A 115,343-nucleotide genomic window follows, 5' to 3' on the forward strand; every position below is an offset into this window, starting at 1 on the left:
GTCATATTGATAAATAATAGCTAGCTGCTGATATTTATTAGCACAAGGATAAGTGCGACTCTTTGTGAGACAACTAAGCAATATGAAGATAAACGGTGTGTCGATATCCATCTCTAAACTCATCACACTGCTTAGCTCTCTCCACAGAGCTTGGACTAAAAGTCACTTTAGGAGGAAGCCAAGATGAGCGAACACATTCAAGGGAACCCCGATTTACTATACGGATTGCATGACCGTCCTACCCCTACAAAAGCCTTTTTGGGCGCAGTACAACACGTACTTGCCAGCTTTGTCGGTATCATCACCCCTTCATTAATCATAGGCGGCGTCTTGGGTTTAGGAGAACATATCCCTTATCTCATCAGCATGTCATTGATGGTATCAGGGGTCGCTACCTTTATTCAGACGCATAAAGTTGGACCAGTAGGTTCCGGTCTTATGGCGTTACAAGGAACCAGTTTTGGCTTCTTGGCCGCGGTATTGGCGGCAGGTTTTGTGGTAAAAAACAAAGGCGGGAGTCCGGAGGAGATTCTCTCTGTTATCTTTGGCGTCTCCTTTCTTGGTGCCTTCGTTGAGATTTTCTTAAGTCAATTCATCACCAAACTCAAATCTCTGATGAGCCCTATCGTGACGGGTTGTGTGATTGTGACCATCGGTCTGTCATTAACCAAGGTTGGTCTGACGGATTTGGCAGGCGGCGTGGGCGCTGAAGATTTCGGGAGTATACAGAATCTGCTGCTCGGTGGCGGGGTCTTGGTCAGTGTGGTGTTGATTAGTATTGTTAATAATAAAGTCATTCGCTCCAGTGCTATCTTTATAGGGTTGATGCTTGGTCTGATCGCAGCCATTCTTATGGGACGTATTGATTTCTCTTTGGTCTCTGATGCCCCTATTTTTACGCTACCTGTGCCATTCAAGTTTGGCTTTGGGTTTGATTGGCAGGCCTTTATTCCTATCGCCTTTATGTATGTCATTACCAGTATTGAAACCTCTGGTGATTTGACGGCGACTTCGATGATATCGGGCGAACCCATCAAAGGACCTCTATACGAGAAACGCATTAAAGGTGGCGTATTAGGTGATGGTGTCAACTCATTAATTGCGGCGGTGTTTAACACGTTCCCTGTGACGACTTTTAGCCAAAACAACGGCGTGATTCAGATGACTGGTATTGCCAGTCGCTATGTGGGCTTCTATGTTGGGGCTATCTTGTTCACTATGGGGCTATTCCCTATTTTGGGTGCTATCTTTACCCAATTGCCAAAACCAGTCGTTGGCGGCGTGACGTTATTGATGTTTGCAACGGTAGCGACTGCTGGTATTCGTATCCTATCAACGGTCAACTTTACCCATCGCAATATCTTAATCATTGCCACTTCGCTAGGTCTGTCTATGGGCGTGGCTTTTGTTCCTGATGTATTCGCACAGGCGCCGCAGCTTTTCCGTAATATCTTTGGTTCGGCGGTTACTATGTCAGGTATTGTGGCCATTACTCTCGATATGATTTTACCCAAAAACTACGGTGTCGAATTTGATACGGCAGAGCAGCATCTGGATGACGGTCTAAAGCCTCTTAGACAAAAGGCTTCTTAAACGTACGTTAGGATAGTCAAATTCTTTACCAATCAGCATTGCTGTTCTAGTTCTGAAAATTGACTCTTTTAGCGCGCCTTAATACGAAAATATTCAGAATGCTTTCGTATTAATGGCATGTTATAGACGTAAAATAATAATAATACATAAGCATTACTCAAGACCGCAGCCTCGCAAAATGAACGGCACCAAAAAGTCTGCCGCCCGCGCTTCATCCTGCTGATCGTACTCACTCTTTTCCATCAAACCGACAATTTCTGTCTCAAATTCTGCATATCGCTGCGTCGTTGCCCAAATCAAAATCAATAGCTGTAAAGGGTCAGCGATGCCAATCTTACCTTGCTCATGCCAAGTTTTCATCACTTGCGCCTTGTCTAGCGCCCACGCCTTCATGGTCGCCGACATAAATTCATGCAGATGAGGAGCACCGCCGATGACTTCCAGCGCAAACAATTTATGGCGATTGGGATGAGCAAACGCTTGATGCAATTTGGTACGGACAAACTTTTCGATGACCGTTTTAGGGTCACTATCGACACTCATAGCGACCAAGCCATCGTTCCACTCTTGAATAATAGAATGCAGCACTGCTTGGTACAGATTTTTTTTATTCTTAAAATAGTAATGCACGTTGGCCTTTGGCAGCTCGGCTCTATCGGCAATACCTTGCATCGTCGCACCGCGAAAACCTTGCAGCACGAACTCCTCTTCTGCCGCCGCCAAAATGACGGTTTGATTGTGGGCGCGGATATCTTGCTGATTGCGCTGTACAGGCGCGTCAGACGCGGCTTGTGGTTCTATATCGTTATGTTGAGCCATGATAAATGTTACCTGTCATTATTGTGATGAATAAAGAGCCATATCCCAGCCAATAACTGGATTTATATGCTAATTTTTATGAAATATCACCAGTCTAAATAAAATATTTACACAAAGTAGTTGACCAAATGGTCAGGTTTAAGCAGAATAGCTCATAGTAAACCAATTATTATTCGATAAATACTACTTTAGCATGAGATGTTATCGAGAAATGTTACTCCACCGCTTTTGTCAGAAAAGAAAAGGATGTCATCGTGAAATTATCTTTACAGCAGTTTAATGAGCTCTCAACAACTGAGGCAATTTCACATCTATTGACCTGCTGTACCAGCACCCATTGGGCGCAGGCTTTAGAAAAAAAACGTCCTTTCGCTGATATATCTACATTACTTGCTCATAGTGATGATGCTTGGGCACAAGCGCAGACAGCAGAAGCCCAGTTACTAGAGGCTTTTGATGGTCATCCACAAATCGGCAACGTCGACTCGTTAAAAGAAAAATACCGCAATACTCAAGACAGTGCTGCCCATGAGCAGTCGGGTGCCAATGATGCCAATGACGAGGTGATTGAAGCTTTGGCACAAGGCAATCAAGACTACCTTGATAAATTTGGCTTTATCTTTATCGTATTTGCCACTGGTAAGAGCGCGCAGCAAATGCTCGATTTATTGTTAGCACGTCTGCCCAATGATCGCACTACTGAGCTGGTCAATGCGGCGGCTGAGCAAAATAAAATCACCCGCTTACGTTTACAGAAACTGCTGAGTGACGCTTAACGCATTCAGCAGCATCTGACTCATTTATATAAAAGGAATTATTATGTCAGGTACTCTCTCATCACACATTTTAGATACCCATTTGGGCAAACCAGCTGCTGGTATTGCCGTGACGCTAGATCGCGTAAGCGCAACTGGCGAGGCATCTCTATTAGCCAATGGCGTCACCAACGCGGATGGACGCGTGACACCAGACAGCTGGTCGTTTGACCCAACGATTGATATTGCTGAATATCATTTAGATGTTGGTCGTTATACCTTAACCTTTGATACGCAGTCTTATTTCGATGCACAAAATCTCACGGCTTTTTATCCACAAGTAGTCATTGATTTTATGATAAGTGATAACGGTCACTATCATGTACCGCTACTGCTTAGCGCACATGGCTACAGCACGTATCGTGGCTCTTAGTTATGTAGTTATGTAGTTATATAGCATCATCATATAAAAGAACATCATAAAAGCACGTCGCCATAGCAAAACGCGTCGAAAGATTGAAAAAAGCTGAACAAAAGAAAATTGTAAAAAGGACATTTGCAACATGGGCGCTTATTATCTCGATTGGTTTAACTTATTTTTTCGCTGGTTCCACGTCATCGCTGGCGTGGCATGGATTGGTGCGTCTTTTTACTTTGTTTGGCTAGATCTTAGTTTACGTAAACCACCACAGTGGAAGGCTGACAAAGGCATTTCAGGCGACTTATGGGCGGTACATGGTGGCGGCTTTTATGAAATTGCCAAATACAAGCTTGAGCCCGAAGAGATGCCAAAGACCCTGCACTGGTTTAAATGGGAAGCTTATACCACTTGGCTGACGGGTATGGCGATGCTCTCTATCGTCTATTATGCCAATGCGACTGCCTACTTGATTGATCCAAGCAAAGTCGATTTTGGTAGTAGTATCGGTGCCATTTCGACCAGTTTGTTATTTTTATTCGGCAGCTATTTCATTTATGAAGTGATTGTCCGCAGCCACTTGGGCAAAAACTCCTTCATTTTTAGCACCATTATTTTTATCCTATTAATCATCGCCTGCTGGGGTTCTTATCAGCTATTTAGTGACCGTGCTTCGTTCATTCATATCGGTGCCATATTGGGTACAGTCATGGCAGGTAATGTGTTCTTTGGCATCATGCCTGCGCAACGAGCGCTGGTAGAATGCGTGAGGCGTGGCGAAAAACCAGGCAAAGAAGTGGCGGACTTGGCACTACAAGCAAAAAACCGCTCGCTGATGAACAACTATTTTACCTTACCGCTGATCTTTACCATGATTAGCAATCATTATCCGATGATGTACTCTCATGCTCATGGCTGGTTGGTATTGGTATTTGTGGGTATCATCACGGCTATTGTACGTCACTATTTTAACCAAAAGCATTTAGACAATCATAAGCCGCGTTATTTGGTCATCCCTGCTGTCTTAACCGTACTATTAATTATTTGGATGCGCCCAGAACCAATTGAGCCATTACCTGTTGTCAATGCTGCAGCCGCTGCTGAAACGGCGACACCAAATAGTGTGCCACCAACAACTACTGATAGTGCAGTCGACGGTTCTACTATAAGCACTGATGCCGCCTCAAATGAAAATATCACTGCCGACGTCGTGCCAGTAACTGCCTCTGCTGATGACGCCATTATGGATGTCGTGCACACGCGCTGTAGCACGTGCCATGCCGCCCAGCCTACTCAGCAAGGATTTGCCGCGCCGCCAGCTGGTATCATCTTGCAGACACCGACCGACATGAAAACTCATAAAGCAAAAATCGTCACTGCTGTACAAACAGGCTATATGCCACTGGGTAATCTCACAAAATTGACGGATGAAGAACGTCAGCAAATGGTGGCTTACGCATCGGGATTATAGATAAAGGTCGCAGATAAATATTATATAGATCCAAAGTTACGCCTTATTTTGCTTTAGTTGACTTAAGTTGCTTTAAAATATTTAGGATATATTGACAATGAGTAAAAAAATAATCAGCGATTTCAATCAAGACGCCTACCCTCGCGACTTAAAAGGCTATGCTGATAAGCCGCCAAAAGCCAACTGGCCAGGCGGCGCTAAAATCGCTGTACAGTTCGTCCTCAATATCGAAGAAGGCGCAGAAAATAGCGTGATTCATGGTGACGGTCAATCAGAGCGGTTTTTATCGGATGTCTTGGGGACACCAGAATTTAACAATCGTCATCAGTCGATTGAGTCGGCATTTGAGTATGGTAGCCGTGTGGGTGTTTGGCGCGTATTGGACACTTTTAAAGAATACGGTTTGCCTATTACGACCTTCACTTGCGCTGCTGCTGCTGAAAAAACGCCGCATATTATCGAGCGAGTATTAGAAGATGGACACGAAATCGCCAGTCACGGTCTACGCTGGATTACTTATCAAAATATGTACCGCGAAACCGAGCGCGAGCATGTGCGCCGTGCCACTGAAATATTCGAGAGCATGATCGGCGGTCAGCCGCTCGGTTGGTACACGGGACGAGATAGCCCGAATACTCGTGAGTTGGTCGCCGAGCAAGGTGGCTATATTTATGACTCAGACTCTTACGCGGATGAGCTCCCTTACTGGCTCAATGTCAAAGTAGAAGACGGTAACAAAATCGCTCGTAAGCCGCATTTGGTCATTCCCTATACCTTAGAGACCAATGACATGCGGTTTGCCTCAAGCCCAGGCTTTACCAACGCCGAGCCTTTTTATCAATACTTAAAAGACAGCTTCGATACCTTATACGAAGAAGGCGCGCACACACCCAAGATGCTGACCATCGGTTTGCACTGCCGCATCATTGGTCGCGCCGGTCGCATCATCGCCCTCAAAAAGTTTTTGCAATATATCACCAGCAAGCCCGATGTGTGGGTATGCCGCCGTGATGACATTGCCAAACACTGGTATAAAAACCATCCAGCCACTGCCGATAACACTGCAAACTGGATGTAACCATACGTTTAGACACAAATTTATTGCGGCACAACACCACTAAGGAACATCAACAATGTCAACAAAGAGTACTTATTACGCACCCACTGGCGGCTTGCCTCCACAAACACAACTGCTATCTGATCGCGCTATCTTCACCGAAGCTTATGCCATTATTCCCAAACGTGTACTGACCGACATTGTTATTAGCTATCTGCCGTTTTGGACAGGTATGCGCATGTGGGTGCTTGCACGCCCACTTTCAGGTTTCTCTGAGACTTTTTCACAGTATATCGTCGAAGTTGAGCCTAATGGCGGCTCAGAAAAGCCTGAGCTAGATGCAAACGCTGAAGGGGTTATATTCATCGTTGAAGGTGAAATGGACATGACTATCGAAGGCGTGTCGCATCATCTTGAAGCGGGCGGTTATGCATTCTTACCACCCGGCTGCAAATGGACGATAAAAAACAATAGCGACAAGCACGTTAAATTCCATTGGATTCGTAAAGCTTATCAACACTGTGAAGGTATTGAAGTGCCTGAAGCCTTTGTAACCAGCGATCATGATGTTGCAGCGATTGAGATGCCGGGTACTGATGGCGTATGGGCAACCACCAGATTTACCGAGCAGTCTGATATGCGTCACGACATGCATGTGAATATCGTGACTTTCCAACCAGGTGGCGTGATTCCATTTGATGAAACGCATGTGATGGAACATGGTTTGTATGTCCTAGAAGGTAAAGCGGTCTATCACTTAAATGGTGAATGGGTAGAAGTTGAGGCGGGTGACTTTATGTGGTTACGCGCATTCTGTCCACAATCTTGTTACGCCGGCGGACCCGGTCCATTTAGATACTTACTATACAAAGACGTGAATCGTCATATGCCGTTTATTCGCCCAGCACGATAAGCCCTGCGCAATAACAAGAATAATCAGAACAACAAAGCATTCAGAACGATGAGCAATATAGCGGCATAATCGTTCATTCGAATATGTCATTTATTCCCAGATGTTGATTTAATTCGCGTACGGGCTTATGGCAAAGTGGCTCATAGCAATTATAAACAGTGATCACCAAAAGTAAGGCAAAGTCATGAGTACTCTTATGAAGACTACGATCGTTGCAAGACCTTTAACCAAAGCTGAGTTTGCGCCCTACGGCACCGTAATCGAACCCTATGACAAGGCAGCACAGACGCCTGAAAATAGCTACCATATCAATAAAGGCTATGCCTGCCGCCATCACGCCATCGCTGAAGCCAAACTTGACGGCGGCGATGTCGGCATGAGTATCTTCCGCGCCAAAAAGCGTGAATTTCCTATTGCCTTATCGGTCATGGAATATCATCCGTTTGGCACGCAAGCGTTTTTTTCGATGAATGGTCAGGATTATATCGTCATCGTTGCGCCTGCTGGTGCGCCGCCACAGTCTGCAGATGATTTGACCGTGTTTTATGTCCAATCTCATCAAGGTGTGCAATACGATGCCAATGTCTGGCATCATCCGCTACTTGCCCTCGGTTGTGACTCTGATTTTTTGGTGATAGATCGTATCAATGGTGAAGGCAAAAACTGTTATGAGCTGGATATAGAGGATTGGCAGGTGCAAATTGAACTTGCCAGTTAGCACTCTTCCGTTTAATTAGGGTCTGTAAACGAGCTGTTAACCATTCATAAAGATAAAGCCAGTTAATAAAGATTAGCTGGCTTTATCTTTATGAATGTAGGATCCATCCTATATAAATAATCATCTTCCAAAACACAGTACCCATTTAACAGCAGTAGCAAAACATCTACATAGGCTACTTGCCTTTTATGTACTATCGTACTAGAATACTGAAACGAAGTAAGCTTCCCTTTTCTTTTCCATTAAGATGAATGTTATGAGCACAGACCCTTATCAAAGCTTATTAAGCCATTTAGCCAGTTGTCATGACAGCACCGCTATCGACCTACTATTCAGTGCGCTATTGACGGAAAAAGAGCAGCAGGAAATCGCCAATCGTATCCGCATTTTTGACTTGCTTGAGCGCGGTGTCACCCAGCGCGAGATATCCGAGCAGCTAGGTGTCGGTATCGCTACCGTCTCGCGCGGCGCCAAAGCCATGCAAGTTCATGATGTGAGTGCCTTACTAATGACTCATAGAAAAAATTCATAAAAGACACAGCTGAAAAGGCCGCCTAATTAATCAGAAACTAGAGTTTTAATTTGTCTTACTTTTTATTTGATCAACCATTGAACCAATTTGGATATTGTTATGACCTCTCCTAATTCAAAACCTAACCAACCTGCTGCTATTGACATTCCTAGTAAACCACAGCGCATTAAACTCACTCAGGATATTGATTTCTTTGCGTTGTTTAAACGTATTGAGCGCGCTTTTGAGACCTGTTATCTGCTTGAATCATTGGGCGAAGATGGACATATGGCGCGTCATCATGCAATTGGTTTTGATCCAGTGATGACCATTGCTGCCATCGATCGTACAACCCTCACGATTACTGATAATAAAACTGCTGAAACCACTCATTATCAAACGGATAATCCTTACGAGCTACTGCGCAAAATTACGCCGCAGCACGTCATTGCTCGCGACCAAAGCGGTGGTCTCGTTGGTTATTTGGGCTATGACAGTGTCAATTTCTTTGAGCCCAGTCTCAATGCTAAAGCGAGCGATGACTTTGAACCGTTTAAATTTGGCGTATATTTGGATGGTCTAACGCTCGATAAGATGACCGGTGAGATTTTCTACTTTTATTATCCAACTGCGCAGCAAGAAAACCGCATCGAGCAAATCAAAGCCCTACTTGATGCGCCCATTCCAAGCTATGAGCTGCCTACAGTTGAGTTTTTGGGTGACGGCATGAGCCAAGAAGAGCATGCCAAAGCCGTGATGCAAGTCAAAGAAGACATCATCTCAGGGCGTATCTTTCAGTGTGAGGTTGGCTTTAAATCCAAATACCGTATTGCCGGCGATAAAATGCCCATTTATGAGAAATTGCGGTCGGTCAATCCGTCGCCGCACATGTATTTTATGAAATTTGCCCAGCAATGCATCATTGGAGCGTCACCAGAGCTGCTATTTCGCTTGCGCCAAGGTGAGATGGAAACCTATCCACTGGCAGGTACTGCCAAGCGCGGTGTCGATGTCATCGAAGACCGACAGCTTGCTCGCGCATTACTAAATGATGCCAAAGAGATTGCTGAGCACAATATGCTAGTCGATTTGCATCGCAATGACATTGGCCGTGTGGCACAATTTGGCACCGTCAAAGTACGTAGTCTCATGGATATCAAACGCTTCTCTCACGTGCAACATATCTCGTCTGAAATCGTCGGAATCTTGCATCCTAATGAAGATATGTTTAGCGCCCTTGCCAGCAACTTCCCCGCTGGGACGTTGTCAGGCGCACCAAAAGTTGAAGCGATTAAAGTCATCAATGAGCTAGAACCAGATGGTCGCGGTGCTTATGGTGGTGCACTTGGATCGTTTAACTTTAATGGTGACTGTATCTTTGCCATTCCTATTCGCAGCCTATTCATCAACGGCGAGTCTGCCTATGCGCAAACCTGTGGCGGCAATGTCTATGACTCCAATCCTGCTGATGAATATCTAGAAATTCAGCGTAAATTGTCTGCCATGAAAGTAGTCTTAGACAGTTTTATGAACCCGTAAATTGCTTATATTTTGCCAAAGAGTGGATAACCCATGAATGTTTTAATTATAGATAACTACGACTCCTTTACCTTTAATCTTTACCAATATATCGGTGAGATTTTGCAGACGATGGACGGCGATAAAGCCGCGAACGTCATTGTTAAACGCAATAATGAGATAACGTTAGCAGATGTACAGGCCATGAATCTTGACCGCATTATCATCTCACCGGGCCCTGGCGCACCCGATGATCCTTCCTACTTCGGTATTTGTGCCGAAGTGATTGAAGTCATGGGTAAGACGACGCCGCTATTGGGTGTGTGCCTCGGCATGCAAGGGATTGCGCATGTGTTCGGCGGCGATGTGGTACGGGCAAGCGTGCCGATGCATGGTAAGGTCTCATCGATTCGCCATGATGGCGCGGGTGTCTATCAAGGCTTGCCACAAGAGATTGAAATCATGCGTTACCACTCATTGATGGTAAAAGCAGACACCTTACCAGATTGCTTGTCTGTCACAGCTGTCGTCGCCAATAATGCTCATGCTGAGTTCAGCCTAACCGAATCTGCGCTAGCAGGTGAGGAGATTATGGGACTACAGCATAAAGACTATCCCATTCAAGGTGTGCAGTTTCACCCAGAGTCATTTGCGACCGAAGGTGCCAAACGCTTGCTGACGAATTTTTTACTACAGTTGTAAGTCATGATGCTTAAGTTTGGGGATATAGCACCAAAGGGTGATCAGCTAAAGACATAAGCTAAAGACATAAGCTAAAGACATAAGCTAAAGACATAAGCTAAAGACATAAGCTAAAGACAAGCGTACCTCTAACTCAAATAAATTGAATTTTATGTCTGACTAACTTGCGTTCGAACTTAATTAACGCTTTAATGATAGACTGAAAACAACAAACAAAAGACAGCCCTTACTCGGGTTGTCTTTTTCTTATTTCAGTATTGTATGATGCCATTAGCCAAAAGGCTTGGACTGTTTCAGGTTTTGATTTTGGGCATAGGTTTTGATATCACATAAAAATAGAGAGCGATATGGCAAATACCGATGGCGTAATGTCAGCACGGCAGTCATGGATAGGCACCATTCAAATCATCACAGCCGCTGTCTGCTGGGGTACCTTGGGGATATTCTCGACCTACCTCAATCAAATCGGCTTTAGTGGCTGGCAAATTACGATCTTACGTATCGTGACCGCGGCTTTTCTTATTCTTGTCATGCTACCAAAACTATGGCCGCATCTTATCAAGCTTCGTCGAAAGCAGTGGCTTGGACTGGCATTGCAGTCTTTGATTGGCGTACTTGGTATGTCGGTATGCTACTTTTTTGCTGTAATCTATGTCAGTGCTGGCCCTGCGGTTGCCTTGCTTTATACTGCGCCTGTGTTTAGCTTATTGTTTTCGGCATTCTTGCTTGATGAATCTATCACTCGCCAGTCGGCATTACTGGCGCTCATGGCGGTATTTGGTGTTGGATTGACGATGCTTGGTGAGCAAGCGCAAGTCAACTGGGGCATCCTATTAGGACTGCTAGCAGGCGTCTGTTATTCCTTATACGGGGTACTGGGCAAGCGCGCGATGCACGATGCTCACCCTGCGCCTTTGGTGTTTTTTACCTCTATTATCATCAGCGCTGGTGTACTGCTATTATTACCTGAAACCTATCAAACCTATGGGCGGTTATTGAGCTTACCTTTACATACTTGGGGCTATGCCTTGGGGTTGTCTTTGATTGGAACCGTCGTGCCCTTTGCCCTTTATATGAAAGCATTAGAGAAATTACCTGCCACTCGTGCATCAGTATTTACGATTTTTGAGCCATTGACTGCCATTGCCCTTGCCATACTATTGCTGCATCAATCCTTATCTTGGATTCAATATGTGGGCGTGGTATTAATCTTACTGGCAGCTTTATTTAATGCCATATTAAACGGCACTGCCACTCGCGTACCACGTTGGCTAAAAAGACGGCAAAGAATTTAGTCTGTACTTTTTAAGAAGTTTGAATAGCCTTGGCACCATTGCTATTAGACGAAAAAAGCCCCAACTATATCGATATAGTCAGGGCTTTATTGTGCTTGACACTTTGCTTTAGAGGTAAGTATTTATGCCATAGACAGTTGCTAAATAACTTGGACTGTCTTGATGATATTACTGTTCAATACGCTGCAAAAAGGCCTGCGTACGTGGATGAGTAGACACTTCGAACATCTGCTTAGCGCTACCTTCTTCGACGACATGACCGTCTTCAATCAGTACAACATGATCGGCAACGTCGCGGGCAAAGTTGATTTCGTGAGTCACTACAACCATCGTCCAACCTTCAGAGGCGAGCTGCTTCATCGTCTCAAGCACATCTTGTACCAACTCTGGATCAAGCGCAGAGGTTGGCTCATCAAACAGTAAGAGCGATGGCTCAATAGCTAGCGCACGGGCAATACCAATACGCTGCTGCTGACCACCAGATAGCTGGAACGGATAGAGATCTGCTTTGTCCGACAGTCCAACTTTCTCAAGTAGTACCAATGCCTGCTCACGGGCTTGCGCTTTGCTCTGCCCTTGCACCACTGTAGGCCCAAGCATCAAGTTTTCAATGGCTGTCTTATGGGGAAACAAATTATAAGACTGAAACACCATACCTGACTTACGCTGTAAGGCTAGTAGCGTTTTTTTGCTTGGCTTAGTCGCAAAGTCGACGCTCAAGCTATCGTCATCAAAAGCAATCACACCTTGATCAGGAATCTCTAGCGCATTTAAGCAACGCAAAAAGGTGGTTTTACCCGATCCTGAAGGTCCTAATATTACGACCACTTTGCCTTTGTTAATGGTCAAGTCGATGCCTTTTAGCACCTGATTGCCACCAAAGGCTTTATGAATATTAGTGACTTTGATCATAAAAATTCCTGTTGTGCTAGGGCGTGTCTATTGAGCCATAATTTATTTTACTACGTAGCTTATTTTGCTACATAACGGTCTAGCCGAGTTTCAAGCTTGCCTTGGATAAAGGTCAAGAACAGACAGATACCCCAGTATATAATCGCCGCTTCTGTATAGACCAGCATAAACTCATAGTTACGTGCTGTGATAATCTGCGCTTGTTTGAACAGCTCAGTGACCAGCACCAATGAAGCAAGTGAGGTATCTTTTACCAAACTGATAAAGGTATTAGATAACGGCGGCACCGACACTCGAAGCGCCTGCGGTAAAATTACATGACGAAAAGTCTGTAGATACGTCAAGCCAACCGTCGAGCCTGCTTCCCACTGTCCTTTTGGTATCGACAAAATCGAAGCACGCACTGTCTCAGATGCATAAGCACCGATGTTCAGTGAGAACGCAATAATCGCTGAGGGAAAGGGATCAAGCTTCACCCCGACACTTGGCAGACCATAAAAAATAATAAACAGCTGAACCAGCATCGGTGTACCGCGAATGGCGGACACATAGACACGAGCGAGCCGATAGATGATTTCATGGAACCAAGTGGCACGCGGAATGATACGAATCAATGCCACTGTCAGTGCAATGGCCATACCGATCGCAAATGAGATCAACGCCAGCGGTATCGAATAATAGATACCGCCTTTGAGCATTGGCCAAAACGACGAGATGACAATCTGCGCTCGATCAGGACTCATAAATGGCAATACTGCCAATAAGTCCGCGAACCATGATGTAGACATTACAGAAGCTGACATGATAGAAACTGACATTATTTTTGTTGACTTATATCAGCACCAAAGAACTGTTCGCTAAGCTTAGTTAGCGTACCTTCAGCCGCCAATTCGGCCATTGCTTCATCCAATTTTGCTACGACTTCATCATCACCTTTGATAAGTACTAGGCCTGAACCACGTAACTCACTAGCAGGTGCAGTCAGTTTAATCTCAAGATCAGAATCTGGGAATTTTTTGAGATAATCCAATACTGCTAGATTGTCATTCATCGTAAAGTCAGCACGGTCTTGCTTCACTAACTGAATCGCTTGCGCCATACCATCGACAGGAACGATCTCTGCGCCATAACGCTCTGCAAGCTCACCGTAGTTACTGCTAAGTGATTGCGCCGTACGTAGGCCTTTTAGACCTTCCCACGAGCTATAACGGTTGTCATCAGTAGGTGCCAATACAACCGCACCTGACCAACTATAAGCCATTGCTTTGTCATACTTTGCTTTACGCTCAGGCGTGGTCAAACTAACTTGGTTAGCCACCATATCAAAGCGTTTTGAATCCAAACCAGCTAGCATCGCATCCCATTGAGTTTCTTTAAACTCAACGTCTACGCCCAGTTTATCCGCTACTGCACGCGTTACTTCAACATCATAACCCGTTAGTTTGCCACTCTCATCATGGTACGTGAACGGAGGATAAGTACCCTCTGTACCGACGTTGATAGTGCCGCCGTTGTTGATACGTTGTAGCAAATCAGAACCGCCTGTTGCAGCGCTGTCAGTTGCACTGGTATCGGCTTCGTTGGTAGTAGATTGACCACAAGCGGCAAGGAACATGGTGCTGGCGGCAAGGGCTAAAAGAGTACGACGTTTCATAAGACGTCCTTATAAGAGTGAATGAATAAAGTAAAAACGCATAATGTTAATAAGACACACAGCACTAATAAAATATACGGTGCTAATAAATAGGGCAAGCCGACACAGAAGAACAATATAAGCTCCTCTATGATATTCGGCTTTGGTTGCCCGATTTGAGGCTATTTGGGCTATTTTTCAATACTGTTTCTATATTATATTTTAATTTTTAACGATTGTTCAAATATTCTGGCGAGTTTAATTAACACCAATTGCTATCTTATTAAATAGCAGCTTATGGATATAGTATCTCACTTTAGACAGAAAAACGTACACAATCAGTGAGCATACGTAAGCTTAAGCTATAGTCAGTTCAATATAATTTCGATACAAGGAAACCGAGTGCAAGTTATACATTGGTATGCTTAGCGAGGATGACCATGTAGCGGATTTATATAGGCTTGACTATATCTGCTACAACTCGCCTGAGAACTGATAGCGATCACCCGCATGCCACATTTTTACAAAGGTAACGACCTGACCAGCCGAATAGGTCTGTCGACGCAACACAAGCGTTGGTGACTGCGGCGCAATTTGCAAAAACTCAGCAATCTCATCTGGCGCTGCCAATGCTCGGATGGTATAGCTGCCACTCTCTAGAGGACTTTTGGCAATCAAGTAATCACTGGTATTGACCACACTAAAATCCTGCTCAATAAATTCTGGCACCTTTTGCGCATCCACCCAGCGCTCTTCGAACTGTATGGGCTGACCATCCGCAAAGTGAATGATTTTTACCTCGTATAAAACAGCAACGTCGCTGCTACTATCTGCGCCAGTACTGTCATCCATTACGGTTGTATCAGCGTTTGTGTTAGCGCTTGTATCAGAAGACACAGCTACTTCATTAATATCAAATTTACGCCGTAATTCATCATCCAACATCGCAGCCGTAAGCATGCGTTTACTCACCACTTGCGCCTGATAATCGCGGTTGGCAGATTTTAAATCCTGCGCGATATTACGCACTTCTACAAAGGTATGATTGAACTGCTGCTGGGCGACAAACGTCCCCGACCCTTGCCGGCGCTCTAGCACTCGCTCTTCGCTCAGCTCTTTTAGAGCGCGATTGACCGTCATACGCGATACTCCAAACTCTTTTGCCAACGCCATTTCTGTAGAAATTGCATTGCCCGCTTGCCATTTGCCCGAGTGTATATTGTCTAATATGGCGTTTTTTATGCGCTGATATGCCGGGATTGTCTTTGTCATGTCCGTGTTTAACCGTTAGTTTCACCAATAATAGTAGCGCCATACTATCACGAGATAACGTTATGAACCTTGGCAAAACACTGTGACATTTATCTATCCACCAAAACCCTCACAAAAATAATTAAGTCATTTATAAAAAATTGCTTGCATGAAAAAAGTATCTTTGATAATTTGTATATACAACTTTACGGTAGTGCTAAAAAATCTGCGTCATCTAATCGATGTTTCGCTGAATTTATAGACTGACTGTAAAACACTTACTTTGATTACTTTATCGTCTTAACAGATATCACAAGGATATGATAATGACTACTGACCATGGAACCAATAAAGAGACTAAGCTGACTCGCCGTGATGAGGGCCGCGAAATCGCCGCGCCCACTGGCAGCACATTACATTGCAAAAGCTGGCTGACCGAAGCACCGTATCGCATGCTGCAAAACAATTTGCATCCTGATGTGGCCGAAAATCCTAAAAGCTTAGTCGTCTACGGTGGTATCGGACGCGCAGCCCGCAATTGGGAAAGCTATGATCAAATCCTAGCGTCATTAAAAGAATTGGAAGACGATGAGACGTTGCTCGTGCAATCGGGCAAGCCAGTTGGCGTGTTTCAAACGCACGAAAATGCACCGCGTGTTTTGATTGCAAACTCTAACCTTGTGCCGCGTTGGGCCACGTGGGAGCACTTTAACGAGCTCGATCGCAAAGACTTAATGATGTATGGCCAAATGACCGCGGGTAGCTGGATTTATATTGGCACGCAAGGCATCGTGCAAGGGACGTATGAGACGTTCGTAGAAGCAGGTCGTCAGCATTATGATGGTAGCTGGGCAGGTCGTTGGATTTTGACCGCCGGTCTTGGCGGCATGGGCGGCGCACAGCCACTAGCCGCAACCTTTGCAGGTGCGACTTCATTAAACATTGAGTGCCAACAGTCTAGTATCGATTTCCGCTTGCGTACTGGTTATGTCGATAAGCAAGCCGATGATCTCGACCATGCTTATGAATTGATCAAACAACATACCGATGCGGGTGAAGCCGTTTCTATTGCCCTACTTGGTAATGCCGCAGACATCTTACCTGAGATGGTCAAGCGTGCGCACGATGGTGGCATGAAGCCTGATTTGGTCACCGATCAAACCTCAGCCCATGACTTGATCAATGGCTATCTGCCAAGCGGCTGGACGGTTGAAGAATGGAAAGCTGCACAAGAAGATTCAGAGCAACATGCAGCATTAACCAAAGCTGCCGCTCAGTCTTGTGCCGTACACGTACAGGCGATGCTAGACTTGCAGGCAATGGATATCCCAACGACTGATTATGGTAATAATATCCGTCAGGTGGCTTTTGATGAAGGCGTTAAAGATGCCTTTAATTTCCCAGGTTTTGTCCCCGCGTATATTCGTCCGCTGTTCTGCCAAGGCAAAGGCCCCTTCCGCTGGGTGGCGCTGTCAGGTGATCCAGAAGATATCTATAAGACCGATCAAAAAATCAAAGAGCTGTTCCCTGAAAACACCCATATCCATCGCTGGTTAGATATGGCAAAAGAGCGTATTCAGTTTCAGGGTTTGCCTGCCCGTATCTGCTGGTTAGGATTGGGTGAGCGTGACAAAGCAGGTTTAGCCTTTAATGAAATGGTCAAAAACGGCGAGCTAAAAGGCCCTATTGTCATCGGTCGTGACCACTTGGATACGGGTTCTGTTGCCAGCCCAAACCGCGAAACTGAAAGCATGAAAGATGGCTCAGATGCGGTATCTGACTGGGCATTATTGAATGGTATGCTCAATGTCGCAGGCGGTGCCACTTGGGTATCACTACATCATGGCGGCGGCGTTGGCATGGGCTACTCGCAGCACTCAGGTATGGTCATTGTCGCAGATGGCACTGATGCCGCTGCCAAACGCTTGGCACGAGTACTTGTCAACGATTGCGGCTCAGGGGTTATGCGTCATGCCGATGCAGGCTATGAGCTGGCGATCAAAACAGCGAAAGATTATGGTCTAAATCTGCCGATGGTTAAGTAGCATACCCTTTATCCTTATAAGTGATTACTTGACATAAGGATATCATCGACATTTTATCAAGGAGGATAATGTGATTGAGCAAAATACGACACTAAATCTCAAGGATGCAGCAGCGACACCAACTGAATCACTACTGTCTAAACCTGTAGCGTTACTGCAACTGATAGTCTTTAGTGCTATCGGTTTGGTCATGTTTTTTGTGCCATTTACCATTGGTGAGAAAAGCACGATTTTGTTCGATCATGGGGCAACTTATCTGGTCAATCAGCAGCATACATTGTCTGTGACGTTATTGTTTTTACTGATGATCTTTGGGGTAAGCAAGCCATTTATAGACGGCTCATGGCGTAAAAACATTACCCACATGATTATGACTGCTTTTAAAATCATTGGTCTGATACTGGCAGTGATGTATGTTGCTGACGTAGCGCCTGCCTTTATGATGGAAAAGGACATGCTGCCGTTTTTGTTTGAAAAACTGGCATTACCCGTCGGTATGATTGTACCGCTTGGGGCATTAATTTTAGCATTTTTGGTGGGTTTTGGTTTGCTCGAGATGGTCGGTGTGCTCATGCAGCCGATTATGAAACCTATCTGGAAAACCCCAGGTTCATCAGCGATTGATGCGGTCGCATCCTTTGTTGGTAGCTACTCTATCGGGCTGCTCATTACTAATCGTGTCTACTTGCAAAAGCAATATTCAGCGCGCGAAGCCATTATCATTGCGACTGGCTTTTCGACCGTATCAGCGGCATTTATGGTCATTGTTGCCAAAACGCTTGGTCTGATGGAGTTTTGGAACCTGTTTTTTTGGTCTACGCTAGTGATTACCTTTATCGTCACTGCGATTACTGCTCGTATTCCACCCATTAGTCTTGTTGATGATAGCGTTGAACGTCCCGCTTTAGACCATAAAGGTGGTACACGTCTGGCGGCAGCATTTGATTTGGGTTTGTCCACTTCACGCCGTGCCACTGACCTAAAAAAAATCTTATGGTCTAACTTTCGCGATGGGCTGACGATGGCAGCGGCGATTGTGCCTTCTATCATCGCGGTTGGCTTGACAGGATTGATATTAGCAAAATATACGCCTGTATTCGATGCTTTAGGCTTGCTTCTTTATCCATTTACATTGCTTAGCGGCTTACCAGAGCCTCTGGTTGCCGCCAAAGGCATGTCAGCGGGATTGGCTGAAATGTTCTTGCCAGCACTACTCCTCAGTGAGGCTGATATATTGACTCGCTATGTTGCAGGGGTCATCTCTATTAGCAGCGTGTTGTTTTTCTCTGCCATGATTCCTTGTGTGCTTGCCACTGAAATACCATTATCTGTCGGAAAAATGGTCATTATCTGGTTTGAGCGTGTGGTACTCAGTATTTTATTGGCTGCTGCATTCGGACATCTAGCCATGTACTTCAACTGGATTGGCTAAAAAAACAAATTTAATAACAAGTATCATGTTAACTAAAAACATTCAAAAAACGTCATTTCAACAAAGACATGAATCAAAAATAATATAATCCATATGTCTTACAATACTAGGATCACCCTATGAACGATATCAAACAATTAACGCTACACCCTCGCCAGCTTAGCTTTAAGATGCTACGTGATATCTATGAGCAGCCTGTCATATTGACATTACCTGAGAGTGCTTATAAAGCCATCGATGCCTCACACGAAGATGTACGCACCATCATTGCACGCGACAAAAGCGCTTATGGCATCAATACTGGTTTTGGTCTGTTAGCAAAGACCCGTATCAGTGATGATCAGCTTGAGCTACTTCAACGTAACCTGATTGTTTCTCACTCAGTGGGTACTGGTGAAGCACTTTCTGCCGGCGTAGTACGACTGATTATGGTCATGAAAGTTGCTAGTTTGGCTCAAGGTGTCTCTGGCGTACGTCGTGAGGTGGTAGACAGTTTACTGGCCTTAATCAATAATCAAATCACGCCAAACATTCCGGCAAAAGGCTCAGTTGGTGCTTCTGGTGATTTAGCACCTTTATCACACATGACGCTTGCAATGATGGGTGAAGGTGACGTGTTTGTCGCTGGCGAAAAAGTGCCTGCAGCAGACGCGCTAGCACAGCATGGACTTGAGCCAATTACCCTAGCAGCCAAAGAAGGCCTCGCACTTATCAACGGTACTCAAGTCTCAACCGCATTGGCATTACGGGGTTATTTCTTAGCGCGTGATTTGCTTGAGACCGCCACCATTGTAGGCTCACTGTCGATTGATGCTGCCAAAGGCTCGGATTCACCATTTGATGCGCGTATTCACGAAGTACGTGGGCATCATGGTCAAATTGAAATCGCCAAAGCGCACCGTCAATTAATCAAAGGCAGTGCTATTCGTGCCTCACACGATGGTGAGCAAGACGATAGAGTTCAAGACCCTTACTGCCTGCGTTGTCAGCCGCAAGTCATGGGTGCCTGCCTTGATATCATTAACCAAGCAGGAAAAACGCTACTAATCGAATCCAATGCGGTGACAGACAACCCACTTATTTTTAATAATGAAGATGGCCCAGTCGCTATTTCAGGTGGTAACTTCCATGCTGAGCCAGTCGCTTTTGCCGCTGATATTCTGGCCTTGGCAATCGCCGAGATTGGCTCTATGTCTGAGCGCCGTGTCGCTTTGCTAATCGATGCGACGCTGTCAGGTGGTCTGCCGCCGTTCTTGGTCGACAATGCTGGGGTAAACTCAGGCTTTATGATCGCCCATGTGACCGCAGCCGCGCTTGCCTCAGAAAACAAATCTATCGCTCATCCGGGTAGCGTTGACAGTATCCCGACCTCTGCTAACCAAGAAGACCATGTATCCATGGCCACCTACTGCGCACGCCGCCTATACGAGATGGCACAGAATACTGCCACCATTATCGGTATTGAGCTATTGGCTGCCGGTCAAGGGATTGATTTTCATCGCGGATTAGAGACTTCAGAGCCTTTAACAGTGGCACATAAGAAACTGCGCGAGAAAGTGACTTTCTATGACAAAGATCGCTACCTAGCGCCTGATATTGAAGCGGCCAAGCAATTGGTATTAGACGGTACGCTTGCTGAGCACTGGCAGTCATTACGTAGCAACTGGTACGAGTCTAAATAAGCGTTAGATAATTGAAGGGAATGAGCAATGTCCATGACGAAAATTAGCACAACCGTGAGTCACACAGCGGCTGACATGATGCTGTGGACCGGCCGTGCAGAGCCATTTGAGACGGCACGTGCCCGCTACTGGTATCAGCTCGCAAAGCCTTACGAGGATCAAAATATTGGGCTAATCGGCTTTGCATGTGATCAAGGGGTTAGGCGCAATCAAGGCCGCGTGGGTGCACGAGCTGCCCCGCCGCTGATTCGCCGAGCGTTTGCGACACTGCCGGTCATTGCGCCATTGCAAACACGCTATGATAATCAACTGGCGACATTGTTGGGTGATGCAGGCGATATCTATTGTCACGACGATGATGACTTTGCTGCGCACACTCTTGAGCAAGCTCAGCTCAAATATGCGGATAAAGTGAGCGCTATCGTCAAACAAGGCGGCTTGCCCATTGGTCTTGGTGGTGGTCATGCCATCGCCTATGGTAGTTTTTTGGGACTATGGCAGGCATTAGAAAATAAAAGCGAAGCAAATGCCATGCCTACCATCGGCATCATTAATTTTGACGCCCATCTTGATATTCGTCAATCTGATGTGGCGACTTCTGGTACACCGTTTCGCCAAATTGCCGAGCATCTTGACGCACATGGTCAGCCTTTTCACTATTGCTGTATTGGCGTCAGTCGCTTCTCTAACACGACGGCGCTTTTCGATCGCGCTGAGCAATTGGGTGTGCATGTTATCAGTGATGAAGACTGTCACTATCATCTTTGGGACACACTTTTTGAACAAGTGAAAAGCTTTATAGATCAGGTCGATGTGGTTTATCTGACCATCGATATGGACTGCTTGCCTGCCAGTGTTGTGCCCGGTGTGAGTGCCCCAGCGGCTTATGGTATTGGGCTTGGTTTTGTTGAACGCATGGTCAAAACCATCATGGCATCAGGCAAAGTAAAAATGGCCGACATTGCCGAGATTAATCCCACCTTTGATATTGATGGGCGCAGCTGCAAGGTCGCGGCAAGACTATTAGCGACTATTATAGAGCAGCATTTACTGGTCGTCTAAGTTTTACTAACAAAAATCACTGCCTGCAAAATAATCAGGAGAACATTATGGATAATTCCAATAATATGACAGAGATCACGCTCGACGATGCTAGCATGGCATCATTTGATCATGTTTTTATCAATGCCAATCTTGCGACTTTTTCGGCGCAGTATGGTTTTGGCATGTATACAGATGAACATACAAATAGCATCCCATATGGTCAATTAAACAATGCTGCTATCGGTATTAAAAATGGCAGCATTGCTTGGATTGGTGAGCACAATCAAATCACTGCTCATCTGACTCACTATCAAGACCACCAAATCACAGACGTAGATGGTAAATGGATAACTCCTGGACTTATCGACTGTCACACTCATATCGTCTATGGTGGCAATCGCAGTAACGAGTTTGAGGCACGTTTGCAAGGCGCTAGTTATCAAGACATTGCGGCACAAGGTGGCGGCATTGTCTCAACCGTCACCGCTACCCGCGCTGCCAGTGTTGAATCGCTATTTGCACAAAGTGAAAAACGTTTAATAGCACTCATGAAAGAAGGCGTGACCAGTATCGAAATCAAATCGGGCTACGGCTTAGATTTAGATACTGAACGCAAGATGCTCACGGTTGCTCGCCAGCTTGGTGAAAAATATAATATCCATGTGAGTACCACATATCTAGCGGCGCATGCCCTACCACCTGAATATAAGTCTCACATGCAGGACCGCTCGGATGACTATATCGAGCAAGTCTGTACATGGTTACCGATACTACATTCAGAAGGCTTGGTCGATGCGGTCGACGGCTTTTGTGAAAATATTGCCTTTAGCACTGAGCAAATCAGACGGGTTTTTGAGGTGGCACGCTCATTAAATATCCCAGTTAAACTGCACTCTGAGCAATTATCCGACATAGGTGGCAGCGCTTTAGTTGCCGAATATAAAGGGCTATCAAGCGACCATTTAGAGCATTTATCAGAAGACGATATCAAAAAAATGGCGGCCAGTAATACGGTTGCAGTTCTATTGCCCGGCGCATTTTATACCCTGCGGGATACCAAGTTGCCACCCATTGAGGCATTACTCAGGCACCAAGTACCTATGGCTATTTCTACTGATTGTAATCCTGGCACCTCACCACTTACCTCGTTATTGCTTGCGATGAACATGGGCTGTACGCTATTTTACTTAACGACTGAAGAAGTTTTGGCAGGGGTGACTGTCAACGCAGCACAGGCTTTAGGACTGTCTAATAAGGGTAAAATAGAAGTTGGCTGTGATGCAGATTTGGTCTTATGGGATATCGCCCGACCTGCGGATTTGGCTTATCAGATGGGGCTAAACCCTATTAACGGCATTATGGTTCAAGGCAAGTGGCGTGAGACGGTATAGCGAACTTATCTAACTACTCAGATTAAAAAAGCCACAGTCATTGAATGATTGGGGCTTTTTTAATAATAAATGCGCGGCTTTGATATCTCATTTTCAAAAAACTGAGTAGCAAGAAAAACGACTATTAGCGATACCTATCATATCTATCTATTTAACTTACTTAGCTATTTCTTAAACTTATTGTTAAATACACTGCCAGTATTGGCATCAACATTTAGCCAAATGATACTATTACCTTTGAGGATATCAGCTTCATAATAGGACGCATGATCACTATAATCTCGGTCGTTTTTAAACTCAATCTCGATAACACGCCCGCCCGATTGTTTTTCAGCAATTTTCATTGCCTGTTTAACATCAATCTTCGCTTGTTTAAGTGCCTTATAATCTACCAGATCATCACTGTCTAATCGTTCCACATCCGTACTAATCACTCTACCATTCATGGCGTCAATTTTGATTTCATAGTTTCGGCTACTGGTTACAAATTCCATCTCATACACACCGCCTTGCGCTTTATCATCATCGTGATCAAAGCTGGCACTCATCAATAGACCAGATGACTTTTTCGCCGCAATATTTATTGCTTGTTGTAAGCTTATTCTACTGGCTTTGGCGGCTTGGACCTCACTTGCTAGCGGTTGCTGCGTAGATGCATAGATTGTCGTAGTCAACATAGCCGCACCCACTACTACTGCAGCACGAGTACCCAAAGTCGTTAGCGAAAATGGCTTGAAAATCTTGCTCATAACGGTCTCCACAAAATTAATCTTATTGAGTGTTCTAAAATTATTATCTTTTAAAAAACACACATTATCAATAGGTCAATCGTATCACTTCATAAAAACCACTTTGACTGCTCACGGTAGGGTTAATCCATAAAAAACGCGCCTATCGTTAAAACAGACGCGTTATTCGTTAATAGGTGGCTATGATAAAAGTACTTAGTTTAAAATACCGTAAGCAACCAATGCATCAGCAACTCGTTTAAAGCCAACGATATTGGCACCAGCCATATAGTTGATATAGCCATTATCCGTTTGACCATACTGTTCTGAGGCATCAGCTGCGCAGTCATGGATATTTCGCATGATATTTTTGAGGCGCAAGTCGATTTGCTCAAAGCTCTTATACTGACGGACTGAGTTTTGTGACATCTCAAGCGCAGACACTGCTACACCGCCCGCGTTGGCGGCTTTACCTGGGGCATAATGCACCCGGTGCAAACGAATATAGTCGATGGCTTCAGCAGTCAATGGCATGTTGGCACCTTCGACAACGTATGTGATGCCATTTTCAACCATGAGCTTGGCATCTTCTTCATTGACTTCGTTTTGCGTCGCAGATGGAATCGCGATGTCACCTTTGAATTGCCACGGCTTTTGCTGCGCAAACCACTCTCCACCATAAACATCGACGTACTCAGCCAACGGTTTGCTTTTTGCTTTTTGCGCCTTGAGCCAATCAATTTTTTCTTGATTCAGACCCGCTTCATCATACAAAGTCCCTTGTGAGTCTGACACAGTGACGACGATGCCGCCCAGCATATGTGCTTTTTCAGCAGCATGTAATGAGACGTTACCAGCACCTGAAACCAATACTCTCTTACCTTTGATATCGTCATTTTGCGCCGTAAGCATGTTTTCTAAGAAATACACCGCGCCATAACCTGTCGCCTCAGTACGCATCAAACTGCCACCGAAGCCAACGCCTTTACCGGTCAAAACACCGCCATATTCGTGCGTTAAATTCTTATACATAGCAAACATATAGCTGACTTCACGCCCACCCACGCCAATGTCACCAGCGGGCACATCGATGTCTTTATTCACATAGTGATGTAGCTCACGCATAAAGGCATAGCAAAAACGGCGGATTTCACTGTCTGTTTTGCCTTTAGGATCAAAATCAGAGCCACCTTTACCACCGCCCATTGGCAATCCAGTCAAAGCGTTTTTGAATATTTGCTCAAAGCCTAAGAACTTCAACACAGATTGGTTGACAGTCGGATGAAATCTCACGCCACCTTTATAAGGACCTAAGGCATTGCTGAACTGGACACGCCAGCCGCGGTTAACCTGAACTTCACCTTGGTCATTTTCCCAGTTAATACGAAAAGCAATAACGCGGTCAGGCTCAACGAGGCGCTCAAATATTTTAAAAGTATCATATTCTGGGTGGGCGTCGTATAACGGCGCAATCGTAATTGCAACTTCTTTTACCGCTTGAACGAATTCAGGTTGATGGGCGTAACGCGCTTCGACTTTTTCGATGGCCTGACTGATACTCATATCTTTTCCTTAGGGTAAAAATGGTGATCGTGCTTACTTACACCGATGTCACGTCGTATGACAACAAACGAGAGGATTGTAGACACTGGTGTAAAACTGAAATTGCCCCGACACGCTGGCTTGTGTAGAGACAAATGGGATTAAAAAAGCTGACTGAATTTATGCCTAGACGCCACATTCAGAGACAAGAACATTTTTTATCTCATAATATATATCATTTTTGAGGCGTATAAGTCTAGTAAATATCACCATCATGAAAAGTTATAAGCGATTTTTATTGGTATAGTCTAGAGTACGCCTTTGCATAGCACCTTGAGATGCCGACTGATGAGCTTACAGATCTCATTGATTGTGCTAAAAATAGTCCTGTATTACTAAAAAATTTTCGTTTTTCTAATCGGTCAATAAATCAAATATTAATGGAAATTTGTGTATTGATAACCGTTAAGTAAAGACGAAAGGTCAATAATCAACACCAAACGGTATAAAAAACCCAAAAACTTGGCTTTTTGCTCGAGCTGATGTATATCAATATTAACAGCAAGGGTTTATAATAGCCGACTTAGTCAACATTTATTCTCCACCATTACTCACTGTTATTTTATCAATTTAATAACCCGTCATAGAGAAAGCGATATGCGTACAGATTCATTCCAGCAAATCTTGGAAGACCTAAACAGCTCATCAGCCGATGTTGAAGCATCTGCCCTTATTTCTAACGATGGTCTGATGATTGCCTCAGCACTACCAACGGGCGTTGATGAAGACCGTGTTGGCGCTATGTCAGCGGCTTTATTGTCATTGGGTGACCGCGCAGGTCGTGAGTTGGCACGTGGTAGTATCGATCGTATTATGATTCAAGGTGAAAAAGGCTACGTGATTATGACCTCATCTGGAGATGAAGCGGTACTTACCATTATGGCAAAACCAAATGCAAAACTTGGTTTGATATTCTTAGATATCAAGCGTGCCTCAGAAGCCCTTGCAAAACTTATCTAACTGGTAAATTTAGATTTTTGTCGATAACACATTTTTTATTATTTAACGTCATATAGCACATAGCGCGACTGATAAATATGACGTTAAATCAAAATGAAGTGACTGTCTCATAAAAAATATTTAAGATGGCACACATTATTTGTGTGGAATAATGGCCTGATAAATATTGGGACGACGACTGAGCTGAAAGGCAACATGATGTTGTCGACAACTACCACACCAGATTGGCTTTTTAATCATTATAAATATAACGATAAATAAAGGAGATTACGATGGGTTCTCCAATCCCTGATGCACATAAGCCTGATATGCCCGCTGAGCAGATTACTCTGACTTATTATGATGGTACATCGCGGACTGTCTATGATACTGGTATTGAACGCCCTTATCCTGATGGCAAGCTGATTGTATCGCGTACCGATTTGGATGGTGTGCTGACTCACGTCAACGATGCTTTTGTCGAAATCAGTGGCTACAGCGTTGATGAGCTTATTGGTCAGCCACAATCTATTTTGCGCCACCCTGATATGCCAAAAGCCGCTTATAAAGATTTATGGGATACCGCAGCGGCGGGGCAAAAATGGCATGGCTACGTTAAGAATTTATGCAAAGATGGTAGTCACTATTGGGTCTATGCGACCGTTGTGCCAAACATTCGTCGCGGCGAAACAGTGGGTTATACCTCGGTACGCCGTAAGCCATCACGTAGCAAAATCGAAGCTGCGATGGCTCAGTATGCCCAAATGAATCAAAATGAGGAAGGCTAAATCATGACGACACACAATATGTTAATCGCCCCTGATTTTTCTCCTGAGCGTTTTGCAGGCTGGCACATGTTTAATATTTTGATTCAAAAACGTGCCAACCTAAATATGCATCTGAATATACCTACCTCACATGCTGAACAAGAGAAAATCATTGAGGCAGGTGACATTCAAGTTATCTATGCCAACCCATTTGATGCAGCTACTTTGATCCGTGAACAAGGCTATCGCGCTGTTGCACGCCCTATCGGCAAATCGGATGAGATGGTCATTGCTGCTGCGGCAAACAGTGATATCAAGCGCTTAGAAGACATTAAAGCGGGTGCGACCGTAGCAATGGCAGACAACCGTGATGTTAAGCTGATTGGCTTACGCTTGCTAGAAGCTGTGGATATAGAAGAGTCTGACCTTAACTGGGATATCACTGAAACTTATCAGGCAGCTGCCCGTAAAGTCATCAAAGGTGATGCTCAAGCGGCTTTCTTCTTGGCAGAGATTTTTCATAGCTTTTCACGCTTGACCAAAACTCAGCTGTCAGTGCTAATCGAAAGTGATTTGGCAGATATTAGCCATGTATTACTGATTAAAGATGGCTTTCCTGATACAGAAATATTCATGAATGCGATCCTGAACTTGCATAATGATGACGATGGTAGAGAAGCATTGGCTGAACTTGGCATGCCTCAAGGGTTTGAAGCCATGGATGAAGAAGATGCTGAATTTATGATAGATTTGATGCAAACTTTACTTGATTAATTATTAATTATTAATTGGCACGCCGCACCGTTTCGCTTAGTGAAGTCATAGGCTATTGTCGCTCAATAGTGGCTATATCATTTTGACCATACGATATTAGCCATAAGCTGTTAGCCATACAATATTAGCCATACAATATTAGCCATACAATATTAGCCATACAATATTAGCCATACAATATTAGCCATAAGCTGTTAGCCATACAATAGACACTATGACGTAAAGGACACTATTATGTCTGATTTAGACCTTATTAAAGAAAATGAGATGGAAGCGCGCCGAGTATTTCGTTTATATTCGCGTAAAGTGTTTTTGGCACCCAATAACCGTCATTTTCATGAACAACGTATCAATGCCGCATTACTTTTAACCGAAAAAGAGCCGCTGCAAGGTGCCGTCGCAGACTTTTTTTATGGCTGTTGGTATGACATTCCTTACGATGTAAATAACCTGTTTACGCGTATTAAAGATCGCTTGTACCCTCATGTCCAGCAAGGGTTTCGCGATTGTATTAATAAGAAGCGATATATTCAACGCAATAGTATGCTGGCGACTCGCTGGAGTGTCCTGATATCGCCGTCTCTCAATGAGCAAAAACAGCGATTGCTTATCAGTAGCGATGACGCCAAAGAAATATCCAAAGACATCACCGCTGAGCTCATGCAAGCGCGTGAAGATAAAGATTGGGGCACGATTGAGCAGATCGAAAACGAATTCTTTGCTCACTGTATCGCTCGCAATGATCGACTTGCCTTCTCGTTAGTATGGTTTCGCTTGGGTAAAAGCGACTGGCAGTTCGATGAGCGCTGGAACAACTGTCAACAGCATCTTGATCAGACCATCAAGACCTAATTTATCGCCGATTTAACCCTTTCATCACAATGGTAGCCGCTATGTCCTCTTACTTAAATGCTGATAAAACGTATCTAACCCTCACTCCAGCCGGTATTTTTGAGGCATTTTCACAAAGTGAGCCCACTGATGAACAGCTGTCATTACAAGACTTAATGTCCTATGGGGAGACGTTGCTCGCCGCTGATTGGCTTGAGCGTTATTCTGACGAATGGCTACAGAGCTTTATAGAACACGGCTGGATTGAAAAGCTGTCTTTGTTGTTACCCGCACCCAATCTGCCGTTGGATCAGTTTTTACCGTATGTGGTTGCCAGCTTATCCGGTAAACGCCGTGCCGCTATTGGCTCTGATGAAGGGTTTTGCCTAGCACGAATCGGTTACAGCCAAGAAGAAGCGGACATGCTAAGTGTTGCAGCTGCTGACTTTTCAGGTTTTATGATTCGCCAAAAACAACGCGGCTGGGCGGTCGAAAGCCAAGCCATCTCGTTTTTTCAACAAGTTGACTTACTGATTCCTGAGACTAGCTTTGTGTTTTTATGGATTGATGGGTCAGGTTACGCCCTCATCATCGATGGCGAGCCTTTGACTAATAGCCGCGCCTTTGTTGAGATGGTATGGGCATTGAAAACGTCTGGCTTAAGATTTCTTAGCTAAATCAACCAAACCGCTTGATATACCATTAAATATCAGTATGGCACGCTGCCATACTGACCAGTGCGCTTATATCAAACTAAGCGCACTTCTTTCAATCTCTCACATCTGCTTTACTTTCAATATATTTTTTTCTTTCCTCTTCTGCTATAGCCGATTTAATACGATTTGTATACAAGGATAAGGTATTACAAATTGCCCTTAGGCTTTACGCATTATTAAGATGTGATATTCAAATAAATTATGAAATAAAAAAAAGACGCTTTAAATAGCGTCTTTTTTGTTTGTTGCTAGGGCGTGTCCTCATTTCAAAAATGGTGATAAAAATGATTTAAATTGCCGTCAAACGAGGAAAATAGCGCAGATAATATCGGGATATTAACCAGCTATTTAACGATGTTTGGCAAAATTTAGCCATTTTTAGCCCGTTTAGATATGATCAATTGAATTGAGAACACGCCCTAGAACTACATTTATATATTGCGCACCACAATTGATGGTATACGTGAATACATAATTAATGATATGCCGTTAGATATCAACTCGACGGCCAACAGTATGCCAAGAATATACGTCGCTGACTGCGGATAACTGGTAAATATCATGATAGCCAATATAATCGAGAGCAGACCTGAGAGTAATATTGGGACAAAAGCCACTGTCCTACGGAGACCGAAAGCAACAACAACTCTGACTATACCTGTTGCCATAAATAAAATAGCAATTACCATGGTCAAGGTTAATATGCCTTGCAACGGATCTTGTAATAACTCAATACCAATCAATACACCAAGTACACCGCCGATGGCCGCCAGCACTTTTCCAGTGGTACTATGTGCTCGAAATAGGGCAATGAACTGTAAAACACCCACTAAAAGAAAGATAAAACCTGCTAACTGCTCAGCGGCCAAAGTGGCACTAAGAGGATTAAAAAATGCAAAGATACCGCCAAGAATACTAATGATGCCAATGACTAACCATAATGTACGATTCATAAGACGACCTTATTTTACATTTAATAGAAAATAAATTATATCGCAAACCTTACCTTGTGTTGTATAACGGTAGTAATATCTTCGAGTAGTCCTGTTAATATCAGAGTGTGGGCATTGATTTGTGGTCACAAGCCTGCTAACTGATTTTCCCACTGTTGCCGCGTCATGTTATACAGTACATGCTCAGCCAGCCGATGGTTAGAGTCAAGGGCTGGGTGGTAGAAGTTGGCTCGGGTATTCATCATGCCAAGGCGCTCCATAACCAATTGCGAGCGTTTATTAATAACCGCTGTGAATGACACAACCTCATCGAGCGACAGCTCAGTAAAAGCAAAATTCAGCGCCGCACGCGCCGCCTCGGTAGCATAGCCCTGTCCCCAATAATCTTTATGTAGTCGCCATGCAATCTCGACAGCCGGAGCAAAAGACATATCTGCGTGGGTATCATTCAAGCCAACAAAACCGATAAAAGCCCCATGCTCTTTTGATCTATCTTTTAAACTGACGGCCCAAAGCCCCCAGCCTTGATTAGCAATAAGCTGCTGGCATTTACTAGCGATGATGTCACTTACTTTAGGCGTTAATAACTTGGGGAAATATTTCATTACTTCAGGATCAGCATTTATTTCAGCAAAAACAGCAAAGTCACTTGCTTGCCATTGCCTGAGGTAAAGACGTTCTGTTTCTATCACATTTATCATTTTTATCACTTATGGATTGACACTATTAATACTATTTATCCAGCCAGCCTTTTTGCTTAGCATGAGCAAGTTGCTCAGGAGTATCGATATCATAGCTCATTTGATGATTAACAACGGTACTTATCTGACTGGGCGGCAAACCTCTAATTAAATAACGCAGCCCCTTATCGCCTACCAGCAATGCTTGCCACTCTCTGAGTAAATCATAATCAATCGTTAAAGGTAAACCGATAATGTTTTGCTTCAATACAGTGGCAGCAGACGTTTCATTTAAATTCATATTATTTAAATGCTGCCAGCTACTATATTCACTTGCTACCACTAACTCCTTACCTGCCAGCAGTCCCATTAAATGCTGCTCATCGAGTAAAACTTGATCAACACCCATAATGACGACGCGCTCGATTAATGAGCTTGTTAACTGCATGACTGCATCAATAGCCAAATTCAAACTATACGCCATACCTATTTCAGGCGTAGGATTTACGACCATTTGAATCATAGAGTACTGAAAAGCCAATTCATTGATCGCACTGGCTATTGATGGTTGATTATCAGGAATGACTATAATAATTGCTTGCGGTTTTGTAGAAAGTGCGAGTTTGGTCATGAAGCAAATTAAGGGTTCGCCATCTTTACACAGTAACTGTTTTGCTTGACCTAAACGCAGGCTCAGTCCACTGGCCAAAATAATGACCGCATGGTTTGGTAGCTTTGATAGATTTATTGGCTTTAGTTGCGTAGATGCTAAAATAGATGCGTCGCGGCTCATGATAAACTTGTCGATGCACGAGCACTTATAGCAGTCGTCTCTATAGAATTAATATGCGTAGAAAATAGCGTTGTAAAGTTAGTGTTTGGCAGATGAGTGTCTGAGTTTTCTGCTAAGAGGTTTTGATTATGCACGACCGCATTGACTTGTGCCATGATACCCAGTGCTAAAGCTTCAGGTCCATCTCCGCCCAGCTTATAGCCAATCGGATAATGCAGTTTTTTGATGCCTAGGTTTAAACTGGCAGGATTTGTAAGCCTTGTACTAATTTCTTCGATTAAGCGCTCGGTACGGTAGCGTGGTCCTAGTTGTCCAAGATATTTATAGTGATTAGCATGCTCTAATAATACGCCAAGGCGAGCACGGTCTTGGCTGAGACTATGCGACATTAAAGCAATAGCGGCATTTTTACTTATTTTTAGTAAAGTGTCACTATCATCTAACGCCAGTACCATCACTCTATCTGCCTGAGGAAAACGCCGCTGCGTGGCATATTGCGCTCGACTGTCTACCACTGTCACATGCCAATCTTGCAGCTTTGCCATCGTAACTAGCGGCATCACATCATTGCCAGCACCACAAATCAGCAAACGTATCTGTGGTTGTAGGCGCTGAATCAGCCATTCTGTGGCTAAATCGTCATTGTCATCTTTTACAATGACGTACTCAGCATTTTTATGGAGAAGTTTATATTCGGATAAACTTTCAATAGCATGGATAACTGTGCTTGAAGCATTAGATACCACTTTATCTGAATTATTAGCGTCGATAGCGGTGAGTTTTCCTGACTTGATATAATTATCTAGGTTAAGACGCAAACCAATTTGAAGTTGAGAGTTTGGATTATTTTGGTTGTTAAAATGGATTGTAGAGCGGATTAAAGTTGCTACCGTTACCGGCTGCTGAGACTGACGAACCTGACTGATGACATTTAACAAAGGCATTGCCGTTGCCAGCCTTTCAAACAACACATGTACGCGCCCATTACAGCCTAATCCAAAATTTAACTCGTCCAAATCAATATCTTGTTCATCGTATTTATGATCTGTGCCCTTATTATCACTGCCTCTATTAAAATCAAAACCCTCTTCTAATACGCTTGCTGGCACATTACCATTTTCAGCATATTCGATGTCGTCACCCGTTTGGTAAACTTGCACGTTTGCACCATCACGCGTGAGCCAAAAAGCACGTTTGATAATATGCGGCTCCAAGCAGCCACCGCTAATCATTCCGACCGAACGTCCGTCTTCACAGATAAGCATCATTGCGCCTGCGCGGCGATAGGCTGACCCTTCGGTACGCACGACGGTTGCTAATACCGCGTCGACCTGTTGTTGCTGAGCCTCGCGTGCCAGCTTAAGAATATCAGCAATTTGATTCATAATGTCTCTTATATACTCTCTATCATTGATGTCCATATACGAACTATATCCATCATGACCAACTTATAAAACCAGTTTATAAAGCCCGCTAACGACTACAATTAGCGAGTTTATGTTGTCCATCTATTTGACTAAAAACCTACTCTGGTAGCTCATAAAGTAATTTGTCGAGGGTAATAGGAAAGTCATAAACTCGTACACCCACGGCGTTGTAAACGGCATTAGCAATAGCAGCGGCAGCACCGGCAATGGCTGTTTCCCCAATACCTTTTATATGCATTGGATTGGTATACGGATCGTCCTCTTCTACCAAGATAACATCAAGCTGAGGAACATCCGCATTGACTGGTATATGGTATTCTGCAAGATTATGATTACATAGCCGACCGTCACGCTTATCGTGAATCACCTGCTCCATCAATGCAGAACCAATACCAAATATCATACCGCCGTAGCACTGTGAGGTCGCTGTTTTGTGATTGAGGATACGCCCTGCTGCAAAGGCACCAGTCATACGTTTAACGCGTATTTCACCAGTCACTCGGTGTACAGCGACCTCGGCAAAATTAGCACCAAATGACGCTTGGCGATGACTTTTGGCGTTTTTACCCGGTGCAATTTGACCTTTGGCACTGAGTTTTTGGTCATCATATTGAGCGACAATATCGGCTAATGAATGAGTCTGGAAATTACTAAAGTCATATTCTTTCGATTCAGTTAGTGAGATTCCAGTTATTTCAGCTAATTTATCTTTTAAATCAGCCACTTTATCTACGATGTTATCGCCCAAACCTGCTACTTTTTCTTTTCCTGCTTCTATGACGGTTTCTACCACTGTTTCTACAAAGTTAGCATCATGCTCACCTATCTGCTTAATTTGACCGTTATCCAGCTGAATGGTGTCAGGGTATATACCGACTTTTTCTGCGATCATCTCACGTAGCTGCTGACAGGCAAGATAAATACTACTGCCTGAACTGGCAGCGCCCATGCTCCCCCCTGAACCAACCGCAGGTGGCAAGCTGGTATCACCAAGCTTCATTTCAATATGATCTATTGGTAGCCCTAACAAATCTGCAGCAACCTGAGTAAATACGGTATAAGAACCTGTACCGATATCGGTCATGTCTGTCTCAATCAGGGCTTTGACGCCCAGCGCTTTTGAGTTATCTATTTGCAGGGTCGCCCGTGCTTCTGATGGCGCTAAGCTGTTGCCGCGAGCTGCCGCTGCCATACCCATGCCCATCCACCAATCACCTTCTAAGCGACTGGCAGGCTTAGCATTGCGTTGATTCCAGCCAAACTGTTCAGCCGCTTGATCGATACAAGCGATAAGCTTACGCGTGGAAAACGGGATGCCTTTACTAGGATCTTGCTCAGGCTCATTGCGACGGCGCAGCTCGACAGGGTCTAGGTTGAGTTGCTCTGCCAATTCATCCATCGCACACTCAAGGGCAATCTGTCCGACTGCTTCGCCGGGGGCACGCATCGAGCCTGACAATACTTGGTTCATATCTACTTGCTGATAGTTGACCCGGCGATTGTCACCGCGATACAAATAATGCGTAGAGAGTGCTGCTGGCTCAAAAAAGGCTTCTCCTGGCAAATTACTAGAGACCGTCTCATGAATCATAGTGTCGATAATACCGTCTTCACTACAGCCAATTGTGATGCGTTGACGCGTGTTTGAGCGTCTAATCGTTGCCTCCATTACTTGCGGACGTGTCATAGTGATTAACACGGGACGACCCAACTCTTTTGCTGCGAGTGCGGCGGCTATGGATTCTGGTGAAATACCAAGCTTGCTACCAAAACCGCCACCGACATAACGAGCAATTAATTGTACATTTTCTGGATCCAAATCCAATGCATCAACGATTTGCTTTTTGCACGAAGAAAGCATTTGATTAGATGAATACATAATCAGCTTCTCACCTTCCCAGTGAGCAAGCGTTGCATGTGGCTCCATCGCTGCGCTGTTTTGACTTGGCGTATGATAAAAGCGGTCAAGGGTTACCGCAGCATTTGCGAGGCTTTGTTCTGGATTGCCCTTTTCTGAATTTTTATCCGAACCTTTTTTTTCATTAACGTCATGAGCATTTGGCAGCTCTGCCGTAAAGTTCAATGCCGCCTGCTCAGTCTCATCCTCATAAGTCACTTTGAGCGCTTTTGCGCCTTCGGTCGCCGCCTCAAACGTCTCAGCAATGACAACTGCTATCGGCTGACCATGATAAAAAATCTCACTGACGCCTTGCTTAGGTGATTTGGTTGCACCGCCTTGTTGGGCATTGCGTAAAAAGTGCTCAGGATCGGTCACCACTTTAATAATGTCAGGAATAGCCTCTAAAGAGCTGCTATCAATTTCCTTAACGCGTCCCTTGGCAATCGTTGCGCTCACCAAAACACCATAGGCTTGATTGTCTAAATGAATCTCTGCCGTATAAGGTGCTTGACCACTAACCTTGAGCGACCCCTCAACTCGGTTAATAGGCTTACCCACCAACTTGCTCGCTGTTTTGTCAAAAAGTGATTCGACAGGCGCATTCATCATCATTCTTTTGGTCGGTTCTGACGGAAATACTGAGTCCAATAATGACATGATTATGCTCCCTTGCCCGCTAATGCGCGTTGAATAACTTGTTTGAGTAGACGACGAGTCAGCGGTATTTTGAAATCATTTTGACCACTACCTTTAGCCTCTTTCAGTAATAAGTCCGCTGCTTGTTTAATGACATTTTCATTGCCATCAGTACCCGTCAGCAATGCCTCAACGGCTTCGTTACGCCATGGCTCAGTGCCAATACCGCCGAATGCTAGGCGCACTGTGTCCAAACACCCATTATCAGTCACGTCTATTATCGCGGCACAAGACACTAGGGCAAAAGCATAGGACGCGCGATCACGCACTTTGTCATAAGTGTGCATGCCTTTGATGGGCGCTGGCAACACAACATGAGTGATAAGCTCACCAGACTCTAAAACGTTTTCGATATGTGGCGTGTCTTTTGGCAAACAATAAAAGTCTTTAATCGCGATTGTACGCGTTGAACCATCCGTGTTTAACGTCTCAATAGTGGCATCTAATAAGCGCATCGCGACGGCCATATCAGATGGATGTTGAGCAATACAGGACTCGCTAGTACCCAAAATTGCCAAGGTACGATTTTCACCATTGATAGCTGGGCAACCAGAACTTGAGTTGCGTTTATTGCAGGCACTGTCTGTCTGATAAAAATAATAACAACGAGTACGTTGCAGTAGATTACCGCCCGTCGTCGCTCTATTACGCAACTGTCCTGTCGCACCTGCCAAAATCGCCCGTGATAGCACTGGGTAATTGGCAATGACCTCAGAATGCGCGGCCAAGTCGCTATTGGTCACTAGCGTACCGATGCGTAGGCCACCATCTGTAGTCTTCTCAATTTGAGCTAATGCTAAGCGAGTGATATCCACCAGCTTAACTGGCGTTTCAATCTCTAACTTCATCAAGTCTAAAAGGTTGGTACCCCCTGCGATAAATGAGGCGTCTTTTACACTAGCAAATTGGGCTGCCTGCTCTGGCGCGGTAGCACGGCTATACTCGAAACGTTTCATGAGCGATCTCCTAACCTGCTAGTTGCCGTCTTATTCTTCATAGATTGACTACCTAGCTGCGCTTCACTAGGTGGTGGCGACCAAATACCCGTTACTTCTGATTTTTGCACTGCGTTAATTTTAGATGAATCATTCATTTGATTTTCGAGTACTTGTGAAATGGCTTTAATAATATTGGGATAAGCAGAACAGCGGCAAATATTGCCACTCATACGCTCAGCGATTTCTTGCACCAGCAACCCATTAGGATTTTGCAAATCTGTAGTGACATGACTGGGCCAGTTTTGTTTAATCTCATCGATCAACGCTGTTGCTGAACAAATTTGCCCAGGGGTACAGTAACCACATTGAAACGCATCATTATCTTTAAAGGCTTGTTGCAACGCTGACAAAGATTCGGGCATGCCAATACCTTCAATCGTGGTAATGTCATCACCATCGTGCATAACTGCCAAGGTCAAACAGGCATTGACCCGACGCCCATTGATAATTATGGTACAAGCGCCGCACTGACCATGGTCACAGCCTTTTTTAGGCCCCGTAATTTTGAGGTACTGACGACAGACATCGAGTAAGGTCGTGCGTGGATCAAGATGTTCGAGCTGATAATCTTGCTTATTAATGGTTAAGTTCAAGGTAGACATGCTGGCTTCTCGCTGGCAGATAATCAAAAAAATAGGGTTAAACGCTTCTTAAAAGTCGCGCCAATCGATTTATTATGACTTATTAGAAATGTCGATTTGTTTTTACTTTGTAGTTATTACAGTGTAGTTTTTAATCTAAAAAAATTTTTCTTATCACTATTCGCTTTCGCTTATTTACTATCAATTTTATAAATGAAACTCAAGAACTCATTTTATTAGCAAAAAAAATAGCGCTATAAACAGGTCGTTTATAACGCTATTTGAGTTCAATATAGTCAGTTAAAAATACCAGTCGGGCATTACGCTTTAGTAATTATGCTCGCTTCACTCAATCGAGATTTTGGCAAATCTGCATTAAAATCGTCTTCACTACGATAACCCAGTGAGATAACGGCAACGGCTGTGTAGCCTTTGCTACGTAGCTCAAATTCTTCATCGAGTGCCTTTAGATCAGCACCTTCCATCGGTACGGCATCAATGCCTAAATTAGCAGCACCCAGCAACAATGCGCCCATATTTAGATACACTTGCTCGACCAGCCAATGTGGCTCGTCTTTTTGCTCATAACGGCGAATGTCCAAAAACATTTTGCGCACTTGATGCATTTGCTCTTTGAATTTTGGTTCTGCGAAGCGACCATCAGCATCTTCTTGATCCAATACTTCATGCAAAAATTCATCGTCAGCATAGATACGACTACAGAAAATGATGACGTGTGAGGCTTGCTCTACCTTTGCCGTGTTGAAATCAAACATCCCTTGTGTACCTTTTGCGATACGTGACTTGCCAGCCTCATCATCAGCGATTACAAAATGCCAAGGCTGAATATTAGTGCTTGATGGGCTAAGTCGTAGGATATCCTTTAAACTTTGAAAGTCTGCTGCTGATATTTTTTTATTGGCATCAAACTCTTTGGTGCTGTAACGCCAGTTCATAGCTTCAGTGATGTTTTTCATTTATTACTCCAAGATTTTTAGTACCGCTACTTTAAGCAAAAACCCGTTTGTTGACCGTTACAGATTGGTTAAGTAGTCACCTATTTTGTTATTAAGTTGCTGATAATTCAGTGCATCGCTGAGTTATTTGAGCCGCCATTTGAACAGTTATTTAAGCAGCTACTTATTAGACGGACACTCATTAAACAGTAACTTAGACGATATTGTAATTGTTCCCTCATTCTCTTAGCATTAGTTAATTAGTATTGATAATGAGCATTGATTTATAAGGCGGTCGACCACAGACAGCTTATATATAAAATAAATACTGAATTAGGCGGATAGATATGGAACATTCAAAGCAATTATTCTCAGAGCAGCCACTACGCATAGATATCGTCTCAGACGTTGTTTGTCCTTGGTGTGTCGTTGGTTACCGCCAGCTGGCAGAAGCCCTCAAGCAAACCAACACCGAACACGAGATTCACTGGCATCCGTTTGAGCTTAATCCCAATATGCCAAGCGAAGGACAAAATATGCGTGAACATATTATGGAGAAATATGGTTCGAGTAAGCAAGAATCTGATGCTAGCCGTGCTCAATTAATGGAAGCGGGTAATGAGGTTGGCTTTACGTTTAATTTTAACGATGACACGCGCATGCACAACACGTTCAACTTGCATCAATTGCTGCACTGGGCAGATCAGCAAGGTCGCATGCATGACTTAAAGCAGGCGTTATTCGTCGCTCATTTTACCAATGGTCGCAATATTTCTGACAATGCCGTGCTTGCTGATATCGCTGCAGAGACCGGCTTGGATCGTAATGAAGCACTAGCCGTGTTAGCAGACCAAAGGTTCGCTAAAGAGGTGCGCGTAGAAGAGCAACATTGGCAACAACAAGGCATTCAAAGCGTGCCAGCGGTAATTTTTAATAAGCGTCATCTGGTTAGTGGTGCACAAGGTGTGGAAAATTTCAAGAATATCTTGCAGCAGTTGGCTGACATGCCAGACTAGTTTTCCTGACGAGGTTTTTTGGCAAGATTTCGTTAGCTATTCCTAAAAGGATCCCTTATGTCCTCTGATAAATCTCTCCCTATTATCGTGTTTGATGTCAATGAGACGCTACTCGACATTACCACTCTTGAACCATTATTCGCTCGCCTATTTGGCAATAAAATGCTACTAAGAGAATGGTTTGCACAATTGGTGCTATATTCGCAAACCATGACGTTATCAGGACTTTATACGCCTTTTGGCGAGCTTGGCGTCAGTGCCTTACAGATGACCGCTGATATTCATAACGTCAGGCTGATAGATAGCGATATCGACGAACTACAAGAGCGTATGAGCAAAATGCCTGCTCACCCTGATGTAGTTCCAGCATTAACCAAGCTGCGTGAGGCAGGGTTTCGACTGGTGACGTTGACCAACTCAGCAAGTGGCGCGTCTCCGACCCCGCTTGAAAAAGCTGGCATCAGCCATTTCTTTGAACAGCACTTTAGTGTTGAGCAGGTTGCAAAGTTCAAGCCTGCGCCTGAGACTTATCAAATGGTCTCTCATGCATTGTCTGCTGACGTATCGGATTTGTGCCTTGTCGCTTGTCATCTTTGGGATACGATAGGCGCGCAAGCATCTGGCTGCCAAGGGGCGTTTCTCACGCGACCGCACAATGCTTTACTATCAGCGCCAAACCTTCCAGTACCTGACTTTATGGCAGCAGATCTAACCACGCTTGCCGAACAGATAATTTTTTCCACTAAAAAATAATTGCCAATGCCAGAAAAATGCCGCCCTATATAAGGACGGCATTTTTGGTTTAGCATACTGCTATTTTATAAGGCTAAATCTATAATCACTATTATTAATAATGATTTTTAAAAATGAATAACCGTACGAATACTTTCACCTTTATGCATTAAATCAAACGCTTCGTTAATATCTTCTAATGGCATGGTATGGGTAATGAAGTCTTGTAGTGGGATTTCACCCGCCAGATAACGCTCAACGTAGCCTGGTAATTCCGAACGACCTTTTACACCGCCAAATGCTGATCCACGCCAGACTCGACCAGTCACTAACTGGAACGGACGAGTAGAGATTTCTTGTCCAGCACCAGCAACACCGATGATGACCGACTCGCCCCAGCCTTTATGGCAGCACTCAAGCGCCGAACGCATGACATCGACATTACCGATACACTCAAATGAATAATCGACACCGCCATCGGTCAATTCAACGATGACTTCTTGGATTGGCTTGTCGTAGTCTTTTGGGTTAATACAGTCAGTTGCGCCAAGCTTTTTAGCCAGCTCAAATTTGCTCTCGTTAATATCAATAGCAATGATACGACTGGCTTTTGCCATTGCCGCACCGATGACTGCTGATAGACCAATACCGCCGAGACCAAAGATAGCGACAGTCGCACCCTCTTCTACCTTGGCCGTATTCATCACTGCACCCATACCAGTCGTGACACCGCAACCCAATAAGCAGACTTCTTCTAGTGGTGCCTCTTTGCTCACTTTTGCCAAAGAAATCTCAGGCAACACCGTATATTCAGAGAAGGTTGAACAGCCCATATAATGATAGATTGGCTCACCGTCTTTATAAAAACGCGTGGTGCCGTCTGGCATTAAGCCTTTACCTTGGGTTTCGCGTACGGCAGAGCACAAGTTGGTTTTGCCTGAGGTACACATTTTACAGACGCCACATTCTGCTGTGTATAAAGGAATGACATGATCGCCGACTTGCACACTGGTGACGCCTTCGCCGATTTGCTCAACGATACCGCCACCTTCATGACCCAAAATCGCTGGGAACACGCCTTCTGGGTCTTCACCAGATAAAGTAAAAGCGTCAGTATGACAGACGCCGCTTGCCACGATTTTTACCAATACTTCGCCTTTACGGGGCAGCATGACATCCACTTCTTCGATAGATAGTGGCTCATTCGGGCCCCAAGCAATGGCGGCTTTTGATTTAATAAATTTATCTGACATCGTTATCTCTCTTTTTAATTCATTTTATGGGTTATTGAGCACAGACCTCTATTCAGCTTATCTTGCTTGTTGAATGGAGGCAAGCGGCAGTTGTAGCAGTCTGTAAAGCTTTATACTGACTATTATAGTTTTTTCTATAGCGATAACAATGTGCTATATTTGCAAATATCTTTTACACAGTGGTAATAATCATGCGCTGGGATGGTATTAGCGAATTTGTTTATGTAGCAGATTACGAAAGCTTTACGCGCGCGGCAAAAGAACTGGGCATTTCTACCGCGCAAGTCAGTCGGCAGATAAGCGCTTTAGAGAAACGACTGAATATTAAACTGCTGTATCGCACGACGCGTAAGGTATCGCTGACTGAAGAAGGTCGGGTGTTTTATCAGCACTGCCGCGGTGTGCTCGATGGCTTGGATGCCGCTGAGCAGGCGGTTAGCAACTTACAATCAAAGCCGCAAGGTAGGATTAAACTGACCGCTCCTGTCACTTATGGCGAGCAGCAATTATTGCCACTGGTCAATGATTTCATGGTGCAATATCGCGATATCGAGGTGACGGCGTTTTTGAGCAATCAAAAAATTGATTTGGTTGATGGCGGCTATGATTTGGCCATTCGTATCGGCAAATTAAGTGATTCGACGATGATGGCAAAAAAGCTCAGCCGTCGTACCAATTTCGTCTGTGCCGCGCCTGCTTATCTCGAAAAATACGGCATACCACATTCTTTGAGCGATCTGAGTCAGCATAACTGTTTACTTGGCACGCGTGACTATTGGCACTTTATAGAAGATGGCAAAATAGATTCTGAAAAAAACGCTGATAAAGAAAAAAACCTGCGCGTGTCTGGCAGTGTCCAATATAACAGCGGTCACAGTCTAGTCGATGCGGCGTTAAAAGGTCTGGGTATCGTGCAGCTGCCTGACTATTATGTGCAAAAATACTTAGCATCAGGTGAGCTGGTCAGCTTACTGAATAACTATCGAGAGCCTGAAGAAAGTATCTGGGCTATATATCCCCACAACCGTCATTTATCGCCAAAGATTAGACTGCTCGTCGATTATCTAGCAGAGCATTTGGTTTAGCTATGCGTTTTGTCTTAGGCATTTCTTAAGGTGTGTTGCAATGCGAGGCTTTACTATGCGCGGTTTATTACGCACAATGCTACTAAGCACAAGGAATATTATGGTTCACACTAAATATTCGATATTGCCAGCCAGCACTCGCTGAATGAACAATGACAATAAAAGGACTTTTTATGCTTAAGATTCTCTCTATCGCTACCCTAGCGTTGGCCGTATCCTCCTGCGCCAGTGTTGAAAATATTTTAAACGCGCCGGAAAAAGCACCATCAATGCCAGCAACGATGACTGCTATCAATGCCGAAAAAGGCTTGGTTACGCTGCAAAGCAATCATTCCGTGCAAGATACTGCTGATAAACTGGCGGCAATTATTGAAAGCAAAGGGATGAAAGTATTTGCACGCGTCGATCATCAAAAGAACGCCCAAGGTGTCAATTTAACATTAAGACCGACGCAAGTGATTATGTTTGGTAATCCAAAAGCGGGTACGCCATTGATGAATTGCGAGCAAAGCGTCGCTATCGATTTGCCGCAAAAAATCCTCATCAGTGAAGATGCTGATAAAAAAGTTTGGTTGTCGTACAATAATCCTGAATATCTCAAAGACCGCCATAACATAAAAGGTTGTGATACCCAATTGGCTAATATCGCAAAAGCCCTTGATGGGGTCAGTAAAGCCGCTATTGCAAAGTAATACCAAACCCAAAAAATATGATTAGCGGCGTCAGTTTTGCTTGTTCCGCTCGCCTAGTCTACTAGATGTAGTACTTGCACTCGTTTTCCTTGCTACTCTAATTTTTTGAGAGGGTGTAAGCGTTGGGTGAAAACCTAAAGATATAAAAAGGTGGGATGCAAAAGCATAACCCACCTTTTCTATGCCTTTAAAAGATTAACGTATTAGTAATCCTCAGACTGTGCAATTTGCTCATGCAACTCTACTTTTAACTTCTTTGCACATTCGATAATCTTTTTTCGACCAGCAGGAATAGCGCCATATTGAATCGCCGTTTCTCGCATTTGTACCGTGACGTCATAGTGCGGATAGCTGGCGTTTCGATGGAATAAGCGCTTATCCACTTCAATCAACGCTGCAAAATCATGCAGCTCTTGCAAGCTATCTGCCAGCATATGGCACCACTTATAACCTTTAAATTCTATCTGCATAAAATCCACATATATCGCCATAGAACCGCCTCATTTATTATACTTAACTTTTTATCACGTGCTAAGCAACGCTTTCACAAAACAGCCACTAGAACAATTCACTCGCATCTTTCTTTAGCTGTTTCAGGATAGTTTGGTATTCGCTATCATTGGTTTCAAGCGAGCTTAGACGTCCATAACGCAGTTGACGATAGTCCTGCTTCATCTGCATAACTTTTGTTTGGACAATATCTGAATGACCGCTATCTGTTAAATGGGTATCAACACTACCTTCGGAATTTGAATCAATAGCCATTGCCACACGCTCAAGCCAAGCCAACTGACCTTCACTTTCATCACGAGCAAGTGATTTATCCACTTTGCCAATACGTTTTGATAGCTGTGCAAGCGGCTGGTCTGCTGGATGCCAGCGCTTGCGGCGGCGTTGCCAGATGATAAAGACCAAAATAGCCATGACGGTAATAGTACTCGCTGCCAACCAGATAATTTGTTGCATCACTGAGCGGATATTAAACCATTTGAGTAATGAGTCAGCTTGCTTATCCTGATCGTAACCAACGACGTCTTTTTGCCAATAGTAGCTCGCTTGGTCGGACAGACGGCGTAAGGTTTGTAGCATTTGATATTGCTGATAGCTGATTTGTGCGCTAGCGCCATCGCCGAACATTGCCGCTCCTTGTGCCTGCGTCAGCGCATCCATCCCTTGCTCGACACGCTCAGGCGCGACAAAAGCAGTCGGATCGATACGTACCCAGCCTTGATCCTCAAGCCAAACCTCCGTCCAAGCGTGCGCATCCTTTTGCCGCACCTCCCATACATTACCACCGCGGCTCAGCTCACCACCTTGATAGCCGGCGACGACGCGCGCGGGTATGCCAGCGGCGCGCAGCATAAAGGTAAAACTGGAAGAATAATGCTCACAAAACCCCGCTTTGGTCTCAAATAAAAACTCGTCAATACGGTTATTATTCAGTCGTGGCGGTGATAACGTATAACGAAATTCTGTTTGATTAATCCAGCGTTCAATAGCCGCCATATAGCGCACTGGGTCTGAGTCTGATTGCGCAAATAACTGCTGTGCCAGTGCTCTTGCTTGTGGATTTCCGTCGGCTGGCAAGGTAAGATTTAGACGTCGCAACTCATCAGAGAGAATCGGATCGATACGCATCGGTGCAAATTGCAATACTTCATAACGTAACTGCTGAGTGACGGGCTGATCTTTTAATAAGGTAAAGTTTGAAGTAATACTGACATCTTGGCGCTGGGCAAAAGGATAATCAAGTCCAAATAGCCAGTTTTGCTGCGTCGGCTCTAGGATAATTTCATAGCTGGTAGGCGTATTTTTTACTTCATCAGGGACAGTTGCAAAGGCATTCTCAATCCAAGATGGCATTTGCGGTGCAGGTCGCCATTGTCGTTGCTGAGGGCTAGGACGCCATGTAATACCGTCAAAGTCGCTAAACACCAAACCACGCCAATATAACTGCTGTTGCGGCGGGCGATTCTCTGCAAACTCTACCCGAAACGCCAGCTCAGTCGATTGTCCCAAATTGGCAAAATCCCCGGGTGACATACTGTCGGACACGCCAGTGGTTGCTTGCTGACCTGATAGCTGTACTGACCATAGTGGTGGCAAGCGCGGGAAGAACAAAAATAGCACGACTAATAACGGCAACGCCCCGATACCCAGCACACCCAAAGTACGCAAGCGACCATCACCGCGAGTGTTGCCGTCATCATTAAGCGCAATAAATGCCAATAAAATGATAACTGCACCAACAATCACTTCTAAAGTCGTCACAAGACCTTGATCCATCAAAAACAGCGCGGCAAGGACAAATAGTGATAAATTTAGGACCACATAAGCATCTCGCCGTTTATACATCTCCCACAGCTTACTGATGAGACAGAGCACTAAAAACGCCACGCCCATATCCAGTCCAAACGCTGTATTGTAAGTCAGCCATAGACCTGCCAGTCCCAATAAAAAGCCGAGCATTTGCATGCCTTGATAGACACGTTTTAAATGCGCTGTTTTTTTAAACTTAGCTTTTATAGACGGCAGCTGTGCGGCGATGCTGACCACCGCAAAACCTATCAACCAAAACGGCAGATGCGCCGCATGAGGTAAAATAACGGTAATTTGAGCAATTAGCACCCAATAATAAGCAGGCAAGGCGAATAGCTTACGAGTCCATTTTGTAGCGCTATCCTGTAAAGCACGATCAGTGACGTTTTGACCCAGTGCCAACTGCTCAAAGCTTGTGGGACTTGTTTCAGGAAAACCTATAAATGTGTTTTCAGCATCATTTGTAGGGAGTTTTTTTGAGTTGGTTCTATTAGTCATTGTGCTTTCGCCAACCTTAGCAAGCACGCTTGTGCAAAACTGTCGCCTTCACCCATTGGTGCAGTAGAATGGGTATCATTGGGTAAGCGCATATGAAATGTCACGCCCAGCTCACCTAATTTCATCGCCCCATACGCCAGTTGTGCGAGTTTTTGCTCATGATGTGCTGCTGGCATATCCGCATAATCTAACGTTTGCTCATGACCGACTGGATCAGCAAAGTGCTTGGTCAACATGCCTTGACCACGTGCTACATGTCCCCACGACACCCGTGCCAGCGACTCGCCTTCAACGTAGTTATCTAGCCGCTCAAAATCATCTTGACCTTGCCGATATTGCCCACCTGTTGGCAAATCCTCCTGACTGGCAACGGCATATTGCGTCTGCCAATCAAACACTTCAGGTTTTGGATAGACCCAAGCAGTACGGGCAAAATAAACATAGGACCACGCCCGCATAATGCCCAAAGGATAAACGGTTTTTATTTTTAAGCGTGGTAATTCAAACTGCCCACGATTCTGCGTCAGTACTGGCAAGCGAATAATTTGCTCGCCTTGCAGTCGTGTCACAAGTATCGACTGTTGATTATTAACGCTATTTTTGATTTTCTTATTGGCTTTTTTATCTGTCTTACTATTAAGCTTGCTATTAGCCTTATCATCAGTCTGCTCAAAGCTAAATAACAACTGTCGTCTTGGTTGACGGCTCTCACTGCGCAACTGCAAAGTCACCCAAACAGGCGCGCCCGCTTCTGCCATAGTCACTTCAAGCAAACGTACTTGCAGACCTGAGATATGGGCAAAGGTTACATGAAAGCTGATAAGCCAAACGCTGACCAAATAAAAACATAAACCTAACACCAAGTTATTGCCATAGTTAATGCCAGCGATAAAGGTGATGATTAGTAACACTGCATATAGCACCCCTTCACGGCTAAAAAAGATATAGACGTTACGCAAATTGAGGGTGGCGCTATCGCTTTTAGGCGCACGCGAGGCGAACCAACGGCTTAATGCTGAAGTGGCTGGTACGGTTAAGGCTTTTGGCAAAAAGCTCATGACTACCCTATCCTTACCATAAAATTGATACTCTCATTCATAATTGGTGATAGCTTTAAAAACAAATACGCTATGAAACAACAAGCAGCTGAAAAATAAATACTCAGATAACAGTGATTGAAATAACAACTATTTAAATAACCATCATTTAACTGATAACAGCCACTTCTGCCAATATACGTTGCGCGATTGTCTGCGTCGCCTGCCCACCAGTCACATGCGCTGGGACAAAACGCTGACCGAGACGATGATCTGTGACCGCTGCAAACACCGCTTGGATATCCTCAGGTGTCACTTCCATATGCCCCGATACATACGCATAAGCCTGCGCGGCACGCTGTAGCGACAATACTCCACGCGGTGATAAGCCATGATACTCGGAGCTTGCTCGTGTCTTTGCGACCAATCGCTGCAGATAATCCAAGACCACATCCGCGACATAAACGTGTTTAACACCTTGCTGTGCTAATAAGACCGCCTCGGTATCAAGCACCGCATCTAAATTTTTTAGTAGCTCGCGGCGATCCTGACCTTTTAATAGCTCACGTTCTGCGGTAGGCGACGGATAACCAAGCGACAAGCATAATAAGAATCTATCTAACTGCGATTCAGGAAGTGGATAGACACCTGCTTGCTGCAAAGGATTTTGGGTCGCAATGACAAAAAACGGCTGCGGCAAAGGATAGGTTTGCCCATCTTGGGTGACTTGCCGTTCTTCCATCGCTTCTAGTAATGCGCTTTGCGTCTTAGGGCTAGAGCGATTAATCTCATCAGCGAGTAGCAGCTGAGTAAAAATAGGACCTGCTCGAAACTCAAATTGCTGTTTCTTTTGATCATAAATGCTCATGCCTAAGATATCTGCTGGCAGCATATCATTGGTGAACTGTACACGGCTAAAGCTCAAGCCTAATAATTGCGCCAAGCCTTGCGCCAATGTCGTCTTGCCCATACCCGGCAGATCTTGCAGTAACAAATGTCCACCTGCCAAAATACCACTCAGCGCAAGCTTAACCACTTGCGGCTTATCCAGCACTATTTGATTTAACTGCGCCATAAGTTGGGCGATTTTTTGCTGATTGTGATGATAATCGGCAGCGCTAAAGGTCGACTTATGAATCACCTCTGCTGCTGATTGATGTAGTGTTGTAATGGCTCTATCGATGGCTGCGTGGGTCATAGTCAATTATTGGCTCATTTCTTATGGGATTAGTGTTTCTAGGGCGTGTTCTTATTTTGAAAGTGGTGATAAAAATGAGATAAATGGCAGCCAAAAAAGGAAAATAGCACTGATAATATCAAGATATTAACCAATTGTTTGACGTGGTTTAGCAAAATTTAACCATCTCTAGCCCATTTAGTCGCTTTCGTTTAGCTTGAGGACACACCATAAACTGGCTATTGCTTTGAGTCATCTTCAGTTATCGGCACGGCGGCACGAAGCGTTGACAGATAAGCGATGACATCTGCGCGTTCTTGCGCATCGGGCATCGGGTTTGATAGCATTTTTGAGTCTAGCATGGCTTTTTCTGCATCCGCAATATAAGGGTCGAGCGTTTGCGCATCCCATACCCAACCTGATGTTTTTAGCCCGTCACTATAGGTGTAATCTTCTAGCTCAGCGGCGGGTGCACCGTATATATTCATCAGCTGCGGACCTTTTTTGTTGAGCCCTGCATTCAGCTGATGACATTGACCACAAGCGTCTTGGTAAATGATCGCGCCGTTATCAGCATCACCTTCCGTATAGAGCGGCAATGTCACAGCAGCACGATGATCCGGTGGCGTACTTTCTCCGCAAGCGCTGAGCAATAAAACAGCAGCAAATATACTGCTTATTTGATATTTATTAATGATGGGCATTTTCGGCAATCTTTGGTTAAGGAATGTCAGCTATAGGTGAACAATAAAAATAATAAGGTAAGGGTCAAACACATGCAAAGCGGAACCCTCTTCACGCCTAAATAGCTGCTTTTAAAAACATAACGTTATTCATTGGGGCATATTAAGCCAATAAACAACGCTTATAGGACAGTTTGAGTAAGGCTTTTGTAATGTATGACGATAAAGAATTTATGAAATATTAAGCCGTGTAGAATATTCCATAAATAGGCACTGTTGATAGTTACATATCAAACGCGCCCTAAATGACGTTAGGTCGCAACTTTTATCGTACTGCTGGGTTCTTCTAAATAATAGCCTTGTAAATAGCGCGCGCCCACGCTCCAAGCAACGGACATGGTCGCCGCATCTTCAATATAAGGCATCAATACGTCCACATTGACTTCATTAGTACGCATAATAAGTGATTTGACAGTTTCTAAATTGTCTGCTGAGTCAATGCCATCCACATAGCTGCGTGCTAAACGCACCATATCTGGCTGCACAAAACTGACAATCTCTATGGATTTGGCAGAAGAACCGAAGTTATTGATGCCCATCTGACAGCTGACTTGGCTAAGGGCGGCAAACTGTATTTTTGCCACTGTAAGATGGTCTGAGACGTCTTTTTCGTTGAACTGCAAGGTGAGCACACCAGCTGCACCGCCCACCGCTTTTATAAGCTGACTGGCAACACTAGGCAGTTTTTTGTCTATCAATGAGGCACTAGTCAATTGCACTAGTAATCTGGCTTCAGGATGCGTTTTACGTACCTCATTGACCTTTTTACAGGCATTAATGAGCACCCAACGATCTATTTTTTCGAGCAATTTATGCGTCTTAGCGACTGCCATAAATTGATCAGGTGTCAATATTGTATTGTCCGCATCCGCCAATGGCAACCGCAGATATACTTCAAAAAAGTCGCTTCGGTCATTGTTAATATCATATATTGGCTGGAAAGATAACTCAAAACGGCTATTGGCAATGGCATCAACTAAAGATTCGGCAAGCGCATGATCATCACTATTGGCATGCTCGCTTGGATCGTACAAATGATAAGTGCCGCCATGATTAGAGGTCTCTATCATAATCTGATTGATAGCATCCATCGCTCGTTCGAGCACGATACTTGGCTCTGCTGTATTGGTTTCGATTTTGACAATACCAATACTGACAGTCGTACTCGTCGTACGCTTATCTACTTCAATGAGCATATCACTGATACGTGAACAAATTTGCTTAGCCAGTGTTTCAAGCTCTGTGGTGCTCTTGTCCTCGACCAGTATGGTAAAGGCGGTATCACTAAAACGACTCACATGCCCGTCTGATATCAGCTCATCTAACGCATAGGCGACTTGCTTGACGGTCGCATCTACCCCTTGCAAACCTAGACTGCTTCTTATTTTACCGACATTATCGAGCTGAATATACAAAAGCCCAGCCGTCAGTACACCTTGACGTGCTTGCTGGTACACGATTGCCAGTTGTTCTTCAAAGCCGCGGCGGTTGTTGATTCCTGTCAGACTGTCTTTGCATTCAGCGGCTGCCAAACGCTTAGCGACTTCCGCACTATTATTATGGTTTTGTTGGATAATAACCTGCGTCACCGGTTCGCCATCTAAGGTCGCGGCTGCCAATTGTAGCTTTGCTTCAAAAGTACTGCCATCCATCCGCTTACTTTCAAAATTGAACTCGACTTCTTGGCGGCTACCTTTATCAAATTGACGTAAAAACTGTTTGAAACCCTTAACGTTATCACCGCCTGCAATCAGGTCAACAACAGGCACGCCTATGGCATCATTCATTGACTCAAAACCAAAAAGCTGAAGATAAGGGTCATTGGCAAAAATATGGATACCCTGATCAATATAGGCGACCGCACTTTTAGAGTTTTTAATCAATACGTTGGCGCGTTGCTCTGCTTCAGAGAGAACATGGCGCAACGTTCTAAGCTCATGACGACTGCGTAAATTATCATGCTGTAGACAGATAGACATCACTACTGCCATCTCTTGGTCTACTTTGAGCGATTTGACCATCGTGCCGCTAATAATATCAGGTAACCCCTCATCGTTATTGGCGGACGCTGCCATCTCTTCATTGAATAGGCAGATCATAGGCAAATCAATACTTTGCTCTTGAACGACGCCCACCACATCGGTGAAACTCATATCATAAGCATTGCCAAACACCAAGACATCCCACGGTTGTCGAAGTGACTTTAACAGCTCCTCTTTATCGTCCAAAAACCCTAAATTGATGGTGTCATAATAGCAACCTAGTAAGTACACAAGGCGCTCAGCATAGAGCTGATCGTCATCAATGACTAAGAGGTTTAAGATGGACTGAGTACGCATAAGAAGCCTTTTGGATCTTGTGATCTTATTTTTATGTTTGATACCCTACACCTTTTCCAAGCATTAACCTAGCAAGGAAAATACTATCAGGGATAGGCTTAGCGGTTTTTAGTAGATTGGCATCGTCTTTCGAATCAAGGCGACATCTTGGCGAAGCAAAAACATCGTATAAACGAACATAACTGTATCAGTCATTATAGACAATAACTTGACTGATTGCAGACTAACTTATCATCATTATTCAGTACATTTATTCACTGCTATTATTGAATAATAAATTCAATGAAGTAACCTTTAAGCCAGCATTTATTGACATTACTATTTGGCAACTTTTCCATAGACGCTCAAAAAAACTACAGCTGCACCACCTCATACTGGCTGAATTCATCCGTAATCAGCAACCTCTGTCCCAAACGTAAAGGGGTTTGTTTGCTATTAATACGCATAATGACTCTATCATGGGTCTGAAAGTAAGAAGTCGGTACAATCAGAGTGCCAGTGGTTTGTAGTCGCTCATCTCTACCAAGAATAAATGCTGGCACAAAATGGCGACTACGCGTTTCTTCACCTTCTAAACGCAAGCCACAAGCCACTAGCTGATGTCCGAGTACTTGCCACTCGATCTCTGGGTTTTTGCTATCAAAATCAAGCCAGCGCGCCACACCCATCGACCAATCAGGCGGCGTGATTGTATCAGATCGACAGACCAAAAAAAGGCTCATCATATGTAATGCTGGCGGTGCAGTCGTCGCAGATGTATCCTCATCAGCCACTATGTTAAGACTGTCTTTATGAAAGCCATCATTATGAAAGCGGTCTTTATTTAAAATATCTACTGTTGGTAATAATCGTAGGGTACGAAATAATGACAAATCATCATTACGATCAAAGGTTTCACTGGCTAATACGTGGCTGCTGTCTTGTTTTTTATTCACGGTATCATAACGAGGACGCTGCTCATCTGGTAACTCTTTTATAGCGATTAAACTGGTAAAGCTATGCGAATGGCTCACCCGATAATGAATATTATTAAAACCTGTAATCAAAACAGCGTCTTCTTTCGCACTATGTTTAGTCGCTAGGGTAAGCGGCGGCTGTAAATAGCGGTAATTGAGCGTCATCGCTATTTTATTAAGCAAATGACTCTCAACGCCGTCACCCCCTTCCTTAACTAAAGCCTGTTTGCGTCGTTTAAGATACTCAACCAGCGGGGCAATTTCTATAAATAAACAGTGATAACGATCGTCGTATGGGTTAATTGTAGAGCTGGCCGTCAGGTAAGTTGGCGGATTGTCACTTTGTAAATCAACGAACACGCGGGTCTCGGTGGTTGGCTCAATCGTCGCAACGATATGCTTAGCCCATTCAGGTAACAAACGTTGGACGAGCAGAATATTGGGACGACGCATGGCACGTACATTTAATAGACTGTATAAACAAATTTGGCAGTACAGCTGATGGACTGTCTTAGCACGCTGAGTACCTGTCATCACACTCATATTAATCTCAGCCGCATGATACTGATAAGCAAGGTAATACAGCTGATTGATTTTATGCCATAAGTAAGATGAGGGTTTTTGATAGCACAGTGCTTCTTCGCCCAATAGCTTCTGGTACATCAGCAGCGTCTGGTAAATAGCAATGGCGAGTGTCGTTGATGAAGACTTATCACCATTAAAATAGCGCTGCCAGCCATTACTTGCAGCGTATTTTCGCTGATTATTGAGCAATGAGGTTTTATGACGTATCACTCTGTCATAGACCATAATCATTGAATAATATAGCGACTTTATTTGAGCCACATAACCCATTTGAATGTCGCTAAGCGCACCTGTCTCATAAATATAAGACTGTCGCAAAGTAGCAATTAACTGATCTGAGGCGTCTATCACCGTCGCCATAAGGGTAAGACGTTGCGACTCATCTATATTGGCCACACGTAGTACCGTAAGTATTTTTGCTAATTGTTCAGCTTGCTGTGCTTGCGTTTGCGAAGGTAACGCTGCCAACAATTTTAGCAAATAACCTTCTTGGCCATTAGCGGATCGCTTAGAAACTAGTGGCAATGCCTCTGTAGAAGATAGGTGCTCTTGAAACGTCGATAAAGTTATCATCAGTATTCCTAGTAACCTTGAGTAACTTGGCAGGAGGCAAATATTCAACCATGCCGTATGCAACAACACAAGATAAAAGATACAAATCAGCAGCAACCATCAAAATCGACAGCACCCATTTTTAGTAACGATTAAGTTCTATAGCATCATCTAACCGCATGCCCATCTTCTAAAAACCACGCTTTGTTCACTAATTTTTCAATATACCATAGTGCCTATATTAACGATCATTGTAAATATCAATCGGTACTTTGAAAGGTTTATTTGGTAGCTCTCTGACTAGCTTGGGTACCAAGTAACCAGGGAGTGCTGCCAACAATGACCAATACAGCTCAATTGCGAAGCGTTCATCATTATCGAAATGTGCGGCTCCAGCCACTTTGTCTAATACATGTAGATAATAAGGCAGTACCCCACAGGAGAACAAACGCTGACTTAATTGTGTTTGAACAGCAACGCTATCATTGATGCCTTTTAATAGCACCGCTTGATTCAATAAAGTGATGCCAGCCGCTCGAGCACGTTGCAGATGCTCTGCTGTTAAGGCATCGATTTCATTGGCATGATTACAGTGGATGACCATCACAATATGACAGCGACTTTGAGACAGTCTGGTCAATAACGCATCATCCAAACGCGCTGGTATGACCAGCGGCAAGCGCGTATGTAATCGAATAGTGGTCAATTGCGGGAGTGACTCTAAAGTATCTAGCCAAGCAAACAGGCGTCTATTTGTCACATTCAGTGGATCACCGCCACTCAAAATCACCTCATTAATCTCAGGGTGTGCGGTAATGTAATCAATGATATTTTCTTTGGCATCAGCCGTCGGCATATTGGCACTATAATCAAAATGCTGACGGAAACAGTAACGACAATGAATGGCACAAGCACCTGTCACGGTCAATAATACTCTGGATTGGTACTTATGCAGCATACCCTTGACTGGGTTTTGCGTATTCTCGCTCAAGGGATCCGCCACATAGCCCGTTACCTTGATTTGCTCGCGCTGATCAGGCAATACTTGTCTCAGTAAAGGATCATTGCTATCGCCGATGATCATTTTTGCCACAAATCCACGTGGTACGCGCAGCTCAAAATGCTTAGGTACATAAACCTCTGCACGCAATGATTCTAGCTTTAGGATGCTTAACAGCTCATCGATAGAGGTAATGGCCTCGGATAATTGCGTTTGCCAGTTTTTTTGTGTGATTAAATGGTTTATCATGACAACCTAATACCTGTGCCCAAAAGTCGCTATTATACGCGCTTAGTGCGTAGCCTATCAAAGCATACGACCTATCCTTTAAACACTTAGCGTAATAAGCGATTTTAACGCAGCAAGCTATTCATTCCCTTATCTACCACCCTATTTATAACCCCTAGGAGTTTCTTGTGGCAAGTTTTTCTACTAATGAATTTAAAGCTGGTCTAAAAGTCATGCTCGATGGCAACCCTTGTGCCATTCTTGAAAACGAGTTTGTCAAACCAGGTAAAGGTCAAGCCTTTAACCGTGTTAAATTGCGCAACCTTCGTAGTGGTAAAGTATTGGAACAAACCTTTAAGTCAGGCGATAGCTTAGAAGCTGCTGATGTCATGGACACTGAAATGAACTATCTATATAACGATGGTGAGTTTTGGCATTTCATGCACCCTGAAAGTTTTGAGCAGATTCAAGCGGACAAAACAGCGATGGGCGATTCAATAAAGTGGCTAAAAGAAAACAGCAATGCACTATGTACCATCACTTTATTCAACGGTGCTCCTCTTTCAGTAACACCGCCTAACTTTGTTGAGTTGCAAATCACTGAAACAGATCCTGGTGTGCGTGGTGATACTTCAGGTGGTGGCGGCAAACCTGCCAAGTTAGAGACAGGTGCTGTCGTCCGTGTGCCATTATTTGTACAACAAGAAGAAATCGTACGTGTTGATACTCGCACAGGTGACTATCAAACTCGCGTTAGCCAATAGTATGTAAAAGTCATAGCGCTCGATATAATAGGACTTATATAATAGAACTTAACAGTTAGCCTCTAGCTGTTATTCCACAAAAAAGCTGAACCACTGATAAAGCGGTTCAGCTTTTTTTATTTATGAATATTTTTTTAATATTGTCTCTGTAGTTGATTTGATTAAAAAGTACTCCAAAGCAACCGAGTAAAAATTCATATGGAGTATGTCAAGCAAGGTTAACGCTGTGGTTTTTTATAGTGGATGAACTGTCGGTATTGATGACAGCGATGATAAATAACCTTCTATACATTTTTACCAAACCACTACTCTGCTGATGAGTGTTTCTGTATCAGCCAATATTGTACCAATGCATTCAACTGCTCTTGTTTAAAAGGCTTGGTACAGTAATCTTGCATCCCAACTTTTAAATACTTTTCGCGCTCACCATCCATTGCATTGGCGGTCAACGCAATAATAGGTGGTAATGATTGAGGATCATAGAGTTCATGCAATTTAATAGTGGCCTGTACGCCATCTAAAATAGGCATGTGATGATCCATTAAAATGACATCATAACGCTCAGGTGAGAGCGCAAAAATTTCAATGGCCTGCTGCCCATCAGTGACATGCGTGACCGTATGACCACTATTATTCAGGGCTTTTTTAGCGATAATGGCATTGACGGTATCGTCTTCAACCAACAATATATGACCAGCACGCTCATGGGTCGGCTCAATCATCGTAAAGTCATTTGACTCTTGCCACATCTCATACTGGTTTTCATCAATAGTCGGTAGCGGCAATAAAACACTGAACGTAGTACCAACACCCACTTCGCTATCCACATCGATATAACCGCCCATCAAATCAACCAAAGACTTACAAACCGAGAGTCCTAGACCTGTGCCACCATAAAGACGGTGGGTAAATTTATTTGCTTGGTCATAAGCATCAAATATCGCATCCAATGACTCAGCTTTGATGCCGACACCCGTATCTGTGACTTCAATGCATAAGGTCATGACTTCATGATAGATGGTATTACTGATAGCTTCTTGAGCCGTTATTTTGCTGAGATCACTTGCCGAAATGCCTTGAGCGCGATATTGGTCAGCGCTGTCACCGTCAAAACCATCACAATGACAATTGGGTACATGTTTGACATCAATACTGACTCGCCCACCCTCACGAGTGAATTTAATCGCATTATTAACAAGGTTTGCTAAAATTTGTTTGAGGCGTACCGGATCGCCTTGCACATAGGGCGATAACGACTCGGTATAATGGTAGTCTAAAATGAGCCCTCGCTGACGTGCTTTGACAGCAAAGAGGCTGACCACCTCATTACATAATGCAGATAAGTTAACAGGAATAGAATCAATGGTCATTTTCCCAGATTCTACTTTCGATAAATCTAAAATCCCGTTAATGATCGCCATCAAATGCTCATTGGAAACTTTGATATTGTCCACGTATTCTTGTTGTTCACTGCTAAGTTTGGTCTCACCGAGCATCTCCACCATACCAATAATACCATTCATCGGGGTGCGGATTTCATGACTCATATTGGCCAAAAAGTCTGATTTCATCTCATTGGCATGTTTGGCATCACGCTGCTTATCCTGTAACTGCAAGGCATCTGCCGCCATCATCGCAAATTGAGCCAACACCTTTGCTTTTTGCTCATCAAAGTCATGATTGGGCTTCATATCCATCACACACAGCGAGCCCAAACGATAGCTTTTATTGTCCTCATGCAAGATAATTGGCGCACCAGCATAGAACTGTAGGTATGGCGATTCTGTCACTAGGGGATTGTGGCTAAAGCGACTATCTTTGGTTAAATCCGGTACTACAAAGACGTCGTTAGAAAGCACGGTATAATTGCAAATAGCCACTTCACGCGTCGTGCGGCAAACACCGCCCAGTCCTTGGACAGATTTTAGGTACTGTGTTTCTTCGTCCATGAAAGTGATGGTCACGACTGGTACATCAAAAAATAGCTTTGCCAGATCAATTAGACGCTTAAATGCAGGCTCATCATTATCGTTGAGCACCTGATACTTCCTAAGCTTATTGATGCGTTCTACTTCATCTGCCGCTACTGGGTAGCTGTGTTTAGGTGCGTTAAATATAGACAAGATAGACTCCATTAAATAAGATCAGACGCTCGGCTTGATGCCCGCCTGTTTTATTAATAATTGTAATGCTTCACTCACCATAATCATCGCAACCACCGATGTGACCACTACTGCTGAGCCGTAACCACCACACTGCAACCCGCCTGTCTGACAACTCTTATCTACCCGCGGTGGCTCTGTAGAGTAGACACATTTGATCCCGAACTTTTCTTTTAGTGTACTATTAATGCCTTTTTCGTGGCGCAGCTTATTGCGTAATTTGGCAAGTAAAGGATCTTGGTAACTGTCACGCAAGTCACTCACCCTAATCTGACTAGGGTCTATCTTGCCACCTGCGCCGCCTGCACACACCAATTTTAATTTATTAAAACGACAATGTAGCGCGATGGCAAGCTTGGCATTCATATCATCTACGCAGTCCAAAATAACCATAGGTCTGCCTTGAGCGATAGCGGCTTTTGCTTCATCGCGACTTGGCAATAAAGTGGCGACGTTTTCTACAGTTAAAAAATCATCGATCAAGTTTAGCGTTACTTTGGGATTAATTTCACGAATACGGGTGGCCATCGCTGCAATTTTACTCTCACCAAAGGTGCTGTCTAGTGCAGGCAACTGCCGATTGACATTGGACGCAACCAATACGTCCAAATCGATCAACGTAATAGTGCCCACTGCCGTTCTTGCCAAAGCCTCAGCTGCCCAAGAACCAACGCCTCCAACGCCAATAACGTATACATGCGCATCGGCAAAAGTAGTGACAGCTGCCGTACCATAAAGAGTGCGCGTGCCTTGAAAACGGCGTTCATATTGCACATTGTCTTCGCTAAGCTCTTCTGTCTTTGTAACGTCTTCGGTGCCAATAGACTCTGTCATTGTTTGCTCAAATGGTTGTATTTCACTCATAACAGATTAAATGCTCTTTTAAATTATTTTGGTGGCGCTTATATTATGTCAATTTCTTTATTCATGGCTATCTCATTCACTATCATATCAATGGCTAGCCATACAATAAACCGTCAGTGACTAAAATATGTGGCACTACGATAACGGATAATCCCATTTTGTTTGCAAAGCACTGCAACTGTTGTGCCACAATTGCTTAGCAAGACTGGCAGGTGGTATATTGAGCAACTCACTCAAGCTTAGCAACACCCATGGCAAGTTGGCAGGTACATTTCTATTACGTACGGCTGCACTCCTCCGTGCACTGTCTGAGTTTTGAGTTGGCACTGATGAATCATGGTCAGATATTTGGCACATGATAGGCATCATATCAGGGCAATCCGTTTCTATCACCAAACATTCAATGCCATAGCTATCAACCGCTGCTTGAATGGCGCGGCGCAGTTTCTTAGCATTGGGATTAGTGATTTGACCAGTAACCCCAAGCTTAAATCCCAACTCAACAAATGCTTTGGCTTCTTGCGTCCCACCACTAAAACTATGCGCGATACCGCCAAGTTTGTGTGCATCGTAATCATGCGCTTTTAGTATGGCCAACGCTTCTGCATGGGCTTTACGAATATGCAGCATCACTGGCAGCTGATGAGTCACCGCCATGTCCAATTGTGCCTTAAAAAATCGTACTTGTTTGGCAAATATGTCAGGCGCTTTCATCGCCTCAGTAAAGGTATCCAAACCAATCTCGCCGATTGCTAATGGGCGTTTATCAGCAATCCTTTTTGCCATAGCGGTTAAATGATCGTCAGTATGCTGTTTGATATAAAAAGGATGCAAACCGATCGCAATATGGCTACTAAAATTTGACACTTTTTGTCTATCGACATTGGCTATCGTAGATAATGACAGCTTATTTAACAAACGCTCAGTCTCATACATCCGCTCAAAATGCTGATATAGATAACCCACTAATACCAGATGGCATACTCCCTGAGTGTGAGCCTGCTGCGTCAGTATTTCTCTATCATCATCAAATATTGGGGCATCAAAATGAGTATGCGTGTCAATGAGAGGATAAATAGTAGGTAAGGGCTGTTTGATCATCTTAGGTGAAGCGATAGGGGTCATTGATAGACTCCAAAATTAATAGTTTTCAGCGAGGCGTTCCGTGATTTGTCATTCAATAGACATTATTTGTCATTTTGTAGCAATAACCACATCAATGAACACTTTAGAATGGCAACTTTATTTAAAATGATTTCGACAGTTAAAAAATGCCAATCAACAAAAGAGCTTTTGATAAGTAAAGAGACCTTCAACACGCCCTATTAGTATTATCATGATTGGCTTTTGCATTGTGCTCATCTGAGTGCTCATCTGATACATTGTGCTCATCTAACGCTCTGGTATCAGCTTGTCGACTGCTACGCCGAGGAATCACCAATAAGGCGGTGGCAGCGACTGCTAATAAAAACCACTTTTTAGTATTTGTATGATGTGTCATTGCTTCCACCCCTACCTTTATATCATTATCTGCTATATTTATCAGCAAGTGTTCATACTTACTACTCAATTACTCATTAGTATACTGCGATATAAAAACTGCTATGTTTATCTGTGTTATGAATACGCAAGCTAATGTACGGCGTAGTTTATTTATTACACCGTGTCTCTACATGCTATAAGAATAGGAGGCAAGCGCTTTATTAACCTATCATTAATAAAGCGCTTTTTTGAGTTCTTAACGGTTTAAAGGGTAAGTTGTCATACCATTACTAGGACTGTCTACTTTGGTAAAACCTTGAGACTGAGACTTTGGTGTCTGATCGCGCTTAGGAACAAGGGGATTGAGCGGCATCAATTCATAATCTGCGCTAACATCGCCATTCCAACCTTCCGTACCGCTCAATGGCAGCTGTTTAATGGTACCGTTTTTATCAATGACCAATTGCAGGACTCGCATTTGGTTAAATTTGCGCTCGGTGACACTGGCGACTGCCCTGCCATCACGTAAAATGGTTGGCTGTAAAAATATGATTAAGTTGCTTTTTTGCGTCGTGTCATTGTCAGAGCGGAACAGTCGACCAATGACTGGTACATTACCCAAGCCAGGGACTTTTTGTTGGCGCGTGGTGCTGTTTTCACGCATCAAGCCACCAAGAGCAATGGTCTGCTGATCATCAGCCAGAATCGTCGTATTGATGAGGCTTTTATTGGTGATCAAACCACTGGCGTTACCCGTACTGCCCGGCACCACCGACGAGACTTCTTGCGAGACCTCCAAGCGTACGGTGCCATTGTCGCCAATATGAGGAATGACATTTAGGTTGATACCAATATCCTGACGATCAATGGTTTGAAAGGGGTTGCTAGAATCGTTGCCACTGGTGGTAAAGGAGCCTGTCACAAAAGGCACGTTTTGACCCACTAAAATACTGGCTTTTTCGTTGTCCAATGTCAAAATTGATGGCATAGACAGCAGATTGGCACTGGTAGAAGAATCAAGTGCTTGCAAGATAGCCCCATAAAACTGGGTGTTTCCCTGACTGTCTTTACTGCTATCACCAATACCAATCAAAGCACCAGCTATCGAGCCTGCTGCTGCACTGATACTGGCAGCACCGCCACCCAACGCCGCGGCGGCAAGTGCTGTAGCACTCGCGCCTACGTTATTGAAGTTTACGACTCCGTAGCCGCTATTGGCATTGCCAAGCGCCCATTGCACACCAAGCTGGGTCGCATCATCACCTGACACCTCTACAATAGCCGCTTGAATCAATACTTGCGCGCGGCGACTGTCCAACTGAGTGACCGCATCTTCAATCTCAAACATCAGCTCCGGTGCTGCATTGACAATAACGGCATTTTGGGTTTCATCAGCGATAATACTAAAAGGTCGCCCGCCAACACCTGTACCAGTACTACTCGAATTGGCACCAGAGGTCGATGAGGTCGTCGCGTTGTTCGTTGTGTTAGTGCTAGACTCATTAGTCAAAGTAGCGCCCGTGCTACTGGAATCGTTCAATGATGCCGACTCTAACGAGGACGTTGCTCCAGCGCTATTAATAGAATGATTGGCGAGCAATCCGCGTAGCATATCTGCAATATGACCTGCACTGGCGTATTTTAATCGAAAGACGCGCAGACCACTCAAACGCCTTGTAGGCGTGGTATCTAATTGATTGACCATCTCTTTGACTTTAGCAATCATCTCCGGACTGCCTTTCACCAACAATCTATCACTAGAGGTATCAGCGATAACTTTAAGCTGGTTGTTACCACCTTGTGCTTGCCCGCTACCAGCGCTTGCAACCAAGGCACTAATCAATTCCATCATACGTTCAGCATCGACGTGACGTAGTGGTATCACTTGCAAACTGTCATTGACGTTGCTATCTAAATCGCGGATAAGCGACGTCAGCTGATTAAGACTATCGGCACGATCGGACAATACCAAAGCATTGACACCAGGCACGGCAGCGGCATGAGCTGATTGAGGCATAAGCGGACGGATGACACCCAGCACTTCTGCAGCTTGGGTATTGGTTAAATAAATAACACGAGTAGCTAATGCCTCACCAACACTGTCACCGCGTAAATCAACTGCCACGCCAGATTGTTTGGCGACATTATCTGGCACCAATTTGATGGTCGTTCCCGAGTCAATCGCTGCAATACCGTTGACTTGCATCACACTCAAAAACAGCTGATAGATTTCGTCACGCGACAAGGCTTTGTTGGAAATTACAGTCACATTGCCATTGATACGCGGATCAAGGACAAAGTTTTGGTCAGTGATGGTTGCCACCTCATTAATAAAGGCTTTGATATCGGCATCTTGTAAGTTGACTTTCCAGCTCTCAGCACTCGCAAGACCCGTACTGGCAGCCCATAATGGTACGGCGAGGCAAAGAGGACGACACAGGCGCATCAGGCGCTGCAAAACATGGTACAGAGGCGTGACTGAAAAATTATGAAAACTTACCATATTGATGATTACCTACAGTGATGTCGCTTAGTATGTACTGGATTTATTGTGTGCTAAGGTGCTCAAGGATTGCTTTGCTCACTTAACGTTCTGCCAACAATGGCATTATTTAAGTGGCACTATCTAAATACTTGTTTACTTAAAACTTGTTTGCTTAAAATAAGAGTTCTCACCCATTTATTGTGCTTAAAACTGCTGACGAATGGTAATGACTTGATCGCCGCGTTGCACCTCTATTTGCGCCTCACCTGATTGCTGTACCTGTTGCAGCACACTAGCATCTTGAGCAGGATTACTACCCACGCTTTGACCATTAACCGTTAGCACTTTATCACCTGGCTCAAGCCCTAGTCGATTACGCAGCTTTGCTGGCATTGCAGGCGTTACTTGATAGCTTTCCCCTGCTGCCATAACCCCCATCCTACTCAAATAACTGGCAGGGTTTTCTTGCAATTCTGTGACCGCTTCATCGATAGCAGATTGCGGGCTACTGTCACTGCCTGTCGCAGCGGACTCTTCCTCAGTATTTTGTGTAGGCTGAGGGGCGTTAGGCAACATGCTGTTCTCTGGCAAGCGCTGATTACTGACGGCACCTGCGATCATGTCACTTTGGTCTAATGGCATCGCGGCTGGCATGCTAATGACGGTTTGCTTGTCGCTAGCATCAGCGATGACAACCGAGTTCCAATCGACAGCCACAAGGGTATAGCCACTGTCTTTTAGCGCATCACCGATTCGATAGTTTTTCACTTCACCATTGATATCCAGTAGTGCCGAGGACATGCTCTCTGGCATTGCTAACAGAACGCCTTTTAGATTGACATTGGGCGGTGGCTGCACTGCTGCTGCAATAGGATCAGGGTCTGCAAAAATAGCAAATAACCCACTATAGTCCTTGCCAGATGCCGATGTATTTTGCAAAGCTGCTGGTGGCAACATCGGTGCCAATGGTGCTGCGAGCAACAACCATAGTAATCGAGCCGCTGTCCAGCATAACCAAGCAACAGCCAATAACAATACCCAACCTGAGAATCGATTAAGGGTGTTAAGCACAGGTTTTAAAGTTGTAGAAACATTCATCATCTAGCGTGTCCCCAGCCCATTTAATAGCGGCTGACGCACACTAACAACTGGGGTATCTTGGGGTGCTTGCCCTTTATACTCAGGCATACTTTCTAATAAACGCTGCGTCAAACTGACATCCAACATATTGTCGCCATCGATATATAAGTCGCCCAAGCGCTTATCTTGATTGTTTAATAAATTGATATGGAGCAGGTTTTTATTATTTTTTTGCTCGGCACTTAACTCAGCACGCATCGCAGGCATGGTCAGATAAAAAACCTTGCCACCGCTAGGATAACCTATCTCACCGCCGACCCATGTCAACTGACCATCCGCTTGACTAAAACCAGATGAATTTTTTGTTGAAGCGTTTTCTGCGGCGGCACTTGAGCCAGTCTGACGGCTGAGCGAAACGTTATTGACCTGAATCGGTGTATTGGGCAATTGCCAATCAACCAAACTTGCCAACGTCTCAGGTGCTACCTTGCCGCTCATATTATCCACTTGCCATGAGTTGCTGCCTATCTTTACTTGTCCATTTAGGCGAGTTTGTGCTGAATTAATATCGACCTCTGCACTTATCTTACCCAATAACAAATGCCATGGCTGCCACGACCATTCTGCCGTACCTGTGAGCGGTGTGGCTGCTAAAGGCATCTGCCAAATAACGGAGCCTTGCCATAAATTACCCGACACATGCTGTACATAAGGCGTTTCGGGAGCATACTTTTCAAGCAGCCACGCCGCTGGCATTTGCAACACAGCAAATAATGCAAATAATACAAACCCAACCAGCCACCACAGCTTACGAGGGCGCTTATGAGACGACGCAGATACTTGGGGCACGGTTGCATAACTCTTATATAAGACAAAAACGTCATTATCATAACAAACAATGGCATACAGATGACAGAAAAAAAGCCAGTATCTTTTTACCAACATAATGGCAATAAAGATACTGGCTTTTATCAGCTTCTAAGACGAAAGGACTATCACGATCAAACACTATAATTACACACAAATCATGAGAAACAAGCACGATGATCAGAGTAGATGTAACATAGCACTTTTTTAAAACAGGACTTATTTAAACAAGCGCTTATTTTAGATAGCCTTTAGTAAAAATTGCACCTTGCTAAATCTAAACCGACATCATCTTGTTAGCCACCACACTATTAGATTGCAAAATCTTCGATACTACGACCTGCTGCTAGCGCTTCAACCAACCACGTTGGCTTGCGACCACGGCCAGTCCACGTTTCTTCGTTATTGTCAGTATTGCGATACTTGATGCTGCGTTTTTTCTCTAGCGTTTCACCAGCTTTTAGAATCTCTTCGATAGAGGCATTGCTGTCTTCTGCAATTTTCTCAAACTGCATATAAGCGTCATACAAACGCTGATGTTGTTTTTTGGCAATAAGCTGCTGAGCATTTTCAGTGATGGCACGTAGCTCATCAACGTTCAGGTTTTCTAAATCAATGGCGGTATTTTTGCTCATAATAAATCCAACTGTAAGATAAAAAATATAACCTTAATAGATATTATTCACTATTAAGAACTAAGAATGACGTATTCATCATTAAATACAACGATGAATGTCACAAATCGATATTTTTTCAACCAAATAAAATATTGTTAGCCACAATACCTAAGGGCATAGATAATATAAACAAAAAACCTTGCTATCACAACAGTAGATTATTATATCTACTATAGCAAAGGTCAGTGAATAGTAAAATCGGGTAAATGAAAAACCACTATTTATTTAATAGTTATTCGTAAACAGTTATTAATTTTAAGATAAAATCAGTCTCTATAAACAATGTCCTAAAAACGGTTAAACGAATAACTCAGCAAACATAAATCTATAAAAAATAGCAACCGATTGTTTCCATATATACCTACCGATTAGTCAAAAATGCCATTGATTAATCATGCTGATCACTAAGCTCATTCATCAAATTATAGGCTGCTTCGGCGCTCAATAAATAGGGATTAAAATCAATCGTTGTCGAATATTTTAAATAAATCGCCACATTTTTTTCAGTCGGAGAAGCATAATTCATAGACCATGCTCTATGCTTTAACTCACGTGTTTCAATAACTTGTAAGTCATGATGACGCGGATCAGCAATTAAACTATATAACAGACGATTGATCTGTGCTCTTGGCCCTTCAATAGTTTGCAAAAAATAATCTTTATTAAACGTCAGCATACCAGTGATGCCATTGACGGCATTATTTACTTGTGCTTGCTGCAAGATTTCGTTGAAGTCGTTGGCCGATACATCTGGGTTGGCACGGCTAGCGTATGTCATACTCATCAAAATGTGTGCATCTTCCATTGCTGATGTCATATCTTATCTCTTGTAAAATGTCATGGGTGTGATGGTTCTTAGCGTTTATAAACGTCAGTCAATTAGCCAATAGAAAACCATGGTTTCTTCTTTTTGGCGGCGCTCACGGCTTCTTGCTCTTGAAGATCTGATAACGTCTCAATCAACATCATGATTTGATTGGTGTTCATCAAATAAGGATTAAACTGAGTACCTGTTGAAAATTTGAGCGCAAGTCCTTTGTTTTCATCGCTCGGAATCAAATACTTCATTGACCATTTACTCCAATGGCGCAGCTCTACTTCACGGCATTCGATGACTTGTAAGGCATGATGCCGATCATCTTTAACCAGTTTTCTGAGCAATTCATTGATAACGGGTCTCGCTCCTTCAATACTTTGCAAAAAATAATTGTGATTGAACACCAAAGCACCCGTAATACCATTACGCTCATTGTTTTGCTGAGCCTGTGTCAGGATGCGCGTTACTTCACCTTGAGGATTGTCAGTGTTGTAACGGCTAATATAAGTTAAACGCAGAATAATATGCTCGCCATGATGCATTTTTAGGCGATTTAATTCTGAAAGCTCAGCTGATTCCACAAAACACTCCAATTAGTTTGCTAAATTTTTCACCTATCACCACCCAGCTACTGTCTTTTATAACCGAGTATTTGTGGTATAAGTCATTTTTTTATAACATAAGTCGCGTATATATTAACGTTGAATTTTTTTGATAAAATCATTCATGCCGCGTGATAAATTACTGCTACTGGTGCTCTGTATTTTTTTGACCAAGCTCAATAATTGCGAGCTATCCCCGCATTGTTCTAAACTCAACAAATAACCCCAAGCTTCTACTGGTGGGGCGTTTTTTTCAATATAGTTGGCCAACTCTGACTTTATCGTTTCGTAGCTCGCACCAGACAACCTAGCCTTGAAAATACTACTGATTGATTTCTTGCCTAATGCTGCCATTTTATTGAGACCTTTATCATTAAAGGTGCGATCAAACTCTGTCTCAATATTTCTTTCAGACGACGATGCTTGAGACTGATAAGCCGTCGATGCTTGCGGCGCAGTGAATGTTTGGGAGGCAGCATTATCAGCGCCCACTATCTCTATGCACTCAAGCCCTAACAGCAACTCAAATAGTGGTGCAACACCGCCAAAATCGGCAAACATTTTGCTACGATCAAGCGTATCAAGATAGCTTTGATACGTGCGTTTGCCATCGATCATAATAAGCAATGTTCTCGCTTCACGCGGCAATATGCCGAGACTCTGAGATTTAATCTCTTCTCTGCCCAAATTAGTTTTTTGAAACACATCACCATCTTTCATTCTTTGTACTCAGCACTAGCAGTAAGGTGGGCACTTTTATAGTCAATTGATTATAAAAGCGTGACAGCTTTAACCTTTCACATTGAACCAACCCTATCGTAAGCGGTCGACCAGATGAATTTTTATTATTTCGACTATTGAACAGTCAAATTTTGACTTTTTATTGGTTAATAAAAATTACTTTAAATCAAAGCCCCACATTTAATATTGTTTGAATTATTGATTCGAGTGGATTATATCAACCCATTTAATGAACCGTTAGCATTAATTAAATCCAATAGAACAGACGGTCTATATAGGATATGAAAGGTAGTTTTCATAGATTTCAATATAAAATTTGATAAAATAATAAGAATAAAAAAATCGATAAACTCAATAAGGCAGGCTAATATTTATCCGTTTTATCTTCTTACTAAATCGTTTACCAACCAATAATTAACTTTCTATTCTTTAAAATAACCATCAAGGCGCAACTTTAAAAACAAACAAACGTTTTACTTTTTTAGCGAGATAATATAGCAATTGACAAAGTCTATCTTTCTTAACGCGCTCACTCTCATACGACCTTTATGCGCACTATAGAAAATCTATTTTTTTAAGTCATTTATCCCTAGCCATAAAAAAACCCTGCAATTGCAGGGTCTTCTATAGATTATTCTTAACAGATAACTCTAAGGTATATCCTAAAACGGAATATCATCATCGACAGGACCGTCAGGCATTGCTGTTGGCTTTGACTGTGCAGGCTTTTGCGCAGGTTGATTGAACTGATTCTGCTGAGCAGGTGCGCTTTGATTGTTAAAGCTGTTTTGACCACCTTGAGCAGCTGACTGGTTGTAACCGCCTTGCTGTGCTGGCTGATTGTTTGCTTGCTGACCAAAGTTGTTTTGATTGCTTTGACCACCTTGATTGCCATAGCCACCACCTTGACCCTGATTTTGACCGCCAAAGCTATTATCACTTTGACCACCAGTCGCACCATCTAGCATTTGCATTTGCTCAGCACGAATCTCAGTAATATAACGGTCTTGACCATTGGGATCTTGATATTTACGGGTACGCAAACTGCCTTCGATATAAACTTTACTGCCTTTACGCAAATACTGCGCGGCAATTTCACCCAAACGATTAAATAGAGAAATACGATGCCATTCCGTCGCTTCTCTTTTTTCGCCACTTTGCTTGTCGGTCCACTGCTCTGACGTTGCAACCGAGATATTGGTCACGCTACCGCCGTTATTAAATTGACGTGCCTCAGGGTCTGCTCCAAGGTTACCGATGATGATAACTTTATTAACTCCGCGCATGATACCGTCCTTTTACTTATGAATAATTTTATGAATCGCTTTAATGACTGTGCAGCTAAGCGCATTCATTAATGATTTTACTGTAATCAATTTTTATTGGAATATCTACAAGCTATCTATTAAAGACGACAATCTATGTCGTTTAGATATATATTATAATTTCTGGGTTTAAAAAACCATAATATTGCTATTTTGCCATTTTATTAAGCGAATTAATACTATTACCAGTTACTGACTTATCAACTCACTCTGTCCTTTATAAACTTATTTAGAATCATTGCTCTCATTATTGCGATGCATGCTCAAAGTGACGCTACCCAGCTCTACGCCAAATTTTTTCATGACTGAGCGATTGAGCATGACGTTTTTATCAACCAGATACATCCAGTCATCAAAATTCACTTTGTAGGTTTTATCCTCAACGGGTAGCTCTAACAAGTAATTCCAATGCAAGGTATTGCCAACCACTTTCCCTGTTGCCTCGCCAATGACATCGCCTGCTGTTCCTTTCCAGCTACCATCAGCTTGTTTGGTCAATCGCCATATACGCTGTGATTTTGACCCATCTGCCCATGCGAACTTCTCATCTAAAACGATGACATTATCGCCTTCGTGAGTGGCATCAATATCGACGTAAAAGCGTTTTTTAACCTCGCCATTGCGACCTTGAAACATGCCCCAACCATCGATTTGACCTGAGAAGAACTCATGCATATCGAGCGTAGGCGTGCTGTTCTGATAGGCTTGGATATTTTGTGTGGCGCAACCTGAGAGTAGTAACGTGGCTGATAGACCAAGACCTATCGAAAATTTAGCCACTGCTCGAAGCGCAACACCGTGCGACAGCACTTTAAACTTACTCATATTAATTCCTTTTAAATAGAGATAAAGATTTAGCGTTCACTTATTAATAATGGCTGTCTATCTAGTCGTTGTCTACTCAGTTTTTGCCTACTCAGCCTTATCTCTACTCGCCTAAGTACGTTGTCCATACCCTTTGCTAAATATCTAGTGGACTCTGTGCCAAACTCGATAGCTGCATCCGCGAGTCATCTGTCAATTGTGTTTTGTCCAACTTTAAATAAGCCACTTGCTCTTTTGCCATCACGACCAGCTCATCCACGCCATCTACCGCTAGCATTTGCCGTGACCAGTCTTGGATATTAATGTTTTTAGGGATGGTCACAGTAGTACTCGATAAATAAGGTGGCTGTGCAATCGGAATGATAATGAGTAGCGCCACGCCCATAATGACGGCTAAAATACCCCACGCCAGCAAATTCGGCTGACTTAATAACAAACCACCCATTGCTCCACCGACAAACGCGCCAAAGAACTGGCTCGATGAATTTAGCCCCATCGCTGTTGCTTTATTGGCGACTGGGGCGCGCTTAGATATCCATGAAGGAATCGTTGCCTCAAGCAAGTTAAAGCCCATAAAGTACAGCAGCAGACCTAATATAATACCAACACCAACCTGACTGCCAATAGCCAATATCGCTAAAGCAGCGGTCATCAGCGCAATCGCGCCTAAGAATACTTGGCGCATTTTGCGTTTCTTTTCGGCAATGATAATAAAAGGAATGGCGACGGCAAAACCAATAAATAACAGCGGCAAATAAACCAAGCCTTGCTGACGTACCGATAAACCCATCACCTCATTAAGCTGATGCGGCAATATCACAAATATCGCCGTCATGGTTAGATGCAGAGCAAAGATACCGATATGTAAACGGTTTAAATCGCCGATTTTGAGGACGGTCGCTAATTGTTGACCAATCGATTTATTGTCTAAATTGTGTTTAAGCACTCGTAGCGGTGTCGGCACAAACAACAGTAATAGCATCGCCAAAACAGCAAAGCCTGAGGTCAACCAAAATAAACCAGAGATACCCAGCGAGCCAACCAATAACGGACCAAAGGCAAAAGCGAGCATGATAGAAGTCGCAATGGTCAAGCCCATCGTCGCCATCGCTTTGGTACGCATTTCTTCGCGCGTTACATCAGCCAATAACGCCATCAATACCGCAGAAACCGCGCCACTACCTGCCAGCGCCCGACCAATGATAACTTCGTAGATATCCGTCGCATTTGCCGCAATGATACCGCCGAGAGCAAATAAGATAAGACCTAAAAATATAATCGGCTTACGCGGGAACTTGTCAGCAGCCAAACTCATGGGTATCTGAAATATCGCCTGCCCTAGACCATAAATACCGACCGCCAAACCAATCAAAAATGGCGTCGCGTGCGCATAATTGTCACCATATACAGAAAACACAGGAACAATCATAAACAGACCAATCATCCGCAAAGCAAATATACCACCGACCCCGAGGATTGCCCGTTTTTCTACGCTATTCATACTTGCCTCACTGATTCGTCATTGCTGTTTTATCACTAGCTAGTACTACTGAATGATCACTTCTACTCTATCAAGGTTTGAGCCTACCAATTAAGCTCCCTAGTATAAGACATTCAACGTTTGGTTGCCGAGACTTTTGTCTTATTGGTGCAGCCTCCTATACCTATTCAACCCAAGCCATTCATATTACGCGATTATTTTGTTACCAACTGCATCGGATGCGCAATCACACCTTGAATAATGCGGTCGCCATGACAATAAAGTAAGGCGTCATAAACATTATTACTCGTCAGCTAGAGCGATCGCTTAGATGACAAACTCCTCTATAAAATGACATGTTGGTCAAAACCATGACAAAAGATGACTACTACTTAACATTGATTTGATTTAGATTTGCTTAGTCATACGAAAACCAATCACCTCAAAGGCTGTAGAATAAGAAAACAGCAAAATGAACGCCAAGCAGCATACTGCTCAGCAATTATAAAAATTAAAACAGTAAATTAGGCATCTATAGCTCTCACTTCATCAACGTATGAACACTGTATAAAAATATTATTTATAACAAAATCTTTAATAATAAAACTATTTATAACAACATTATAAATTTACAGAATATCCACGTTTTTAACCGACCATTTAATTGATTCATATTTACCTTTTAATTTGAGATATTTTCAACCCCCTTTTAGCAAATAGGAAACCTAACACCGATGGCACACGAGTATATTAAGGTTCGCGGCGCACGCACTCATAATCTAAAAAATATCGATTTAGACATTCCACGAGATAAGTTTGTGGTCATTACGGGTTTATCAGGCTCTGGTAAATCGTCATTGGCATTCGATACGCTGTATGCCGAAGGGCAACGTCGTTATGTCGAAAGCTTATCGGCGTATGCGCGTCAATTCCTCTCACAAATGGAGAAACCTGACGTCGATAGTATCGAAGGCTTGTCGCCAGCGATTGCTATCGAGCAAAAATCAACCAACCATAACCCGCGCTCTACCGTCGGGACGATTACTGAGATTTATGACTATTTGCGTCTGCTCTATGCGCGCATTGGTACGCCCTTTTGCCCAGAGCATGGTGAACCAATGGTCGCGCAATCAGTAACTGAGATGGTCGATCAAGTCATGGCGTTGCCAGATGACACCAAAATCATGATCTTAGCTCCAGTGATTCGTGAGCGTAAAGGCGAGCATACGGTCTTACTTGAGCAACTAATTGGTCAAGGCTTTGTGCGCGTACGTGTCGACGGCGATGTTTACGATACCGATGAGCTACCAACCCTAGATAAGAAGAAAAAGCATACCATTGAAGTCGTCGTTGATCGCTTTAAAGTCCGTGACGACTTAGGTAACCGCGTCGCTGAAAGTTTGGAGACTGCGCTACGCTTGGGTCAAGGTTTGGTGACACTACACTTTATGGATGGTAATCCAAAAGAAGGCGGCGATGACAATCAAGTCATGTCAGCTAAGCACTCTTGCCCTGTCTGTGATCGTGCCGTACCTGAGCTTGAACCGCGTATGTTCAGTTTTAACAATCCATACGGCGCATGCCCAAGCTGTGACGGTCTTGGTAAACGTCAGTATTTTTCGGCTGAAAAACTCATTACCCATCATGAAAAATCGCTCAACCAAGGCGCGATCAATGGTTGGGATAAGCGTCATGCCTACTACTTTGGTTTGCTCTCTACCGTTTGTAATCATTTCAAAATTGACATGGATGCACCGTGGCAAGATTTGCCAAAAGAACAGCAAGACCTCATCATGCAAGGCTCTGGTAAAGAGAAGCTCACCTTTAACTTTACTGATGAGCGCGGTCGTAAGACCAATAAGACCGTGCCGTTTGAAGGAGTGCTGCCTTATTTAGAGCGCCGTTATGCCAAAACCCAAAGTAACCTTGTGCGTGATGAGCTGGCGAAATACTTAGCTGATACCACTTGTAATGTCTGCGATGGTGCGCGTTTGAATGAGATCTCACGTAACGTGCGAGTAGACGATCAAACGATTGCTCAAATCGTTAAACTCTCCATCGGTGACGCGGCTGACTATTATAAAACGCTAAAAATTGGCGGTCATAAAGGTGAAGTTGCAGAAAAAATCTTTAAAGAGATTAATGAGCGTTTAAATTTCCTCGTCAGCGTTGGACTTGATTATCTATCACTCGCCCGCTCTGCCGAAACCCTATCAGGTGGTGAGGCGCAGCGTATTCGTCTGGCTAGCCAAATTGGCGCTGGTCTGATGGGCGTGATGTATGTACTTGATGAGCCATCGATTGGTCTACATCAGCGCGACAATGATCGTCTGCTAAAAACTCTAACGCGCTTACGTGATTTGGGTAATACCGTACTGGTCGTTGAACATGATGAAGATGCGATTCGCCAAGCGGATCACGTCATCGATATCGGTATTGGTGCAGGTGTCCATGGCGGTCATATTATCGCTCAGGGTACGGTCGATGACATTATGGCAAACAAAGAATCGCTGACTGGACAATATATGTCTGGTAAGAAGAGAATCGAGATTCCAGTCATTCGTCATAAAGCCAAAACGATCGATATGGAAGTCAAAGGTAAGGCAAAAGCGCAAAAAGTCCCGATGACGATTGAGCTAAAAGGTGCATCAGGCAATAACTTACATGACGTTAATTTGACCATTCCCATTGGTATTATGACTTGTGTGACGGGTGTTTCAGGTTCGGGCAAATCAACTTTGATCAACCGTACCTTAATGCCATTAGCAGCAACCCAGTTAAACAATGCCTCAACGCTTATCGCTGATAAACATGAGAGTATTAGTGGTCTTGAGCATTTGGATAAAATGGTCGATATCGATCAAAGCCCGATTGGTCGTACGCCGCGCTCAAATCCAGCGACGTATACCGGTGTATTTACCCCAGTACGTGAGATGTTTGCACAAACGCAAGAAGCGCGTGCCCGTGGTTACAAACCGGGTCGCTTTAGCTTCAACGTAAAAGGCGGACGCTGTGAGATGTGCCAAGGTGATGGTCTCATCAAAGTTGAGATGCATTTCTTACCAGATATGTATGTTCCCTGTGATACCTGTGAAGGCAAGCGCTATAACCGCGAGACGTTAGAGATTCTGTATAAAGGTAAAAACATCGCTGATGTGCTCGATATGACCGTAGAAGATGCCACTGAATTCTTCTCAGCGATTCCAGCGATTTATCGTCGTCTGCAAGCGTTAATGGATGTTGGTCTTAGTTATATCCGCTTGGGTCAGTCCGCGCCGACACTATCAGGTGGTGAAGCGCAACGGGTCAAATTGGCGCGTGAGCTGGCCAAGCGTGATACGGGACAGACGCTCTATATCTTGGATGAGCCGACCACTGGTTTGCATTTCCATGATATCGATAAGCTGCTCAATATCCTACATGCCCTACGCGATAAAGGTAATACCATCGTGGTCATCGAGCACAATCTTGACGTCATCAAAACGGCGGATTGGGTGATTGATCTAGGTCCTGAAGGTGGTAAAGGTGGCGGCATGATTATCGCTGAAGGTACGCCTGAAGAAGTGGCGGAAGTCAAAGGCTCTTACACTGGCGAGTTTTTGAAACCGATGCTTAAGCAAGCGATGAAAGAAGTCAGCTAATACAAGTTAGTGAATAATTGATAAAAGGCTACTCTTTATAGGGTGGCCTTTTTTATTGGCTAATATAAGGCTTTGTCCAATCTGCACACTATATATCTTGATTAAGGTATCAAGATATATATAGCTCGTTGCGTTACCTTTCTTAATCTTTATTAAAGATACTTAAACGTTGATTGTATTAATATTTAAATAGTTAGATATGATGCGTAGACGCATACGATATAGAAATATCTGGTTAAAAACTGGGTAGCAAGCAATAGCACTTACACATTGACACACCTAACCCCTATCCTATCCCTAAAACTCTTAAGGACTTCTTATGAAAAAATTACTGTTCATTGTCTTAGCATCTACTGTTGGCATTAGTGCCTGTGCGTCAAACGGCACATCAAATGGCTCAAACGATCGCAACCATCAAAGACCTGCGATGTCAGCAGACATGAAACAAGCCATGAATGATTGTGCTCAACGAGTTGGCGTAAAAATGAATAAAGACAGTCGTCCAAGTAAAAATGATATGAAGAAAATAGATTCATGCATGAGTGCAAAAGGGTTTGAGAAGCCTGCAGGCCAAGGTCGTCACTAATAACTGGTATTTGTTAGATGATCATTGATGAAAGGCCACTCTTTAGGGAGTGGCCTTTTTTGTTGGGTAGGATTTTTATTTTGGTGTTAATATAATCGTTAATTTAAGAACATATGTAAGGCAATAAACAATGGCAAATGTAGAAAATCTTGAGAAACGATTTTTAGAGCTTGTCGATACTAAAAAACCTTGGGCTATTGCATTAACTGGTGAGTGGGGAGTTGGTAAAACGCACTTATGGAAAAACTTTCGCGATAAAAAAAGAGAAGTCTTTTCTGGTAAAAAATATGCTTATATCTCTTTATTTGGATTAGATTCGTTAGAAAGTCTCAAATTGGCAATTGCAACTGAAATACAAACAGGTGCCTCTGATGACTCACCTTTAAACATTGATGTCTCAAAGCATTTTAAAAAATTATTAGGCTTTGCAGGTGGTGGAAATATTAGTGCATCAGGAGATATGGGCTTTGGCATTAACATTAGTAACAAGCTCATTACTAATATAATTATGTCACATCTCAAGGACACGCTAATTTGTTTAGATGATATAGAAAGAAAGTCTAATAGCTTGCCGATGTCAGAAATAATGGGTCTAGTTAATTATCTTAGAAATGAGCGTAAGTGCCAAGTTGTCATGATATTACACAATGAGCAATCAGAAGATAAAGACTATTTTGACAAGCACAAAGAAAAGGTTTTTGATGAATTGCTAGTTCTAGATGATTCATTATCTATTATAAAGAATATCGTCGATAATAGATTATTCAAAATATATGAGCAATTTTATAAAATTATTGGGATAAAGAATTTACGGTTCTATCAACGGGTTAATAAGTCCTTCAAACTTTTTGATGAGGCTTATCCTTCATTATCACAATTAAGTAAAGAGCAAATATTAAGATTCATTCTAATAATACGGATGGCATATGATATGCCATCCGCGCTAGGTAGTGATGTTGACTTCAAATTTTTTGCTGATAGCTTTACCTCTAAAAATATTAGCGATTTTAGAGGCTACAACAAACAAAACGCTTATAAAGAGCAAAATGAAATTCCGGATGACATAGTGAAATTTAGTAAGATTAATGATGTTATTCATCCGTTTTACAATTATTTTGAAATTTCAGATTGGGGAGAAATTATTGTATCGTGGATTACAGAGTTAGATTTTGACAAAGAAGTCATTAACGATCTCATAGCAAAAGATAAGATTACTGAAGAAACCTTAGTAATTGACAGATTAAACTCTGAAATTTTGAGTGAATTTCATAGCTTAGAAATAAAATCTAACTTTTCAGAACGCCTGTACTATATTGCCTGCGCTAAGATAGGAAGAGCACAACTTAATAACTTGAGTTTTTACTGTGATATTCTTGAGGCATGTAATAGAAAGGACTTAGCCAGTCAGTTAGAAACACACATAAAACGACATATAGAGAATAGTATCAACTATCATCAGACACGAATCTCTATTGGTGATTTTTACTCTTTTGGTAGAAAAGAAAATGATAGATTTTACAATTTCACCGTTGACAAGATAGAAAATTATAAATACGGAAATATTAGCTCTAATACTATATCATCGATATTTTTAGATTTTCATAAACATAATCGTAGAGCTTGGAATAGTAATGATAGAGAAATACTCAAGCTAACTGATAAAAATATTTTGAGAGAAATAATTTGGGCAAATATCGATATATTTTTAGGGAATCGTAAATTATTTATTCATTCAATATTACTTCATCCAAGTTTGAATGATATTGAAGGTAAGAGAGAAGACGTCAGATCATGGATACTAGAATTACTTCAAGAAAAGATTAAACAAAACCCGAACAGTGAGCCTTCCATAAAAATGTGGTTAGATGACACTAAGAATTTGACAGAAAACTTAGCTTAATCCTTATGTTGAATGAAGTTTTCAACACACAATAAGAGAATTAACTATCTGCAACGCTAAATAGTCGCCTTGAGGCGCGGTTTAGCCCTGATTGTAGCGGTTATCCTTGGTTGACCACTGGATTGCGGTGACTTAGCTAGGAATGGTATCGAAGCAACAGGAACACTACTGGCTATTAGTCACCGCTCTAGTGGGCAACCAAGATATGAGCGGAAAGCGGGATTGGCTCCAATACTTAGTTGTTAGATCTCGTACCTCGCCGCTAACCTACTTGACACCCAACACCAAGACGTAAGATAAAATTTAAACCAACCAATTTTCAACATTTTTCTGAAAAAAAAGGCAAGTCTTTTGACTTACCTTTTTTGATAACATTCACTTTTGAGAATAGTTACTGAATTATTTACGTTTAATGGTTCTAGTAGTTACTCCAGTCGTTGCCCCACTAGTTGCGTTAGCAGGTGCTTTAGCAGCCGCTTGATAAACTGGCGTAACCTCAGGTAAGAGTGCCTGAATTTTAGCGATACGCTGCCCAGAGTTTGGATGCGTAGACATTAAAGTAGCTATGGTATTGCTACGACCATTGGCAGCCTCCATTTTTTGCCATACTGCAACGGCAGCTTCTGGATTGTAGCCTGCCTGCGCCATCAAGCGTAAACCACCCGCATCGGCTTGTGACTCTTGACTACGAGAAAATGGCTTATCAAGTCCGTAGTCACTAATCAAACCCAACGCATCATCACTTAACCCTGTTCTTGACTGTAGTTCGGCACCACCTAACTGCAGCGCTAAGCCTGTCAGAATTTTTTGCCCAGCATCTTTTTTACTGTGCTCAGATAGCGCATGGGTCATTTCGTGTCCCATGATCGCAGCGATCTCTGCATCTGTTAACTGTAGCTTTTCTACAATACCGGTATAAAAAGCCATCTTACCACCCGGCATTGCCCAAGCGTTTAATTCAGGTGAACGTATAACCGTGACCTGCCAATCAAAAGGAACGCCTGTTGTATTAGCGCGAACGGCGTAGGGCTTCATACGATTAAAGACGTTTTTAACTCGAATGGCGGTAGCAGAAGTATTATCTACCGCGCCTTGACTACTGGCTTTAGAGACCACTTGAGAGTAACTTTTAGCCGCATCGGCATTCATGCTATTGGTATCGTACCCTGCCATATCGGCGACCGTAGTACACCCTGCTAAAGTAGTGATAGTAGTCAGCAATAGAGCATTTTTTATGTTATGAAAACTGGTCATTAGACGTCCTGGTTGAGAGATGCAATTGAGTTAAATAACTGAGCTAAAGGCAATGAATTGATAGACTTAACATTCCACTATCGAAATTCATGTCTTGCAACACATTAATTGAGAGCGACATATAATTGATAACGTAACTAAAATGCAATTTATATGTAATTATCATGTAAGTAATGTGTCTAGATTATCGAGAAAGAGATTATCACTATAGAAAACAAAAGTCTATTAATTTTGCAATCTATTATTTGTTTGATATTATTTGTTTGATATGAAAAGCCCCAGCCTCCATTTGACGCCTACAACTTTATTCCTTTAATTAGAATCGCTGCTCAGAGAGCATCCTGAAATAGATTCCACCTAAATAAACGCTTGTATCACATTTATCACTCGCGCATCTACCGTACGTTCTATTTTCTCTTTGCCAAAAAGTTTATACTTTATAGTAGCATCAAACATAATGTCCGATAATATGTCTGCGCGTCAGCTCCCAGACCCTTTATAATAGCGTATCAATACCAACCAACCTGCGTATCTCACCCATGACCTCTATCAGCTACGTCAAGCAGCAGCGCATTACTAGATTATGCGTGCGCTGCGGCTTACTCCTCATGCAGTATGGCGCTGAGTCTGCCGTGGTGGTGGACTTGTCCAAACGCTTGGGGCTTGCTTTGGGGATGAACAGCGTCGAATGTTCGCTGAACTTTAACGCCATCACCCTGACGACCATCTGTGACGAGCGCTGTATCACCACCACCAGAGACACGATCAATCAAAGTATCAATGTCAATTTATTGGTACAAATCCAGCAAATTATCAATAAAACCGAAGCCACCGTAGACAGTACCGATTTGATTGACCGCACTACCCTTGCCTTTGATGAGTTAGATAAGACCGTATACCCAACGTGGCTGGTGGGCATATTTGTTGGTGCGTCTTGCGCAGCGTTTGCGTATCTGAATGGTGGCAGTTGGTCGATTACCGCGGTGACATTTATTGCGGGTATGGTAGCGATGTTCACCCGTATTTATCTGTCCAAGCATCACTTTAATCCCTTTATCACCGTCATTGTGACCGCTTTTATTGCTTCTTTAATTGGAGCGACGACCTACTATTTTGATATTGGTAATAATGCCGATATTGCGGTTGCCTCTAGCGTGTTGCTACTGGTGCCCAGCTTTCCTTTGATCAATTCTTTCTCAGATATCTTAAAAGGCTATGTCAATATTGGCGTTGGGCGTGCGGTGTTTACTTATATGCTCACCTTATCCGCGTGCGTTGGTATCGTGATGGCGCTGGTTTTACTTCGCATACAGCATTGGGGGTTTTGAGATGTGGTTCATTGAGACTGTGGTGCTGTCATGTATTATTACCCTCGGTTGGACGCTGATGTTTAGCGTACCCAAACGCTATATTCTACCTTGTTTGCTCATGACCGCCTTTGGGTTCGGGCTAAAAACAGCGCTTGTCTATCAGCACATCCATCTGGTGGTAGCTAGCTTTTTTGGGGCGATGCTTGCCAGCTTTTTAGGCGTGTATTTTTCTAAAAAATATACCTTACCGCCCAAAGCGTTAATCTCTCCAAGCGTCATCTGTATGATGCCCGGTATCGCTGCTTATAAGGCGATGGTCAGTATGGTACAGATTGGCTATTTTGGCTTTTCCGACGAATTATTTAGCCAAATGATGGTGTATTTGTTTGAAGCGTTGTTTGTGACCTCAGGATTGGTACTGGGTTTGTCTATTCCGGGACTATTATTTTATAGACGACGTGCCATTGTTTAAGTAAATTTAGATGAGTCCAGTTAGGTTTAAATGGTTTTAGATAGGATTATTAGATGTCAGGCTATTTTTGCCTAAATGCTTTTATATTCTGATGCTAGCTGGTACATCCTCATAAGCAAAACCTTGTAAGATTAATAATGATACCCATTACAATAGAGTTCAAAACAACAGAATTAAAAAATAACAGACGGCAAAATTGTACCAATACGCATCAATACGTCCTGAATAAAGAGACTTAACCATGACAAAACATTATGATTATATTGCCATTGGCGGCGGCAGCGGTGGCATTGCTTCCATCAACCGTGCGGCGAGCTATGGCAAAAAATGCGCCATTATCGAAGCCAATCAACTGGGCGGCACTTGTGTGAATTTGGGCTGCGTTCCCAAAAAAGTGATGTGGTATGGCGCGCAAATCGCTGAAGCCATCGAAAAGTATGCGCCAGATTATGGCTTTGATGTTGAATTAAAAGGTTTTGACTTCCAAAAACTGGTACAGAGCCGTCAACAATATATCGAAAATATTCACCGCTCTTATGACAATAACTTGGCCAAAAATGGCGTAGAAGTGATCAAAGGCTTTGCCAAATTTGTCGATACCAATACCGTAGAAGTGAATGGTGAGCTGATTACCGCTGACCATATTTTGATTGCCACAGGCGGTCACCCGATTCAGCCTGATATCAAGGGCGCAGAATACGGCATCGATTCTGACGGCTTTTTTGCGTTGAATCATTTGCCAAAACGCGTGGCAATTGTGGGAGCTGGATATATCGCTGTTGAAATCGCAGGCGTGTTGAACAGTTTAGGCGCTGAGGTGCATCTGTACGTACGCCAGCACTCGCCGCTGCGCTCATTTGACCACAGTGTAGTAGAGGCATTGCTCATAGAGATGGAGCAAGACGGTATTCAATTGCATACCAATACTACGCTCACGGAAGTCAATAAAAACGAAGATGGCAGCCTGACTTTGTGTACCGAAAATGGCAGCCTAGACACGACAGATTGTTTGATTTGGGCGATTGGTCGTGCGCCATCGACAGACAATATCAACCTGCAAGTGACGGGTGTGGAAACGAACGAAATTGGCAAAATCAAAGTCGATAAATTCCAGAACACCAATGTTAAGAACATCTATGCGGTCGGCGATATTATCGAAAACAGTGTGGATTTGACGCCAGTGGCTATTGCAGCAGGTCGTCGTCTTTCAGAGCGCTTGTTTAACAACAAGCCTAATGAGCATTTGGACTATACGTTAATACCGACTGTTATCTTTACCCATCCTGCTATTGGTACGATTGGCTTGTCTGAAATCGACGCGGTTGAGCGCTATGGCAAGGACAATATCAAATGCTATAACTCAACATTTACCTCGATGTATAGCGCGGTGACCCAGCATCGTCAGAAATGCATGATGAAACTGGTGTGCTTGGGCGATGAGGAAAAAGTCATTGGTCTACACGGTCTTGGCTTTGGTGTTGATGAGATGATTCAGGGCTTTGCCGTCGCCATCAAAATGGGCGCGACTAAAGCGGACTTTGACAATACGGTTGCCATTCATCCAACTGGCTCAGAAGAGTTTGTGACAATGCGTTAGTTTGATAGAAAGACTGGGCTAAATTAGTAGAAAGGCTACCTTTAATGAGGTAGCCTTTCTTTATAGATAATGACTTGTACTACTTGCTACAAGTCCCTTTTATACCGAGTTTGAGGTCAGCGATTGCTTCCCTGCCTTCACTTTCAGGTACCAGTTTAACACCCGCACCACCAACAATTAAACCTGGCTTAATATATTGCTTTACAAAGTAGTTATTACCCGCTGTAGTATCAATCATTAAATCGTTAGGAGAAAATTCAGATTCGGTAGAAACTTTGTGCTGCATATTGCCCAGTACTTCATGATAGAAAAAAGTGCCTCGTGCAGTTTCACCAATACATTCATCATCTACCCACACATCTTTCTTTAGAGCCCCACCCACCACACTATTGCTACGATAAATATATAGACCAGCATTGTTGGCACTAGGTGCTTTCACTTGCTTGAGTACGCTAGATACTTCGATATTTTCAGTGGGTACAGAAGCACAACCGGCAAATAGTATTGATGTAATCGTTAGAAAAGCGATTTTTTTTAGCATTTTATCTCTCTAAGAATAAAGTGAATGTGATTTGAAAGTTCTGATGATTTTGTTATGAGTAACTTTAAAAAACATAGCTCTGCTTTAATTACCTAATACCCATTCATCGTTCACTTGATAAACCTTGAAATTGGTCTTGTTAGTGCGGCTCTCCCTCGCGATTGTCTGAGTGATATCAGCGGTACACATATAAGTATTGTCGCCCTCGACAGTATCACAGTTGATATTCTCGACGCGTTCAAGCTTTGGCATCATACCCTCCATCATGCCGCTCATCGCCTTTGCCATCTCATCATTGCCTGCGTTCGCCATCGCATCGTCCATCATACTATTGGCTTGCTCGTATTGTGCCTCGATTAACGCTTCAACTGTGCTTTCAGAAGGTGCATTAGAGCATGCGACAAATAGCGGTGTTAGTAATGCTATGACTGCCAATTTTTTCAGATTAGTCATCTCAATCTCAATGTATCTATAATGTTACTTCACTATACAGAATTACTTCTAAATACCCAACTTAATTTTATAATACAAGGTTAGATTTATGATGAATAGCTTTAATAATCTAATGAGATGAAGGAATTAACGTGCGGTGTATACTGACAGTGCATTCACGATACTGCTATGATGTGGTATTCAAAACCGTTGCGAGATAACTGTGTGGCAGGTGTACTTTTTTATATTACCGATTGGTCTGGGAATTATGACCTTGGCAGCAAGTTTGTTGTTTTTGTTTGCTTATCTGATGTCTGATGATAATGCCACGCGCTTTCCCGCTTTTAACTGGTTCAAGCGCTTAATTATCGTGGCATTTATCCTGCTAAGTGTTGGGCTATTTATGACCTTTGGTCATTTTTGGGGTTAATAAAATCAGCCTTTAAACATTCAAGATTTTTCAATGAACCATTTTTTCTAACTCCAATAATTCTAAATCTTCACGCTTTGGCTCGCCATTATTGCCGTCATTTGGAAATGGTATTTTATTGCCATTTAACTGATAGCCGCGGCGCTGATAGTAAGCCAAAAGCTCAGGGCGATGACTCAAGATAGACATTGTCAAACACGCAGGTTTTTTATCAGCTGCTTGCCCATCTGACGATAAATGACGAATAGCGAAGGTTTCTGCTGCTTGCAAAATCACGTTACCAACGCCATGCCCCTGCAGCTCTGGATCTACCGCAAACATACCGATGTAGGCTTTGTTATTTGAGTCAGCATCGGTTTTGATATCGACCGCGATACAACCAAGTATCTCACCCATTTCCTCTCCATCACGGTCGCCCGTTGTCGTTTTTGGATAGACAAAGTAATAGTGATTAGGGTCATTAATCACGGCAGCGAGCTCGGCTGACGTGGTTCGAATACCGCCAATTAAATCCGCCTCATTGGTCCAACCTGCGGTCTCGCGATAACAGCGATTTAATAATTGCTCAAGTGCACCAATATCATCGGCTTGCGCTTGTCGCAAAAACAAGGACTCTCTCTCCGAGTTATTTTTATCTATAATGTTTTTATTCATATTATAATTTTTCCTTTCCTTGTTTATATTAAAAAAACTGACCCAAATCGATAGGTCAGCCTTAATAGTAATATGTATCCATCTTGAGTACTAGGGCGATAACGCCAGTGCTTGGTCGATAATATTAAATCCTGCCTGAAGCTGTGCACGCGTTGGCGCATGACCACGTCGGAGCAGTTCAGAAAAGGCAACCAATTCTTTATCACGCCCTAAAGTGCTAGCCGCACTAGCACGTGTGTCTTCCCCATCATCATTAAAGTAGTATTCGATATAATCTAACGTATCTGGCGAACCAAATAAGATATTATGATCGGGTGTCGCAGCATGACCACTATAGCGTAAGCTCTTGCCATATTGCATCGTCCAAAAGAACGGGATGCGCGCGGCGAGCGAGCTGACACTATCATCATTTAGTATCGCAGCCGCAGTCACTAAGCCATGTTGCAAGGCCACACGCCAATGTTCGATGCGCATGCGCCCCATTTGCCCAGAAGCTTTTGCAATATCACCCAAGGCATAAACTCCATCACGTAGCTGTAAATGCTCATCCACTTGCACGCCATCTGGCGCGTTTACTCCCTCGAACAATTCTATACGTGGTGCTACGCCAGTCCCTAAAATCACGATGTCTGCATCAACTTGCTCACCGTTCGCCAGCGTGACACCGCCCACTTGTGACAAGGTTTGGTTTTCTTCTTCACTCTCAGACGGATTAACAACCCTTTTGACCTCAGTGATTTCATTGACCCTGGCATCAAAGACAAATTGAATCCCATTTTCTTCATGCAGCTTGATCAGCGCATTACTGACGGTTTCAGAGACGATATTTCCCATTACCCGATGCTCTTGTCCGATGACGGTAATAGAAGCCGTCGTGCCTGCTTGTGCCAATGCGGAAGCGACCTCCATACCGATAAAGCCAGTACCGATAATAACCACACGCTGGTCATTACTGGCCGCTTTTATCAATTTGGCATCATCCATACTGCGCAGCGTATAAACGCCATCAAGCTCAGCCCCTTTAAAAGGCGGTATCTTTGGCTCAGCGCCTGTTGCAATCACTAAAAAATCAGCGGTTTGTCTGTCACTATGACCATTTTTATCTTTAATGATAATGGTACGTTCATTGGACGATACTTCGCTGACAGTTTGATTCAAGCGCAAATTAATATCGTGTTTGCTCGCCCAATCTGCACCGCCTAGTAGAAGCTTCTCTTCAGGCATATTGCCCGCTAAAAATGCTTTGGACAATAATGGACGGTTATAAGGGGCTTTATCATCAGCACTAATTAAGGTAATTTTGCCACCATAGCCAGTGTTACGCAGCTGATGCGCTGTCATAAAACCTGCTGCGCCACCACCCACGATGAGCGTATGCGTATCGATAAGCTTATCATTTGCAATCTTTTTGTCTATCTTCGCTGAGGTATTCACCGTCAAGCTGTCGCCGTTATCGGTCACTTCATATTGAATCAAGCCTGCTGTCGCGACTGGCTCTAATAGCGTCCCATCGCGGCTATCAAAAGTCGCATGATGCCAAGGACAGACCACGCGATTGCCACAGCGCAAGCCTGTGCCTAAATCTGCGCCTGCGTGCGGGCATTTGCCATCGAACGCCCGAAACTCATCGTCGTCGCGGGTAATTAAAATGATACTATCATCATCTTGCTTGTACGATTTCATACCGCCACTGGCAATATCGGCCTTATTAATAGTCACTGTGTGAATCGTTGCATTGGTCATAAGTCTTCCTTAACAGTTATAATGGTTCCCTGAATCAAACGTGTTGAAAATAACCCTATCACATCAGCCAAATTCAACGAAAAATACCATTCTCGATACGTTTATTTAAATGCTTTTTTAAAACGCTATCCATTGATAGTAACAAGACATTTTCGCACACGCTGTTTTTTTTGTATGTTTCCTGCGTTGCAAAACGTAATCGTTAACTGTTAATCCCTATGCTTACCTATTCTTTTTAAATCTTATCCTCAACATAAAAGACGACTTTATGACTTATCGTGATGACATGACCGATATTAATGCTAGCCCTCAATCCGCTCTCGAAAACAATCAATTTGATAATGAGCAGTTTGATATGGCAAGTATCGATATTACCGCCGCGACGGATACTGCGCAGTTACCGCAGCCTCTTCAACCACCTGTACAGCAAGCGACCTATAAAGCCCACGCAACAGACTTTATCGTTAATGAGCTATTGCCGCTCGAATTCACCGGTGAAGGTGAGCATTTATGGCTGCATATCCAAAAATCAGGGATGAATACCGCTTATCTTGCCAAACTGCTGTCAGAGTGGGCAGAGATTCCTCTGCGTGATGTTGGTTATTCAGGTCTTAAAGATCGCCATGCATTGACAACCCAGTGGTTCAGCTTACGGATACCAAAAAAACAGCTGCCAGCTGCTGAGTTTGCACCAATCGATATCGGAGCCAATGAATCGGTCACGATCATCGACCAGCAATGGCACAACAAAAAGCTCAATCGCGGCACGCATCGCGCCAATCAATTCATCATCACCTTGCGTGATATCCAATTTGCTGATTTTGATACAGCATTGCCAGCACCTGAGCAATTATTGTCGGCGAAGCAAGATGTCGAACAGCATTTAGCAAGCATCGCTATAGCTGGCGTGCCCAATTATTTCGGCCCTCAGCGTTTTGGACGTAATGGCAATAATATTAGAGAAGCATTATCGCTGTTTGCGCGCCCACCACAACAAAGTCGAGCACAACCCAAAAAGAGCAAACGCAAGCACGCGCCACGTGAGCAGAATACAATGGAGCTGTCTGCCGCACGTAGCTTAATTTTTAATGAGATATTGGCGGTACGAGTGCGTGATGGCAGCTGGAATACTGGGCTGGCAGGCGAAGTGTTTAACTTAGAGGGTTCAGGGTCAATATTTACTAGCGAAGCCATAGACGACACGTTGCGTTCACGCCTTGAGACGGGTGATATCCATCCCACTGCTGCATTATGGGGCAAGGATAATGATAAAGTCAGCGGCATGGCGGCAAATATTGAGAAAAATGTGATTCAGCAAAATCTGCTACTGGCTCGCTTAGCCAATGGCTTAGAGCAACGCGATATAAAAGCACAGCGACGCGCGCTGCGCCTACCCATTGAAGCGCTGTCTTGGGAATGGCAGGATAAAGATAATGAACAAACATTGGTGCTGAGCTTTACGTTAACGACCGGTAGCTTTGCCACCAGTGTTTTGGCAAGCTTAGTAAAACAATTAATACACTAAAGCGCATGCGACCCTTCGACTATGGCAGCTAGCTATGTGCCATAGAGCGCCTCAATATTATTATTTTTGCTGCCAACATCTCGTTGGCACTCACCACTTGATCACGGCCACGGCCTTTGGCTTCATACAAAGCCTTATCTGCCATACAAATTAAGCGCTGGCAAATATCATGAGGTAGCTGCACTGTGGGAATTTTACGATTCACGCGTTTGCTACTATACGAGGGGATTCTCTGGGGTTTAGCAAGCGACTGCGAGACATCCCTTTTATTCAGAGTTTCGCAGGCTTGTTTTATACAATTACGCTCACCATGGGTCAGTGTATATAGCCCCAAGCTGGCAGTCACACTAAAGGCTGTATCGTCATCGAGAATGATGACGTGTTTGGCGATAACACGCCGTAATTGTTCAGCAATTATCATAGCTGTGTCGTGCTTCGTATCTGGCAATACAATCAAAAACTCCTCACCGCCATAGCGACTCACGATTGTTTCATCAGTTAAAGACTGCAAGAGCGTCTGCGCGACCTCCACCAATACTCGATCCCCGATCTCATGACCGTAACTGTCATTGACCTCTTTAAACCAATCCAAATCCAATAAAATAACGCTAATATCTTGATGGTCTTCTACTGACTTCAGCACCTGCTTCATTTGCATCATCCCGTAACGGCGACTTTTGAGTTGGGTTAGCTCATCTTGATTGGCATGCTGCAGAATTTCCTTTTTACTGTCATCCAATATTAGCAACAAAGTACGAAACATATAGATAATAAAAATAGCTTTTGGTAGCGCCATATAAATATGCGTAGAACGCCAAAAAAAAGCGGAAGATCGGCGCAATTGATCAACACTGTCCCAATTTAGTGTGCCATTTTGAAAAATAGAGGCAGAGATGGCGTTTTCGATCGTCGTAATTTCACTATAATTGATATAACTATAATAGGTATCAAGAGGAATGACCGTGAGCGTCATTTGACGCAGATTAGGTAAAGTAACGCCAAGATAAGGAATGAATGTGACTGCTAGAATGACGGCTGCGTGCCCTAAAAACGCTCTCCATACATAGCGCCGACGTATAAGCATCATCCCTAGTATCGCACCGCCGACTAAAGAGACGCCCGCGACCAAGCTACTATGTCCTAAAACTAAAATAACCATTGCAATATAGGCACTATAGACCGTAATTAGTATGCCTTGCCATTTATACAAATTGCTATTGGCTTTTTTGACAGGTGAAAAACGACTGGTCATCCATAATAAAAACAAAGCTACCAGTGTCACGCCGAACCATAGTGGATAAAGCAGGGCTATATCGACATAGGTATCATAAACATCACGGCGCCACCAAACAAATAAACACCATAGCCAGTGTAAAGATACCTCCATCACCATAAATAAAGCCAGTAATGATGTTTTATCAGCAGCTTGCCACTCAAAAATTGCTTGAGATAGCTTGGTGTAGCCTAGATGAGATATCGATACAGCCATAGTAGGGCTACCGCAAATATTGAAAGTTATTAAGTTGACATTAAAACCATTAAATAAAAATCAAAAGCCTGAATCAACAATAATAAATGATATGACTTTTTACCTTATACCATTCCCAAAAACTTAAGTAGATAAGAATGCGAGTGTCGGTACTACATTTTGTAAACTAAATGGGAGTTAACCCCGAAAATTTCATTTTTAAATAAATCCCACTCATCTAGTGTGGCAATTTCTGTCGCAGTTATCAATCTATTTACTGCCTTCATGCGTCAATATATGACGCATGTTTTTTGGATAACCTGTCAATTGATGTTTCAGCTGAGTTAACATTCAAAACTGTATTCAGCAATGAATTTTCGTCTAAGAAAACATTGCAAAAGACTGCCAAACTCCCTGCTGATCAGGGTTCATTGTCGGTACATCACCCAAACGACGCCACGGCATATTGCTACCATGAAAGTCACTGCCGATCGAGGCGACAAGATTGTGGGCAGCGATACTGCGATCGACCATTCTGCGAGTACTAACCGGTTCGCTATTCGACGGCAGCTCACAAGCATCGCCACCAAGACCAGCAAACTCTTCAATCAGTTTACGGACTCGTGTTGCTGAAAGCTGATAACGCGTGGGATGCGCCAACACCGCCTTGCCACCACAAGCATGGATCAGCTCAATGCCGTCAGCCATGCTCAGTGCATCAATCGCCACATAAGCAGGCTTATTGTCTGCCAAATACTTATCAAAGGCTTTTTGTACCGTCTTGACTTCACCGCGCTCAAACAATACTTGACCAATATGCGCGCGCCCGACCGCTTGTGGATTGCCGCCAGCTTTATCAAGTACGGCTTGCCACAGCTCATCATAGTTAATATCTAATAGCGCGCTGAGCTTTTCAGTGATTCGTTGACCACGCGTGGCACGGCTATCCTGTAATTGTTGCAGCGTTGCATGCATTTTTTCGCGATCGGTAAAATCTAGCCCTAGCACATGGATGATTTTATTGGTTGATTTATTTTTGCCATACCCACCAATAAGTGTGTGCTCACAGCTTATCTCGACCCCATTAATCAGCTGCATATCGCAGGCAATGGCAGCCGCACGCGCCTCATCAATTCCTGCCAGCGTATCGTGATCGGTCAATGCCAATACATTGACGCCGGCCGCATGGGCGCGCTGCACTACTTCCGTTGGTGCATAAGTACCATCAGAGCAAGTGCTGTGACAATGTAAATCGAATTTCATAAGAGAAGCCTTAGCATTAAAAATTAAAAGTGTAGAAAACAAAAAAATGAGCACATTGGCAATAAGCCGTTATATTTAGCAGTTGTCATGATTATGAGTCATAATCATCAGATATTGCTACGCAGGCCTGTGATATAGCATGATTATCGTGTTGATTGCTTTTTTTTGGCGCAGTAGACGTGTAAACTACCCCATACGTTTTTGTCGGACATCCCCTTTGCTATGAAAGCTTTATTAGATTTTATTCCTTTAATTGCCTTTTTTATTGCTGCTCGCTACAGTGGTATCCTAGCGGGGGCAGGTGCGTTGCTCATCGCCACCATCATCGTTTATGCCATTCATTTTATTCGCCAGAAAGGCACGTTTGATAAACAGCAATGGGTTGTCTTACTATTAACCATTTTGTTTTGTGGTGGTACTTTATTATTGCGTGATGATATCTATCTTCGTTGGAAGTCACCCATTATCAACGGTATCTTTGCACTAACACTTTTAGTCAGTGCTGCGATTAATAAGCCACTGATGCAACTGGCGATGAAAGATGTTTTTTTGCTGACGATGAGTGGTTGGAGAAAACTCACTCTCGCTTGGGCACTATTCTTCGCCTTTATGGGCATACTGCATTATATCACAGCGTTTACGATGTCAGATGAGGCATGGATTAACTTTAAAACTTATGGCTGGATTCCGATTATGTTGGTATTCGTCATCGCCCAGTTTGCCGTATTAAAAAAGCACCTCAACCCTGCGCTCACCGATAAAACCGTCAAATAATACTCAATTTATCATTTTATAATAGAGCCAATGCTATTTCTAAATGCCAATAGCGACAATCATTAATCGCAATTAGCTCGGGCACATTAAGCAAAACACTTTAAATCAATCATAATTTTTATCAATCGAGGAAGTCTCATGTCCTTATTTGCCATTATTGGTCATGACGTGGCCAATAGCAGCGCACAACGTCAGATTACCCGCGCTGAACATGTCGAACGCTTGCAAGCTTTAGATCATGACAATAGACTGATTATCGCTGGTCCAACACCTATCGAGCATGGCAAAGGCGAGATGTCAGGCAGCCTAATCATTGCTGACTTTGACTCTGCAGAAGCAGCGCAATCATGGGCAAACGATGAGCCTTACTTACGTGATGGCGTGTACAGTCACGTAGATATCAAACCCTTTATCCATACATTGCCAAAAGCGGATGACAGCGCATCAGTTAAAGTAGCAAAATCGTGATTCAGTGCCTATCTTTGTTAAAAAGTCGCTCTTATCAGCGTAGCATTGTTAGTATGATTTTTATGGCTACTGTTTCAGTACAGGCTGCGCCGACGGTGACGGCTATCAATGTGGCTGATCCAACACTCACGACACCCGTGCCAGCGCAACCAATATCGACCGCTCAACCAACAAAAAGCTCAGTGATGAATATCAGCGATACATTGGCGGCGCAATTACAACCATCTGATAAGGCGTTATCCGATGCCAATCAGCAGCTATTAAGCCGTAATGCACAGTTGCAGCGCGAGTTGAATGACTTGCAAACTCAAGTAAATGTTTTGGTCTACGAGAGCAAAGGTCAGCTTTTTTTATACGGTGCATTTACTGTCTTAATTAGCTTACTGGTCGGTATTTTTATTTCTTGGTTAGTGTTTGTCCGCCGTGAACGCTGGTAATCCGCCGTGAACGCTGGTAACTAGTACCACGCGCTTTTTATTGATTTATCTTATGTGACTGTCTATGTCTAAATCCACGTTCGAATCAAAAGATACTGATACATCGTCGACATCCTCTAAAAACACTCAGTCACTAAGCATTCACTCATCAAATATCACCCCTGCCAAGATTGATTGGCAGATGGATGATACGGGTAATAAAGTGCCTGTATCGGGTGAGTTTGGTGATGTTTACTTCTCAAATGCTGATGGTTTAGCGGAATCGCGTCATGTGTTTTTGGCGCACAATCAATTGCCTGAACGACTGACCAATCTTGCACCAAAGCAATGCTTTACGATTGCTGAATTGGGCTTTGGTACTGGACTGAATTTTCTCGCTACATGGCAGCTATGGCGACAGCTGCGGGATATACACCCTCAATTAGCAACTGCAAAACTGCATTTTATTACCACTGAAAAGTTCCCGATACCCCTTACCGACCTTACCCAAATACTTGCCTTATGGGGACAGCGCGCGCCTGAATTGACAACACTAATAAAGCTATTATTAGCGGCCTATCCGCCTCTTATCGCGGGCTGTCATCGTTTGAGTTTCTTTGATGATAATTTGACCGTTGATATATGGTTTGGTGACGCAGCTGAGAGCTTAGCCAAACTATCAAGTAACTCTTCTAGCTCGCATGCACCTTATGTTGACGCTTGGTTTTTAGATGGTTTTGCGCCCTCTTGCAATAGTACCTTGTGGGCGGATAGTATTTTTGCACAAATACAGCGTTTATCACGACCCAATACAACTGCCGCCACCTATAGCTGTGCCGGTATCGTCAAACGTGCGCTGCAAGATTGCGGCTTTCAGATTAAAAAAGTGAAAGGCTTTGGTCGTAAGAACGAAATGCTAACAGCAATCATGCTAGATACCATAAATTTAACTGACAACAATAATGGCCACAATAGTAAAGACATCACCTCTTACAATAATGCTAGCATCGCCGCGCCCGACAACGATAGCCAATCTGCCAAACCCACTGACAACCTGCCCGCCCATAACATTGTCATTGGCGCTGGCGTTTCGGGGCTATTAACGGCTTGGTCATTGGCCAATCGTGGTATTCAAGTGACTTTGCTAGATAAATCAGCACCTTTGTCAGGCGCATCAGGTAACCCTCGTGCTCTGCTCGCGCCCAAGATGACGCCCATTCATCATGTCGATGAACATTTGCATACCATAGGCTATCTCTATAGCAGCAGGCTATATCGATGCTTAAGTGTAGACGCTAAAAAATCAGCATTAGTGCCAATACTTGAACCAACGGGTGCTCTTGATCTGCTTATGAAAGCCAATATTGGCACAGAGCAAATCGCTGATTACCCCGATGAGATGGCCACCACACTATCCCATGAGCAGGCGCAAACTGTCAGCGGGTTAAAAACACAAGATTTATCAGAGAATTTGTATTTACCGCAGTCTGGCTTGGTCAATCCGCAAGCATTAAAAGATACTATCCTAATGCATCCGCTCATCCACTTTCAGCAAGTAGACGTTAAGAGTATTAGCGAAACAGAAGAAAGTGTTTGTATCGAAGGCAATAATCAGGATAAGCAGACGATATCCATTAGCGCTGATAATGTGGTCATTTGCGCAGCTTTTGAGAGTCATCAAATGGACAAGCGTATTTTTGATTGTCGTAAAATTCGTGGTCAGCTTTCTTGGTTTACGCCCACAACCGAGCAGCTCACCATATTGCCCAAAATACCGCTTAAATACAGCGGTTACTGTGCGTTATTTACCGCGCAAACAGGCGATGCACAATTGAACGATGTTGTAGAACAGCACTCTCAGTTTTTATTAGGCGCAAGCTTTATACGTAATGATACTGACATAGATATCCGCACAGAAGAGCATCAGATTAGCCGCGATAAACTAGTGACTGCCATTCCCGAGATGGACTCGATTATTCCAACAGATATTAGTTTGTGGCAAGGACGGGCGGGGATTCGCACGCAAACGCCTGATTACCATCCTATCGTTGGAGCGCTAGCAGATAGTAAACGAACTTGGGTAATGAGTGCCATGGGAGCTAAGGGGTATGCCATCGCACCAATATGTGCTGAAGCGCTAACAGATATGATGTTAGGAGCATTTGCCCCCTTATCAACAGCGATGCTTGCGCGCCTGTCACCAAATCGTACGCGTTTACAAACACCGCTTACTTGAAATTTTTAGTTAAAGGTTTAATCACTGCCTTCCATTCTAGATTTAACCGCGCCAAAAAGTGATTTTCCAGTGTCAGAGTCGCGGGACTCTTGATGACCAATTTTAGTACTACTTTGAGTATCAGTCGTAATCATTGGTGCAGTTAAAGTCCGAATCTGTGCTTCGTCACGGGTGTTTTTTTGAATGGTCACTGCAGCAAATAAACTCATGGTAAATGCCATCATATAAAAGCCTTTTTCACTTAAGCTTAAACTTCCCGCATTCATCAAACCAATAGCGATTAGCGCAATGGATAATCCAAGAGCCGCCCAGCTGATTAGATAATACATATTGGTTGTTGGAATACCTTCACTACGATCACGAAGGGTTTTTTGCAAACTAATTGCTGAATAAAGACCTAGCGCCAGCACCGCTATATAATAGCCTTTTTCATTTAATAACATACTCTGTGCATTCCATAAGCCAAGTAAATACGCTAGGACACCCACCAACATCACCGCCCAAGAAGTCCCGACATAAGCAGTAGTTGGTTTATAAGCGGCTAGCTGACTCTTCGTAATCGTGTCATTATTCATCATCTTCCTTAATTAGAAATAGGCAAGCACTTAGTCGTAAAATATATAGTCGTAAAATATATAGTCGTAAGATACATAATAGCGAGATAAACAGTAGCGAGATACAACTTTTATCGACCACTATTTTGCCTTAACATAACACAAGCATGTTATATTGTAATCTAAAAACTTTTTTTTAATAAATAGCATTTTTTATGACAGAGCCCCGACATGTCTTTTTTTACCTTACTCATTTTGCTTAGCCTAATTGTTATTGTGCCCATATTTTTTGTGATGAAAGAAAAGTCTAAGCACACACAGATTGCTTCTATACAGCGGCATCAAGAATACTTGGCTTCTGCGAATCTTGTCGCTACCCAGTCTAAAGCAGATATGGCGGTAAACAACGAGGTAAATCATGAGCGAGCTAATGGGCTCAGCATGATTAATTTTTCAGCTCGACATCCTTTTATCAAGCTACTTTATGACGAGCAAGTACCTAAGGCGTTTCGATCTGTGATGGATGATATTGGACAACAATATGAGTCTACCCATCATGAAGAAATCACTGAATCACAGCTATTTACCCTCAATAAACTCATCACCACACGTGTTCCAGAATTGATGGGCGACTACCTTAGCCTCGATCAACATTATGCCAAAACAGTCATTATCGATACCGACAAACAAAATACCAGCTATGACATGGTATTAGATCAATTAAACTCGATTTTAGACTTTTCTCAAAAGCTCAATATCCAAAGTCAAAGTGGCGTTGTAGACAAGCTACTTGCCAGCCGTCGATACTTAGATGACGTCTATAAAGAAAGCGGTATGGCGGCCGACAATCTAAAACTGAAATAAGTAATGCCTGTAGATAGTAAGCAAGAAATTGATAACAATAACAAATGACGGTCATACTTGACTGTGAGGGATAAATAAGTCTACGTCGTTCACTATATTTGAACAAAAACTCTGCCAATGGATAGCCGTATGATTATGAAAATCGATGCTCTTACAATTGCAAAATCAAAACCCTATTTTCAGGCGATTTCTGCTATTTTTTTAAGTCTTTCACTATTGAGTGCTTGCCAAAAAACACCAGAGCCTGAGACAGATAACGAAACAATCTCTGAAGCGGCAGTACAAACCACACCCGTGACTACCAATATTAATGTTGATACGACCGCTGATAATGGTGATGATATCGCAAATTCTGAAGTAAGCTCAGAACAAGATGTAAGCTTAACTGAGCTAGAAAATGACCTTGGTGCAACAGACTCGGCAGCAAACAATACTGCCCCAGCACCAAATCCAGAACAAGCCATTAAAGGCGCGCAAATTACTGATGTCCGTTATAAAAATGCGGCTGGTGAATCACTCTCGGTCGTTTTTGAAACCTCAGCAGCAGGCGTACTCAACGCTATCATTAACCTACCTAATAAACCAAAAATGACACTAAGTGCACCTGAAGGTCAAGGCAATAACCCAACTTATCGATCAAGCGATGGCAGCATCGAACTGGTCAGTCATGCTGGTGGTGGTACTATCGACCTTGTCCAAAATAACAAAATTACTAGCTTTGATGCAGTCAGTGCCGAAGCAGAAGTCATCACTGAGTAACTGATTAAAAAATACAGCTTAGAACCTTTGAAAATTTACATAAAAGAAATCTCTTAAGCATTAAAAAGGCGGCAAATATTTATGATATTTGCCGCCTTTTTAATGCTATTAACTTTTCTCTAGCCAAATCCAGTTACTTTGCCAAACAGACTAACCAGCCAACTGATTACTGCCCACAGTCCCCAACCAATCACTACAATAACGATCAATCCCAACAGATCAGGAATGTGCAAATACAGCCATGCAATGATAGGATTGTGCCAAAAAGCGCCAAAACGGCTACGCTGTTTGTCTTCTAGCGATTGATGTAAAAATGGTCGATCCATATGCATCGTTTCAGTAATGCCATATTCATCGTGCAGATGCTCATGCACGATGCCTAAAGTCTTACGACTGGGGCGAATAAAAATATCGAGCAGCGTGCCAATACCCGGTACGATACCAACGACCATATCAATGAGTGCCAGTCTGACCGCAGGCGTCATTTTATGCGCTGGCACACCTAGCTGACGCCCTAATACAAAAGCATAGCTGGTTAAAGCCAGTCCTGCTAAATCTCCTGCCAGCGGAATCGTCGAAAGCGCCGCATCTGCACCCATGCCTTGTTTGGTAAAAGGCACACGTACCAGCGAATCCATCGTATTAGCAAACTTAGCCAATTTACGCTCGGTGGCGATCACTTGTTCGCGTGTTAATCCGTGCTCAGCTAACTTTGCTTGATAATCGATAACAGGTGCATTGGCATCAGAAGATTTTTTCGCTTTTGACTTTGAGAGCTTTTTGAAGTTATCCATTAAAAGTCGTCCATAGGCAAGCGATTGCGATGAGAGCAAAGACGTAACGCCCTACCCATATATTGGCTAAAAACGCCTGAAAACAGGCTCTTGCATTACGAGTAGCACAAGCGCTATTTTGCTTAGCAAACATCATCGCCACTAACGCCAAGCCAAATACTGGCGTCAGGCCTAAGCTTGTCGGTGCAAAGTAATGCCAAATGACCGCGCCCATGATAAGCAAAAACAATGTTTGTAGCAGCGAGATAATAATCACATCATAGCGACCAAATAATATCGCCGTTGATTTGACCCCAATTTTTAAATCATCCTCACGGTCAGCCATAGCATATTGGGTATCATAAGCCACGGTCCAACACATATAAGCGACAAATAACAGCCAACACCAGATATCAGGCGCGCCTTGTATCGCCACATACGCCATCGGTATCGCCCAACCAAAAGCCGCTGCTAAAAACACCTGCGGCAAATGGGTAAAACGCTTCATAAATGGATAAATGAATGCCAATAACACTGCCCCAAGCGACCAGTAAAATACAGCTATCGGCAAAAAGAACAGCAAACTGGCGCTGAGTAATACCAATACTAAAAAAGCAGCGATTGCTTCTTTAGCAGACAGACGCCCATCAGCTAATGGACGTCCTTTGGTGCGGGTCACATGACCATCGACCTTACGATCGGCAAAATCATTAATCGCGCAACCTGCCGCCCGCATAAAAATTGCGCCCAACGCAAAAATCACCAACATCTTAAGACTTGGTAGACCTGCACTTGCACCTTGCTGTTGCGCTTGACCCATCGCTGCCAGCATTACGCCCCATAGCGTTGGCCATAATAATAGCTCAATACCTACTGGTTTATCAAAGCGCGTCAGCTGTAGGTAGGCTTGTAGTTTGTCGTTAAATGTCATGGCTTTTTATTATCATTAATAGAAGGTTTTTTTGTGCGTGTTTGCCTACTTTTTCGGCAGCTCTTATATAAAGTGCTATTACATTGAATTATTAATACATTGGCGAGCTACTGGATTTGTTGCCACAATTTGTTGGCCTCGATGAGCGACAGCTCAGGATATTGTTTACGTAAGGCTTTAATGGCAGGGATTTTGTCTTTTTGTGCGGCTTGTTGACGCAAAAATGCCACATAATCTTCAGGACGACTGAACTCTTTTAAACGGGCTTCTAGCCTTAATATTCGGGTGCGCAACATGATATTTATTAATAATAATCCTGCACCCATGATCCAAATAATTAGCGTCGACATTCCCTGCTCCTAAATTCAATCACTCTAAATTTTATAAATATGGAGTTGCTAACTGCGCACTCTAAGCTCAATAACTGAGTTCAATAGCTAAGCACAGTCATTATCATAAAAAATGGCTATTAAATAAAATAACCATCAAAGCGTACGGCTTCGTTATGCCAGCTCTCACTTGGTTGTTGATGCGCAAGTAACGGTGCAAATTGCGGACGCTTAACGACCACGCGCCCCTGTGTGTTTGTGTTCTGTCCCTTTTGACGGATGACTGCTTGCGCACTTTGTAGCAACTGTTCTTCTTGTTCTAGCGTTGGTGGGCTAGCCAATTGGTGTAAGGCTTGCATGTGCTTACCCACTTTAGCGCCTTTACCCGTTTTGCTATCTTGATAACTGTCTTCCGGAAACATAGGATCCAGATACACCACATCGACTGCTTTCATATCGATTTCTTTAGTGTCATCTATCGTATCCGCTGCTAGAGTTGCAAAATAGCCAAGCGCATCGGTATTGATAATATAGAGACGACTCATCAGCTTTTGCCAATTTGCTAGCCCACTCATACGCTGCTGCTCTACTAACAATAACAATGCCATCAAGGGCTGTTGCTCGAGCATAATGACCTGTGCACCCGTACTGGCTAATATCAAACTGTCATGACCAAAGCCTGCTGTGGCATCAATAACATGACTGTCAGATGTGATTTTGACTGCTTGTAATAATAACTCAGACTTACGCCCCGCACTCACCACACGGCGTTGCAGCTTATCCCATTCTGGTGCAACGCTTAACCCATCGCTCAGCCATGATAGCTTATTTTTTTCATCCAACAACAAGATAGGTTGGGTAGCTGTCTGGCTTAACTGCTGGCGACGTTTTTGACTAAGCTTATCGGTAAACAGCTCAAGGTGTAAAATAATGGGCAGCTGATGTGCGATTATCAACGCTTGTATATCTGCAACCTGACTATGCTGCGACTCGCTGACATAGTATAGTTGGCAGTGCATAATGTTACTACTCTCTTTGAACCCTTGGCATGAAGCGGTCATCTCTACTTTCCTATTCGCGGCTTATAGACCCAATCCTACAATCGGCTCTAGCCTGCCATTTGATAACCAAAACCCCAAGCCGCTATTAATACAATGATGCCAGTAATAATGCGTAACCATGCAAAGATTTTAAAATCACGACGACTGACCCATTCTACTAGCAAACGGATACAGAGTAAGGCGACGATAAATGACACCACCGTACCTATACCTAATACCAGCCAATCCTCGCTATTGGTCAATACATCATGATGCTTGAGCAAATCTAATAGTGCTGCACCGACGATGACCGGAATACCCAAAAAGAAGGAAAACTCAGCGGAAGCTTTACGCGAGACACCGAGCCATAATGCACCGATAATAGTGGCACCTGAACGTGATGTCCCCGGTATCAATGCCAGACATTGCAGCAGACCAATCATCAATGCTGTTTTTAGACTAACGTCTTCTGCTTCTTGCGCAATAATCGCTTTAGGGCGATTTTCGACATAGAATATCAGCAGACCACCGATAATCAGCATAATCGCTACCACAATAGGGTTAAACAAATACGCTTTGATTTCGTCAGCGAAGGTAAAACCAACGATCATCACTGGAATAGTCGCCACAATTAAGCTAAGTCCTAGCTGTCTTGGATTACTCATACCTTCTGCTTTACCGGTCAGTAAGCCCATCAGTGCTTGCCACAGTCTGCCCCAATAGTCATAAATGACCGCCAAAATAGCGCCAAGCTGCACGACTACCACAAACAAATCGACTTTTTCTTTGGTCCAAAAGCCCATCAAATCGGCTGATAAAATCAAGTAGCCAGTGCTAGAGATGGGTAAAAATTCAGTGATACCTTCAACGATACCCATGATGACAGCTTGAATTAATAAAATGATATCCACGATGGCTTTCCTAGATACGGACCGGTTGGTTAATAGCGTTTTTAGAGTATTGTTATATGTTATATAGCGCTGATAATGGCTGGCATTAATATGATGGTTACGCCTTACCTTGCTCTTTTAGCGTCTTCCACGCTTGATTGCGAAGATACTTTGGTAAAGCTTGTGAGGCTTCTGTACCACCTGTCGCCATGAACTGAGCAATACCAAGCTGCCCTATCACAGTAGCGTCAGGGTGAATATCTGCCTGAATTATCTGACCGTCACGTAATGCTAATAGCGATGCACCATTACCAGCGATAGGAATATTAAGCATCGTCTGGCTGTCATAATCGAGCAACTGCTCGGTATCTTCGCCATTTTCTTGATTAACCGCCTGCATCAGGTCATTTGTTGCAGCATATTGCCCAAAATAAACTTGCTGCATACGGGCGTCAAGGGCGCTATAAACGTCGGTCTGACCGTATTTCTGATACGCACATTGAGCAATCGCTTGTAGGCTTGAGACACCCACACAAGGAATGTCATGAGCAACAGACAATGCTTGCACGACTGCCGTATTAATGCGTATACCGCTAAATGCACCAGGGCCACGGTTGAATATCAATGCTTTTATATCAGCAAGATTGAGCTTAGCTTCGGACAATGCCGCATCAATCATCGGCAGGATTTGCTGCGTTTGCTGGCGTTTACCCGTCTCAGTATGACTCGATAGCACTTGACCACTGACATCTAAAATCGCGATCGAACACTGATCGAACACGGTATCCATTGCTAAAAACATCATAACCTCGGCTTATTCGCTTGGTATTATAAAACAGCGCCTATCATAGCATTTAGGATGGGCAAATTTTATTAATTTCAAAATTTTCATACTTAATCCATCGATATTCATTTAAGTATGACAGACATGAAAACCCCCAAAGCGACTGGCACCTTGGGGGTTTTATTAACAACTACTTATTTAATCAACAACTATTTAAAAACGTTTTTTGAAGCCCTTCGGCGCTTGGTTTTGCATCTCCGCCATTTGCTTTTGCATCTCTTCGGTACTTGGCATATTGTTTGGATCCAGACCCATCTGTTTGGCCATCTGCTGTGGGTTCACGTCTTTAGCGCCGCCTTGTTGACCGCCACCGAATAAAGGACCGCCGCCACCTGCTCCACTGCCGCCGCCCATCAATCCTTGCATCGATTTCATCATCTTACTGATGCCTTCAGGCTTGGAGATCATTTTCATCATTTTTGCCATTTGCTTGTGCTGCTTGAGCAAACGATTGACGTCTTGAATCTCGCGACCTGAACCTGCGGCAATACGGCGTTTACGGCTTGGGTTAATCTTATCAGGGTTTTTACGCTCAAAAGGCGTCATTGAATTAATCAGTGCTTCCATTTCACGCACTTTTTCTTCTGGCTTAGCATCTTCAACCGCTTTTTGCATGTCAGAGCCGCCCATACCTGGCATCTTATCCAAAAAGCCTGCCATACCGCCCATACTTTTCATTTGCTGGAACTGAGTCAATAGATCTTCAAGGTCGAACTCGCCGCCCTTTTGCATCTTTTTCGCCATTTTTTCGGCTTTATCACGATCGATTTTTTGTTCAACTTCTTCGACTAGGCTTAAGACGTCACCCATGCCAAGAATACGCTGGGCGATACGCTCTGGATGGAACAGCTCTAGCGCGTCTAGTTTTTCACCGCGACCTAAGAACTTAATCGGCTTACCAGTGATCGCGCGTACAGACAGTGCTGCACCGCCGCGAGCATCACCATCCGTTTTAGTCAGGATAACACCCGTTAATGGCAGCGCATCGTTAAAGGCTTTGGCAGTATTGGCCGCATCTTGACCGGTCATCGCATCGACGACGAATAAGGTTTCAGAAGGATTAACCGCAGCAGTTAATGCTTTGATCTCCTCCATCATCGCTTCATCAATAGCCAAGCGACCAGCGGTATCGATAATTAAAATATCTTGATACTGGATTTTCGCTTCTTCAATAGCGCGTCGAGCGATATCAATCGGGTTTTCGTCGCTAGTTGAATTGACGAATTTGGCATTCACCTGACCTGCCACTTGCTCAAGCTGGGCAATCGCTGCCGGACGGTAAACGTCAGCAGAGACTAGCATCACCTTTTTCTTATGACGCTCTTGTAAAAACTTCGCCAATTTACCGGCCGTGGTGGTTTTACCCGCCCCTTGCAAGCCAGCTAGTAGATAAACAACTGGCGGTTTACCCGTCATCTCAAGCTGCTGATTGGCACTGCCCATCATTTCGGTCAGCTCGTCATGGACAATTTTGACAAATGCTTGACCCGGTGCCAACTCTTTCAGCACTTCTGCACCAAGCGCTTGCTCTTTGACGCGCTTCACAAAATCACGGGTGACCGGTAGCGCCACATCCGCCTCTAACAATGCCATGCGCACTTCACGCAAGGTGTCTTTGATATTGTCTTCGGTCAGTTGCCCAGTCCCGACAATATTGCGCAGACTCGACGATAAGCGTTCTGTTAAGGTATCAAACATAAATAACTCTCAGTTAAAGTAATTCTTGGTGAAAACAATATTTACTTAAAATAATGCTTACTTAAAATAATGCTTACTTAAAATAATGCTTACTTAAAATAATGCTTACTTAAAATAATGCTTACTTAAAATAATGCTTACTTAAAATAATGCTTAGTGAAACTGGCTTCAGCTCAAATAGCGGATAAATATTCTTAGGGAATACTGTAAAGTATTTAATCGTATCTTCATAAAAACAATGATAAAAAACAGTATATTATCAACACTATAGCACCAAGACGACGCCAAAATTATAATGATTTTGCAAATACAGCATTACCAAAGCTTGGCGCGGCGCTTTATGACTTATAGACAATCGCTTTACAAGCTAGGCATATGAGCGCTTATTCAAGCAAACTTGGCCAAGCATTTATAAGGAATAAGCAAGTTGGTGCTCAATTGGCACCCATTTTATGATAAATTGGACGATTATTCTAATCATTCCGATAATACCACTTTAGCATTAAATTGAGCGGCTATTTTGCGCTCAGTATGAGATGAGGCATTATATCTGTGCACTTTGCATTCTTACTTGCTAGCCTAGCCTATATCTTAGTCAGCGCTTACCTTAGTTGGGCACTGACTCGGGATAAGCCTATCCATAAAGGCATCAGTTTGGGATTATTGATGGTCGGCATGCTCGCGCATGCGGCGCTACTTTATCCTTATGTTGTTACGCTTTACGGGCTAAACTTTAATCTTTTTAATATCATTAGTCTAATCAGCTTATTCTTTTTGTTCTTCTATTTTTTATTTTGTTTGTATCGCCCTATCGTCAGTCTGGGCATACTGGCAGCGCCAACAGCATTGCTAGGGTTGACAATTGGCTATATTGGCCGTGCGCCTTATCAACCCATTACAAATATCAGTATTGGGCTTGAAGCTCATATATTACTATCACTTGCCGCCTATTGTGTGCTGCTGATGGCAGCGGTGCAAGCGCTATTTTTACGCCTACAAATACGCGAACTCAAGCACCACTCTATTCATCGTTTTTGGGTGAATAAACTACCGTCACTACAAAGTATGGAGAGTCTATTATTCGATATGCTATTGGTCGGTTTTGTCCTACTAAGTATCGCATTGGGCATTGGCTTTATCTATGTAGAGGATTTGATGGCGCAGCATATTGTGCATAAGACCGTGTTTAGCCTTCTGTCTTGGTTATTGTTTGGGGCGCTACTGGTCGGTAATTGGCGTGCTGGATGGCGGGGCAAACGTGCCGCCAATATGACTATCTATGCTTTTATCCTATTAGCCATTGGCTTTGTAGGCAGCAAGTTTGTGTTAGAGATGCTGATATAAAATCAGCGCTGCAACAACAATAGGTCTAGAAAAAAGCCGTGAGTATTGATGAATAATACTCACGGCTTTTTTTAACCTTCTGTTAACCAGCACTTGTCAATTTGAAATCGCTCTAATTAAAGGCTAATTAAAAACCACGGTTTTATTACCCGCTACAATCACGCGGTTTTGTACATGCCAGTTCACGGCGCGTGCTAAGACATTGCGCTCGATATCACGACCAATAGCGCGCAGCTCGGCCACACCTTGACGGTGAGTGACTCGGTGTACATCTTGCTCAATGATAGGGCCTTGATCAAGCTCAGCGGTGACGTAATGCGCAGTCGCGCCAATGAGTTTCACACCTTTATCATAAGCCTGACGATAAGGGTCAGCTCCCACAAATGCAGGCAAAAATGAATGGTGAATATTGATGACTTGCATCGGCCAACGCTTGACAAAATCAGACGACAATATCTGCATATAACGCGCCAACACTAGCAAATCATTGCCTTCCATCAACGTATGAATTTGCTCTTCTGCCTCTGATTTATTGTCTTTGGTCACTGGCACATGATGGAAAGTAATACCGAAATTTTCTACCGCTTGACGCAAGTCTTCGTGATTACTAACAACAGAGGTAATCTCGCAATCAAGTAAACCTCGCTGATGCCGCCATAACAAATCCAACAATGCATGATCAAACTTTGATACTAAAATACCAACTTTCGTCTTAATCGCATTATCATGTAAACGCCAAGCCATGTTATGGCGCTTGGCTACCGTATGCGCAAAACTGGCTTCAAAATTCTCAATAATCTCGCTCAATCCTGCCAAAGCAAACTCTAAACGCATAAAATATTGACCACCCTCATGAGCAGTTGAATACTGATCGAGAGTGATAATATTAGCGCCATAGCGATGGATAAACTCAGATACCGCTTGCACGATACCAGCTTGGTCACGGCATTTAATCAATAGCGTGGCAGTATCGATTGTCGTCTTGTTAGACAGGTTATTAGATAGTTTATGAGATAGTTTATGAGATGAGTTTTTTACTGAAGTAATCGTTGCAGTGTCTGACATAGTGCGCCCAATCAAAAAATTAAACTTGCTACTGACTTTCAATACGGTCATTAGCATAGGAAACCGACTATTCTAATCGCTTTTACCTAACTTTGCTGATTGAGTTGGTTGTATTTCGTTATTGAGGTTATAAATATGAAAACCCCCAACGCAGGGTTAGGGGTTTTTGCTTGATAGTAGTATGTGATTGAGCAGACTACCTACTAAAGTGTGGTTTATTCGATTGTAATATTTCTAGAAAATCCTGAACCGTTACTGTTAACACCTATTGTAGAACCCAAATCAAATGCTTGATTGAAGTCTACAATAAAGCTGTTATAGCCTTGTGCTGTTGTCGTTGGAATTACGCCATTAATAGACACAGAGTAACTTGTTTGATAAGGAGATAATACTATTTTAGATGTATTTTTCTCGGCATTAATATTCACACTCAAACTGTTTACACACACCACACCAGCATCACCAAACGGACTGGTATCACCAATCCAAGGAGAGAATAAGTTTGGATCCTCTACTCTCAAGTCACTTGCCAAATATGGTAGAGAATAGTTAATACTTTGAGTATTTTCACTGCCATTCAAGAAAGTAGAAGCCTCAAAACGCACTTTTACCCAGCTTGAATAACGAATTGGATAGCGAATCTCAAAGTCTGCACGACCTTCTTCATCAGTCACGAATGAATAACCGTCATCAGATAGTGTGCCACCAATAATTGCTACGGGATTGATAGCATCAAGACTATTGTTGCTATTCACATCTTCATCACTATCTAAAGTATAGTTATATTCAGGACTGTCTTCACTAATAATCCAATCCGTCTTCTGCAGTACAGGAACTAATTCTGCAAAAGTTATAGGTTCAGGTGTATTCACATTACCATCGGCGTCTGTAGTATTGGCCGCTTGATAAGTCACATTGCTATCAAGCAAACAAACTTTACCTTGAGCATATTCAATAGCATAAGATTTGATCGATACTTCTTTATTTGGTACCGCGCGCCCTGAGCCATCCATAACAGATATTGAACCGCGAACCGTGTAATAAATATTATCAGTAGATAAGACATTACTAAACGCTAAGGTTGTATAAACCGCTTCTTTCGATACCGTAATATTAGTTGTTTTGGTGCCAATGCTGGCATTGTCGTTTAATAAGCGAGCATTAATAATCACGCCACCGATAGGTGAGCTGGCATTGGCTTGATATACCACACGCGCCTCGCCTTTGCTGTTTGTAACTGCGGTAGCAGCAGATAAGCGGCCAGCTGATGAATCTGCAGCACGACTGAATACAACCGTTTGCCCTTCTACTGGCACATCATTTTTGTCTTTAACCGTAGCAACAACTTCTGTGCTACTGCCGGGTGTGATGACTGATTTCACTGCTTGAAACAGCATCTTCGCAGGTGTAGTGGCTCTAAAACGGGTATCAACTGTGGTTTGATACTTAAGCGCACCGTTAGTCATTTCACCCAGCACAGTTGCCTGTAATACCGTTGTACCGGCAAGCGTAGACGTTAGTACCACAGGGACAGTAATAATATTGCCTTGAATATTTCCTGCAGTGATTGCTTGAGTAACAATCACGTTATTGTTAGCAAATGTACCAATCGTTGTTTGTACCTCTACAATCTTACCAATAAGCGCAGTCGCTTGGGCTGGAGAGTCAGTACGGATTTGTACATTAATATTTTGTGCCGCATTGACATCATAGACATCTTCAATATTAATGAAACTAATACCTGCTTGTGATACTTTAACCAAATCAAGACTGCTAGTACTACGCTGTGCAACTAGTGCACGCTCACCAGTGGCTCTGGCAAAAATACGTAAGTTACCGTTATTATCAAAATTCAAATCAGCTTCGTTGATATTAAATACTGCTTTACCATCTACATTACTAGTAGCAGTCGCACTAGAATGGATAATATCACCGTTCGCGTCGACTAACTCCATATCAGCATTGGCAATAGCACGTCCCGCACCATCTACTAATGTGGTCGTGATAGTAGTAGATGCGCCATCTTTTAGATTAGCGTCTGTAGCTGTAATAGTAATTTCTGTACCGATAGCTGATAGGCTTAATGATTTCTCTTCACGTACTTGCATGCTGACTTTGCCATCTGCATCATATTGTGGCGTGACGATTTTGGCATTGATTACTACGCTATGATTTAGACGTGAATTGATAGAATTGGCTGCTAAGATGACGCCAATATCGATCTGACCATTAGCATCAGTAGTTACCATGCTTGGTGTAGTTAAAGCCGCTCCACTTGCTTCTAAAGCTTCGATATTCAGCTGTACAGGCACCCCTGCTAAGATACCACCTTTACTGTCGGTCACACGGAAAGTGGCATTAGTTTGATCGCCACCAGTGTTTAAAGTAGGTTTATCCGAAGATGCTATTAGCTGATAACTATCAATCGTAGCCGTATCGACTGCAACGATGTAGTTTTGCTCCAATTTGACATTTTCAGCAGTCGTTGTGGTCGCCGTTAAACGAATGCCATCTGCTAAAATTGCTTGATTAACATTAGCACCACTTTCAAGTGTCAGGTTGAATGTCGCCACACCATCACTGTTAGTATTCGCAGTCCCATTAGAGACACTAACGCCTGTTCTTAAAGGATCATCAACATTTAAACTTACTTCACGATTGGCAACAGCGCCATCTTCATTCTCTAAACGAACAAATACTTTAAAAGTATCACCTTTGGTATTAACGACTTTATTTGCACCAATAGTAAGACTTTCAGTCGTACTAGTTGGTACAGTAGTACGGACAGTACTCGTCTGCGTCACAATATTTCCACTACTATCAGCTGCTGATAATGCCACCACAAAACCTTCATCTAACTCAATCTTTTGTGCATCAGTTAAGTTATTTGATACGGCGATAGTAAATACAGCTTTACCTGAGTTATCAGTGGTTTGACTACCAGATATTAAGGTAACTCCTTTGCTAGCGATAGAAGCTGGTAATGAAAGGAAAATGTTTTGTCCAGTGATAATATTACCTTTACTGTCTTTTGCTACTACTTCAATCTGTGTTTGACCACCATTTAGGTTTAAAGCATCTACTGGGTTAGCTAATAGAGAAATGGCCGATGTCATCGACTGGACTTTGATTTTAACTTGCTGTTGTTTTCCAGTCAGTGTTTCTGTCAAAGTAGCTGTTAATACTTGCTTTCCAAGCGTCTCTTTTTGCGCATCTGTCAAGTTGGCTGGTACCACCACATTAAAACTAACAAGGCCAGTAGCAGTTGTACTTGCAGTAATAGTTGATGATCCAATTTGACCATTCACGGTCAACAAACTGGCCAGTTGTTTATTAGAAAAGGTCAATTTAACAGGCTGACTTGCAATTTGCTCACCAGAAGACTGGTCATTCAACTGGGCTTGTATGCTAGAATTACTACCAACGTTATTGAGGATATAGCCTGCTTGGCTGTTAATATTATTGGTAGCATTCAGAATATTTAGAGTGACCACTGGAGTGATAATGGTGACTTTTGTGGCTGCAGAGTTATAGACAATACCGTTTTCAACATAAGACAATTGATAATTAATACCAGTATTTTTAAGGTCGGTACGTTCAGCGGCTGTTAGATCACTTGGTATATTAACCGCAAATAAGGCATCACCATTGAAGTCAGTCATCGCCGACTGTGTGACAGTGACTCCATAACTAAGTGCCTTGGCCCCCAATTGAATAGTAATTTCTTTATCTGAAACCGGCTTAACGTTGCTACCTTTAGTCGTCAGCTTAACACTGATATTACCGTTACCACCTAGCTCACTGATAGATGGTGTCGCAATAGATGCAAACTGAATACTGGTTGCTGGCTGCGCAACTTTGATATTTCCTGGCAACCTAGACTGAGTGCCATCCTCGTCCGTTATTACCGCTGTATAACCAATTCCCGACTTTATCAAATTTTCACGTTGCGTTGGCGTTAAGCTTTTGCTGATGCCAATACTAAATTCTGCTATTCCACTACTATCAGTAATAAGCTCATTACCGATAATAGTAATTCCAGTACTTGTACTTTGATCTAACACTACTTTGACTGTACGACCCACTGCTGCACTACCGTTCTTACGTTTACCAGAAACTTGCAGTTTGAACTGTTCTGCTAGCGCGCTAACCGTCGTAGGTAAGCTTTGTGCTGATAATTGGATATCGCTCTGACCTATGTCTGAGCCAATACGAATCTTTTCGCTACTGACAGAGCTCGGTACTCCTGAAGATTCTATGATGCTTGCTGTTAAAGCAAATGCTGTCGCTTTTTCTAACTGTAGTTTCTGATCTTCTGTCAAGTTGTTAGGCACTCTTACTGTGTAGCTAACTTCACCTTTACTATCTGTTATTTGCTCAGAGTTATTCTGTAGCGTTAATAGACCAGCATTAGCTAAGTCCTTGGGCAAGCTTGCTGTAACTTTCTGACCTGCAATGATACCGCCGCGACTATTATTAACACGGAAACTAATAACAGCACTACCACCTGAGCTTGATAGTTCTTTCTTGTTGCTTTCATTAAAGTTAATTTTATATTCTGCAGTAGGTAGATAAACTATGCTAGAAGCTGTTTTTGAGGTTGATGAACGATTAGGCTCAGTTAAGACAACCGTATAGCTAATACCGTCTTTGATAAGAGTTTTGCGGTCAGCCTCACTCACAGTCGCATCAACGTTCAAGGTCACATTGGCTTGCCCTTGAGCATTAAAAGTCACTTTGTTAGAGCTTAGGCTCACGCCAGTCAATTCATCATTAAGTTTAATGGTAGCTGTCGACCCACTGATAGCTGTCGGTACTTTAGAATTTTTAGCAGTAGCAGTAATAGCAATAGTTTGACTGTCGCCATAAGCACTAAGACGACTAGAGCTACCAGTCACTGTTAAAGCATAATCAGAGACAGGAAGCGCTGCTTTGAATTCACCTTTAGTTTCTTTAGTAGCGCCACTTTCTTCTGCAATATTGATAGCATAAGCGATCGCTTTACCTACTAGCGCTGTACGGTCAGCGACTGATAATTTATCATCAACTTGAATTGTAAATGTCGCTAGACCGTTATCATCAGTAACTTTGGTACTACCGCCAACGATAGCAATTCCTTTGACGTTGGCAATACCTAAGCCAACCGCTACATCTTTGACGCGAGCACCTTTACTATTTTTGGCAATAACACTAAGGGTTGCCGTATCACCATATACGTTTAAAACGTTATTGGAGACCGAGCTCGTAGTTAACGAAGTACTGATATCAAGCTCACTTTCGATAACTTGGGTACCGTCACCACTACCTTTTTTGCTGACTGAAACTTTTAGCTCTTGCGGTGCAACCGCAGTGCCATCTGCTTTCTTAGCAGTCGCTACTAACGTAAAACCATTTTTTATCAGGTCATCTTTATCAGCAACTGCTTGCGGATTGAGCTTTAATGCATATACTGCATTGCCATCATTGTCCGTGGTTTGGGTGCTTTGACCTTCGATAGTGATACCGTTATTTTCAGAATCCACTACTTTTAGAGTCACGGCTTTACCAACCATCGCTCCACCAGATACTTTTTCAACAGCTTTAACCGTAACGCTAAAGGCTGCTTGCTCATCAGACAACTCAATAATAGTAGGCGCTGTGCTCAGTTTTTGGATAAAGAAGTCTGGCTCGACGTCTGGCACTTGTTCGCCACCACCAGTATTACCATTACCACCAGTACCAGGTTGCGTGATACCCAAATCAGGCGCCGGTGCAACAGAATCTACGGTATCACCGTCACCGCCGCCACCGCAGCCTGCCAATGCTAAAGCACAAGTCAAAGAAGTGAGCTGAAACAGTTTAGAGGTAAAAGGCAATGAGCTATATGACATTTTTTGGACTCCGCGTCAGCAGTAATTTATTCGAACAAATAAGCGAAAATCATTACACAGAATCATAATAGATTGGTAATGATACATAGATTTACATTAATACCCGTTGTATTAACAGATTGTATTAAATATATAACAGCAACTTTACTGACTTTTGTTATAACTTACAACTAAAAATTAATCTTTACTATTAAATAATCAACAACATAGACAGCGAATTTCAGGGTATAATAGCCATCCTTTAGATCGACAATAATCATAAAAATATTTGAGTATTCATCGCTTTTATGGTATAAATGTCGGCTTTAAAATTTTCTGAATTGGTACGCTTGTTATTTGCCTTTAGATAACAGCAATATCAACTCAACATTCATATAGTTTTGTTTGGTGCAAAGCTGCCGCTTGCTGTGTCCATGCCGCAAAAACGTGCAACTTGCCCAGACTGGTATGAGAAAAACTCATACCTCATAGATTAGGAGTTCGCCATGTCTCGAGTTTGCCAAGTGACTGGAAAGCGCCCTATGGTGGGTAATAATGTTTCGCACGCAAACAACAAAACCCGTCGTCGCTTTCTACCAAACCTTCATAACCATCGTTTTTGGGTAGAGTCTGAAAATCGTTTTGTACGTCTACGTGTGTCTACCAAAGGTATGCGCACTATTGACAAACTTGGTATCGATAAAGTGTTAGCAGATATGCGCGCACAAGGTCAAAAAGTATAAGTAACGACTGGCAGCTTAATGTCTCGATAATTTTCGTCATTTAAGCTGCTTTTCTACTACATCATTATATTTGTAGTTACTTAATATTTTAGATCCGTACCTATCGTTTGAAGACCCCTCATTTACAGGAAAGCTATCATGAGAGATAAAATTAAATTAGTATCAACAGCTGGTACTGGGTATTACTACACCACTACTAAAAACAAACGCACTATGCCTGGCAAAATGGAAATGAAGAAATTCGATCCAAAAATTCGTCAGCACGTGATGTTTAAAGAAGCTAAAATCAAATAACTGCTATAATTTATAGAATATATTTTCATAAATACTTCCTATAAATAAGTTATTTGAAAAAAAAGGGTATATCAATTGATATACCCTTTTTTATGCTTGCTACTTTTTATGATAACTATTTTAATTGACTACTACTAGCCAGCTTAACAGCAACCCAGCTCATCACTAACTATAGTGCGTCGGCTCTTTGTCATAAACATGCGCATGCCATTGGCTCATCTGCTTTTGCATAATGACCTGAATCGCCGCATGAATCATATGCTGACCTATCGCTTGGGTATCACTACCGAGCAGCTCTTTAAGCTTTTCAGAAAAATCAATGGTCATCAGCGGCGCTTCGTCTTGTTCCGCGTCACGTAACAATAAGCGACCATCTTCTGCCTCTACCAACTCAAGGGTAGTCTCTTTGGCAAATCCTGCAAATTGATCCGTACTTTCGTTATCTACTTCTATATCATTATCGATATCGTATGGCATGAATTGGTTCCTCATTGTCCCGTCTAATACTTGCAAGAAAAATCGCGCGTCGCAACATTATTGTTTTACAGTAATACGGGTAAAACTATCTTAGTCATACAATGGACGCTTTGGTCTTGAAATTCAAGGCTTGTCACATAAGTCTTCTACATAAAGGCTCTTTGGGTGTGCTATCACTGATAGTATTAGCGCCAGTAGCGTAATTTTGCCACAGTAAATAAGAAGGCAACAAACATACCGAGATAATACATGAGCTTTAACTCTAATGTCGGATCTCGATATTTAAATGGTAAGGCTACAGTGGCGGTGGCGGTCGGAAATATCAACAGCATCAACAGCCAGTTTTCGATGACATTGAGCCAGCCTTGTAAATCAGTACCGTTACGTAATGATGCCAGCCCTAGCAGCAAACAGGCGATAATTAAGCTGGTGAATAAGCCATTGGGTAGGTCTTTTGGATAGATGATATTGGCAATCTTGGTCGGTATGATTCTCATGTAAAATTCCAGTCACGCTTGTAGCGCGTGACTTAATAATTAAAAATTGTGTAAAAACAGCCTATCATAAATATTGCAGTGCACTATTTACCAAACAGCTTTATCTCTGCTCATAAGACTCTAACTGTAAGTACCCATCAACCAAAGCATCGATATACAAGAGGTTAAATAGCCCAAGCTAATAGCATTCCAGCTCTCTATATGCATGCCTTTAACTTTGTTAAGTATCTTCGAACCTAGCCAAAAAAACAGGGGAATGCCCAGCATAAATGCAGGCACAATGACCGCAGCATGACGTAATACTTCACCAGTATCATCACCCACCATTAGCCGAAAGCCATAACCTGCCAGACTTAGAACCAAGGCAAATACAGCCAAGCCAATAGTAATACCCTTTGGCACCAAGCTGCGTTGCTGTGTCTCATTCTGAATTGGCTGCTCAGTGCTTTGCTCTGACTCAGGTGATTCTGACGAATTGATTGAGTTTTTTGTGTCCATATTTCACCTTTACGTAACTTGCCGTTATGCATCGTTATCCGTTATACAGCACATTTTGCTACTATTCTTTTATGACGAAAATGACTGACGAACGTATTTACCAATCACATAAGACCGTGGTTATTCATTACCATTAGCCAAAGCCAGCTCAGCACGCATAGCATCAATAGCCACTTTATAGTCATCTTGGTTAAAGATCGCCGACCCTGCCACAAACATATCAGCACCCGCTTCGGCAATGGCTCGGATATTACTGGCTTTGATACCGCCATCTACTTCTAATCTGATATCACGACCACTGGTGATGATGCGCTGACGAACTTGGCGCACTTTTTCTAACGTCCCTTCAATAAATGACTGACCGCCAAAACCTGGGTTGACGCTCATCAATAAAATTTGATCTACCTTGTCCATCACATAGTCTAAATAATGTAATGGCGTTGCGGGATTCAATACTAAACCACATTCAGCACCGCCATCTTTGATCAGCTGTAAAGAGCGATCAATATGCCCACTGGCTTCTGGATGAAAAGTGATAACACTCGCACCTGCTTCCAAAAACTGCTCAATCATGCCGTCAACTGGTGAGACCATCAAATGTACATCGATTGGTGCATCAATCCCATAATCACGCAGCGCCTTACAAATCATACTACCAAAAGTGAGATTGGGTACATAATGGTTGTCCATTACATCAAAATGAATCACATCAGCGCCTGATTCCAACACCCTTTCAACCTCTTCACCTAAACGTGCAAAATCAGCTGAGAGTATTGATGGGGCGATAAGGTAAGGTTTAGAAGGAATAATCATAGTTGAGCTACCTGATTCTGTTGAAATAAAATACGAATAAAATAAAAAGAAACTAAGGACTGACTTTAAAAAACTGAGTCTTTAAAGCAATAATGTTAAGAACTAAAACCACTAGCGCTGCTTATACTGGGTTTTGCAATAAGCACGACCGACCTCGAAGCCTCGCTTAGCTTGATGTTTGGTCGCGCGATTACTGACACGCTGACGCCATAAGCGAAAAGATGACGGCTTTAGCGTTTGGCGCATCAGCTTAATCACGCCTGCTTCATTGAGACCATAGCTATGCTCTATCGCCCCAAATGGTGTTCTGTCCTCCCACGCCATTTCTATTACTCGTGAGATTTGCGCGTCATCTAGCACTTTATCACCCGACTCATTGACTACAGTTGCGATAAGCTCATCTGAACGTGTCTGTCTGTCATTTGATTCAGTACTAATATCAGCATGCTGATTATTTTTTAGAGCCGCGGTCATATCGGCTTGCATGGTCGCAAGCGATGACTGAACGGTTTGCTGCTTACAAGCCAAACCATCGACTACTAATGCTGTCAGATTACTTACCATAAAACCTTACCTTTAAAGATGCTTAACAGATACTTAGCCAACTTCTATTTTACATTAATCTATTTTATATCAATAAGTACGCTTGACTAAATAATCAGCGTAACTGTCTGTAAATTTATCGATCAGAGCATCATTCTAATACTGGACTTAGCTCATTTGCGCCATACGCCAGTGATGTTCAATATGATCGTTAATCACCGTTTGGATAAAATAGTAGCTATGATCGTGACCCGCCTGATAACGCAAGGTTAAGGGCTGATTGGCTTTGTCACAAGCGCGTTGTAATTTGGTGGTTTGCAGTTGACCTTCTGCCAAAAAATTATCAGCCGCGCCTTGATCCACCAAGATACTTGCATACTGCTGCCCCGATTTTTCAATCATCTGCGCAGCATCTGCCTGCGCCCATCGTGATTTATCATCGCCGAAGTATTCTGTATAAGCGGCTTGCCCCCATGCCGACTCACTGGCCGCGCACACAGGCGATAAAGCTGAGACACTCACAAACTTGCCTGGAAACTTAAAGCCCAATAGTAATGCTCCGTGACCGCCCATCGAATGCCCTGTCACGCCGATACTGTCAATAGGAAATTCTGAGCGTAACAAGTCATATAACTCATCAACGATATAGCTTTGCATATTAAAATGCTCTGACCAAGGTGCTTGCGTCGCATCGACATAATAGCTGGCACCCTGACCGACAAAATAGCGGTCGTCGTTTGGCACATCGCTGTCATCACTACTTCGAGGTGATGTATCAGGGGCGATAAATATCATGCCAAGCTCACTGCATTTTTGCTGAAAATGCGCTTTGTGGGTGACATTATCAGCATTGCAAGTGAGACCTGATAAATATAGAATCGCAGGACAACGGCGACCAGCAAGCGCTTCATCTGGCAGATAAATGCTAAAGGTCATCGGCGTTT

104 protein-coding genes (1 of these 104 running past the window's edge) are annotated in these 115,343 nt (G+C 43.2%); 43 read left to right on the top strand and 61 right to left on the bottom strand.

What is annotated here, in order from left to right; translation table 11 throughout:
* Window positions 1–183: 183 nt before the first annotated feature.
* A complete protein-coding gene (locus tag ACT3S4_RS02335) occupies window positions 184–1,593 on the top strand; it encodes a uracil-xanthine permease family protein (RefSeq protein ID WP_426241467.1) in 1,410 nt (469 codons plus the stop codon).
* Between the two features lie 153 nt (window positions 1,594–1,746).
* Here ACT3S4_RS02335 and ACT3S4_RS02340 read toward each other — a convergent pair whose 3' ends face one another.
* Window positions 1,747–2,412 (bottom strand): TetR/AcrR family transcriptional regulator, encoded by a 666-nt coding sequence (locus ACT3S4_RS02340; RefSeq protein WP_055124609.1) that lies wholly within the window; start codon window positions 2,410–2,412, stop codon window positions 1,747–1,749.
* Between the two features lie 254 nt (window positions 2,413–2,666).
* Between ACT3S4_RS02340 and uraD the strand changes: the two genes are divergently transcribed.
* From uraD to ACT3S4_RS02390, 10 genes are all read left to right on the top strand, one after another.
* Window positions 2,667–3,188: a 2-oxo-4-hydroxy-4-carboxy-5-ureidoimidazoline decarboxylase gene (uraD, locus tag ACT3S4_RS02345; RefSeq protein ID WP_250163009.1), complete on the top strand. Its 522-nt coding sequence runs from the start codon at window positions 2,667–2,669 to the stop codon at window positions 3,186–3,188.
* 43 nt (window positions 3,189–3,231) lie between these two features.
* Window positions 3,232–3,600 (top strand): hydroxyisourate hydrolase, encoded by a 369-nt coding sequence (gene uraH / locus ACT3S4_RS02350; protein ID WP_250163010.1) that lies wholly within the window; start codon window positions 3,232–3,234, stop codon window positions 3,598–3,600.
* Between the two features lie 130 nt (window positions 3,601–3,730).
* Window positions 3,731–5,056 (top strand): urate hydroxylase PuuD, encoded by a 1,326-nt coding sequence (locus tag ACT3S4_RS02355; protein ID WP_444760356.1) that lies wholly within the window; start codon window positions 3,731–3,733, stop codon window positions 5,054–5,056.
* A gap of 97 nt (window positions 5,057–5,153) precedes the next feature.
* A complete protein-coding gene (puuE, locus tag ACT3S4_RS02360) occupies window positions 5,154–6,134 on the top strand; it encodes an allantoinase PuuE (RefSeq protein WP_193008650.1) in 981 nt (326 codons plus the stop codon).
* Window positions 6,135–6,189: 55 nt separating this feature from the next.
* The gene (locus ACT3S4_RS02365; RefSeq protein ID WP_250163011.1) at window positions 6,190–7,026 is read left to right on the top strand and encodes a bifunctional allantoicase/(S)-ureidoglycine aminohydrolase; all 837 of its coding nucleotides are present in this window, start codon (window positions 6,190–6,192) and stop codon (window positions 7,024–7,026) included.
* Between the two features lie 184 nt (window positions 7,027–7,210).
* On the top strand, window positions 7,211–7,744 hold the full coding sequence (locus tag ACT3S4_RS02370; RefSeq protein ID WP_444760357.1) for an ureidoglycolate lyase: 534 nt from the start codon (window positions 7,211–7,213) through the stop codon (window positions 7,742–7,744).
* Between the two features lie 256 nt (window positions 7,745–8,000).
* Window positions 8,001–8,276, top strand: coding sequence for a Trp family transcriptional regulator (locus ACT3S4_RS02375; protein WP_198329394.1), 276 nt, complete (start codon window positions 8,001–8,003; stop codon window positions 8,274–8,276).
* 99 nt (window positions 8,277–8,375) lie between these two features.
* The gene (locus ACT3S4_RS02380) at window positions 8,376–9,794 is read left to right on the top strand and encodes an anthranilate synthase component I family protein (RefSeq protein WP_444760358.1); all 1,419 of its coding nucleotides are present in this window, start codon (window positions 8,376–8,378) and stop codon (window positions 9,792–9,794) included.
* Between the two features lie 33 nt (window positions 9,795–9,827).
* On the top strand, window positions 9,828–10,475 hold the full coding sequence (locus tag ACT3S4_RS02385) for an anthranilate synthase component II (RefSeq protein ID WP_250163013.1): 648 nt from the start codon (window positions 9,828–9,830) through the stop codon (window positions 10,473–10,475).
* Between the two features lie 347 nt (window positions 10,476–10,822).
* Window positions 10,823–11,770, top strand: a complete 948-nt coding sequence (locus ACT3S4_RS02390; RefSeq protein WP_250163014.1) for a DMT family transporter — start codon at window positions 10,823–10,825, stop codon at window positions 11,768–11,770.
* Between the two features lie 168 nt (window positions 11,771–11,938).
* Here the strand turns inward: ACT3S4_RS02390 and ACT3S4_RS02395 are convergent, their stop codons facing one another.
* The 4 genes from ACT3S4_RS02395 to ACT3S4_RS02410 form a co-directional block, all read right to left on the bottom strand.
* Window positions 11,939–12,682 (bottom strand): amino acid ABC transporter ATP-binding protein, encoded by a 744-nt coding sequence (locus tag ACT3S4_RS02395; protein WP_444760359.1) that lies wholly within the window; start codon window positions 12,680–12,682, stop codon window positions 11,939–11,941.
* A gap of 59 nt (window positions 12,683–12,741) precedes the next feature.
* A complete protein-coding gene (locus ACT3S4_RS02400) occupies window positions 12,742–13,485 on the bottom strand; it encodes an amino acid ABC transporter permease (RefSeq protein ID WP_057762590.1) in 744 nt (247 codons plus the stop codon).
* Window positions 13,486–13,499: 14 nt separating this feature from the next.
* Window positions 13,500–14,336 carry an amino acid ABC transporter substrate-binding protein gene (locus ACT3S4_RS02405; protein WP_057761253.1) on the bottom strand — a complete coding sequence of 279 codons (837 nt, stop codon included), beginning with the start codon at window positions 14,334–14,336 and terminating at the stop codon, window positions 13,500–13,502.
* A 453-nt stretch (window positions 14,337–14,789) separates the two neighbouring features.
* Window positions 14,790–15,587 (bottom strand): UTRA domain-containing protein, encoded by a 798-nt coding sequence (locus tag ACT3S4_RS02410; protein ID WP_444760360.1) that lies wholly within the window; start codon window positions 15,585–15,587, stop codon window positions 14,790–14,792.
* 305 nt (window positions 15,588–15,892) lie between these two features.
* On the opposite strand from ACT3S4_RS02410, the gene hutU reads away from it, so the two are divergent.
* The 5 genes from hutU to hutI all read left to right on the top strand — a co-directional run bounded on the left by hutU (window position 15,893) and on the right by hutI (window position 23,160).
* Window positions 15,893–17,611, top strand: coding sequence for a urocanate hydratase (hutU, locus tag ACT3S4_RS02415; protein WP_444760361.1), 1,719 nt, complete (start codon window positions 15,893–15,895; stop codon window positions 17,609–17,611).
* 70 nt (window positions 17,612–17,681) lie between these two features.
* A complete protein-coding gene (locus ACT3S4_RS02420) occupies window positions 17,682–19,043 on the top strand; it encodes a YjiH family protein (protein WP_444760362.1) in 1,362 nt (453 codons plus the stop codon).
* Window positions 19,044–19,162: 119 nt separating this feature from the next.
* A complete protein-coding gene (gene hutH / locus ACT3S4_RS02425) occupies window positions 19,163–20,725 on the top strand; it encodes a histidine ammonia-lyase (RefSeq protein WP_444760363.1) in 1,563 nt (520 codons plus the stop codon).
* Between the two features lie 33 nt (window positions 20,726–20,758).
* Window positions 20,759–21,787: a formimidoylglutamase gene (hutG, locus tag ACT3S4_RS02430; RefSeq protein WP_444760466.1), complete on the top strand. Its 1,029-nt coding sequence runs from the start codon at window positions 20,759–20,761 to the stop codon at window positions 21,785–21,787.
* A gap of 47 nt (window positions 21,788–21,834) precedes the next feature.
* Complete coding sequence (gene hutI / locus ACT3S4_RS02435) at window positions 21,835–23,160, top strand: imidazolonepropionase (RefSeq protein ID WP_444760364.1); 1,326 nt, start codon at window positions 21,835–21,837, stop codon at window positions 23,158–23,160.
* A gap of 164 nt (window positions 23,161–23,324) precedes the next feature.
* On the opposite strand, the gene ACT3S4_RS02440 is transcribed toward hutI, so the two are convergent.
* Window positions 23,325–23,909: a PepSY domain-containing protein gene (locus ACT3S4_RS02440; protein WP_426241435.1), complete on the bottom strand. Its 585-nt coding sequence runs from the start codon at window positions 23,907–23,909 to the stop codon at window positions 23,325–23,327.
* Window positions 23,910–24,104: 195 nt separating this feature from the next.
* On the bottom strand, window positions 24,105–25,451 hold the full coding sequence (gene gdhA / locus ACT3S4_RS02445) for an NADP-specific glutamate dehydrogenase (RefSeq protein WP_201502734.1): 1,347 nt from the start codon (window positions 25,449–25,451) through the stop codon (window positions 24,105–24,107).
* A gap of 636 nt (window positions 25,452–26,087) precedes the next feature.
* On the opposite strand from gdhA, the gene ACT3S4_RS02450 reads away from it, so the two are divergent.
* From ACT3S4_RS02450 to ACT3S4_RS02470, 5 genes are all read left to right on the top strand, one after another.
* A complete protein-coding gene (locus ACT3S4_RS02450; RefSeq protein WP_010201036.1) occupies window positions 26,088–26,450 on the top strand; it encodes a roadblock/LC7 domain-containing protein in 363 nt (120 codons plus the stop codon).
* A gap of 272 nt (window positions 26,451–26,722) precedes the next feature.
* Window positions 26,723–27,217, top strand: coding sequence for a PAS domain-containing protein (locus tag ACT3S4_RS02455; RefSeq protein ID WP_055124629.1), 495 nt, complete (start codon window positions 26,723–26,725; stop codon window positions 27,215–27,217).
* 3 nt (window positions 27,218–27,220) lie between these two features.
* Window positions 27,221–27,970 (top strand): PhnD/SsuA/transferrin family substrate-binding protein, encoded by a 750-nt coding sequence (locus ACT3S4_RS02460; RefSeq protein ID WP_193216818.1) that lies wholly within the window; start codon window positions 27,221–27,223, stop codon window positions 27,968–27,970.
* 234 nt (window positions 27,971–28,204) lie between these two features.
* On the top strand, window positions 28,205–28,822 hold the full coding sequence (locus tag ACT3S4_RS02465; protein WP_055124631.1) for a hypothetical protein: 618 nt from the start codon (window positions 28,205–28,207) through the stop codon (window positions 28,820–28,822).
* Window positions 28,823–28,863: 41 nt separating this feature from the next.
* A complete protein-coding gene (locus ACT3S4_RS02470; RefSeq protein ID WP_045444387.1) occupies window positions 28,864–29,478 on the top strand; it encodes a hypothetical protein in 615 nt (204 codons plus the stop codon).
* A 470-nt stretch (window positions 29,479–29,948) separates the two neighbouring features.
* Here the strand turns inward: ACT3S4_RS02470 and ACT3S4_RS02475 are convergent, their stop codons facing one another.
* From ACT3S4_RS02475 to nfsB, 8 genes are all read right to left on the bottom strand, one after another.
* Window positions 29,949–30,470 (bottom strand): HdeD family acid-resistance protein, encoded by a 522-nt coding sequence (locus tag ACT3S4_RS02475; protein WP_314884212.1) that lies wholly within the window; start codon window positions 30,468–30,470, stop codon window positions 29,949–29,951.
* 125 nt (window positions 30,471–30,595) lie between these two features.
* Window positions 30,596–31,171: a GNAT family N-acetyltransferase gene (locus tag ACT3S4_RS02480; RefSeq protein WP_444760365.1), complete on the bottom strand. Its 576-nt coding sequence runs from the start codon at window positions 31,169–31,171 to the stop codon at window positions 30,596–30,598.
* A gap of 31 nt (window positions 31,172–31,202) precedes the next feature.
* On the bottom strand, window positions 31,203–31,943 hold the full coding sequence (locus tag ACT3S4_RS02485; RefSeq protein ID WP_444760366.1) for an NTP transferase domain-containing protein: 741 nt from the start codon (window positions 31,941–31,943) through the stop codon (window positions 31,203–31,205).
* Window positions 31,940–33,328: an XdhC family protein gene (locus tag ACT3S4_RS02490; RefSeq protein ID WP_444760367.1), complete on the bottom strand. Its 1,389-nt coding sequence runs from the start codon at window positions 33,326–33,328 to the stop codon at window positions 31,940–31,942. The genes ACT3S4_RS02485 and ACT3S4_RS02490 overlap by 4 nt, the downstream gene beginning before the upstream one ends.
* Before the next feature lie 139 nt (window positions 33,329–33,467).
* On the bottom strand, window positions 33,468–35,927 hold the full coding sequence (locus ACT3S4_RS02495) for a molybdopterin cofactor-binding domain-containing protein (RefSeq protein WP_444760368.1): 2,460 nt from the start codon (window positions 35,925–35,927) through the stop codon (window positions 33,468–33,470).
* A gap of 2 nt (window positions 35,928–35,929) precedes the next feature.
* The gene (locus tag ACT3S4_RS02500; protein ID WP_444760369.1) at window positions 35,930–36,922 is read right to left on the bottom strand and encodes an FAD binding domain-containing protein; all 993 of its coding nucleotides are present in this window, start codon (window positions 36,920–36,922) and stop codon (window positions 35,930–35,932) included.
* Window positions 36,919–37,566, bottom strand: a complete 648-nt coding sequence (locus ACT3S4_RS02505) for a 2Fe-2S iron-sulfur cluster-binding protein (protein WP_444760370.1) — start codon at window positions 37,564–37,566, stop codon at window positions 36,919–36,921. The genes ACT3S4_RS02500 and ACT3S4_RS02505 overlap by 4 nt, the downstream gene beginning before the upstream one ends.
* A 299-nt stretch (window positions 37,567–37,865) precedes the next feature.
* Window positions 37,866–38,522 (bottom strand): oxygen-insensitive NAD(P)H nitroreductase, encoded by a 657-nt coding sequence (gene nfsB / locus ACT3S4_RS02510; RefSeq protein ID WP_444760371.1) that lies wholly within the window; start codon window positions 38,520–38,522, stop codon window positions 37,866–37,868.
* A gap of 326 nt (window positions 38,523–38,848) precedes the next feature.
* Between nfsB and ACT3S4_RS02515 the strand changes: the two genes are divergently transcribed.
* Together ACT3S4_RS02515 and ACT3S4_RS02520 are read left to right on the top strand one after the other, a co-directional pair.
* Window positions 38,849–39,517, top strand: a complete 669-nt coding sequence (locus tag ACT3S4_RS02515) for a DsbA family oxidoreductase (protein WP_444760372.1) — start codon at window positions 38,849–38,851, stop codon at window positions 39,515–39,517.
* 57 nt (window positions 39,518–39,574) lie between these two features.
* Window positions 39,575–40,270, top strand: a complete 696-nt coding sequence (locus tag ACT3S4_RS02520; RefSeq protein ID WP_444760373.1) for a haloacid dehalogenase type II — start codon at window positions 39,575–39,577, stop codon at window positions 40,268–40,270.
* Between the two features lie 107 nt (window positions 40,271–40,377).
* Here the strand turns inward: ACT3S4_RS02520 and ACT3S4_RS02525 are convergent, their stop codons facing one another.
* Window positions 40,378–41,502, bottom strand: coding sequence for an S-(hydroxymethyl)glutathione dehydrogenase/class III alcohol dehydrogenase (locus ACT3S4_RS02525; RefSeq protein ID WP_444760374.1), 1,125 nt, complete (start codon window positions 41,500–41,502; stop codon window positions 40,378–40,380).
* 191 nt (window positions 41,503–41,693) lie between these two features.
* Here ACT3S4_RS02525 and ACT3S4_RS02530 point away from each other — a divergent pair, with 191 nt between their 5' ends.
* Together ACT3S4_RS02530 and ACT3S4_RS02535 are read left to right on the top strand one after the other, a co-directional pair.
* On the top strand, window positions 41,694–42,587 hold the full coding sequence (locus ACT3S4_RS02530; protein ID WP_444760375.1) for a LysR family transcriptional regulator: 894 nt from the start codon (window positions 41,694–41,696) through the stop codon (window positions 42,585–42,587).
* Between the two features lie 173 nt (window positions 42,588–42,760).
* The gene (locus ACT3S4_RS02535) at window positions 42,761–43,279 is read left to right on the top strand and encodes a DUF302 domain-containing protein (protein ID WP_444760376.1); all 519 of its coding nucleotides are present in this window, start codon (window positions 42,761–42,763) and stop codon (window positions 43,277–43,279) included.
* Between the two features lie 203 nt (window positions 43,280–43,482).
* On the opposite strand, the gene ACT3S4_RS02540 is transcribed toward ACT3S4_RS02535, so the two are convergent.
* From ACT3S4_RS02540 to epmB, 8 genes are all read right to left on the bottom strand, one after another.
* The gene (locus tag ACT3S4_RS02540) at window positions 43,483–43,770 is read right to left on the bottom strand and encodes a DUF4031 domain-containing protein (RefSeq protein WP_444760377.1); all 288 of its coding nucleotides are present in this window, start codon (window positions 43,768–43,770) and stop codon (window positions 43,483–43,485) included.
* Window positions 43,771–43,837: 67 nt separating this feature from the next.
* A complete protein-coding gene (locus ACT3S4_RS02545) occupies window positions 43,838–46,096 on the bottom strand; it encodes a transglutaminase family protein (protein WP_444760378.1) in 2,259 nt (752 codons plus the stop codon).
* The gene (locus ACT3S4_RS02550) at window positions 46,093–47,154 is read right to left on the bottom strand and encodes a DUF58 domain-containing protein (protein ID WP_250163041.1); all 1,062 of its coding nucleotides are present in this window, start codon (window positions 47,152–47,154) and stop codon (window positions 46,093–46,095) included. Before ACT3S4_RS02550 ends, ACT3S4_RS02545 begins: the two co-directional genes overlap by 4 nt.
* Before the next feature lie 148 nt (window positions 47,155–47,302).
* On the bottom strand, window positions 47,303–48,331 hold the full coding sequence (locus ACT3S4_RS02555; RefSeq protein WP_087815722.1) for an AAA family ATPase: 1,029 nt from the start codon (window positions 48,329–48,331) through the stop codon (window positions 47,303–47,305).
* 218 nt (window positions 48,332–48,549) lie between these two features.
* On the bottom strand, window positions 48,550–49,014 hold the full coding sequence (locus tag ACT3S4_RS02560) for a c-type cytochrome (RefSeq protein WP_444760379.1): 465 nt from the start codon (window positions 49,012–49,014) through the stop codon (window positions 48,550–48,552).
* A gap of 290 nt (window positions 49,015–49,304) precedes the next feature.
* A complete protein-coding gene (locus ACT3S4_RS02565; RefSeq protein ID WP_444760380.1) occupies window positions 49,305–51,392 on the bottom strand; it encodes an EAL domain-containing protein in 2,088 nt (695 codons plus the stop codon).
* Window positions 51,393–51,745: 353 nt separating this feature from the next.
* Complete coding sequence (locus ACT3S4_RS02570; RefSeq protein ID WP_444760381.1) at window positions 51,746–53,506, bottom strand: hypothetical protein; 1,761 nt, start codon at window positions 53,504–53,506, stop codon at window positions 51,746–51,748.
* A gap of 220 nt (window positions 53,507–53,726) precedes the next feature.
* Window positions 53,727–54,734 carry an EF-P beta-lysylation protein EpmB gene (epmB, locus tag ACT3S4_RS02575; protein ID WP_201605097.1) on the bottom strand — a complete coding sequence of 336 codons (1,008 nt, stop codon included), beginning with the start codon at window positions 54,732–54,734 and terminating at the stop codon, window positions 53,727–53,729.
* 167 nt (window positions 54,735–54,901) lie between these two features.
* On the opposite strand from epmB, the gene efp reads away from it, so the two are divergent.
* Window positions 54,902–55,477, top strand: coding sequence for an elongation factor P (gene efp, locus ACT3S4_RS02580; protein ID WP_055124654.1), 576 nt, complete (start codon window positions 54,902–54,904; stop codon window positions 55,475–55,477).
* 305 nt (window positions 55,478–55,782) lie between these two features.
* On the opposite strand, the gene ACT3S4_RS02585 is transcribed toward efp, so the two are convergent.
* From ACT3S4_RS02585 to ACT3S4_RS02650, 14 genes are all read right to left on the bottom strand, one after another.
* Entirely contained in the window at window positions 55,783–57,600 is a 1,818-nt protein-coding gene (locus tag ACT3S4_RS02585; protein ID WP_444760382.1) for an ATP-binding protein, read from the bottom strand.
* 21 nt (window positions 57,601–57,621) lie between these two features.
* On the bottom strand, window positions 57,622–58,473 hold the full coding sequence (locus ACT3S4_RS02590) for a tRNA threonylcarbamoyladenosine dehydratase (RefSeq protein ID WP_227676077.1): 852 nt from the start codon (window positions 58,471–58,473) through the stop codon (window positions 57,622–57,624).
* Between the two features lie 165 nt (window positions 58,474–58,638).
* Window positions 58,639–59,628 carry a TatD family hydrolase gene (locus tag ACT3S4_RS02595; protein ID WP_227676074.1) on the bottom strand — a complete coding sequence of 330 codons (990 nt, stop codon included), beginning with the start codon at window positions 59,626–59,628 and terminating at the stop codon, window positions 58,639–58,641.
* 187 nt (window positions 59,629–59,815) lie between these two features.
* Window positions 59,816–60,004: a hypothetical protein gene (locus ACT3S4_RS02600; RefSeq protein WP_201561033.1), complete on the bottom strand. Its 189-nt coding sequence runs from the start codon at window positions 60,002–60,004 to the stop codon at window positions 59,816–59,818.
* Window positions 60,005–60,241: 237 nt separating this feature from the next.
* Window positions 60,242–62,488 carry a type II secretion system secretin GspD gene (gene gspD / locus ACT3S4_RS02605; protein WP_444760383.1) on the bottom strand — a complete coding sequence of 749 codons (2,247 nt, stop codon included), beginning with the start codon at window positions 62,486–62,488 and terminating at the stop codon, window positions 60,242–60,244.
* A 186-nt stretch (window positions 62,489–62,674) separates the two neighbouring features.
* Entirely contained in the window at window positions 62,675–63,571 is an 897-nt protein-coding gene (locus ACT3S4_RS02610) for a type II secretion system protein N (RefSeq protein WP_109589543.1), read from the bottom strand.
* Entirely contained in the window at window positions 63,572–64,399 is an 828-nt protein-coding gene (gspN, locus tag ACT3S4_RS02615; protein ID WP_109589545.1) for a type II secretion system protein N, read from the bottom strand.
* A 329-nt stretch (window positions 64,400–64,728) separates the two neighbouring features.
* Complete coding sequence (locus tag ACT3S4_RS02620) at window positions 64,729–65,052, bottom strand: H-NS histone family protein (RefSeq protein WP_045453321.1); 324 nt, start codon at window positions 65,050–65,052, stop codon at window positions 64,729–64,731.
* 430 nt (window positions 65,053–65,482) lie between these two features.
* Entirely contained in the window at window positions 65,483–65,911 is a 429-nt protein-coding gene (locus tag ACT3S4_RS02625) for a BLUF domain-containing protein (protein WP_444760384.1), read from the bottom strand.
* 62 nt (window positions 65,912–65,973) lie between these two features.
* Complete coding sequence (locus ACT3S4_RS02630; RefSeq protein WP_444760385.1) at window positions 65,974–66,492, bottom strand: BLUF domain-containing protein; 519 nt, start codon at window positions 66,490–66,492, stop codon at window positions 65,974–65,976.
* Window positions 66,493–66,606: 114 nt separating this feature from the next.
* Window positions 66,607–67,218, bottom strand: a complete 612-nt coding sequence (locus tag ACT3S4_RS02635; protein ID WP_444760386.1) for a hypothetical protein — start codon at window positions 67,216–67,218, stop codon at window positions 66,607–66,609.
* Between the two features lie 698 nt (window positions 67,219–67,916).
* Window positions 67,917–68,540, bottom strand: coding sequence for a single-stranded DNA-binding protein (gene ssb / locus ACT3S4_RS02640; RefSeq protein ID WP_238048566.1), 624 nt, complete (start codon window positions 68,538–68,540; stop codon window positions 67,917–67,919).
* A 264-nt stretch (window positions 68,541–68,804) separates the two neighbouring features.
* A complete protein-coding gene (locus ACT3S4_RS02645; protein ID WP_444760387.1) occupies window positions 68,805–69,404 on the bottom strand; it encodes a DUF3833 domain-containing protein in 600 nt (199 codons plus the stop codon).
* Between the two features lie 136 nt (window positions 69,405–69,540).
* Window positions 69,541–70,905, bottom strand: coding sequence for an MFS transporter (locus ACT3S4_RS02650; protein ID WP_444760388.1), 1,365 nt, complete (start codon window positions 70,903–70,905; stop codon window positions 69,541–69,543).
* Window positions 70,906–71,618: 713 nt separating this feature from the next.
* On the opposite strand from ACT3S4_RS02650, the gene uvrA reads away from it, so the two are divergent.
* The 3 genes from uvrA to ACT3S4_RS02665 all read left to right on the top strand — a co-directional run bounded on the left by uvrA (window position 71,619) and on the right by ACT3S4_RS02665 (window position 77,011).
* A complete protein-coding gene (gene uvrA, locus ACT3S4_RS02655) occupies window positions 71,619–74,525 on the top strand; it encodes an excinuclease ABC subunit UvrA (RefSeq protein WP_444760389.1) in 2,907 nt (968 codons plus the stop codon).
* 319 nt (window positions 74,526–74,844) lie between these two features.
* Window positions 74,845–75,111 carry a hypothetical protein gene (locus ACT3S4_RS02660; protein ID WP_045444304.1) on the top strand — a complete coding sequence of 89 codons (267 nt, stop codon included), beginning with the start codon at window positions 74,845–74,847 and terminating at the stop codon, window positions 75,109–75,111.
* Window positions 75,112–75,241: 130 nt separating this feature from the next.
* The gene (locus ACT3S4_RS02665; protein WP_444760390.1) at window positions 75,242–77,011 is read left to right on the top strand and encodes a P-loop NTPase fold protein; all 1,770 of its coding nucleotides are present in this window, start codon (window positions 75,242–75,244) and stop codon (window positions 77,009–77,011) included.
* A 399-nt stretch (window positions 77,012–77,410) separates the two neighbouring features.
* On the opposite strand, the gene ACT3S4_RS02670 is transcribed toward ACT3S4_RS02665, so the two are convergent.
* Window positions 77,411–78,247: a M48 family metallopeptidase gene (locus tag ACT3S4_RS02670; protein ID WP_444760467.1), complete on the bottom strand. Its 837-nt coding sequence runs from the start codon at window positions 78,245–78,247 to the stop codon at window positions 77,411–77,413.
* 557 nt (window positions 78,248–78,804) lie between these two features.
* On the opposite strand from ACT3S4_RS02670, the gene ACT3S4_RS02675 reads away from it, so the two are divergent.
* The 3 genes from ACT3S4_RS02675 to gorA all read left to right on the top strand — a co-directional run bounded on the left by ACT3S4_RS02675 (window position 78,805) and on the right by gorA (window position 81,644).
* Window positions 78,805–79,593: a threonine/serine exporter family protein gene (locus tag ACT3S4_RS02675; RefSeq protein ID WP_045444295.1), complete on the top strand. Its 789-nt coding sequence runs from the start codon at window positions 78,805–78,807 to the stop codon at window positions 79,591–79,593.
* A gap of 1 nt (window position 79,594) precedes the next feature.
* Window positions 79,595–80,047, top strand: a complete 453-nt coding sequence (locus tag ACT3S4_RS02680; RefSeq protein WP_068037441.1) for a threonine/serine exporter family protein — start codon at window positions 79,595–79,597, stop codon at window positions 80,045–80,047.
* Between the two features lie 241 nt (window positions 80,048–80,288).
* Window positions 80,289–81,644, top strand: a complete 1,356-nt coding sequence (gene gorA, locus ACT3S4_RS02685; RefSeq protein WP_444760391.1) for a glutathione-disulfide reductase — start codon at window positions 80,289–80,291, stop codon at window positions 81,642–81,644.
* Between the two features lie 79 nt (window positions 81,645–81,723).
* Here the strand turns inward: gorA and ACT3S4_RS02690 are convergent, their stop codons facing one another.
* Both ACT3S4_RS02690 and ACT3S4_RS02695 read right to left on the bottom strand, forming a co-directional pair.
* Complete coding sequence (locus ACT3S4_RS02690; RefSeq protein WP_060491730.1) at window positions 81,724–82,185, bottom strand: DUF2846 domain-containing protein; 462 nt, start codon at window positions 82,183–82,185, stop codon at window positions 81,724–81,726.
* 84 nt (window positions 82,186–82,269) lie between these two features.
* Window positions 82,270–82,638: a hypothetical protein gene (locus ACT3S4_RS02695; protein ID WP_444760392.1), complete on the bottom strand. Its 369-nt coding sequence runs from the start codon at window positions 82,636–82,638 to the stop codon at window positions 82,270–82,272.
* A 247-nt stretch (window positions 82,639–82,885) separates the two neighbouring features.
* Between ACT3S4_RS02695 and ACT3S4_RS02700 the strand changes: the two genes are divergently transcribed.
* A complete protein-coding gene (locus ACT3S4_RS02700) occupies window positions 82,886–83,047 on the top strand; it encodes a hypothetical protein (RefSeq protein WP_444760393.1) in 162 nt (53 codons plus the stop codon).
* A 30-nt stretch (window positions 83,048–83,077) separates the two neighbouring features.
* On the opposite strand, the gene ACT3S4_RS02705 is transcribed toward ACT3S4_RS02700, so the two are convergent.
* Together ACT3S4_RS02705 and ACT3S4_RS02710 are read right to left on the bottom strand one after the other, a co-directional pair.
* The gene (locus tag ACT3S4_RS02705) at window positions 83,078–83,701 is read right to left on the bottom strand and encodes a GNAT family N-acetyltransferase (protein WP_444760394.1); all 624 of its coding nucleotides are present in this window, start codon (window positions 83,699–83,701) and stop codon (window positions 83,078–83,080) included.
* Window positions 83,702–83,791: 90 nt separating this feature from the next.
* The gene (locus ACT3S4_RS02710) at window positions 83,792–85,444 is read right to left on the bottom strand and encodes an FAD-dependent oxidoreductase (RefSeq protein ID WP_444760395.1); all 1,653 of its coding nucleotides are present in this window, start codon (window positions 85,442–85,444) and stop codon (window positions 83,792–83,794) included.
* Between the two features lie 355 nt (window positions 85,445–85,799).
* Here ACT3S4_RS02710 and truD point away from each other — a divergent pair, with 355 nt between their 5' ends.
* On the top strand, window positions 85,800–86,969 hold the full coding sequence (gene truD, locus ACT3S4_RS02715; protein ID WP_444760468.1) for a tRNA pseudouridine(13) synthase TruD: 1,170 nt from the start codon (window positions 85,800–85,802) through the stop codon (window positions 86,967–86,969).
* A 28-nt stretch (window positions 86,970–86,997) separates the two neighbouring features.
* On the opposite strand, the gene ACT3S4_RS02720 is transcribed toward truD, so the two are convergent.
* Together ACT3S4_RS02720 and ACT3S4_RS02725 are read right to left on the bottom strand one after the other, a co-directional pair.
* Entirely contained in the window at window positions 86,998–88,458 is a 1,461-nt protein-coding gene (locus ACT3S4_RS02720) for a diguanylate cyclase (RefSeq protein WP_444760396.1), read from the bottom strand.
* Window positions 88,459–88,818: 360 nt separating this feature from the next.
* Window positions 88,819–89,700 carry a PHP domain-containing protein gene (locus ACT3S4_RS02725; RefSeq protein ID WP_201581953.1) on the bottom strand — a complete coding sequence of 294 codons (882 nt, stop codon included), beginning with the start codon at window positions 89,698–89,700 and terminating at the stop codon, window positions 88,819–88,821.
* A gap of 222 nt (window positions 89,701–89,922) precedes the next feature.
* Here ACT3S4_RS02725 and ispZ point away from each other — a divergent pair, with 222 nt between their 5' ends.
* The 4 genes from ispZ to mnmD all read left to right on the top strand — a co-directional run bounded on the left by ispZ (window position 89,923) and on the right by mnmD (window position 93,594).
* Complete coding sequence (gene ispZ, locus ACT3S4_RS02730) at window positions 89,923–90,474, top strand: septation protein IspZ (RefSeq protein WP_444760397.1); 552 nt, start codon at window positions 89,923–89,925, stop codon at window positions 90,472–90,474.
* A gap of 138 nt (window positions 90,475–90,612) precedes the next feature.
* Entirely contained in the window at window positions 90,613–90,942 is a 330-nt protein-coding gene (locus tag ACT3S4_RS02735) for a YciI family protein (protein WP_109589571.1), read from the top strand.
* Between the two features lie 62 nt (window positions 90,943–91,004).
* On the top strand, window positions 91,005–91,379 hold the full coding sequence (locus ACT3S4_RS02740; RefSeq protein WP_444760398.1) for a hypothetical protein: 375 nt from the start codon (window positions 91,005–91,007) through the stop codon (window positions 91,377–91,379).
* A 64-nt stretch (window positions 91,380–91,443) separates the two neighbouring features.
* Window positions 91,444–93,594, top strand: a complete 2,151-nt coding sequence (mnmD, locus tag ACT3S4_RS02745; protein WP_444760399.1) for a tRNA (5-methylaminomethyl-2-thiouridine)(34)-methyltransferase MnmD — start codon at window positions 91,444–91,446, stop codon at window positions 93,592–93,594.
* A gap of 17 nt (window positions 93,595–93,611) precedes the next feature.
* Here mnmD and yiaA read toward each other — a convergent pair whose 3' ends face one another.
* Window positions 93,612–94,169 (bottom strand): inner membrane protein YiaA, encoded by a 558-nt coding sequence (gene yiaA / locus ACT3S4_RS02750; RefSeq protein ID WP_055124683.1) that lies wholly within the window; start codon window positions 94,167–94,169, stop codon window positions 93,612–93,614.
* 210 nt (window positions 94,170–94,379) lie between these two features.
* Here yiaA and ACT3S4_RS02755 point away from each other — a divergent pair, with 210 nt between their 5' ends.
* Window positions 94,380–95,012 (top strand): hypothetical protein, encoded by a 633-nt coding sequence (locus ACT3S4_RS02755; RefSeq protein ID WP_444760400.1) that lies wholly within the window; start codon window positions 94,380–94,382, stop codon window positions 95,010–95,012.
* Between the two features lie 129 nt (window positions 95,013–95,141).
* Window positions 95,142–95,771, top strand: coding sequence for a hypothetical protein (locus ACT3S4_RS02760; RefSeq protein WP_444760401.1), 630 nt, complete (start codon window positions 95,142–95,144; stop codon window positions 95,769–95,771).
* Between the two features lie 119 nt (window positions 95,772–95,890).
* On the opposite strand, the gene ACT3S4_RS02765 is transcribed toward ACT3S4_RS02760, so the two are convergent.
* From ACT3S4_RS02765 to ffh, 7 genes are all read right to left on the bottom strand, one after another.
* Window positions 95,891–96,565 carry a DUF4112 domain-containing protein gene (locus ACT3S4_RS02765; protein ID WP_227676601.1) on the bottom strand — a complete coding sequence of 225 codons (675 nt, stop codon included), beginning with the start codon at window positions 96,563–96,565 and terminating at the stop codon, window positions 95,891–95,893.
* On the bottom strand, window positions 96,558–97,475 hold the full coding sequence (gene ubiA, locus ACT3S4_RS02770) for a 4-hydroxybenzoate octaprenyltransferase (RefSeq protein WP_296241841.1): 918 nt from the start codon (window positions 97,473–97,475) through the stop codon (window positions 96,558–96,560). Before ubiA ends, ACT3S4_RS02765 begins: the two co-directional genes overlap by 8 nt.
* A 107-nt stretch (window positions 97,476–97,582) precedes the next feature.
* Entirely contained in the window at window positions 97,583–97,825 is a 243-nt protein-coding gene (locus ACT3S4_RS02775; RefSeq protein ID WP_087815087.1) for a hypothetical protein, read from the bottom strand.
* 119 nt (window positions 97,826–97,944) lie between these two features.
* Complete coding sequence (locus ACT3S4_RS02780; RefSeq protein WP_444760402.1) at window positions 97,945–98,865, bottom strand: class I SAM-dependent methyltransferase; 921 nt, start codon at window positions 98,863–98,865, stop codon at window positions 97,945–97,947.
* A 47-nt stretch (window positions 98,866–98,912) separates the two neighbouring features.
* On the bottom strand, window positions 98,913–99,755 hold the full coding sequence (locus ACT3S4_RS02785) for an undecaprenyl-diphosphate phosphatase (RefSeq protein WP_444760403.1): 843 nt from the start codon (window positions 99,753–99,755) through the stop codon (window positions 98,913–98,915).
* Between the two features lie 97 nt (window positions 99,756–99,852).
* Window positions 99,853–100,536, bottom strand: coding sequence for a tRNA (adenosine(37)-N6)-threonylcarbamoyltransferase complex dimerization subunit type 1 TsaB (tsaB, locus tag ACT3S4_RS02790; protein WP_444760469.1), 684 nt, complete (start codon window positions 100,534–100,536; stop codon window positions 99,853–99,855).
* A gap of 195 nt (window positions 100,537–100,731) precedes the next feature.
* Entirely contained in the window at window positions 100,732–102,276 is a 1,545-nt protein-coding gene (gene ffh / locus ACT3S4_RS02795) for a signal recognition particle protein (RefSeq protein ID WP_444760404.1), read from the bottom strand.
* A gap of 552 nt (window positions 102,277–102,828) precedes the next feature.
* Between ffh and ACT3S4_RS02800 the strand changes: the two genes are divergently transcribed.
* The gene (locus tag ACT3S4_RS02800; RefSeq protein ID WP_314884478.1) at window positions 102,829–103,620 is read left to right on the top strand and encodes a cytochrome C assembly family protein; all 792 of its coding nucleotides are present in this window, start codon (window positions 102,829–102,831) and stop codon (window positions 103,618–103,620) included.
* A 123-nt stretch (window positions 103,621–103,743) separates the two neighbouring features.
* On the opposite strand, the gene purU is transcribed toward ACT3S4_RS02800, so the two are convergent.
* Both purU and ACT3S4_RS02810 read right to left on the bottom strand, forming a co-directional pair.
* Complete coding sequence (gene purU, locus ACT3S4_RS02805; protein ID WP_444760405.1) at window positions 103,744–104,685, bottom strand: formyltetrahydrofolate deformylase; 942 nt, start codon at window positions 104,683–104,685, stop codon at window positions 103,744–103,746.
* Window positions 104,686–104,900: 215 nt separating this feature from the next.
* Window positions 104,901–110,555, bottom strand: coding sequence for a beta strand repeat-containing protein (locus tag ACT3S4_RS02810; RefSeq protein ID WP_444760406.1), 5,655 nt, complete (start codon window positions 110,553–110,555; stop codon window positions 104,901–104,903).
* 485 nt (window positions 110,556–111,040) lie between these two features.
* Between ACT3S4_RS02810 and rpmB the strand changes: the two genes are divergently transcribed.
* Together rpmB and rpmG are read left to right on the top strand one after the other, a co-directional pair.
* A complete protein-coding gene (gene rpmB / locus ACT3S4_RS02815; RefSeq protein ID WP_010201401.1) occupies window positions 111,041–111,277 on the top strand; it encodes a 50S ribosomal protein L28 in 237 nt (78 codons plus the stop codon).
* 138 nt (window positions 111,278–111,415) lie between these two features.
* Window positions 111,416–111,571 carry a 50S ribosomal protein L33 gene (gene rpmG, locus ACT3S4_RS02820; RefSeq protein ID WP_045444249.1) on the top strand — a complete coding sequence of 52 codons (156 nt, stop codon included), beginning with the start codon at window positions 111,416–111,418 and terminating at the stop codon, window positions 111,569–111,571.
* A 165-nt stretch (window positions 111,572–111,736) separates the two neighbouring features.
* Here the strand turns inward: rpmG and ACT3S4_RS02825 are convergent, their stop codons facing one another.
* The 6 genes from ACT3S4_RS02825 to fghA form a co-directional block, all read right to left on the bottom strand.
* Window positions 111,737–112,048, bottom strand: a complete 312-nt coding sequence (locus tag ACT3S4_RS02825) for a hypothetical protein (protein ID WP_045444246.1) — start codon at window positions 112,046–112,048, stop codon at window positions 111,737–111,739.
* Window positions 112,049–112,233: 185 nt separating this feature from the next.
* Window positions 112,234–112,545: a hypothetical protein gene (locus ACT3S4_RS02830; RefSeq protein WP_045444243.1), complete on the bottom strand. Its 312-nt coding sequence runs from the start codon at window positions 112,543–112,545 to the stop codon at window positions 112,234–112,236.
* 120 nt (window positions 112,546–112,665) lie between these two features.
* Window positions 112,666–113,043, bottom strand: a complete 378-nt coding sequence (locus tag ACT3S4_RS02835) for a hypothetical protein (RefSeq protein ID WP_227676610.1) — start codon at window positions 113,041–113,043, stop codon at window positions 112,666–112,668.
* A 120-nt stretch (window positions 113,044–113,163) separates the two neighbouring features.
* Window positions 113,164–113,856 (bottom strand): ribulose-phosphate 3-epimerase, encoded by a 693-nt coding sequence (gene rpe, locus ACT3S4_RS02840; RefSeq protein WP_055124691.1) that lies wholly within the window; start codon window positions 113,854–113,856, stop codon window positions 113,164–113,166.
* 111 nt (window positions 113,857–113,967) lie between these two features.
* Entirely contained in the window at window positions 113,968–114,249 is a 282-nt protein-coding gene (locus ACT3S4_RS02845; RefSeq protein WP_444760470.1) for a TIGR03643 family protein, read from the bottom strand.
* 318 nt (window positions 114,250–114,567) lie between these two features.
* Window positions 114,568–115,343 carry the 3' portion of an S-formylglutathione hydrolase gene (gene fghA / locus ACT3S4_RS02850; RefSeq protein ID WP_201560666.1) on the bottom strand. It continues 115 nt past the right edge of the window, so 776 of the gene's 891 nt are visible here — the last part of the coding sequence; its start codon lies beyond the right edge, outside the window; it ends in the stop codon at window positions 114,568–114,570.

The organism is Psychrobacter sp. AOP30-A2-5 (assembly GCF_052378115.1).
In the GTDB taxonomy this organism is placed as follows: domain Bacteria; phylum Pseudomonadota; class Gammaproteobacteria; order Pseudomonadales; family Moraxellaceae; genus Psychrobacter.

What these genes read in the sequence shown, in the direction of transcription:
- ACT3S4_RS02335 (WP_426241467.1), top strand. Translation starts at nt 184, where the DNA reads ATGAGCGAACACATTCAAGGGAACCCCGATTTACTATACGGATTGCAT.
- ACT3S4_RS02340 (WP_055124609.1), bottom strand. Translation starts at nt 2,412, where the DNA reads ATGGCTCAACATAACGATATAGAACCACAAGCCGCGTCTGACGCGCCT.
- uraH (WP_250163010.1), top strand. Translation starts at nt 3,232, where the DNA reads ATGTCAGGTACTCTCTCATCACACATTTTAGATACCCATTTGGGCAAA.
- ACT3S4_RS02355 (WP_444760356.1), top strand. Translation starts at nt 3,731, where the DNA reads ATGGGCGCTTATTATCTCGATTGGTTTAACTTATTTTTTCGCTGGTTC.
- puuE (WP_193008650.1), top strand. Translation starts at nt 5,154, where the DNA reads ATGAGTAAAAAAATAATCAGCGATTTCAATCAAGACGCCTACCCTCGC.
- ACT3S4_RS02365 (WP_250163011.1), top strand. Translation starts at nt 6,190, where the DNA reads ATGTCAACAAAGAGTACTTATTACGCACCCACTGGCGGCTTGCCTCCA.
- ACT3S4_RS02370 (WP_444760357.1), top strand. Translation starts at nt 7,211, where the DNA reads ATGAGTACTCTTATGAAGACTACGATCGTTGCAAGACCTTTAACCAAA.
- ACT3S4_RS02375 (WP_198329394.1), top strand. Translation starts at nt 8,001, where the DNA reads ATGAGCACAGACCCTTATCAAAGCTTATTAAGCCATTTAGCCAGTTGT.
- ACT3S4_RS02380 (WP_444760358.1), top strand. Translation starts at nt 8,376, where the DNA reads ATGACCTCTCCTAATTCAAAACCTAACCAACCTGCTGCTATTGACATT.
- ACT3S4_RS02385 (WP_250163013.1), top strand. Translation starts at nt 9,828, where the DNA reads ATGAATGTTTTAATTATAGATAACTACGACTCCTTTACCTTTAATCTT.
- ACT3S4_RS02390 (WP_250163014.1), top strand. Translation starts at nt 10,823, where the DNA reads ATGGCAAATACCGATGGCGTAATGTCAGCACGGCAGTCATGGATAGGC.
- ACT3S4_RS02395 (WP_444760359.1), bottom strand. Translation starts at nt 12,682, where the DNA reads ATGATCAAAGTCACTAATATTCATAAAGCCTTTGGTGGCAATCAGGTG.
- ACT3S4_RS02400 (WP_057762590.1), bottom strand. Translation starts at nt 13,485, where the DNA reads ATGTCAGCTTCTGTAATGTCTACATCATGGTTCGCGGACTTATTGGCA.
- ACT3S4_RS02405 (WP_057761253.1), bottom strand. Translation starts at nt 14,336, where the DNA reads ATGAAACGTCGTACTCTTTTAGCCCTTGCCGCCAGCACCATGTTCCTT.
- ACT3S4_RS02410 (WP_444760360.1), bottom strand. Translation starts at nt 15,587, where the DNA reads ATGACAAAGACAATCCCGGCATATCAGCGCATAAAAAACGCCATATTA.
- hutU (WP_444760361.1), top strand. Translation starts at nt 15,893, where the DNA reads ATGACTACTGACCATGGAACCAATAAAGAGACTAAGCTGACTCGCCGT.
- hutH (WP_444760363.1), top strand. Translation starts at nt 19,163, where the DNA reads ATGAACGATATCAAACAATTAACGCTACACCCTCGCCAGCTTAGCTTT.
- hutG (WP_444760466.1), top strand. Translation starts at nt 20,759, where the DNA reads ATGACGAAAATTAGCACAACCGTGAGTCACACAGCGGCTGACATGATG.
- hutI (WP_444760364.1), top strand. Translation starts at nt 21,835, where the DNA reads ATGGATAATTCCAATAATATGACAGAGATCACGCTCGACGATGCTAGC.
- ACT3S4_RS02440 (WP_426241435.1), bottom strand. Translation starts at nt 23,909, where the DNA reads ATGAGCAAGATTTTCAAGCCATTTTCGCTAACGACTTTGGGTACTCGT.
- gdhA (WP_201502734.1), bottom strand. Translation starts at nt 25,451, where the DNA reads ATGAGTATCAGTCAGGCCATCGAAAAAGTCGAAGCGCGTTACGCCCAT.
- ACT3S4_RS02450 (WP_010201036.1), top strand. Translation starts at nt 26,088, where the DNA reads ATGCGTACAGATTCATTCCAGCAAATCTTGGAAGACCTAAACAGCTCA.
- ACT3S4_RS02455 (WP_055124629.1), top strand. Translation starts at nt 26,723, where the DNA reads ATGGGTTCTCCAATCCCTGATGCACATAAGCCTGATATGCCCGCTGAG.
- ACT3S4_RS02460 (WP_193216818.1), top strand. Translation starts at nt 27,221, where the DNA reads ATGACGACACACAATATGTTAATCGCCCCTGATTTTTCTCCTGAGCGT.
- ACT3S4_RS02465 (WP_055124631.1), top strand. Translation starts at nt 28,205, where the DNA reads ATGTCTGATTTAGACCTTATTAAAGAAAATGAGATGGAAGCGCGCCGA.
- ACT3S4_RS02470 (WP_045444387.1), top strand. Translation starts at nt 28,864, where the DNA reads ATGTCCTCTTACTTAAATGCTGATAAAACGTATCTAACCCTCACTCCA.
- ACT3S4_RS02475 (WP_314884212.1), bottom strand. Translation starts at nt 30,470, where the DNA reads ATGAATCGTACATTATGGTTAGTCATTGGCATCATTAGTATTCTTGGC.
- ACT3S4_RS02480 (WP_444760365.1), bottom strand. Translation starts at nt 31,171, where the DNA reads ATGATAAATGTGATAGAAACAGAACGTCTTTACCTCAGGCAATGGCAA.
- ACT3S4_RS02485 (WP_444760366.1), bottom strand. Translation starts at nt 31,943, where the DNA reads ATGAGCCGCGACGCATCTATTTTAGCATCTACGCAACTAAAGCCAATA.
- ACT3S4_RS02490 (WP_444760367.1), bottom strand. Translation starts at nt 33,328, where the DNA reads ATGAATCAAATTGCTGATATTCTTAAGCTGGCACGCGAGGCTCAGCAA.
- ACT3S4_RS02495 (WP_444760368.1), bottom strand. Translation starts at nt 35,927, where the DNA reads ATGTCATTATTGGACTCAGTATTTCCGTCAGAACCGACCAAAAGAATG.
- ACT3S4_RS02500 (WP_444760369.1), bottom strand. Translation starts at nt 36,922, where the DNA reads ATGAAACGTTTCGAGTATAGCCGTGCTACCGCGCCAGAGCAGGCAGCC.
- ACT3S4_RS02505 (WP_444760370.1), bottom strand. Translation starts at nt 37,566, where the DNA reads ATGTCTACCTTGAACTTAACCATTAATAAGCAAGATTATCAGCTCGAA.
- nfsB (WP_444760371.1), bottom strand. Translation starts at nt 38,522, where the DNA reads ATGAAAAACATCACTGAAGCTATGAACTGGCGTTACAGCACCAAAGAG.
- ACT3S4_RS02515 (WP_444760372.1), top strand. Translation starts at nt 38,849, where the DNA reads ATGGAACATTCAAAGCAATTATTCTCAGAGCAGCCACTACGCATAGAT.
- ACT3S4_RS02520 (WP_444760373.1), top strand. Translation starts at nt 39,575, where the DNA reads ATGTCCTCTGATAAATCTCTCCCTATTATCGTGTTTGATGTCAATGAG.
- ACT3S4_RS02525 (WP_444760374.1), bottom strand. Translation starts at nt 41,502, where the DNA reads ATGTCAGATAAATTTATTAAATCAAAAGCCGCCATTGCTTGGGGCCCG.
- ACT3S4_RS02530 (WP_444760375.1), top strand. Translation starts at nt 41,694, where the DNA reads ATGCGCTGGGATGGTATTAGCGAATTTGTTTATGTAGCAGATTACGAA.
- ACT3S4_RS02535 (WP_444760376.1), top strand. Translation starts at nt 42,761, where the DNA reads ATGCTTAAGATTCTCTCTATCGCTACCCTAGCGTTGGCCGTATCCTCC.
- ACT3S4_RS02540 (WP_444760377.1), bottom strand. Translation starts at nt 43,770, where the DNA reads ATGGCGATATATGTGGATTTTATGCAGATAGAATTTAAAGGTTATAAG.
- ACT3S4_RS02545 (WP_444760378.1), bottom strand. Translation starts at nt 46,096, where the DNA reads ATGACTAATAGAACCAACTCAAAAAAACTCCCTACAAATGATGCTGAA.
- ACT3S4_RS02550 (WP_250163041.1), bottom strand. Translation starts at nt 47,154, where the DNA reads ATGAGCTTTTTGCCAAAAGCCTTAACCGTACCAGCCACTTCAGCATTA.
- ACT3S4_RS02555 (WP_087815722.1), bottom strand. Translation starts at nt 48,331, where the DNA reads ATGACCCACGCAGCCATCGATAGAGCCATTACAACACTACATCAATCA.
- ACT3S4_RS02560 (WP_444760379.1), bottom strand. Translation starts at nt 49,014, where the DNA reads ATGCCCATCATTAATAAATATCAAATAAGCAGTATATTTGCTGCTGTT.
- ACT3S4_RS02565 (WP_444760380.1), bottom strand. Translation starts at nt 51,392, where the DNA reads ATGCGTACTCAGTCCATCTTAAACCTCTTAGTCATTGATGACGATCAG.
- ACT3S4_RS02570 (WP_444760381.1), bottom strand. Translation starts at nt 53,506, where the DNA reads ATGATAACTTTATCGACGTTTCAAGAGCACCTATCTTCTACAGAGGCA.
- epmB (WP_201605097.1), bottom strand. Translation starts at nt 54,734, where the DNA reads ATGATAAACCATTTAATCACACAAAAAAACTGGCAAACGCAATTATCC.
- ACT3S4_RS02590 (WP_227676077.1), bottom strand. Translation starts at nt 58,473, where the DNA reads ATGACAGAGTCTATTGGCACCGAAGACGTTACAAAGACAGAAGAGCTT.
- ACT3S4_RS02595 (WP_227676074.1), bottom strand. Translation starts at nt 59,628, where the DNA reads ATGACCCCTATCGCTTCACCTAAGATGATCAAACAGCCCTTACCTACT.
- ACT3S4_RS02600 (WP_201561033.1), bottom strand. Translation starts at nt 60,004, where the DNA reads ATGACACATCATACAAATACTAAAAAGTGGTTTTTATTAGCAGTCGCT.
- gspD (WP_444760383.1), bottom strand. Translation starts at nt 62,488, where the DNA reads ATGGTAAGTTTTCATAATTTTTCAGTCACGCCTCTGTACCATGTTTTG.
- ACT3S4_RS02610 (WP_109589543.1), bottom strand. Translation starts at nt 63,571, where the DNA reads ATGATGAATGTTTCTACAACTTTAAAACCTGTGCTTAACACCCTTAAT.
- ACT3S4_RS02620 (WP_045453321.1), bottom strand. Translation starts at nt 65,052, where the DNA reads ATGAGCAAAAATACCGCCATTGATTTAGAAAACCTGAACGTTGATGAG.
- ACT3S4_RS02625 (WP_444760384.1), bottom strand. Translation starts at nt 65,911, where the DNA reads ATGACATCAGCAATGGAAGATGCACACATTTTGATGAGTATGACATAC.
- ssb (WP_238048566.1), bottom strand. Translation starts at nt 68,540, where the DNA reads ATGCGCGGAGTTAATAAAGTTATCATCATCGGTAACCTTGGAGCAGAC.
- ACT3S4_RS02645 (WP_444760387.1), bottom strand. Translation starts at nt 69,404, where the DNA reads ATGAGTAAGTTTAAAGTGCTGTCGCACGGTGTTGCGCTTCGAGCAGTG.
- ACT3S4_RS02650 (WP_444760388.1), bottom strand. Translation starts at nt 70,905, where the DNA reads ATGAATAGCGTAGAAAAACGGGCAATCCTCGGGGTCGGTGGTATATTT.
- uvrA (WP_444760389.1), top strand. Translation starts at nt 71,619, where the DNA reads ATGGCACACGAGTATATTAAGGTTCGCGGCGCACGCACTCATAATCTA.
- ACT3S4_RS02660 (WP_045444304.1), top strand. Translation starts at nt 74,845, where the DNA reads ATGAAAAAATTACTGTTCATTGTCTTAGCATCTACTGTTGGCATTAGT.
- ACT3S4_RS02665 (WP_444760390.1), top strand. Translation starts at nt 75,242, where the DNA reads ATGGCAAATGTAGAAAATCTTGAGAAACGATTTTTAGAGCTTGTCGAT.
- ACT3S4_RS02675 (WP_045444295.1), top strand. Translation starts at nt 78,805, where the DNA reads ATGACCTCTATCAGCTACGTCAAGCAGCAGCGCATTACTAGATTATGC.
- ACT3S4_RS02680 (WP_068037441.1), top strand. Translation starts at nt 79,595, where the DNA reads ATGTGGTTCATTGAGACTGTGGTGCTGTCATGTATTATTACCCTCGGT.
- gorA (WP_444760391.1), top strand. Translation starts at nt 80,289, where the DNA reads ATGACAAAACATTATGATTATATTGCCATTGGCGGCGGCAGCGGTGGC.
- ACT3S4_RS02690 (WP_060491730.1), bottom strand. Translation starts at nt 82,185, where the DNA reads ATGCTAAAAAAAATCGCTTTTCTAACGATTACATCAATACTATTTGCC.
- ACT3S4_RS02695 (WP_444760392.1), bottom strand. Translation starts at nt 82,638, where the DNA reads ATGACTAATCTGAAAAAATTGGCAGTCATAGCATTACTAACACCGCTA.
- ACT3S4_RS02700 (WP_444760393.1), top strand. Translation starts at nt 82,886, where the DNA reads ATGACCTTGGCAGCAAGTTTGTTGTTTTTGTTTGCTTATCTGATGTCT.
- ACT3S4_RS02705 (WP_444760394.1), bottom strand. Translation starts at nt 83,701, where the DNA reads ATGAATAAAAACATTATAGATAAAAATAACTCGGAGAGAGAGTCCTTG.
- ACT3S4_RS02710 (WP_444760395.1), bottom strand. Translation starts at nt 85,444, where the DNA reads ATGACCAATGCAACGATTCACACAGTGACTATTAATAAGGCCGATATT.
- truD (WP_444760468.1), top strand. Translation starts at nt 85,800, where the DNA reads ATGGCAAGTATCGATATTACCGCCGCGACGGATACTGCGCAGTTACCG.
- ACT3S4_RS02720 (WP_444760396.1), bottom strand. Translation starts at nt 88,458, where the DNA reads ATGGCTGTATCGATATCTCATCTAGGCTACACCAAGCTATCTCAAGCA.
- ACT3S4_RS02725 (WP_201581953.1), bottom strand. Translation starts at nt 89,700, where the DNA reads ATGAAATTCGATTTACATTGTCACAGCACTTGCTCTGATGGTACTTAT.
- ispZ (WP_444760397.1), top strand. Translation starts at nt 89,923, where the DNA reads ATGAAAGCTTTATTAGATTTTATTCCTTTAATTGCCTTTTTTATTGCT.
- ACT3S4_RS02735 (WP_109589571.1), top strand. Translation starts at nt 90,613, where the DNA reads ATGTCCTTATTTGCCATTATTGGTCATGACGTGGCCAATAGCAGCGCA.
- ACT3S4_RS02740 (WP_444760398.1), top strand. Translation starts at nt 91,005, where the DNA reads ATGGCTACTGTTTCAGTACAGGCTGCGCCGACGGTGACGGCTATCAAT.
- mnmD (WP_444760399.1), top strand. Translation starts at nt 91,444, where the DNA reads ATGTCTAAATCCACGTTCGAATCAAAAGATACTGATACATCGTCGACA.
- yiaA (WP_055124683.1), bottom strand. Translation starts at nt 94,169, where the DNA reads ATGAATAATGACACGATTACGAAGAGTCAGCTAGCCGCTTATAAACCA.
- ACT3S4_RS02755 (WP_444760400.1), top strand. Translation starts at nt 94,380, where the DNA reads ATGTCTTTTTTTACCTTACTCATTTTGCTTAGCCTAATTGTTATTGTG.
- ACT3S4_RS02760 (WP_444760401.1), top strand. Translation starts at nt 95,142, where the DNA reads ATGATTATGAAAATCGATGCTCTTACAATTGCAAAATCAAAACCCTAT.
- ACT3S4_RS02765 (WP_227676601.1), bottom strand. Translation starts at nt 96,565, where the DNA reads ATGGATAACTTCAAAAAGCTCTCAAAGTCAAAAGCGAAAAAATCTTCT.
- ubiA (WP_296241841.1), bottom strand. Translation starts at nt 97,475, where the DNA reads ATGACATTTAACGACAAACTACAAGCCTACCTACAGCTGACGCGCTTT.
- ACT3S4_RS02775 (WP_087815087.1), bottom strand. Translation starts at nt 97,825, where the DNA reads ATGTCGACGCTAATTATTTGGATCATGGGTGCAGGATTATTATTAATA.
- ACT3S4_RS02780 (WP_444760402.1), bottom strand. Translation starts at nt 98,865, where the DNA reads ATGACCGCTTCATGCCAAGGGTTCAAAGAGAGTAGTAACATTATGCAC.
- tsaB (WP_444760469.1), bottom strand. Translation starts at nt 100,536, where the DNA reads ATGTTTTTAGCAATGGATACCGTGTTCGATCAGTGTTCGATCGCGATT.
- ffh (WP_444760404.1), bottom strand. Translation starts at nt 102,276, where the DNA reads ATGTTTGATACCTTAACAGAACGCTTATCGTCGAGTCTGCGCAATATT.
- purU (WP_444760405.1), bottom strand. Translation starts at nt 104,685, where the DNA reads ATGTCAGACACTGCAACGATTACTTCAGTAAAAAACTCATCTCATAAA.
- ACT3S4_RS02810 (WP_444760406.1), bottom strand. Translation starts at nt 110,555, where the DNA reads ATGTCATATAGCTCATTGCCTTTTACCTCTAAACTGTTTCAGCTCACT.
- rpmB (WP_010201401.1), top strand. Translation starts at nt 111,041, where the DNA reads ATGTCTCGAGTTTGCCAAGTGACTGGAAAGCGCCCTATGGTGGGTAAT.
- rpmG (WP_045444249.1), top strand. Translation starts at nt 111,416, where the DNA reads ATGAGAGATAAAATTAAATTAGTATCAACAGCTGGTACTGGGTATTAC.
- ACT3S4_RS02825 (WP_045444246.1), bottom strand. Translation starts at nt 112,048, where the DNA reads ATGCCATACGATATCGATAATGATATAGAAGTAGATAACGAAAGTACG.
- ACT3S4_RS02830 (WP_045444243.1), bottom strand. Translation starts at nt 112,545, where the DNA reads ATGAGAATCATACCGACCAAGATTGCCAATATCATCTATCCAAAAGAC.
- ACT3S4_RS02835 (WP_227676610.1), bottom strand. Translation starts at nt 113,043, where the DNA reads ATGGACACAAAAAACTCAATCAATTCGTCAGAATCACCTGAGTCAGAG.
- rpe (WP_055124691.1), bottom strand. Translation starts at nt 113,856, where the DNA reads ATGATTATTCCTTCTAAACCTTACCTTATCGCCCCATCAATACTCTCA.